Consider the following 115,343-nt stretch of genomic DNA (forward strand, 5'->3'; position numbering starts at 1 on the left):
TGGTGACGTTACCTGCACCGATTTCCCCGGTATGCACCACGGAACCCGCCATCGCTTTCATCAAATCATAGTATTTGTCGAAAATAGCCTTGTCGCCGCCCACCATCACTGACAGCGTACCGTCGATGGCTTTCGGTTCACCGCCGCTCACCGGGGCGTCCAGCATATCAATGCCTTTCGCTTTCAGCGCTTCGCTTATTTCACGGCTTGCCAGCGGTGCAATAGAACTCATATCGATCAATACCGTACCTGGCTTCGCGCCTTCAATAATGCCATTCTCACCCAGCGCCACCTCTTTCACATGAGGGGAGTTTGGCAGCATGGTTATGATGACGTCGCACTGTTCAGCGATCGCTTTAGCCGTAGAAGCTGTTTCTGCACCTGCAGCAATCACGTCAGCAATAGCTTCTGGGTTACGGTCAGCAACCACCAGCGAGTAACCTGCTTTCAGAAGGTTTTTACTCATTGGTTTACCCATAATCCCCAGGCCAATAAAACCAACTTTCATAGTCATATCAATCATCTCTCTTGTTGCGGTGGTGGTTATTTTTTAAAGGTATCAGCCAGTTTCTGAGTGGCAGAGCGGAAGACGCCGAGATCGCTGCCGACAGCCACAAACGTCGCGCCCCATTCCAGATAACGACGCGCATCGGCTTCGACCGGCGCGAGGATACCGCTGGGTTTGCCGTGCGCACTGGCACGGTTAAAAATATGCTGGATTGCTTTTTGTACATCCGGGTGCGAGGCATTGCCGAGATGGCCTAATGCCGCAGCCAGATCGCTGGGGCCGACGAAGATACCGTCTACACCTTCGGTAGCGGCAATGGCATCGACGTTATCTACGCCCTGCTGACTTTCTATCTGGACCAGAATGGTGATGTTCTTGTTCGACTGAGCGAAATAATCCGCCACGGTGCCAAACATATTGGCGCGGTGAGAAACGGAGACGCCGCGAATGCCTTCCGGTGGGTAACGGGTTGATGCCACCGCCTGCTCTGCTTCCTCTTTTGTTTCTACAAAAGGAATCAGGAAGTTATAGAAACCGATATCCAGAAGACGCTTTATAATTACCGGCTCGTTGGTCGGCACTCGCACTACTGGCGCGCTGGCGCTGCCTTTCAGGGCCATTAACTGCGGAATAAACGTGGAGATATCGTTTGGCGCATGTTCGCCATCCAGCACCAGCCAGTCAAACCCAGCCAAACCAAGAACTTCAGTGCTAATCGGGTTAGAGAGTGCTGACCAGCAACCAATTTGTACCTGTTTCGCAGCCAGTGCGGCTTTGAATTTATTCGGGAAAACATCGTTATTCATCGCTTATACCTTTGCTTATTTCTGCAATTCCATACGTTTAATGTCGCCAACTACGAAGAGGTAGCAGACCATCGCCATCAGCGCTGAACATCCCACAAAAACCAGTGCTGCATTGAAGGAGTGCAGTTCACTTACCAGGTAGCCAATCACCAGTGGAGTGACAATGGAGGCAACATTTCCAAAGACGTTAAAGACGCCGCCGCAGAGGCCAACAATCTCTTTCGGCGCGGTGTCAGAAATCACCGGCCAGCCCAGAGCACCAAATCCTTTGCCAAAAAAAGCCAGCGCCATCAGCGTGACCACCAGCGTGGTGTTGTTGGTGTAGTTACATAAGATGATGGTGGAAGCCAGCAACATTCCCAGCACAATCGGTAGCTTACGTGCCAGGGTCAGGGATAAACCGCGTTTGATCAGATAATCCGAGAAGACACCTCCCAGCACGCCGCCCGCAAAACCACACAGTGCCGGAATCGAGGCGACCAGACCCACTTTCAGAATCGACATGCCTTTTTCCTGCACCAGATAAATCGGGAACCAGGTGAGGAAGAACCAGGTGATGGTGTTGATAAAATATTGTCCGAAAAATACGCCCAACATCATGCGGTTAGAGAGCAATTGCTTGATGTAATGCAGTTTGGGACCGCTTGCTGCCGCGCTGCCCGGCTTTTTGTGGTCCATATCGACCACCGCGCCATTTTCAGATATAAACTTCAGCTCTTCCGCAGACATACGTGGGTGATCTGTCGGGTTATGAATCAACTTGATCCACAGCGCCGTCAGCACAAAACCAATCACCCCCATAACGGTAAAGACGTGCTCCCATCCCCAGGCGAAAGTCAGCCAGCCAAGCAGAGGCGAAAAGAGCGCCAGCGAGAAATATTGCGCCGAGTTAAAGATGGCGGAGGCAGTACCACGTTCTTTCGTCGGGAACCAGGCGGCGACAATACGGGCGTTCGCCGGGAATGATGGCGCTTCCGAGAAGCCGAGCATAAAGCGCATAAAGAACATGGAGATCCCTGCCCAGGCCAGCGGGAACATATCAACAAAGCCTTGCAGGAAGGTGAATAGCGACCAGAAAAAGAGGCTGTAGGTGTAAACTTTTTTCGAGCCAAACTTATCAAGCAGCCAGCCGCCGGGGATTTGCATCAGCAAGTAGGCCCAGCCAAAAGCAGAAAAGATGTAACCCATCGAAACCGCACTTAACTGCAACTCTTTTGCCACTTCGGTACCAGCAATAGACAGCGTTGCACGATCGGCGTAGTTAACGGCGGTAACAATAAAAATAATCAGTAATATTAAATAGCGGGTATGCACGCCTTTCTTTTTTACGTCAACGGTGTCCAGAATCATTTTATTTACCTCGGGTACTTATGCTGATTTTTATTATTATGGGGAAGGTGTTATTTATGAGTTTTATTTATGCCGTTACGACAATGAACTCAGGAATTAGTATAAGCAGCGAGAGAATAATAATCATTGTGCAAATGCTAATTTAATTATTACTATTTAAATATTATTTTGAGCATATGCACATAAGGTTGCGCGCTAAAGCACAGATTTGCGCTTTACCCTGCCGGGCGGCACTGCAATCCCTGAAATGATTGACATTGATCACATTTCTGCGTTTAAACTCCTGACATTCTTATTTCACCCAATGAAGTCATTTATTTTTAAATGAGACCAGGTCCTCATTTTAATAACCCCTGGCTGGAGAATATTGCACAATGGCCAACATCGAAATCAGACAAGAAACGCCAACTGCGTTTTATATAAAAGTTCACGACACAGATAATGTGGCAATTATTGTTAATGATAATGGCCTGAAAGCAGGAACGCGTTTTCCGGATGGGCTGGAATTAATTGAACATATTCCCCAGGGGCATAAAGTCGCATTGCTGGACATTCCGGCTAATGGTGAAATTATTCGTTATGGTGAAGTGATTGGTTACGCCGTGCGCGCAATCCCACGCGGAAGCTGGATCGACGAATCAATGGTTGTACTACCGGAAGCGCCGCCGTTACACACGCTGCCACTGGCAACCAAAGTCCCGGAACCCTTACCGCCGCTGGAAGGATACACCTTTGAGGGCTATCGTAATGCCGATGGCAGCGTGGGCACCAAAAACCTGCTCGGCATCACCACCAGCGTCCACTGTGTGGCAGGCGTGGTGGACTATGTAGTAAAAATCATTGAACGCGATCTGCTACCGAAATACCCGAACGTCGATGGCGTGGTGGGGCTGAATCATTTGTACGGTTGTGGCGTGGCGATTAACGCACCGGCGGCAGTTGTGCCTATTCGTACCATTCACAATATTTCGCTGAACCCTAACTTTGGCGGCGAAGTAATGGTGATTGGTCTGGGTTGTGAAAAGTTGCAGCCTGAACGCCTGCTGACTGGAACGGATGATGTGCAAGCTATTCCAGTAGAAAGCGCCAGCATTGTCAGTTTGCAGGATGAAAAGCATGTCGGTTTTCAGTCCATGGTCGAGGATATTTTGCAGGTCGCCGAACGCCATCTACAAAAACTGAATCAACGTCAGCGAGAAACCTGTCCGGCTTCAGAACTGGTTGTTGGTATGCAGTGCGGTGGTAGCGATGCGTTTTCTGGTGTAACGGCAAATCCGGCCGTGGGTTATGCATCTGATCTACTGGTGCGCTGCGGTGCAACGGTGATGTTCTCGGAAGTAACGGAAGTGCGTGACGCGATCCATCTGCTGACGCCGCGCGCAGTGAACGAAGAGGTCGGCAAGCGTCTGCTGGAAGAGATGGAGTGGTACGATAACTATCTCAATATGGGAAAAACCGACCGCAGCGCCAACCCTTCGCCGGGCAACAAGAAAGGCGGTCTGGCAAATGTGGTGGAGAAAGCGCTCGGCTCCATTGCTAAATCGGGTAAAAGCGCAATTGTTGAAGTGCTATCGCCCGGTCAACGCCCGACTAAACGCGGATTAATTTACGCTGCGACGCCAGCCAGCGATTTTGTCTGTGGCACGCAACAGGTGGCTTCGGGTATCACCGTGCAAGTGTTTACGACCGGTCGTGGTACGCCGTACGGCCTGATAGCGGTACCCGTCATTAAAATGGCGACCCGCACCGCGCTGGCGAACCGCTGGTTTGACTTAATGGATATCAACGCAGGCACCATCGCCACCGGCGAAGAAACCATAGAAGAAGTGGGCTGGAAGCTGTTCCACTTTATTCTCGACGTCGCCAGCGGGAAGAAGAAAACCTTCTCGGATCAATGGGGACTGCATAACCAGCTGGCGGTGTTTAACCCGGCACCGGTGACCTGATTTCTTTTGGAACGTCCCTCGCAAAACATGGCCTTAGTGCCATGTTTTTATTGTTTAAAGTCCACACATCCATTAATAATGCATTTGCATTACCTTAGTTCAAGCTTATAATTTGAGCAGAAAACAGGCTGTAAAAGGACAGTAAATAATGCCCGCTAATGCTCGCTCTAACGCTGTACTGACCACTGAATCAAAGGTCACGATACGCGGACAAACAACTATCCCCGCGCCAGTGCGTGAGGCCTTAAAACTGAAGCCAGGCCTGGACAGCATTCATTACGAAATTCTGCCTGGTGGGCAAGTATTTATGTGCCGACTGGGAGATGAACAGGAGGATCATACTATGAATGCATTTTTGCGTTTTCTGGATGCAGATATCCAGAACAACCCGCAAAAAACTCGTCCATTCGACATTCAACAAGGAAAGAAACTTGTCGCTGGCATGGACGTCAACATTGACGATGAGATTGGCGACGACGAATAATGGATTTTCCACAAAGGGTTAATGGTTGGGCGCTATATGCTCATCCCTGTTTTCAGGAAACCTACGATGCTTTAGTTGCCGAAGTCGAGGCATTAAAGGGAAAAGATCCTGAAAATTATCAGAGAAAAGCTGCCACAAAGTTATTGGCGGTGGTCCATAAAGTGATTGAGGAGCATATCACGGTCAATCCATCATCACCGGCATTCCGTCATGGCAAGTCGTTAGGCTCTGGGAAAAATAAAGACTGGTCACGGGTAAAATTTGGTGCTGGTCGCTATCGTCTCTTCTTTCGTTACAGTGAAAAAGAGAAAGTCATCATTCTGGGATGGATGAACGATGAAAACACGCTGCGCACCTACGGTAAAAAAACAGATGCCTATACCGTATTCAGTAAAATGTTAAAAAGAGGACATCCTCCTGCCGACTGGGAAAGCCTCACCCAAGAGACAGAAGAAAACCATTGATGGTGTTCACAATGCCCGCCGAACACATTGGTGTTGACCAGCGGGCCCCCTTTCTCACTCCCCGACCAGAATCACTTCAACCCCAGCCTTTCGCAGTCCTTCCAGACTATCCGCAGGAATGCCTTCATCAACAATGATCATGTCGATACGTTGAGTATCAATGATCTTATGTAAACTGGAACGGTTGAACTTACTGGAATCGGTGACCACAATGATCCGTTCCGCAACTTCGCACATCCGACGGTTTAAACGGGCTTCATCTTCATTATGCGTGCTGACGCCGCGCTCAAGATCGATCGCATCTACGCCGAGAAAAAGCATATCGAAGTGGTAATTTTGTAGCGATTGTTCAGCCTGATCGCCGTAAAAAGATTGCGACTGACGGCGCAAATGCCCGCCGGTCATCAGCAGCTCAACGCCTTCCGCTTCCAGCAACGCATTAGCTACGTTCATACCATTGGTCATCGCAATTACGTCAGTGTGCTTGCGCATCAGACGAGCAATCTCAAAAGTGGTGGTCCCGGAATCGAGGATCACCCGATGACCTGGCTGAATCAACTCAACGGCAGCTTTCGCAACGCTGCGTTTCATCGCAGTGTTCAGCGCGCTTTTATCTTCCACTGATGGCTCGACTGACGGCGTAGTGCTATCGCAGATCAACGCGCCGCCATAGGCCCGCACAGCGATCCCCTGCTTTTCCAGAAACGCCAGATCGTTGCGAATCGTCACAGTAGATACGCCATACAATGCCGACAGATCGTTAACCTGCACACTCCCTTGCTGTCGCAGGCGCTGAATGATTTGTTCTCGTCGCTCGCTGGTGCCTGTCACTCGCTTCTCGCCTGAAGCGTCGGTATTACTCATAGTAAGTCCTTTCGTAAAACTTTCGTTTCATTTCGTTTTGCCTATTAACGCCTTTCTATTGAGCAAATGCAAGCCCACCTTGCCCATTGACGCAAGCTACTCTCGTTTCAGTGACTTTCATTATGTTTCTTTTGTGAATCAGATCAGAAAACTATTATCTTTCGTTTTATTTTTATCTCACCATGACGCAGTATCAACTGAAACAAAACGAAAGATTAATATCGCAGCAATCTGAACTGGAGAGGAAAGTGAAACATCTGACAGAAATGGTGAGGCAGCACAAAGAGGGCAAAACAAATGGGATTTATGCCGTTTGTTCCGCACACCCGCTGGTGCTGGAAGCTGCAATCCGCTACGCCAGTGTAAACCAAACACCGTTACTGATTGAAGCGACATCCAATCAGGTGGACCAGTTCGGTGGTTATACCGGAATGACACCCGCCGATTTTCGCGGCTTTGTTTGTCAGCTCGCCGACTCATTGAATTTCCCACAAGACGCGTTGATTCTGGGTGGTGATCATCTGGGGCCAAACCGCTGGCAAAACCTGCCTGCAGCTCAGGCGATGGCCAATGCCGATGATTTGATTAAAAGCTACGTGGCGGCAGGATTCAAAAAAATTCACCTTGATTGCAGCATGTCCTGTCAGGGCGATCCGGTTCCCTTAACCGATGACATCGTGGCTGAACGCGCCGCCCGACTGGCTAAAGTCGCGGAAGAAACCTGTCGTGAACACTTTGGCGAAGCCGATCTGGTGTATGTCATTGGTACCGAAGTGCCGGTACCTGGCGGCGCGCATGAAACCTTAAGCGAGCTGGCGGTCACCACGCCGGATGCCGCCCGCGCCACGCTGGAAGCCCATCGTCACGCCTTTGAAAAGCAAGGTCTGAATGCCATCTGGCCACGCATCATTGCTCTGGTGGTACAACCCGGCGTCGAATTCGATCACACCAACGTTATTGATTATCAGCCAGCTAAAGCGACCGCCTTAAGCCAGATGGTCGAAAACTACGAAACGCTGATTTTCGAAGCGCACTCTACCGATTATCAAACGCCGCAATCGCTGCGCCAGCTGGTGATTGACCACTTTGCCATTCTGAAAGTTGGCCCAGCGCTGACCTTCGCCCTACGTGAAGCACTGTTTTCACTGGCAGCGATTGAAGAAGAACTGGTGCCAGCGAAAGCCTGTTCCGGTCTGCGTCAGGTACTGGAAAACGTGATGCTCGACCGCCCGGAATACTGGCAAAGCCACTACCACGGTGACGGCAACGCACGTCGCCTGGCGCGTGGTTATAGCTACTCGGATCGCGTGCGCTACTACTGGCCGGACAGCCAGATTGATGACGCTTTCGCCCATCTGGTTCGTAACCTGGCGGATGCACCAATTCCGCTGCCGCTCATCAGTCAGTACCTGCCGCTGCAATACGTGAAAGTTCGCTCCGGCGAGCTGCAGCCAACGCCACGGGAACTCATTATCAACCATATTCAGGACATCCTGGCGCAGTACCACACAGCCTGTGAAGGCCAATAAGCAAAACAAAGAGGAACACGCTATGCCAAATATTGTTTTAAGCCGGATTGATGAACGCTTGATTCACGGTCAGGTCGGCGTTCAGTGGGTCGGATTTGCGGGGGCAAATCTGGTGCTGGTAGCCAATGATGAGGTTGCCGAAGATCCGGTACAACAAAACCTGATGGAAATGGTACTGGCAGAAGGGATCGCAGTACGTTTCTGGACGCTGCAAAAAGTGATCGACAACATCCACCGCGCCGCCGATCGGCAGAAAATTCTGCTGGTTTGTAAAACACCTGCCGATTTCCTGACGCTGGTTAAAGGTGGGGTCCCGGTGAGTCGCATTAACGTTGGCAACATGCACTATGCCAATGGCAAGCAGCAAATTGCCAAAACGGTTTCTGTGGATGCGAGCGATATCGCGGCATTTAACGACCTGAAAGCCGCTGGGGTGGAATGCTTCGTTCAGGGCGTTCCGACAGAACCTGCTGTGGACCTCTTTAAATTACTTTGAGGGATTCATTATGGAAATCAGTCTGTTGCAGGCATTTGCGTTGGGCATTATCGCCTTTATCGCTGGCCTGGATATGTTTAACGGCTTGACCCATATGCACCGCCCGGTGGTCCTCGGCCCGTTAGTTGGGTTGGTGCTTGGCGATCTGCATACCGGTATTTTAACCGGCGGTACGCTGGAACTGGTGTGGATGGGGCTGGCACCGCTGGCGGGCGCACAGCCGCCTAACGTGATTATCGGAACTATCGTCGGCACGGCGTTTGCCATTACTACTGGCGTGAAACCGGATGTCGCGGTCGGTGTCGCCGTACCTTTCGCTGTCGCAGTACAGATGGGGATTACCTTCCTGTTCTCGGTGATGTCTGGCGTGATGTCCCGCTGCGACCGGATGGCGGAGAACGCCGATACTCGCGGCATTGAACGCGTGAACTATCTGGCATTGCTGGCACTCGGCACGTTCTATTTTCTCTGCGCTTTCCTGCCTATCTACTTCGGCGCGGAACATGCAAAAACCATCATTGATGTCCTGCCGCAACGGTTAATCGACGGCCTTGGCGTCGCGGGCGGCATCATGCCAGCAATCGGTTTTGCCGTGCTGCTGAAAATCATGATGAAAAACGTCTACATCCCCTACTTCATCCTGGGCTTCGTTGCCGCCGCCTGGCTCAAGTTACCGGTGCTGGCTATTGCTGCCGCCGCGCTGGCGATGGCGCTGATCGACCTGCTGCGTAAATCTCCTGAACCGACTCAACCTGCGGCACAGAAAGAGGAATTTGAAGATGGCATCTAATCAAACCACCCTGCCGAACGTCAGCGAAAATGAAGAGACACTACTGACAGGCGTCAATGAAAACGTATACGAAGATCAGAGCATTGGCGCGGAGCTAACAAAAAAAGATATCAACCGCGTCGCCTGGCGTTCCATGCTGTTACAAGCTTCTTTTAACTACGAGCGTATGCAGGCTTCCGGCTGGTTGTACGGTCTGCTGCCTGCTCTGAAAAAGATCCACACTAATAAACGCGACCTGGCGCGCGCCATGAAGGGGCATATGGGTTTCTTCAATACCCATCCGTTTCTGGTGACGTTTGTTATTGGCATTATCCTCGCGATGGAGCGTTCTAAGCAGGACGTTAACAGTATTCAGAGCACCAAAATTGCCGTCGGTGCGCCGCTCGGCGGGATTGGCGATGCCATGTTCTGGCTAACGTTACTGCCGATTTGTGGCGGGATTGGTGCCAGTCTGGCATTGCAAGGCTCTATTCTTGGCGCAGTCGTGTTTATTGTGCTGTTTAACGTGGTACACCTGGGGCTGCGTTTTGGTCTGGCGCATTATGCTTACCGCATGGGCGTGGCGGCGATCCCACTCATTAAAGCGAATACCAAAAAAGTCGGCCATGCAGCGTCTATCGTTGGGATGACGGTGATCGGCGCGCTGGTGGCAACCTATGTTCGTTTAAGCACCACGCTGGAAATCACGGCGGGCGACGCAGTGGTTAAGCTGCAGGCTGACGTTATCGACAAACTGATGCCTGCCTTCTTACCGCTGGTCTACACCCTGACCATGTTCTGGCTGGTACGCCGCGGCTGGAGTCCGCTGCGCCTGATTGCGGTTACCGTGGTTCTTGGCATCGTCGGTAAATTCTGTCATTTCCTTTAAATACAATGAGGTATTAGATGTTAAGTATTATTTTGACAGGGCATGGCGGATTTGCCAGCGGCATGGAAAAAGCAATGAAGCAAATCCTCGGCGAGCAGTCGCAGTTTATCGCCATTGATTTTCCGGAAACCTCAAGCACTGCGCTGCTTACATCGCAGCTTGAAGAGGCCATTGCCAAACTGGATTGTGAAGACGGCATTGTTTTTCTGACAGATTTGCTGGGCGGCACACCGTTTCGCGTGGCTTCAACGCTGGCGATGCAAAAACCGGGCTATGAAGTGATCACCGGCACCAATTTGCAACTGTTGCTGGAAATGGTGCTGGAGCGCGAAGGGTTAAGCGGTGAAGAATTCCGTGTACAGGCGCTGGAGTGTGGACACCGTGGGCTGACCAGTCTGGTGGATGAATTAGGCCGCTGCCATGAAGAATGTCCGGTCGAGGAAGGAATATGACACACGTTCTGCGCGCCAGAAGACTACTGACTGAGGAGGGCTGGCTTGATGATCATCAGTTGCATATTGCTGACGGTGTAATTGCAGCAATCGAACCGATTCCAGTGGGCGTGGCTGAACGCGATGCGGAACTGCTCTGCCCCGCTTATATCGATACCCATGTACACGGTGGTGCGGGCGTTGATGTTATGGATGACGCGCCGGATGTGCTCGACAAGCTGGCAATGCACAAGGCACGGGAAGGTGTCGGCAGTTGGTTGCCGACTACCGTAACCGCGCCGCTTAATACCATTCATGCGGCGCTGGAACGTATTGCTCTACGCTGCCAGCGCGGTGGACCTGGTGCGCAAGTGCTGGGGAGTTATCTCGAAGGACCGTACTTCACGCCGCAGAATAAAGGCGCACATCCGCCGGAGCTGTTTCGCGAACTTGAAATTGCCGAGCTGGATCAATTGATTGCTGTTTCACGGCATACCTTGCGCGTGGTGGCGCTGGCACCGGAAAAAACGGGCGCGTTACAAGCCATTCGTCATCTTAAACAGCAGAACGTACGGGTAATGCTGGGACATAGCGCAGCAACCTGGCAACAAACCCGCGCCGCATTTGATGCTGGCGCAGACGGCCTGGTGCATTGCTATAACGGGATGACAGGATTACATCACCGCGAACCGGGAATAGTTGGCGCGGGTTTAACGGACAAGCGCGCCTGGCTGGAATTGATAGCCGATGGGCATCATGTTCATCCGGCGGCGATGTCACTGTGTTGTTGCTGCGCGAAAGAGAGAATAGTGCTGATAACTGATGCGATGCAGGCTGCCGGGATGCCGGATGGTCAATATACGTTATGTGGTGAAGAGGTGCAGATGCACGGTGGCGTTGTCCGTACCGCGTCTGGTGGACTGGCGGGCAGTACGCTGTCTGTTGATGCGGCTGTTCGCAATATGGTCGAGCTGACGGGCGTAACGCCAGCGGAAGCCATCCATATGGCGTCGCTGCATCCGGCGCGAATGCTGGGTGTTGATGGTGTTCTGGGATCACTTAAACCGGGCAAACGCGCCAGCGTCGTTGCGCTGAATAGCGGACTGCATGTGCAACAAATCTGGATTCAGGGTCAATTAGCTTCGTTTTGATGGTTTGCTCCTTTATTGGGCCTTCACTTCCCCCGTAAGGCCTTTCTTTTTCTTTCGTTTTAATCTGTGCAGTGGTGTCGAATGCAACGCTGGCGCGTCTTATCCGCTCTACGGTACGCCGCTTCCAGCAATCGGTACACATAGCGACGTCATCACTCAATCCTTTAATCTTCCCTTGTCTTTTCTTTCAACGATCACAAATTTCGTTTTATTTCTTTTTTCTCCATTGAACTTTCGATTTCTTTTCTATAGATTTTAATCAACGAAACGAATCACCAAGTGAAATGAAACGAAAGGCAAGCGAAACCTGCAATGCCGGAAGTCAAGTTCATCAAACTAAGGATTGAGTTATGCCAGAAAATTACACCCCAGCGGCCGCCACCACCGGCACATGGACTGAAGAAGAGATCCGCCATCAGCCTCGCGCATGGATCCGTTCACTCACCAACATCGACGCGTTACGTACAGCTCTCAATAACTTCCTTGAACCGTTACTGCGCAAAGAGAATCTGCGGATCATTCTGACCGGAGCCGGAACCTCGGCATTTATCGGTGACATCATCGCGCCATGGCTTGCCAGCCATACCGGCAAAAACGTCAGCGCCGTACCAACCACCGATCTGGTCACTAATCCGATGGACTACCTGAATCCAGCTCATCCGCTGCTGATGATCTCCTTCGGTCGATCTGGCAACAGCCCGGAAAGCGTCGCCGCCGTGGAACTGGCGAATCAGTTTGTACCGGAATGCTATCACCTGCCGATCACCTGCAACGAAGCGGGCGCTCTTTACCAAAACGCGATCAACAGCGACAACGCGTTTGCCCTGCTGATGCCCGCAGAAACGCACGATCGCGGCTTTGCGATGACAAGCAGCATTACCACTATGATGGCCAGCTGCCTCGCGGTTTTCGCACCTGAGACAATCAATAGCCAGACCTTCCGCGACGTAGCGGATCGTTGCCAGGCGATCCTGACCTCACTGGGCGATTTCAGCGAAGGTGTGTTTGGTTACGCACCGTGGAAACGGATCGTTTATCTCGGCAGTGGTGGATTACAGGGTGCAGCACGCGAGTCGGCGCTGAAAGTACTGGAACTGACGGCGGGTAAACTGGCGGCCTTTTATGATTCCCCGACCGGATTCCGTCATGGCCCGAAATCGCTGGTCGATAACGAAACGCTGGTGGTGGTGTTTGTCTCCAGCCACCCCTATACGCGTCAGTATGATCTTGATCTGCTGGCAGAACTCCGCCGTGACAACCAGGCAATGCGCGTAATCGCCATCGCCGCGGAAGGCAACGACGTTATTACCGCCGGTCCACATATCATCCTGCCGCCGTCACGTCACTTTATCGACGTTGAGCAGGCATTTTGCTTCCTGATGTACGCCCAGACGTTTGCACTGATGCAGTCGCTGCACATGGGCAATACGCCGGATACCCCATCAGCCAGCGGCACCGTTAACCGTGTGGTGCAAGGCGTAATCATTCATCCGTGGCAGGCATAAGAGGATCGCATTATGAGCATTATCTCCACCAAATATCTGTTACAGGACGCCCAGGCCAATGGCTACGCGGTGCCTGCTTTTAACATTCATAACGCCGAGACGATCCAGGCGATCCTCGAAGTGTGCAGTGAAATGCGATCGCCGGTGATCCTCGCCGGGACGCCGGGGACCTTTAAACATATCGCGCTGGAAGAGATCTACGCCCTGTGTAGTGCCTATTCCACAACCTACAACATGCCACTGGCGCTGCATCTCGACCACCACGAATCGCTGGATGATATTCGCCGTAAAGTCCACGCAGGCGTGCGCAGTGCGATGATCGACGGCAGCCACTTCCCGTTTGACGAGAACGTGAAGCTGGTGAAATCGGTTGTCGACTTCTGCCACTCACAGGATTGCAGCGTGGAAGCAGAACTGGGCCGCCTGGGCGGTGTTGAAGATGACATGAGCGTTGACGCCGAAAGTGCATTCCTGACCGATCCACAAGAAGCTAAACGCTTTGTCGAACTGACTGGCGTCGACAGCCTGGCGGTAGCGATTGGTACGGCGCACGGCTTATACAGCAAAACGCCGAAGATTGATTTCCAGCGGCTGGCGGAAATTCGTGAAGTGGTGGATGTTCCTCTGGTGCTGCATGGTGCCAGCGATGTTCCGGATGAATTTGTCCGCCGCACTATTGAACTTGGCGTCACAAAAGTAAACGTTGCCACAGAATTAAAAATAGCCTTCGCCGGCGCGGTTAAAGCCTGGTTTGCGGAAAATCCACAGGGTAATGATCCTCGTTATTATATGCGCGTCGGTATGGATGCGATGAAAGAAGTTGTCAGAAATAAAATTAATGTCTGTGGTTCCTACAAAAGGTTACGGTAATTAAAAATATGTGAATAACAGTTTCTTAGCAGCTGTACTCAGACAATAAAAAACAACTTACCTCACAAATATCAAAGGTCATGATTACTTTTTCATGACCTTGAAATTATGCTTATAAAAATCAAGGAGTCTATTAAATGACACAGGAAAAGTCTATAAAGTCACGGGTCTGGGAGTTTTTCCAAAGTTTAGGGAAAACATTTATGTTCCCAGTATCATTACTCGCTTTTATGGGTCTTCTGTTAGGTATAGGTAGTTCAGTAACCAGCCCCTCAACAATTAATAACTTCCCCTTTTTAGGTGGTGAGCTTACCCAACTTACATTTGGCTTTATTGCAATGGTAGGTGGCTTTGCATTTACTTATCTACCTATTATGTTTGCTATTGCAATTCCATTAGGAATGGCAAAGAGAAATAAAGCAGTAGGCGCATATTCAGGTTTTGTTGGCTATATGCTAATGAACATGAGTATTAATTATTATCTCACTGTTACCCATCAACTTGCCGATGCCGCAACGATGAAGCAGGTTGGTCAATCTGTAGTATTAGGTATTCAAACCTTAGAGATGGGCGTTTTAGGTGGCATCATCGCCGGGGTAATAACTTATTTTCTCCACGAACGTTTTCAGGATACTGTATTACATGATGCCTTTGCCTTCTTTAGCGGTATCCGCTTCGTACCCATCATCACTTCGCTAACATTATCATTAGTCGGCCTGGCCATTCCTTTGCTCTGGACCTATGTTGCAATGGGTATTGCGGGTATTGGCCACATTATTCAAAGTACCAGCGTATTCGGCCCGTTCCTTTATGGCGTTGGTGTGCTTTTGCTTAAGCCTTTCGGGCTACATCATATCTTGCTGGCAATGGTTCGCTTCACACCTGCGGGTGGTACAGAAATTGTCGACGGTCATGAAGTCGCCGGAGCACTCAATATTTTCTATGCAGAATTAAAAGCCGGTCTTCCCTTTAGCCCACATGTTACTGCGTTTTTATCCCAAGGCTTTATGCCAACCTTTATGTTTGGTTTGCCTGCTGTGGCTTACGCAATTTATCGTACAGCCAAACCAGAAAATCGTCCTGTAATTAAAGGCTTACTGCTTTCAGGCGTATTAGTATCTGTTGTTACTGGCATTTCTGAACCAATTGAGTTTTTATTCCTCTTTATTGCTCCTGCGTTATATATATTCCATATTATCATGTCCGGTCTGGCCTTAATGGTTATGGCAATCCTGGGCGTGACTATCGGTAATACTGATGGCGGGATTTTGGACCTATTAATATTTGGTATTATGCAGGGTACTTCTACTAAATGGTATTTAATACTTCCGGTGGGTATTGTTTGGTTTGCTGTTTATTTCTTTGTTTTCCGTTGGTACATCCTTAAGCATGATATTAAAACCCCGGGCCGTGAAGACTCATCTGATGATGCAGCGCAGGCTGTTGCAGCAAATTCAAAAGCACGAGGTAAATCTAAATACGATCATGCTGTGATTTTGAGTGCACTTGGCGGAAAAGAAAATATTGATTCACTTGATAACTGTATTACTCGTTTGCGTTTGGTGGTGAAAGATATGTCGAAAGTGGATCAAGCCGCATTAAAGAATGCAGGTGCCCTGTCGGTGGTTGTACTGGATGCTCACAGTGTGCAGGTAATTATTGGCCCGCAAGTTCAAAGTGTGAAAACGGGCATTGAAGCTTTAATTTAACAGGAGTTGAAAATGTTCGATTTCGATAAAATTATCGAGCATAAAAGCGACAAATGCCGCAAATGGGATCATCAGTTTGTCTGCTCACGCTTCGGTGCGGTTGCAGAAGATTTCATCCCTCTTTGGATTGCTGATATGGATTTTACTTCGCCACCAGCGGTAATTGACGGTTTTCAAAGGATTGTTGAGCACGGAACGTTTGGCTACACCTACGCCTTTAATGAGTTTTATGACGCCGTGATAGGCTTCCAGCGCGATCGTCACCACGTAAGTATCGAGCGGGATTGGATCACTCTGACCTATGGTACGGTCTCCACACTGCACTATATGGTTCAGGCGTTCTGCCAGTCGGGCGATAGCGTCATGATGAATACGCCAGTCTATGACCCTTTTGCAATGGCAACAGAGCGCCAGGGGGTTAAAGTGCTGGCAAATCCGTTAAGCGTTGTGGATAACCGTTATCAACTGGATTTTTCGCTAGTTGAAGATCAGCTTAAACTTCATAAACCCAAACTATGGTTTTTCTGCTCTCCACATAACCCTTCCGGGCGAATCTGGGCGGCAGACGAGATTCGCCAGGTTTCGGACTTATGTAAACGTTACGGCGTCATTCTGGTCGTGGATGAAGTCCATGCCGAGCATCTGCTCGAAGGTGAGTTTGTCAGTTGCCTGGCTCCCGGATGTGCCGATCACGATAATCTGGTCCTGCTAACATCACCAAATAAAGCCTTTAACCTGGGGGGACTGAAAACATCTTACTCAGTCATTCCGAATAAAGGATTGAGGCAGCGTTTTCGCCAGAGACTGGAAATGAACTCAATCACTTCGCCGAATATTTTTGGCGTTTGGGGAATTACACTGGCTTATCAGCATGCAAGACCGTGGCTGGATGCATTAAATATCTATTTACGCAATAACTCCCACTGGCTTAATGATGCCCTCAAGACGCATTTTCCTGAATGGAAAATGATGACACCAGAATCGTCATATCTGGCATGGGTTGATGTCAGTGAAAGTGGACGCTCCGCGACAGAATGGGTCAATCATTTTGCCCGCAACGCTGGAGTCATTATTGAAGATGGCAGCCATTATGTGCAAAACGGTGAAAACTACTTACGTTTAAACTTCGGCACCCAAAGATACTGGCTTGAACAAGCATTAGAAAGGATGCAAAAAATCGCATAAACCACAGGGCAGATAATTAATTATCTGCCTTTTTTATTGCCGCCGAAGGACCGAAAAATGAAAGGCGACAAGGATAACAGGAGATAATACTATGACATTACTCAATATTCTCTTAACCCGTATTGATAACCGTCTGGTTCATGGCCAGGTTGGCGTGAGCTGAACTTCCACCATCGGTGCGAATCTGCTGGTAGTCGTGGATGATGTTGTCGCTGACGATAATATTCAACAGGAATTATTTAATTTAGCAAGGCCTTATTTCATGTTCACATTTTTACGTTTTCAAACGCATTCTGAATACATCTCCCAGCCCTGCATTCGTGCACGTAATTTCTCCAGTAACCACCGCAGCGCCTCATCATTATTACGCCGCTTATTCCAGAGTAGAGAGAGTGTAAAAGCAGGCACCTCGAGTGGGACATCGGCAAATTGCAACCCATAATCGGCTACCCAGCCTTCTGCCAGCCCCTGCGGTACGGTCGCTAAAGCCGGTATCTCTCTCAACATCAACGGTAATGATGAAAAATTTGGCGTGACGTAACGCACTTCCCTTTTACGCCCGCAGTCAGCCAAAATCAGATCGATAGAACTACTGCTGGCACCGCGATAAGAGACCAAAAGATGATCGGTGTCAGTATATACATCAAGGCTTAACGGTGAAGTGAAGGATAACTGGAGCGGATGCCACATCGTGCAAAACCCCATTTGAGTGATCACTTCTCGTTCCACTCCAGCGGGCACCTGCTCCACGACGGAGATTGCTACGTCTACCTTATCCTGTTGCACTTTTTCGCCATCCTGGAAAGGATCAGATGCCGTGACTTGTAAACGAATCCCGGGTGCCATTTGGGCTATATCTGCCATCATTCCAGGCATCAGCCAGCGTTCGACCCAGTCACTCATCCCCAGGCGAAACGTATGCTGATCCTGTTCTGGGGTAAAAACCGGCCTTTGAAAAATCACCTGCTGGATTTGATCCATCACCGGCAGTAGTGCCGTAACCAGAGCTTGTGCACGTGGTGTCGGTGCCATCCCCTTTGCCGTGCGCACAAATAACGGGTCGTTAAACATTTCTCTCAGCCGTGCCAGCGCGCCACTGACTGCTGGCTGCCCCAAGTGTAACTTGTTGGCTGCACGTGAAACGCTCCCCTCTCGATGTAGCACCAGGAGCACGATTAGCAGGTTGAGGTCGACCCGGTTTAAATCATTTTCTCTGATAGAGTTCATTATATTAATCAATTTGAATGATGTTATTCGCAAAAGGATACTGGTGCCCGTACTGTAATAACAGAACTTATCGAGGATAGAATGAAACTTTTGCTGACTCTGATGACCTCATTGGTACTCTCCGTACATGCGTTAGCAACGCCTATACCTGTGCCCCCTCCTGATACACAAGCACCGGGCTATTACCGCATGATATTGGGCAAACTACGTATTACCGCCGTCTCCGACGGCACGGTGACAATTCCGCTAGATAAATTACTCACCCACATTTCTGCCGATAAACTGCGCCAGCAACTGGCAAAGGATTCTCTGACACCCCATACGGAGACTTCAATCAATGCATTTGTTATTGATAATGGCCAGCAACGCGTGTTGGTTGATGCCGGTGCGGGCGATCTGTTTGGCAACAATGGAGGCCAACTGCTTGAGAACCTGGCAGCTGCTGGCTATCCGGCTGAAACCATTGATGCCGTGCTGCTGACGCATATTCATGCCGACCACTCTGGTGGCATCTCCCGTCAGGGCAAACCAGCTTTCCCTAACGCCCAGATATTCGTTGAGCAGAAAGATGCGGATTTCTGGCTTAATCCGGCGAATGCCTCGAAAGTAGAAGATAGTCAGAAGCACACCTTTGTCGAATCGGAGCAGACCATCCACCCAGTGATCAACGCAGGTCAGCTGAAGACCTTTATCGCACCGGCAACGGTATTTGCAGGCATTGCAGCCACCTCAACGGCCGGCCATACACCTGGTAGCGTGATGTACACAGTGGAGAGTGAAGGCCAAACGCTAGTGTTGTGGGGCGATATTATTCATGCCAAAGCAGTGCAGATGCCGGATCCTCACGTGGCGATACATTTCGATGTGGATCAAAAGCAAGCGGTAAAAACCCGTGAGCGAGTATTAAAACATGCGGCTCAGGGTGGTTACTGGGTGGCAGCTGCCCATATCTCATTCCCTGGCCTGGGGCATGTTAAAAGCGACAGCAAGGGTTATCGTTGGGTCGCTGCCAACTATACCACGCAACTAGCCCCCTGATTTAAGAGGTCAGTCCGCACAGAGCGAGGATTTACGGCGGTATTCACTAAAAAGACTGATTGTTTAGCAGGCGGCCCCTGGGTTCTTCAAACGGGGCCACGGAGAGATATCACTCCCCCTGCTGTTCCAGCGCATACTTATACAGCGCATTTTTCTTCACGCCGTGAATTTCTGCTGCCAGCGCCGCCGCTTTTTTCAGCGGCAGTTCTGCCTGCAACAGCGCCAGCGTGCGCAGGGCATCGGCGGGTAAGTCTTCTTCCTGCGCTTTATGGCCTTCAACAATCAGCACCATTTCGCCTTTGCGACGGTTTTCATCTTCTTTTACCCACGCCAGCAGCTCGCCAACGGGCGCGCCGTGAATGGTTTCCCAGGTTTTGGTGAGCTCACGCGCCAGCACCACGTAACGGGACTCACCCAGCACAGCAACGATATCTTCCAGGCTATCTAACAGACGGTGGGTGGATTCATAAAAAATCAGCGTGCGCGGCTCCGCTTCAATGGCTTTTAGCGCATCACGGCGGCCTTTTGATTTGGCAGGTAAAAAGCCTTCATAACAAAAACGATCGGATGGTAAACCCGCGGCGCTTAAAGCAGTGATAGCAGCACACGGTCCAGGTAGCGGCACCACGCGAATGCCCGCTTCACGGCAGGTACGCACCAGATGGTAGCCAGGATCGTTAATTAGCGGCGTTCCGGCATCGGAAACCAGCGCAATGTTTTGCCCCTCTTGCAGCTTCGCCAGTAACGTTTCGGCTTTCTGTTGTTCGTTATGGTCGTGCAGCGCAAACAACCGGGCATTAATCCCAAAATGTTGCAGCAATAAACCGGTGTGACGAGTATCCTCGGCGGCAATCAGATCAACGGCCTGTAATACCTCTAACGCACGCTGGGTGATATCCGCCAGATTGCCGATTGGCGTCGGTACAATGTAAAGCTGGCCCTGAGAATTATCCGCCGATTGGTGTTGTTTCATTGTGTCGTCCGTATTGCCGATTTAATATTGAGCATTGCGTAAAAAAAATATCACTGGATACATTATGGTACCCTCAACATTTTCTCGTTTGAAAGCCGCGCGTTGTCTGCCTGTTGTTCTGGCAGCCCTGATTTTCGCCGGTTGTGGCACCCATACTCCCGATCAGTCCACTGCCTATATGCAGGGCACGGCGCAGGCTGATTCTGCCTTTTATCTTCAGCAGATGCAGCAAAGCGCTGATGATACCAGGATCAACTGGCAATTACTCGCCATTCGTGCACTGGTGAAAGAAGGTAAAACCGGGCAGGCGGTGGAGCTGTTTAACCAACTGCCGCAGGAACTGGACGATTACCAGCGTCGCGAGAAAACTCTTCTGGCAGTAGAAATTAAGCTGGCGCAGAAAGATTTTGCTGGCGCACAAACCCTGCTGGCGAAAATCACACCTGCCGATTTAGATCAATACCAGCAGGCGCGTTACTGGCAGGCAAAAATCGATGCCAGTCAGGGGCGTCCTTCCATTGATTTACTGCGCGCCTTAATTGCTCAGGAACCCCTGCTCGGCGCGAAAGAAAAGCAACAGAATATTGATGCTACATGGCAGGCACTCTCCTCCATGACTCAGGACCAGGCGAATACGCTGGTGATCAACGCCGACGAAAATATTCTGCAAGGCTGGCTTGACCTGCAGCGCGTCTGGTTTGATAACCGTAACGATCCCGACATGATGAAAGCTGGGATCGCCGACTGGCAGAAACGTTATCCGAACAACCCGGGCGCGAAAATGCTGCCTACGCAGTTGGTAAACGTAAAAGCGTTTAAACCCGCATCGACCAACAAAATCGCCCTGCTGTTGCCACTGAATGGCCAGGCAGCGGTATTTGGTCGCACTATTCAGCAAGGCTTTGAAGCGGCAAAAAATATCGGCACTCAGCCAGTGGCGGCTCAGGTAGCTGCCGCACCTGCCGCAGACGTAGCAGAACAACCTCAGCCGCAAACCGTGGATGGCGTTGCCAGCCCGGCACAAGCCTCGGTTAGCGATCTGACAGGCGAAGAAACCGCGGCTCAACCAGTGCCTGTAAGCGCCCCGGCGGCAAGCACTGCGGCGGTAAGCGCCCCCGCGAATCCATCCGCAGAGCTGAAAATTTATGATACCTCATCACAACCGCTTAGCCAGATCCTCAACCAGGTTCAGCAGGATGGCGCGAGTATTGTGGTCGGTCCGTTGCTGAAAAATAACGTTGAAGAATTGCTGAAGAGCAACACCCCGCTGAACGTGCTGGCACTGAACCAGCCGGAGAATATCGAAAACCGCGTCAATATTTGTTACTTCGCGCTTTCACCGGAAGACGAAGCGCGCGATGCAGCGCGTCATATTCGTGACCAGGGTAAACAAGCGCCGCTGGTGCTGATCCCACGCAGTTCATTGGGCGATCGCGTAGCCAATGCATTTGCGCAAGAGTGGCAGAAGCTGGGCGGCGGCACCGTTCTGCAACAAAAATTTGGTTCCACCAGCGAATTACGCGCGGGAGTTAACGGTGGTTCTGGTATCGCTTTAACCGGTAGCCCGATTACTCCCAGAGCGACAACCGACTCAGGCATAACGACCAACAATCCAACGCTGCAAACCACACCAACCGATGACCAGTTCACCAATAATGGCGGCCGTGTCGATGCGGTGTACATTGTGGCAACGCCGGGCGAAATCGCTTTTATCAAACCGATGATCGCCATGCGTAACGGTAGCCAGAGCGGTGCAACGCTGTACGCAAGCTCCCGAAGCGCACAAGGCACCGCGGGTCCGGATTTCCGTCTGGAAATGGAAGGTTTGCAATATAGCGAAATCCCGATGCTGGCAGGCGGTAATCTGCCATTAATGCAGCAGGCGCTCAGTGCGGTGAATAACGATTATTCGCTGGCTCGCATGTATGCGATGGGCGTTGATGCCTGGTCGTTGGCAAATCATTTCTCACAGATGCGCCAGGTTCAGGGTTTCGAAATCAACGGTAATACCGGAAGTCTGACGGCTAACCCGGATTGCGTAATTAACAGGAAGTTATCATGGCTACAGTACCAACAAGGTCAGGTAGTCCCCGCCAGTTAACCACTAAACAGACCGGCGATGCGTGGGAAGCACAAGCGCGTCGCTGGCTGGAGAGCAAAGGACTGCGGTTTGTCGCCGCTAACGTGAACGAGCGTGGCGGCGAGATCGATCTGATAATGCGTGAAGGCAGGACCACCGTTTTTGTCGAGGTGCGTTACCGCCGCTCAGCCCTTTACGGTGGTGCGGCAGCCAGTGTGACCCGCAGCAAACAACACAAATTATTACAGACTGCCCGCTTGTGGCTCGCGCGTCATAATGGGAGTTTTGATACTGTGGATTGCCGGTTCGATGTGGTAGCCTTCACCGGGAATGAAGTTGAGTGGATTAAGGATGCCTTTAATGACCACTCATAATTAAGGTTTAAGGATTAGCGTGCAAGAACGAATTAAAGCTTGCTTCACTGAAAGCATTCAAACTCAAATTGCGGCAGCAGAGGCGCTTCCGGATGCCATCTCCCGTGCAGCCATGACGCTGGTTCAGTCTCTGCTCAATGGCAACAAAATCCTCTGTTGTGGTAATGGAACTTCCGCTGCCAACGCACAGCATTTTGCTGCCAGCATGATCAACCGATTCGAAACGGAGCGGCCCAGCTTACCTGCCATTGCACTAAATACTGATAATGTTGTCTTAACGGCGATTGCCAACGATCGCTTACATGATGAAGTGTATGCAAAACAAGTGCGGGCGCTGGGGCATGCGGGAGATGTGTTGTTAGCCATTTCCACCCGTGGCAACAGCCGCGATATCGTAAAAGCAGTAGAAGCTGCTGTTACGCGTGATATGACCATTGTGGCATTGACTGGCTATGACGGCGGTGAACTTGCAGGGTTGTTAGGGCCACAGGATGTGGAGATCCGCATTCCTTCGCATCGTAGTGCTCGCATTCAGGAAATGCATATGCTGACGGTAAATTGCTTGTGCGATCTGATCGATAACACGCTTTTCCCTCACCAGGATGTTTAAGGAGAATACATGAAGGCATTATCGCCAATCGCAGTCCTTATTTCCGCACTGCTGTTGCAAGGTTGCGTTGCTGCCGCCGTAGTGGGCACCGCGGCTGTGGGTACAAAAGCCGCAACTGACCCACGCAGTGTCGGCACCCAGGTGGACGATGGTACCCTGGAAGTGCGCGTGAACAGCGCATTGTCGAAAGACGAACAAATCAAGAAAGAAGCACGCATTAATGTAACGGCCTATCAGGGCAAAGTGCTGCTGGTTGGGCAGTCACCAAATGCTGAACTTTCGGCTCGCGCCAAACAGATTGCTATGGGCGTAGACGGTGCCAACGAAGTGTATAACGAGATTCGTCAGGGCCAGCCGATTGGTCTGGGCGAAGCGTCTAACGATACGTGGATCACCACCAAAGTGCGTTCGCAGCTGTTAACCAGCGATCTGGTGAAATCGTCCAACGTGAAAGTGACCACCGAAAACGGTGAAGTGTTCCTGATGGGGCTGGTGACTGAACGTGAAGCGAAAGCGGCGGCAGATATTGCCAGCCGGGTAAGCGGCGTGAAGCGGGTAACCACGGCGTTTACGTTCATTAAATAACAACGTCTTGTAATGCCTGATGCGACGCTTGCCGCGTCTTATCAGGCCTACACGACACAAACCGTAGGTCGAATAAGGCGCCTGCGCCGCATCCGACTGCCGTTGCCTGATGCGACGCTTGCCGCGTCTTATCAGGCCTGCAACGATGCAAACCGTAGGTCGGATAAGGCGTTTACGCCGCATCCGACATGTTTTCCCTCAAATCAGAACAACAGCGCCAGCCCGCCGACAATCACACCAGACACCGCCACCATCGCCCCCGTCAGCCATAAGGCTTTCGCCGGGAACGCTTTACGTAACATTATCAGCGACGGCAAACTTACAGCAGGAAGCGTCATCAACAATGCCAGCGCCGGAGCGGTTCCCATACCTGCCAGCATCATCGTTTGTACAATCGGAATTTCTGCTGCCGTGGGAATGACAAACAAGCATCCCGCTACCGCCATCGCAATCACCCACATCAGGCTGTTATCGACAGCACCATCGGCATGGGGGAATAACCAGACGCGAGCGGCACCCAACGCCAGTACGGCAAGGATATATACCGGGATCGTACTCCAGAAAAGCGTCCATAGCGCCCTGCCCCAGCGGCTAAAAAATCCGCCCTGCACTTCCGGCATGTCAATTTCGACCGGAGCCTGCGTTTGCGGTGTTTCACGCACCCATTTTTGCACCAGCGTCGCAATCAGCAACACCATCACCAGCCCCGCCACCAGACGAATCGCCGCAAAGCCCCAGCCGAGGACAAAACCCATAAACACCAGCGTCGCCGGATTTAACAGCGGATTGCCCATCCAGAATGCCAGCGCCCCGCCCATCGACACCTGTTGACGACGCATCCCCGCCGCGACCGGTGCCGCACAGCAAGTACACATCATGCCCGGCAGCGAAAACAGCGTTCCCAGCAGCGTGCCGCGAAAGCGCGATTGCCCAAGCGTGCGTAGCAGCCAGTCACGAGGGATCAGCACCTGAATCAACGACCCGAGGATCACTCCCAGCACCGCCGCTTTCCATACCGCGAGGAAATAGACCATCGCGTAATCCAACGCCGCCTGCCACGGATTAGCATCCGCCTGTGAGAGTATTGATTTACCGATGTTGTGAGTTTCGGCGGCGGTAAACGCTTTGCCGTAGTAAGGTTGCCATTTCACATACCAGAGACCAGCAATGACAACGAGAAAGAAAAGCGCGGGTTTCCACCACTGAATGGGCGTTGCCGCCTGAGATGAAGACTGACCAGTCATAGCATTCCCCAGGAATAAATTATGATAATTAAGCGCGTGAATATTACGCTCACTATCAATTCTTGGGAATAATTATTCAGCTCTTTTGCGTAATTCTGAAGAGCTTAAAATAGTCACACCTTCATGCTCAGGCCGCATCGCCTCTGCCAGCATGACCCGCGCCACGTCTCGCGCATCAATGGATTTCCAGTTACCCGGTAGCAGACGAAACAACGGTGCAAAAAGCGTTTCGTTCATCCGCTGCTTGCTGCGATCGCCCAGCAACATCGACGGACGGGCAATGGTCAGTTTCGGCCAGTTCTGGGCGATTAACGCTTCTTCCATCTCCCCTTTGACGCGGTTATAGAAAAACGGCGAGTGGGGATTGGCCCCCATAGCACTGACTACCAGCATATGCTGAGCACCCAGTCGCCGTCCGGTTAATGCGGTATCCACAACCAGCGTGTAATCGGCATGAATAAACGCTTCTTTGCTCCCCGCTTCCCGCCGCGTGGTGCCGAGACAACAAAACACAATGTCGATGGGATCGGTGACCTGTGCCAGCGCGTCGGTCAGTTGCGGATCATGGGGATTAAACACCCCCGGCATATCTCCCAACGGACGTCGCGTCGGTGCAGCAATAGCGTTAACTTTCGGTTCGTTAATCAACATCCGCAGCAGGTGACCGCCCACCAGCCCCGTTGCGCCTGTAATCAGTACCTGACTCATCTTCGCTCCTTTACAGAATTGTCTGCCTTGCGCTCCCCGGCTCATGCACCAGGCTTAATAGACCATGAGGTAATTATCCCCGATTGTGAGAAATTCGCCTCATCCAATGCAACAACGCGGAGGAAGCATGAGTAAGAAAATTGCCGTTTTAATCACTGATGAATTTGAGGATTCAGAATTTACTTCACCCGCAGACGAGTTCCGTAAAGCCGGACACGAAGTGATTACCATTGAAAAACAAGCGGGTAAAACGGTGAAAGGGAAAAAAGGAGAAGCCAGCGTGACCATCGATAAATCCATCGATGAAGTGACGCCAGCCGAGTTTGATGCCCTGCTGCTACCGGGCGGCCATTCACCGGATTATCTGCGTGGCGACAACCGTTTTGTCACCTTTACCCGTGATTTTGTGAATAGCGGCAAACCGGTGTTTGCCATTTGCCACGGTCCGCAGCTGCTGATCAGCGCCGATGTGATTCGGGGACGCAAACTGACCGCGGTTAAACCGATTGTGATTGATGTTAAAAACGCGGGCGCGGAATTTTACGATCAGGAAGTCGTGGTCGATAAAGATCAGCTGGTTACCAGTCGGACACCGGACGATTTGCCCGCGTTTAACCGCGAGGCGTTACGCCTGCTCGGTGCCTGAGCTACGTAGCCAAATCATTTTTTTACCAAAGCCCAGCGTGTTGTCAGTGAATTTGATTTCATCAAGCCGGATTTCCCACACCGGCGCCGACAGCATTCTGGCAACCGGAAAGCGACGATTATACGCCTTACGCGCAAGGTCGCTTTCCTCACCTTCCAGTCTGCGGATCTCACCTTTAAACTGCACGCCGCGAATTAACGCTACCGTTTTCGGCTGACCGTTTACCGTTCCAGCAACTGCCGCCTGCGGCCCACTCATCTGCGCGTGACGCGTTTTTTCCTCCGTCAAAATGTAGAAGGCAACTTTCTGTGCATCAAAAAGATAAAAGGCATTGGCGCACCACAATTCCCCTTCCTGCTGCACACACCAGGTGACAACATGTTGTTTTGCCAGCCAACGGCTGATGGCGGTGAGTGTTTCCATAGCTGTTCTCTTTTATACTGTGGGCCTGACCTTAACATGTGACGCAGACGATGACACCCTGGTTTCTTTACTTGATCCGTACCGCCGACAATAAGCTTTATACCGGGATCACCACGGATGTCGAACGCCGCTATCAGCAACATCAAAGCGGCAAAGGCGCAAAAGCACTGCGTGGGAAAGGTGAACTGACGCTGGCATTTTCCGCGCCAGTGGGCGACCGTTCGCTGGCACTACGGGCGGAATATCGCGTTAAACAACTGACCAAACGGCAAAAAGAACGTCTGGTAGCGGAAGGCGCAGGGTTTGCAGAACTGTTGAGCAGCCTGCAAACCCCAAAGATTAAAAGCGATTGAAGTGCTCGTGATACTCAACCAGACCGGTTACGCCGTTCAGCGCGTCATCCGCTAAACGATGTACCTGGAAGGCGCTTTCAGTGCCCGGCCAGCGACAACGCAGATCGTGATGCGCCGCCAGCTCAAAGCCGAAACGACTGTACAGCGCCGGATCGCCCAGCGTCACCACTGCGGCATAGCCGAACTCATTAAGCGAATCGAGTCCTTCATAGACCAGTTGGCGTGCCAGCCCCTGTCCACGGTATTTTTCATCTACCGCCAGCGGTGCCATGCCGACCCATTGCAGGTCTTCGCCCTGCACATCAACCGGACTAAATGCCACATAGCCAATGACCTGACCTTCGTCATCTGTCGCCACCAGCCCCAGCGTCAGAAAGCCATCTTCACGCAGATCGTGAACCAGCTTCGCTTCCGCATCGCTTTCGAATGAACGACGCAGCAGGGCATCAATACCCGGCGCATCAATGGGAATTTCTACTCGAATTAGCATGGTTCACCTACCGATGTCTGTTTGGTTTCAGGCGCGGTTTTCATTCCCGCCTCAACAAAATCCGCCAGTTGCAGCAGCATCATGCGTAAGGCTTTCGGCATTTGCTCCAGTTCAATGGCGTCCATCAGGTTTTTCACATATAACCCCAGCTCCGTATCGCCTTCAATCACCAGCCGACGCTGGAAGAAGAGCGTGTCCGGATCCTGTTTACGCGCCGCAATCATCAGCAGATCGCTGGCGTCGGCACTAAAACTCACATCAGCTTGCGCGTTCTGGCTAACGACCAGTTTGCCATTCACCACCGAGGTAAACCATTGCAGGTCAATATCACGCACATGAATACTTAACCAGCGCCCTTCAAGAAACTCCAGCTCGCCATCATCCAGCGCCTGGCGGAATTGCCAGCTTAAGACCTGCTCAAGAACCTGGCGTTTTAGCGCAAATGGCGTCAGTTTTACCGGTACACTCAACAGAGATGGCCCCAAATGCACAATACGGGAACGCAGTTTATCCAACACGAGTTTTACTCCCTGTTTCAACAATCATCCTATTTTGCCATATCAGAAAAATAACATAGCGGTATAAATCAACAATTCCATATGAAATTGCTGCTACCACCAATACAACTTTAACTGCCTTAAATCAAAAATTGTCGCAGCAAGGTTAACTAAAATCCCAGTTCGTTAACATTTTTGCGCTTTGATAGCGCACCCTTCAGGAAAAATTATGGAGCTGCTCTGCCCTGCCGGAAATCTCCCGGCGCTTAAGGCGGCCATCGAAAACGGCGCAGATGCTGTTTATATCGGGCTAAAAGATGATACCAATGCCCGTCACTTCGCCGGCCTTAACTTTACCGAGAAAAAATTGCAGGAAGCGGTGAGTTTTGTCCATCAACATCGCCGCAAACTTCACATCGCGATTAACACTTTTGCGCATCCGGACGGTTACGCCCGCTGGCAGCGCGCCGTGGATATGGCGGCGCAGCTGGGTGCCGACGCGCTGATTCTCGCCGACCTCGCCATGCTGGAGTACGCCGCCGAGCGTTACCCGCATATTGAGCGTCATGTGTCAGTGCAGGCTTCGGCGACCAATGAAGAGGCGATTCACTTTTATCATCGCCATTTTGACGTTGCCCGCGTGGTGCTGCCGCGCGTGTTGTCGATTCATCAGGTGAAACAACTGGCGCGGGTCACGCCTGTACCGCTGGAAGTGTTCGCTTTCGGCAGTCTGTGCATTATGTCGGAAGGTCGTTGCTATCTGTCGTCGTATCTGACGGGTGAGTCGCCCAACACCGTGGGGGCATGTTCTCCGGCCCGTTTCGTGCGCTGGCAGCAAACGCCACAGGGGCTGGAATCCCGCCTGAACGAAGTGCTGATCGACCGTTATCAGGACGGCGAAAACGCAGGTTATCCGACGCTGTGTAAAGGGCGTTATCTGGTGGACGGCGAGCGCTATCATGCGCTGGAAGAACCAACCAGTCTCAATACCCTTGAGCTACTGCCAGAGTTAATGGCGGCGAATATCGCTTCGGTGAAAATTGAAGGCCGCCAGCGTAGCCCTGCGTATGTCAGCCAGGTAGCGAAAGTCTGGCGTCAGGCTATCGACCGTTGTAAGGCCGATCCGCAAAACTTCGTGCCGCAAAGCGCGTGGATGGAGACGCTCGGGTCGATGTCCGAAGGCACACAAACCACTCTTGGCGCGTATCACCGTAAATGGCAGTGAGAAAAGTAATGAAATATTCCTTAGGGCCGGTGCTGTGGTACTGGCCAAAAGAGACGCTGGAAGATTTTTATCAGCAGGCCGCCGCCAGCAGCGCAGACGTGATTTATCTCGGTGAAGCGGTCTGTAGCAAACGCCGGGCAACCAAAGTTGGCGACTGGCTGGAGATGGCAAAATCGCTCGCCGGAAGTGGCAAGCAGATTGTGCTCTCCACGCTGGCGCTGGTGCAGGCATCCTCCGAACTGGGCGAACTGAAACGCTATGTTGAGAACGGTGAGTTTCTGATTGAAGCCAGCGATCTCGGCGTGGTGAATATGTGCGCTGAGCGCAAACTGCCGTTCGTCGCCGGACACGCGCTGAACTGCTACAACGCGGTGACGCTGAAAATATTGCTCAAACAGGGCATGATGCGCTGGTGTATGCCGGTGGAACTTTCCCGCGACTGGCTGGTGAATCTGCTTAATCAGTGCGATGAGCTGGGCATTCGCAACCAGTTTGAAGTGGAAGTCTTGAGCTACGGTCATCTGCCGCTGGCCTACTCCGCCCGCTGCTTTACCGCGCGTTCGGAAGATCGTCCGAAAGATGAGTGTGAAACCTGCTGCATTAAGTATCCGAACGGGCGCAACGTGCTGTCGCAGGAAAACCAACAAGTGTTTGTGCTCAATGGCATTCAGACCATGAGCGGCTACGTGTACAACCTCGGTAACGAGCTGGCATCCATGCAGGGGCTGGTTGATGTGGTCCGCCTGTCACCGCAGGGTACTGACACTTTCGCTATGCTCGACGCCTTCCGCGCTAATGAAAATGGTGCTGCACCACTCCCGTTGACGGCAAACAGCGACTGTAACGGCTACTGGAGACGGCTGGCTGGGCTGGAACTGCAAGCCTAAGCAAATAGCTCACTTTGTTAACAACTTTAACTACCCTTTAATGCAGTATTAAAGATTAATCGGTAACAAAGTGAGCTGTTATGACTGATAAAACCATTGCGTTTTCGCTACTCGATCTGGCCCCCATCCCCGAAGGTTCTTCAGCGCGAGAAGCGTTCTCCCACTCTCTCGATCTCGCCCGTCTGGCTGAAAAGCACGGCTATCATCGCTACTGGCTGGCAGAACACCACAATATGACCGGTATTGCCAGTGCTGCAACATCAGTTTTGATTGGCTATCTGGCGGCGAATACCACTACGCTGCATCTGGGGTCTGGCGGCGTGATGTTACCAAACCACTCACCGTTGGTGATCGCCGAACAGTTCGGCACGCTCAATACGCTCTATCCGGGGCGAATCGATTTGGGGCTGGGCCGTGCTCCGGGTAGTGACCAGCGAACCATGATGGCTCTACGTCGTCATATGAGCGGCGATATTGATAATTTCCCCCGCGATGTCGCGGAGCTGGTGGACTGGTTTGACGCCCGCGATCCCAATCCGCATGTGCGCCCGGTACCAGGCTATGGCGAGAAAATCCCCGTGTGGTTGTTAGGCTCCAGCCTTTACAGTGCGCAACTGGCGGCGCAGCTTGGTCTGCCGTTTGCGTTTGCCTCACACTTCGCGCCGGATATGCTGTTCCAGGCGCTGCATCTTTATCGCAGCAACTTCAAACCGTCGGCACGACTGGAAAAACCGTATGCGATGGTGTGCATCAATATTATCGCCGCCGACAGCAACCGCGACGCTGAATTTCTGTTTACCTCAATGCAGCAAGCCTTTGTGAAGCTGCGCCGCGGTGAAACCGGGCAACTGCCGCCACCGATTCAAAATATGGATCAGTTCTGGTCACCGTCTGAGCAGTATGGCGTGCAGCAGGCGCTGAGTATGTCGCTGGTGGGTGATAAAGCGAAAGTGCGTCATGGTTTGCAGTCGATCCTGCGCGAAACCGACGCGGATGAGATTATGGTTAACGGGCAGATTTTCGATCACCAGGCGCGCCTGCATTCGTTTGAGCTGGCGATGGATGTTAAGGAAGAGTTATTGGGATAGTGTGTTTTAACGTGGGAAGCCTTATCCGAGCTGGCAACGCTGTCCTACGTAGGCCTGATAAGCGAAGCACATCAGGCATTGTGTAGGCAGCAGAAATGTCGGATAAGGCACCGCTAATTACTGATACACCGGCAGCAAATTAAAGCTCGATAAAATATGCACCAGTGCGTTGCCAACACCAAACACCAGAATCAGTGCAATCATCGGCTTGCCGCCCCAGACACGGAATTTCGGGCTGCCAAAGCGTTTACGCGATGCGCGGGCCAACAGCGCCGGAACAATTGCAGCCCAGATGGTAGCCGCTAAGCCAGCATAACCAATGGCGTACAGGAATCCGTTCGGGAACAGCAGGCCACCCACGACAGGCGGTGCAAAGGTCAGCAACGCCGTTTTAAAGCGGCCCAGGGCAGAGTCGTCAAAACCAAACAGATCTGCCAGATAGTCAAACAAACCCAGCGTTACGCCGAGGAACGAACTCGCTACCGCAAAGTTTGAGAACACGACCAGTAGCAGATCCAGACTACGGCTGTTCAGCACGCCGCTTAACGCCTGTACCAGCACATCAATATTACCGCCCTTCTCGGCGATTCCGATAAACTCCGGACGAGGGATGTTGCCCATCGTCGCCAGCAACCAGATGGTATACAGCGCCAGCGCCATCAGCGTACCGTAGACCAGGCATTTCACGATAGTTTTCGGATCTTTGCCGTAATACTTCATCAGGCTCGGCACGTTACCGTGATAACCAAATGAGGCCAGACAGAACGGCAGGGTCATCAACAGATACGGTGCATAAGACGCATTGCTTTCCGCGACGTTAAACAATGTCGCAGGCTGCACATGCCCCAGCAAACTGCCGAAAGTGAGGAAGAAGGTAATAACTTTCGCCCCCAGCACAATCGCCGTCATCCGGCTTACGGCTTTGGTGCTCAACCACACCACAAACGCCACCAGTAGCGCAAAACCAAAACCTGCAGCTCGTGCCGGAACATTCAGCGACATCTCCGCGAAGGTGTGATGCAGAATCGAACCGCTGGCAGAAATATAGGCGTAAGTCAGGATGTAGAGCACAAAGGCAATGGAAATGCCGTTGACCACGTTCCAGCCTTTGCCCAGCAAATCTTTGGTTATGGTGTCAAAACTCGAACCGATTCGATAATTCAGGTTAGCTTCCAGAATCATCAAGCCGGAATGCAGCATACAGAACCAGGTAAAGATCAGCGCCGCCATTGACCAGAAGAACCACGCCCCGGACATGACCACTGGCAGAGAAAACATCCCTGCGCCAATAATGGTGCCGCCGATAATCACCACGCCGCCAAGTAGCGACGGTGACGTTTGGGTGGTGGTTAGTGTTGCCATGAGGGCTTCTCTCCAGTGAAAAATAGTGCGACTGCGTTGTTATGCATTGCACTGTACCAGTACACGAGTACAAAAGACAGAAAAAAAGCCCCGATGGTTAAAATCGGGGCTGTATATATTATTTTACAGATTGTGTTCGCTGTTCAGCGTTGATTACGCATCACCACCGAAACGACGACGACCAGTAGAGTCATCACGACGCGGTGCGCGGCCTTCACGACGTTCGCCGCTAAAACGACGACCATCACCACGACCACCTTCACGGCGTTCACCGCTGAAGTTACGACCGCCTTCACGACGTTCGCCACCGAAACCACGACCACCACCACGACGCTCACCACCAGTATGCGGCTGTGCATCGCCCAGCAGCTGCATGTTCATCGGCTTGTTGAGAATGCGAGTACGCGTAAAGTGTTGCAGCACTTCACCCGGCATACCTTTCGGCAGTTCGATGGTGGAGTGAGAAGCAAACAGCTTGATGTTACCGATGTAACGGCTGCTGATGTCGCCTTCGTTAGCAATCGCGCCAACGATATGACGAACTTCAACACCATCATCGCGGCCCACTTCAATACGGTACAGCTGCATATCGCCAACATCACGACGTTCACGACGCGGACGATCTTCACGGTCGCCACGCGGGCCACGGTCGTTACGATCGCGCGGACCACGGTCATCACGGTCACGGAATTCACGTTTCGGACGCATCGGCGCATCTGGCGGCACGATCAGAGTACGTTCACCCTGTGCCATTTTCAGCAGTGCGGCTGCCAGAGTTTCGAGATCCAGCTCTTCACCTTCTGCAGTCGGCTGAATTTTGCTCAGCAGTGCACGGTATTGATCCAGATCGCTGCTTTCCAGCTGCTGCTGTACTTTAGCGGCGAATTTTTCCAGACGGCGTTTGCCCAGCAGCTCTGCGTTCGGCAGTTCTACTTCCGGAATGGTCAGCTTCATAGTGCGTTCAATGTTGCGCAGCAGACGACGCTCGCGGTTCTCAACGAACAGCAGCGCACGACCAGCACGCCCCGCACGGCCGGTACGACCAATACGGTGAACGTAAGACTCAGAATCCATCGGGATATCGTAGTTAACTACCAGGCTGATACGCTCAACGTCCAGGCCACGGGCCGCAACGTCGGTCGCAATCAGGATATCCAGACGACCATCTTTCAGGCGTTCCAGCGTCTGCTCACGCAGCGCCTGGTTCATGTCACCGTTCAGTGCAGCGCTGTTGTAGCCGTTACGCTCAAGAGCTTCTGCCACTTCCAAAGTCGCGTTTTTAGTACGAACGAAGATAATCGCCGCATCAAAATCTTCCGCTTCCAGGAAACGTACCAGTGCTTCGTTTTTACGCATCCCCCACACAGTCCAGTAGCTCTGGCTGATGTCAGGACGGGTAGTCACGCTGGACTGAATGCGCACTTCCTGCGGCTCTTTCATAAAGCGGCGGGTAATACGACGAATCGCTTCCGGCATAGTTGCAGAGAACAGAGCGGTCTGATGACCTTCCGGGATCTGCGCCATAATGGTTTCAACGTCTTCGATGAAGCCCATGCGCAGCATTTCGTCAGCTTCATCCAGAACCAGACCGCTCAGTTTAGAGAGGTCCAGAGTGCCACGTTTCAGGTGGTCCAGCAGACGGCCAGGAGTACCGACAACGATCTGCGGCCCCTGACGCAGGGCGCGTAATTGCACGTCATAACGCTGGCCGCCGTACAGGGCAACCACGTTTACGCCGCGCATGTGTTTAGAGAAATCCGTCATTGCCTCAGCAACCTGTACCGCCAGTTCGCGGGTCGGTGCCAGCACCAGAATCTGTGGTGCTTTCAGCTCAGGATCAAGATTTTGCAGCAGAGGTAAAGAGAATGCTGCAGTTTTTCCGCTCCCCGTCTGGGCCATACCCAGAACGTCGCGGCCATTCAGCAGATGTGGAATACACTCTGCCTGAATTGGAGATGGTTTTTCGTAACCCAGATCGTTAAGGGCTTCAAGGATAGGAGCCTTCAGGCCCAGATCTGCAAAAGTGGTTTCGAATTCAGCCATGTAGTACGTGTGCCTCAAAATTAATGGCGGCCAGTCTACATAACTCATCATGAAATTGATCAGCAATTTTCATTGAAAAGTGTGAACCGGCTCAAAGTAGGTGTATTAACGAACAACAACGCCCTCACCCGTTAAGGTGATGGCAATCAAAAAAGATTACGGGCTGATGTGTACGTCAGCTATTGCTGGTCCGATTCTGCCAGGTCATCTTGGTCCTGGCCCAGGAGCGATAATTCCAACAATGCGTATCGGTGCTCAACAAAGTTATGAACGTTGTTGGCAACCGCCAGTTTGAACAGTGCCGTGGCGCTGTCCAAATCCCCCAGACTTAGGTAGTACTTACCTAAATAGAAGTTGGTTTCACTGAGATGCTCAGCGAGCGAGGTGTTATCCGTTGCGTCCGCCTTGAGCCTTTCCATTAACGTTTGTTCGCTAATGTTGCCCAGGTAGAACTCGACAATGTTCCATCCCCACTGCTCCTTATCCGATTTTTCGAAGTGCTGTTTTAACACTTCTTTAGCCTGCTTCTCATCGAGCTTCTGCTCGGCGAGATAAAGCCACAGACTACGGAAAGGATCATTGGGATCGTCTTGATAAAACGCCAGCAGATCATCTTGCGCTAACTTGTCACGACCGCCGTAATATAATGCGATCCCGCGATTCAAGTGCGCGTAGTTGTAAGTTGGATCAAGCTCAAGTACAGAATCAAACGCTTCATAGGCAGCATCAAAATTGCCTGCCTGCGTTAAATATATGCCTAAGTAATTGAATACTTCAGGCATATCCGGTCGGATTGCCAGCGCTTGCGAAAAATCGTTACGCGCTAATGCCCTCAGACCGAGACTATCATACAACACTCCGCGCTCATATAAAAGCTGTGCGCGTTCGTCATCGGTTAAAGCCCGACTGGCAAGGATTTGTTCCATACGTGCCAGAATCACTTCCTGCTGCAAAGTCGGTTGCAATGGTACCGCGAGGACTTCACTTTTACGCCAGGAAGTATTACTGCATCCTGCAAGCGTAAGTGCTGTCGCAACGAAACACCAGCGCAAAAAAGGCTTCATTTCCCACTCCCGAAGACCACGGTTGAATGAACGTCCTGTTCCCGGTTGCTAACAAGGCGTCCTGCCCGGTTAAAAGCCCCCCGCCGCAGCGGAGGGCAAATGGCAACCTTACTCGCCCTGTTCAGCAGCCGGAGCTTCCGGTGCTGCAGCAGGTTGAGACTGCTCAGTCGCTTCTTTAATGCTCAGACGGATACGGCCCTGGCGATCGACTTCCAGAACTTTCACCGGTACTTCCTGACCCATCTGCAGGTAGTCGGTCACTTTCTCAACACGCTTGTCGGCGATTTGAGAGATGTGGACCAGACCTTCTTTACCGCCGCCGATGGCAACAAACGCGCCAAAGTCAACGATACGGGTCACTTTACCATTGTAGACGCGACCCACTTCGATTTCTGCAGTGATCTCTTCGATACGACGAATAGCGTTTTTCGCCTTCTCGCCGTCGGTCGCTGCGATCTTCACAGTACCGTCATCTTCGATTTCGATGGTGGTGCCAGTTTCTTCGGTCAGGGCACGGATAACAGAACCGCCTTTACCGATAACGTCTTTGATCTTGTCCGGATTGATCTTGATGGTATGGATACGCGGTGCAAACTCAGAGATATCACCACGCGGCGCGTTGATCGCCTGCTCCATGACGCCCAGGATATGCAGACGCGCACCTTTAGCCTGGTTCAGCGCAACCTGCATGATCTCTTTGGTGATACCTTCAATTTTGATATCCATCTGCAGTGCAGAGATACCGTCGCGAGAACCTGCAACTTTGAAGTCCATATCGCCCAGGTGATCTTCGTCGCCCAGGATGTCAGACAGTACAACGTAGTTGTCGCCTTCTTTCACCAGTCCCATTGCGATACCCGCAACAGCAGCTTTGATCGGCACACCTGCGTCCATCAGCGCCAGAGACGCACCGCACACGGAAGCCATAGAAGAAGAACCGTTGGATTCGGTGATTTCAGACACAACACGTACGGTGTACGGGAATTTGTCCATATCCGGCATTACTGCCAGAACGCCGCGCTTCGCCAGACGACCGTGACCAATTTCACGACGCTTCGGAGAACCGACCATGCCAGTTTCACCTACGGAATACGGAGGGAAGTTGTAGTGGAACAGGAAGGTGTCAGTACGTTCGCCCATCAGTTCATCAAGAACCTGTGCGTCACGTGCAGTACCCAGCGTTGCGGTAACCAGCGCCTGAGTTTCACCACGGGTGAATAGTGCAGAACCGTGAGTACGCGGCAGCACGCCAGTACGCACATCCAGACCACGGATCATATCTTTTTCACGACCGTCGATACGCGGTTCGCCTGCCAGTACGCGGCTACGAACAACATTTTTCTCGATAGCGTGCAGAATTTCACCCAGTTCGTTTTCGTCCAGGGTTTCGTCTTCAGCAAGCAGCGTCGCGATGGTTTCAGATTTGATGACATCAACCTGCGCATAACGCTCTTGTTTGTCGGTGATGCGATAAGCATCGCTCAGACGAGCTTCAGCCAGTGCAGCAACGCGCGCGTTCAGCGCTTCGTTTACCGGCTCCGGCTGCCAATCCCAACGCGGTTTACCGGCTTCTTTCACCAGTTCATTGATGTTCTGAATAACAACCTGCTGTTGTTCATGACCGAACACCACTGCGCCCAGCATCTGGTCTTCGCTCAGCAGTTCAGCTTCAGATTCAACCATCAGCACGGCAGCTTCTGTACCGGCAACAACCAGGTCCAGTTTGCTCTCTTTCAGCTCGTCCTGAGTCGGGTTCAGTACGTACTGGTCATTGATGTAACCTACGCGGGCAGCACCAATCGGACCATTGAACGGAATACCAGACAGAGAAAGTGCTGCGGAAGCACCAATCATCGCAACGATATCCGGGTTAACCTGCGGGTTAACAGAAACCACGGTGGCGATAACCTGAACTTCGTTGACGAAGCCTTCCGGGAACAGCGGGCGAATCGGGCGGTCAATCAGACGCGCAATCAAGGTTTCGCCTTCGCTTGGGCGGCCTTCACGACGGAAGAAGCTACCTGGGATACGACCAGCAGCGTAGGTACGCTCCTGATAGTTAACGGTCAGCGGGAAGAAGTCCTGACCTGGTTTGGCTTTTTTCTGACCAACAACGGTAACGAATACCGCGGTGTCATCCATGCTAACCATAACAGCGGCAGTAGCCTGACGAGCCATCATGCCGGTTTCCAGAGTCACGGTGTGTTGGCCGTACTGGAATTTACGAACGATCGGATTAAGCAATGTAATATCCTTTCTCTTTCTTAGACAGCACCTTACGGCACTGGTGTTAATACCCGATCTTCTGCGCATCCTCGCGACTAATGACAACCCTAACCCAGCCCAATGTGGGTAAAGCCTCTCATTAGCCGCGCGAACCTCTGCAACGGAAGATCATTCATAGCAACAATACATTAGTTTCCAGTGAATTGCTGCCGTCAGTTTGAAAAAAGGGGCCACTCAGGCCCCTTTTCTGAAACTCGCAAGAATTAGCGACGCAGACCCAGGCGCTCGATGAGCTGGGTGTAACGTGCTACGTCTTTACGTTTCAGGTAGTCGAGCAGTTTACGACGCTGAGAAACCATGCGCAGCAGACCACGACGGCTGTGGTGATCTTTTTTGTGCTCTGCAAAGTGGCCCTGCAGGTGGTTGATCTGTGCAGTCAGCAGTGCTACCTGAACTTCGGTAGAACCGGTGTCGTTTGCGTCACGGCCAAACTCAGAAACGATTTTAGCTGTTGCTTCAGTACTTAGAGACATTTTAAAACTCCAAAGTATATAGAATGAAAGGACGCCGATCTCTAATTCAGCGATCCCAGTGTACGTTACGCAAAGTGTTAAACAATTTACGCGACGTTAAGCGGCAGTATTCTACTCGTAGCGACTTGTTATCGCAAGACGGTTAACATTACGCCGGGTATTCAACCACCAGGCGACGAGGCGCAACGCGGCCTTCATCGTCAATTTCGCCCATACCGATAAACTTGCCGTTCTCACCTTCTGTAACGCGAACCAGTCCTTCCAGCGGCGCACCGGATGTACGAACCGGGTTACCATTTTTGAAGTAAACAGAAGACGTTAACGGAAGATTCACCACCGGATAGTCCGAAGCTGGACTGTCCATTGGCATCAGTAATGGATCAAGTAACTCCGCTGCCGGAATATCCTGCTGCTCGGCTTGCTCAACCCGTTCACGCAGATGTTCCAGAGTCACCATCCGTTCAACCGGATATTTACTTACAGCCAGGCGACGCAGGTAAATAACATGCGCGCCACAGCCGAGTTTTTCGCCGAGATCGTCAATGATAGTGCGGATATAGGTGCCTTTTGAGCAGTGAATTTCCAGCTCCAGTTCATTGCCATCGTGGCGAATAAACAGCAATTCATAAACGGTAATCGGGCGTGCTTCACGCGGGACTTCAATTCCCTGACGCGCATATTCGTACAGTTTTTTGCCCTGGTATTTCAGTGCTGAATACATCGAAGGAATCTGTTCGATATCGCCACGGAAAGTATCCAGTGCCGCCGCCAGTTGCTCTGCACTAAAGGTTACCGGACGTTCTTCAACGATTTGTCCGTCAGCGTCAGAAGTATCAGTACGCTGTCCAAGACGCGCAATCACCCGATAGCGTTTGTCGGAGTCCAGCAGATACTGGGAAAACTTCGTCGCTTCCCCGAGGCAAATCGGCAACATGCCGGTCGCCAGCGGGTCCAGCGCACCGGTATGCCCGGCACGATTAGCGTTATAAATCCATTTCACTTTTTGCAGTGCATCGTTGCTGGACATACCCTGCGGTTTATCCAGCAACAAAACGCCGTTAATGTCGCGACCGCGACGACGAGGACGACTCATTAGTCCTCCTTGCTGTCGTCCGGATTAACACGACGTTCTTCGTCATGTTTGACCACGCTGGTCACCAGGTTTGACATACGCATCCCTTCAACCAGCGAGTTGTCGTAGAAGAAGGTCAGTTCCGGCACGATACGCAGGCGCATCGCTTTCCCCAGCAGGCTGCGGATGAAACCAGAGGCTTCTTGTAACGCTTTGATGCCCGCTTTAACCGCGTCTTCATCTTTGTCGTTAAGGAACGTCACATATACTTTTGCATACGCCAGGTCACGAGACATTTCGACACCGGAAACGGTGGTCATCATGCCCAGACGAGGATCTTTAATTTCGCGTTGCAGGATGAGAGCGATCTCTTTTTGCATTTCCTGCGCTACGCGCTGCGGGCGACCAAATTCTTTCGCCATAATAAATTCTCCTGACAAAAAAGGGGCTGTTAGCCCCTTTTTAAAATTAATTTCAGGTGGAAGGGCTGTTCACGTAGCCTGATAAGACGCGCCAGCGTCGCATCAGGCAATCCATGCCGGATGCGGCGTAAACGCCTTATCCCGCATAGAACCCTAAAACCTTAAGCGATGGTACGTTGGATCTCGATGATTTCGAATACTTCGATCACATCGCCAGTGCGGACGTCGTTGTAGTTCTTAACGCCGATACCACATTCCATACCGTTACGGACTTCGTTAACGTCATCTTTGAAGCGGCGCAGGGACTCCAGCTCGCCTTCGTAGATAACCACGTTGTCGCGCAGAACGCGGATCGGATTGTGACGTTTAACCACACCTTCAGTAACCATACAACCTGCGATGGCACCAAATTTCGGTGATTTGAACACATCACGAACTTCCGCCAGACCGATAATCTGCTGTTTCAGTTCCGGAGACAGCATACCGCTCATCGCCGCTTTCACTTCGTCGATCAGGTTATAGATGACGGAGTAGTAACGCAGATCCAGGCTTTCCGCTTCAATCACTTTACGTGCAGAGGCATCAGCACGTACGTTGAAGCCAACCAGGATGGCGTTGGACGCCGCAGCCAGGGTAGCGTCGGTTTCGGTGATACCACCTACGCCAGAACCGATGATCTTCACTTTAACTTCGTCAGTAGACAGTTTCAGCAAGGAGTCGGAGATCGCTTCCACGGAACCCTGAACGTCTGCCTTCAGAACGATGTTCACTTCGTGAACTTCGCCTTCGGTCATGTTAGCGAACATGTTCTCGAGTTTCGATTTCTGCTGACGTGCCAGTTTAACTTCACGGAATTTGCCCTGACGATACAGTGCAACTTCACGTGCTTTCTTCTCGTCACGCACTACGGTAACTTCGTCACCCGCAGCCGGAACACCGGACAAGCCAAGGATTTCTACTGGAATGGACGGACCTGCTTCCAGCACTTCCTGACCCATTTCGTTACGCATTGCGCGAACACGACCGTATTCGAAACCACACAGAACGATGTCGCCCTTGTGCAGAGTACCTTCACGTACCAGAACGGTAGCAACCGGACCACGACCTTTATCGAGGAAGGATTCGATAACCGCACCGCTCGCCATACCTTTACGTACCGCTTTCAGTTCCAGAACTTCTGCCTGCAACAGGATAGCGTCCAGCAGTTCATCGATACCGGTACCTGCTTTCGCAGACACGTGTACGAACTGGCTTTCACCGCCCCACTCTTCCGGCAGGATGCCGTACTGAGAGAGTTCGTTCTTAACGCGATCTGGATCGGCTTCTGGTTTGTCGATCTTGTTCACTGCAACCACAACCGGCACGCCTGCCGCTTTCGCGTGCTGAATTGCTTCGATGGTCTGCGGCATTACGCCGTCGTCGGCAGCAACAACCAGGACTACGATGTCCGTTGCCTGCGCACCACGTGCACGCATTGAAGTAAACGCGGCGTGCCCCGGGGTGTCCAGGAAGGTGATCATGCCGTTTTCAGTTTCAACGTGGTATGCACCAATGTGCTGGGTAATGCCGCCCGCTTCGCCAGAGGCCACTTTCGTTGAACGAATGTAGTCCAGCAAAGAGGTTTTACCGTGGTCAACGTGACCCATGATGGTCACAACCGGCGCGCGCGGTTCAGCCGCAGCACCTGTGTCACGGTCGCTCATTACCGCTTCTTCCAGCTCGTTTTCACGACGCAGGATAACCTTGTGGCCCATCTCTTCAGCAACCAGCTGTGCGGTTTCCTGATCGATAACCTGGTTGATGGTTGCCATTGCGCCCAGTTTCATCATCGCTTTGATGACCTGAGAACCTTTAACCGCCATCTTGTTCGCCAGTTCGCCAACGGTGATGGTTTCGCCAATCACAACGTCACGGTTAACGGCCTGAGCTGGCTTCTGGAAGCCTTGCTGCAGCGAAGAACCTTTACGTTTTCCGCCTTTACCGCCACGTACTGCTGCGCGTGCTTCTTCACGATCAGCTTTTGATTCAGAGTGTTTGTTGCCTTTCTTCGGACGCGCTGCTTTCGCGTTACGACCACGGCCACGGCCGCCTTCGACTTCACGATCGCTTTCGTCTTCTGCCTGGCGAGCATGTTGAGAAGTAGTAACGTGATAATCGCTGGAATCTTCAGTCGGTTCCGCGTTATCAGTCCATTTGTTTTCTTCCGCCATACGACGTGCTTCTTCAGCAACGCGACGTGCTTCTTCTTCGAGTTTACGACGCGCTTCTTCTTCAGCTTTACGCTTGAGCTCTGCAGCTTCCTGCTCACGGCGGGCTTTTTCAGCCTGGGCGTTTTTAGTCATATCGTCTTGTTGATTGCTCACTTTGTCTTTTTCCGCAGCTTCACGTTTCGCTTGTTCAGCGGCTTCACGCTTAGCTTGTTCTGCGGCCTCACGTTCAGCTTTTTGTTGCGCCTCGCGTTTGGCCGATTCTTCTGCCTCACGACGGGCTTGCTCTTCCGCTTCACGCTGCGCCTGCTCTTCCGCAGCAAGGCGTTCAGCCTCTTGCGGATCGCGTTTCACAAAGGTGCGTTTCTTGCGGACTTCGATTTGTACCGATTTGCTTTTTCCACCGGTACCAGGAATGTTAAGGGTGCTGCGGGTTTTACGTTGCAGCGTTAATTTGTCCGGGCCTGAATTTTTCTGATTCAGGTGGTCAATTAAAGTCTGTTTCTCTTGTGCGGACACAGAGTCGTCAGCAGACTTCCGGATACCTGCATCAGCAAATTGCTGTACCAGGCGTTCCACGGAGGTCTGTCGCTCTGCGGCCAGCGTTTTAATCGTTACATCTGTCATGCTGTTCCTTCCTGCTACAGTTTATTACGCTTCGTCACCGAACCAGCAAATATTACGGGCAGCCATAATCAGTGCTCCGGCTTTTTCGTCGGTCAACCCTTCGATATCAGCCAGATCATCAATGCCCTGTTCGGCGAGATCTTCCAGCGTACAAACGCCACGGGCGGCCAGTTTGAATGCCAAATCACGATCTATCCCTTCAAGGTTCAGCAGATCGTCAGCCGGTTTGTTATCACCGAGGCTTTCTTCCTGGGCCTGTGCAATGGTGGCCAGTGCATTTTTAGCACGCTCGCGCAGTGCTTCAACAGTCGGCTCATCAAGGCCTTCGATTTCCAACAGCTCTTTCATCGGCACATAGGCCAGTTCTTCCAGCGTCGAGAAGCCTTCTTCTACCAGGACAGTCGCAAAGTCTTCGTCGATGTCGAGATATTTGGTGAAGGTGTCGATCGCTGCGTGCGCTTCTGCCTGATGCTTAGCCTGCAGGTCGTCAACGGTCATCACGTTGAGTTCCCAACCGCTCAGTTGCGAAGCCAGACGCACGTTCTGACCGTTACGGCCAATCGCCTGCGCCAGGTTACCGGCTTCAACGGCGATATCCATGGTGTGTTTATCTTCATCCACCACGATAGAAGCAACGTCTGCTGGTGCCATTGCGTTAATCACGAACTGCGCCGGGTTATCATCCCACAGGACGATATCGATACGTTCGCCGCCCAGTTCAGTAGAAACCGCCTGAACACGCGCGCCACGCATACCTACACAAGCACCTACCGGATCGATACGTTTATCGTTGGTTTTCACCGCGATTTTCGCACGAGAACCCGGGTCGCGAGCCGCTGCTTTAATTTCAATCACTTCTTCGCCGATTTCCGGCACTTCAATGCGGAACAGTTCGATCAGCATTTCCGGCTTGGAACGGGTGACGAACAGCTGCGCGCCACGCGCTTCCGGACGAACGGAATAGAGCACGCCACGAACGCGGTCACCAGGGCGGAAGTTTTCACGCGGCAGCATATCTTCACGCAGGATCACGGCTTCAGCGTTGTTGCCCAGATCCAGAGAGATGTTGTCGCGGTTCACTTTTTTCACCACGCCGGTGATGATTTCACCTTCGTGTTCACGGAACTGATCAACCACCATCGCACGTTCGGCTTCACGCACTTTCTGCACAATAACCTGTTTTGCCGTCTGGGTGGTGATACGGTCAAAGGTAACAGACTCAATCTGATCTTCAACGTAATCGCCCAGATTCAGGCTTTCATCTTCAAAGCGCGCAGCTTCAAGAGTGATTTCTTTCGTTGGCTGGGTGACTTCATCAACTACCAGCCAGCGACGGAAGGTGTCAAAATCACCGCTTTTGCGATCGATTTGTACGCGAACGTCGATCTCTTGTTCGTATTTTTTCTTGGTTGCTGTAGCCAGCGCGCTTTCCAACGCTTCGAAAATTTTCTCGCGAGGCAGCGCCTTTTCATTGGAGACGGCTTCAACTACAGCCAAAATTTCTTTGTTCATCGCGGGCTTTTCACCTCATCCAGACTATTAAAAGTGGGGAACCAGGTTCGCCTTCTGGATATTACTCAGCGCGAACACTTCATCTTTACCTTCGACGGTAACTGTGATCATTTCACCGTCTACCGCTTTGATAACGCCCTGCCATTTACGACGGTTTTGTACCGCCATACGGAGAACCAGAGTCACCTCTTCTCCGACGAAACGGGCGTAGTGTTCAGCCGTGAACAGTGGACGATCGAGACCCGGTGAGGAGACTTCCAGGTTATAAGCAACGGTGATGGGATCTTCGACATCCAGCACAGCACTTACCTGGTGGCTCACATCAGCACAATCATCAACATTGATGCCATCTTCACTATCAATATAGATGCGCAGTGTGGATGTGCGACCGCGGATAAACTCGATGCCAACCAGTTCAAAACCCAGGGCCTCAACTGGCGCAGTAATCATCTCTGTTAATTTTTGCTCTAATGTGGACAAGCCCACCCCCAAGACATAAAAAAAGGGCCTAAAGCCCAGTTATTCTGTAGTCAGATAACAAAAAACCCCGATAAATCGGGGCTTTATATAACTGAACCCTATAACCGCAACTGCGGTCTGGAGCACTTTCCAGAAGGATTTTTTCAAATCCCACTACGAAGGCCGAAGTCTTCACAGTATATTTGAAAAAGGACTCTAAGGGAAAGTGGTTGCGGGGGCCGGATTTGAACCGACGACCTTCGGGTTATGAGCCCGACGAGCTACCAGGCTGCTCCACCCCGCGCCTGAAACGTGGCAAATTCTACTCGTTTTGGGTAAAAAATGCAAATACTGCTGGGATTTGGTGTACCGAGACGGGACGTAAAATCTGCAGGCATTATAGTGATCCACGCCACATTTTGTCAACATTTATTGCTAATCGCGTGAATGAATATCCAGTTCACTTTCGTTTGTCGAATACTTTTGCCCTCTACTGCTCCTCCTTAAGCGCATTATTTTACAAAAAACACACTAAACTCTTCCTGTCACCGATAAAAGATGATTAAATGAAAACTCATTTATTTTGCATAAAAATTCAGTGAGAGCGGAAATCCAGGCTCATCATCAGTTAATTAAGCAGGGTGTTATTTTATGACGACGATTCTCAAGCATCTCCCGGTAGGTCAACGTATTGGTATCGCTTTTTCCGGCGGTCTGGACACCAGTGCCGCACTGCTGTGGATGCGACAAAAGGGAGCGGTTCCTTATGCATATACTGCAAACCTGGGCCAGCCAGACGAAGAGGATTATGATGCGATCCCTCGTCGTGCCATGGAATACGGCGCGGAGAACGCACGTCTGATCGACTGCCGCAAACAACTGGTTGCCGAAGGTATTGCCGCTATTCAGTGTGGCGCATTTCATAACACCACCGGCGGCCTGACCTATTTCAACACGACGCCGCTGGGCCGCGCCGTGACTGGCACAATGCTGGTTGCGGCCATGAAAGAAGATGGCGTGAATATCTGGGGAGACGGCAGTACCTATAAAGGAAACGATATCGAACGTTTCTATCGTTACGGTCTGCTGACCAATGCTGAACTTCAGATTTACAAACCGTGGCTTGATACTGATTTTATTGATGAACTGGGCGGCCGTCATGAAATGTCTGAATTTATGATTGCCTGCGGTTTCGACTACAAAATGTCTGTCGAAAAAGCCTACTCCACGGACTCTAACATGCTTGGTGCAACACACGAAGCGAAGGATCTGGAATACCTCAACTCCAGCGTCAAAATCGTCAACCCGATTATGGGCGTGAAGTTCTGGGATGAGAGTGTGAAGATCCCGGCAGAAGAAGTCACAGTACGCTTTGAGCAAGGTCATCCGGTGGCGCTGAACGGTAAAACCTTTAGCGATGACGTAGAAATGATGCTGGAAGCTAACCGCATCGGCGGTCGTCATGGCCTGGGCATGAGCGACCAGATCGAAAACCGTATCATCGAAGCGAAAAGCCGTGGTATTTACGAAGCTCCGGGGATGGCGCTGCTACATATCGCTTATGAACGTCTGCTGACCGGTATTCACAACGAAGACACCATTGAGCAGTATCACGCGCATGGTCGTCAGTTGGGCCGTTTGCTGTACCAGGGACGTTGGTTTGATTCCCAGGCGCTGATGCTGCGTGACTCCCTGCAACGCTGGGTTGCCAGTCAGATCACTGGTGAAGTTACCCTGGAGCTACGCCGCGGGAACGATTACTCCATCCTTAATACCGTCTCAGAGAATCTGACCTACAAGCCAGAGCGTCTGACGATGGAAAAAGGCGACTCGGTGTTCTCGCCAGACGATCGTATCGGTCAACTGACCATGCGCAACCTGGATATCACCGATACCCGCGAGAAACTTTTCGGCTATGCCAAAACTGGCCTGCTTTCCTCCTCTGCCGCTTCGGGCGTGCCGCAGGTGGAGAATCTGGAAAATAAAGGCCAGTAATTCGACATCAACCCTGCCCTTCAGGGGTGGGGTTACCTTGCTTATCCTCAGTAAACTCCTTTCTTAGCATCACAAAATCGAAAACATCATGGTTTGCATCTACAACCCGTGAATCTCCTTTATAGTGTGCAATCACTTCCTCCAGCGTTTGCGGCTGTTCCGGCTTTGTTACCCCCATCCACGCATTAATAAGGTAATTATTGTAAGCAGTGGAAAAGATATCGTTTTCCGTTGTGCGATCCACGCCATCCCCAAGAACGGGGCTATACCAGATAAACATCGGAACATGATATGCCTGCTGGCTGGCCTCCCTGCCTCCATGAAAATAAATGTTCTTCTTCGTCGGGTCGCGTTCCAGGCCATGGTCGGCAAAATACATGACCGAGGCTCGGCGATCTTTTAATAATTCAAAAACCTGACCTAGCAAACTATCTGTGTAATGAATGGAGTTGTCATAGCAGGCATCCTGATCGTCCTGTGGTTGAAACACGGCGCTGGATTGCGGATAGGCGCTACAAGCCGGTTCATGGCTTCCATTTAAATGAAGAACAATCAGTTTCTTTTGCTGCGTCTTTTGCTGTAACGCTTGCGATAAATGCGGCAACAACAATTCATCAAATCCTCTGACATAGACTGTTTCCATGGCGCGCATGGCGATACTGGTAACTGCTGTACCATTCTGCCGAAAAGCGGATTGCGAGCTTAGCCAGAAAGTCTGAAATCCTGCTTGATTAGCCATATTAATAATGTTGTCCGGGTAATTATGAATGTCATGACTCAAAACAGAATCAGCAGTTAAAGAAAGGGGAACCGACAGCGCAGTGTAAGGTGCACCGCTTATTGCTTGATTAAACAGTTTGATCTGTTTTCTTTGTGCTTCGACTTGCGGTGTCGTAGAGCGTGTATATCCATACAAAGACATATTGTCGACACGTACAGACTCCCCCACAATCAACACGTAGGTATCAATACCTGTATCCCTGACTGATAATTGAAAATACGGCACCGTGTTTGCAATTGAGAGTAATCTTTGATGCTCTTTCGCTGCTAAAGCAAAATAATTGAGATTGAAAAACGGTGTATAGGTAGCAAATCGCGACGCTAGTATATATGGACTGAACGCTTTTTTATTTTTTGCATCTTTATAAGCAAATTGACAAGCGGAAAATAAACTGCCCGAAATGACAATCAGCAATAATATTCCTGTCACTTTTTTCGTCGGCAAGGAAACATCATATTTTATTATTACTGCCAAAAAAAGAAGGGATAAAAAGGCAAAAGCACATAGATAAGGGATATACATCCCCAGCATTTTGACAACTTCATCCGGATCACTCTGCAGCACACTAATCGCAAATCCATCATTGAAAGTTGTACCAAAGGTACACCATGAATAGAGGCTAATACTCATGTCTGCCGCTGTCAGTAACACAAATGGTGCGGCAACAAGCAGGCGAAGCGGAAGGGATGATATACGTTTAACAACCAGGATGGTCAGAACGAAGAACAGCAATCGCTGAACCATATGCGCTCCGGAAGAGGCGACTAAGTTCGTAATACCAAAAACAATAACACAAAGATACAACAACCAATGAGATTTAAAACTTCTAACAAATTTGTTGAATACTGTCATCCAGAAATCCAAGTTCACAACCAATATAAACAATTATCAACAATGTTCAATTTTATATCAGACATGTTTTTCAACGCTGAGCCATATCAGACCGAAACACTGTTAGTTTTTTCTTTTTAAATGATGCGGCCATTGTTCTCAGTAATTAAATAACATTATCAATGCGTCTCTAAACATTACGCAGAACGTAGCCATCAGTAGTTATACTGACAGGAGCAGGATGGTTTATCGAGAAGTAAACATATCCGTATTCGTACCGGAACTGGAGTTGACACAATAAAGTGCCAATTATGTCAGCAGTAGGGAAAAGTTTATAACTAAGGCGTACCGGCACCATCGTTTCAAAGTACCAGCTACGAGTAAAGCAACTGGACGAGATACAGATACCTGACAACCATTCCTCAGACCAGGACCAAAACGAAAAAAGACGCTTTTCAGCGTCTCTTTTCTGGAATTTGGTACCGAGGACGGGACTTGAACCCGTAAGCCCTATTGGGCACTACCACCTCAAGGTAGCGTGTCTACCAATTCCACCACCTCGGCACGGATACTACTTTTTAGTTCGGGATATCGCTGGTCGGCTTAGCCGGAGCAGCTGGCTGAGTTTGTTCGGTTTTGGCCGGTGCACTCAGGTTTTCCCATTCACTACCTTTATTGGTTTTGTTGCTATTGATGTTACCCAGCACCAGACTGATGATGAAGAATAACGTTGCCAGCAGCGCCGTCATGCGGGTCATGAAGTTACCAGAACCACTTGAACCAAACAGCGTAGCGGAAGCGCCTGCTCCGAAGGAGGCTCCCATATCAGCGCCTTTACCTTGCTGCAGCATGATCAGACCAACAAGGCCAATTGCCACAATAAGGAAAACTACTAAAAGAGCTTCGTACATAATCAACCTGTTCCTTGCGGAGTTGCCGCGTACCAATGCTTCAACCAATAAAGCGGGAATTTCTAATCTTTCCCACTGAAGCGGGTGTGAATACTAACCAAAGCGAATGACCTTCGCAAGGGCAATTTTATCGCATTGTATCAACTGCGGAAAAAAACAGCAAAACCGATATGTTCACCGAGAAAAAAGACGACAATCGCCGCCTTTTTAGCCAGTTATCTAACGCGTTAAACGGCTTTTACTGCATCGGCGATGCGGTGTGCAAATTCAGTCACCTGCGCTTCGTCTTCGCCTTCCACCATCACACGAATTAACGGTTCGGTGCCGGATTTACGCAACAGCACACGTCCACGGCTACCCAGCGCCGCTTCAACTTCTGCGGTTACAGCTTTGACTGATTCATGCTCCAGCGGATCGCCACTACCTGCGGTGTAACGCACGTTAACCAGAATCTGCGGGAACATTTTCATACCACTGCAAAGGTCGTGCAGGCTCATATGGTTACGCGCCATCGCCGCCAGCACCTGCAAACCAGCAACGATGCCGTCACCGGTTGTGGTTTTATCCAGCAGGATCACATGACCAGAGTTCTCTGCACCGATACGCCAGCCTTTCTCCTGCATTTTTTCCAGTACGTAGCGATCGCCCACTTTCGCACGAGCAAACGGAATTCCTAGCTGTTTCAGGGCGAGTTCCAGCCCCATGTTGCTCATCAATGTACCCACCGCGCCACCACGCAGTTGGCCCTGACGAAGACCTTCACGCGCGATGATATACATAATCTGGTCGCCATCGACTTTATTGCCTTCATGGTCAACCATAATCACGCGGTCGCCGTCACCGTCAAAGGCGATACCAAGATCTGCTTTTTCAGCCAGTACGCGCGCCTGTAACGCACGAACATCAGTCGCCCCCACTTCGGCATTGATGTTTACGCCGTTCGGCTCACAACCGATAGCGATAACGTTCGCCCCCAGTTCACGCAGTACGTTCGGCGCGATGTGATAAGTCGCGCCATTTGCGCAATCCACCACAATTTTCAGTTCACTGAGGCTAAGTTCGTTCGGGAACGTGGCTTTGCAAAACTCGATATAGCGACCCGCAGCATCAACGATACGGCTGGCTTTACCCAGTTCTGCCGAATCAACACAGCTGATCTCTTTTTCCATTTCCGCTTCGATGGCTTCTTCAACTGCATCCGGCAGCTTAGTACCGTCAATAGAAAAGAATTTAATGCCGTTATCGTAGAATGGGTTATGCGATGCAGAAATTACAATCCCGGCCTCTGCGCGGAAGGTACGCGTCAGATAAGCCACGGCAGGTGTAGGCATCGGGCCTGTAAAGAGTGCGGAAAGGCCCGCAGCCGCCAGACCCGCTTCCAGTGCTGACTCCAGCATATAGCCAGAAATACGCGTGTCTTTACCAATAATGATCTTACGCGAGCCGTGGCGCGCCAGCACTTTACCGGCGGCCCAACCCAACTTAAGTACAAAATCAGGGGTGATCGGCGCATCCCCTACACGACCACGAATCCCATCGGTACCGAAATATTTACGATTACTCATAGCGTTTGTTTTCCTTTGCAGACAGAGTGGCTTCCACCACCCGCATCGCTTCTACGGTTTCTTTGACGTCATGAACACGAATGATGTGCGCACCTTGCATTGCGGCAATGACCGCACAGGCCAAACTACCGCTCAGGCGCTCGGACGGCCCCACGTTCAGCAATTGCCCAATCATCGATTTTCGTGACATACCCACCAACAGCGGCAGGTTGAAATGGTGAAATTCAGCCAGGCGCGCCAGTAATGAATAGTTATGGGAGAGATTTTTACCGAAACCGAATCCGGGGTCGAGCAACAATTTCTCTTTTGCGATACCCGCCTGCTCACAACGAGCTATCTGCTCAATAAAGTAGCGATTCACTTCCGCAAAGACATCGTCATACTTCGGGGCTTCCTGCATGGTTTTTGGATTTCCCTGCATATGCATCAGGCAAACTGGCAAACCGGTTTCTGCAGCAGCTTCCAGAGCGCCAGGTTCGGAAAGGGAGCGAATATCGTTAATAATGTGAGCACCAACTTTCGCTGACTCACGTATGACTTCTGGTTTGGAAGTATCTACCGAGATCCAGACTTCGAAGCGTTGAGCAATTGCCTCAACCACAGGAATAACACGCTGCAACTCTTCTTCAACGCTAACTTCCGCCGCCCCTGGGCGCGTGGACTCGCCACCAACGTCAATGATCGTCGCACCAGCGTTAATCATCAGATTCGCATGTTTCACCGCATCTATCAGCGAGTTATGCGTGCCGCCATCCGAAAAGGAATCAGGCGTAACGTTGAGGATCCCCATTACGTGAGGATGGCTAAGGTCCAGTGAAGTGCCCTGGGCAAAGAGTTTCATGATGTTATCCCTGGTATGAATTGATAAGAAAAAACCCCGGAGCACGCCCCGGGGTTTTCGGTACAAATACAGTCATCTAATGCGGGAACTTACTTGTCGCCTAACTGCTCTGACATGGTGTTACCCGGGTTCGGCGTACGCGGTTCATCAACCGGACGCGGAGCCTTTGGACTACCATTGTCGCCAGAATTGTTAGAAGCGCCTGGTTCTTCCCAGCCCGCTGGCGGACGTACATCGCGACGTGCCATCAGGTCATCAATCTGCGGTGCGTCGATAGTCTCATATTTCATGAGAGCATCTTTCATCGCATGCAGAATATCCATATTGTCGGTCAGAAGCTGACGCGCACGATTATAGTTACGCTCGATCAGTGCTTTCACTTCCTGGTCGATGATACGTGCCGTTTCATCGGACATATGTTTCGCTTTCGCTACGCTACGACCGAGGAACACTTCACCTTCTTCTTCCGCATACAGCAGCGGACCGAGTTTCTCAGAGAAGCCCCACTGGGTAACCATGTTACGAGCCAGGTTGGTCGCAACTTTAATATCGTTGGACGCCCCGGTAGAAACATGTTCTGGCCCGTAGATGATCTCTTCTGCCAGACGACCGCCGTACAGTGTAGAAATCTGGCTTTCCAGTTTCTGACGGCTGGCGCTGATTGCGTCGCCCTCAGGCAAAAAGAAGGTCACACCCAGCGCACGACCGCGCGGGATAATCGTTACTTTGTGCACCGGATCGTGTTCCGGCACCAGGCGACCGATAATCGCGTGACCTGCTTCGTGGTAAGCAGTCGATTCTTTCTGCGCTTCCGTCATCACCATGGAGCGACGTTCCGCACCCATCATGATTTTGTCTTTCGCTTTCTCGAACTCAACCATCGACACAACACGTTTGTTGCCACGAGCAGCGAACAGTGCCGCTTCGTTCACCAGGTTCGCCAGGTCAGCACCGGAGAAACCAGGAGTACCACGGGCAATGATTGCCGCGTCGATATCGGGTGCCAATGGTACGCGACGCATGTGAACTTTCAGAATCTGCTCACGACCGCGAACATCTGGCAAGCCAACCACAACCTGACGGTCGAAACGGCCAGGACGCAGCAGCGCCGGGTCGAGAACGTCCGGACGGTTAGTCGCAGCGATAACGATGATACCTTCGTTACCTTCGAAGCCATCCATCTCAACCAGCATCTGGTTCAGAGTCTGTTCACGTTCATCGTGACCACCGCCCAGACCTGCGCCACGCTGGCGGCCTACGGCGTCGATTTCATCGATAAAGATGATGCACGGAGCCGCTTTCTTCGCCTGTTCGAACATGTCACGAACACGGGATGCACCCACACCGACGAACATTTCTACGAAGTCAGAACCGGAGATAGTAAAGAACGGAACTTTCGCTTCGCCTGCAATCGCTTTCGCCAGCAGCGTTTTACCGGTACCCGGAGGACCGACCATCAGGACGCCTTTCGGGATCTTACCGCCGAGTTTCTGGAAGCGGCTCGGCTCGCGCAGATACTCAACCAGTTCAGCAACTTCTTCTTTTGCTTCGTCGCAGCCCGCAACGTCAGCAAAGGTCGTTTTGATCTGATCTTCCGTCAGCATGCGCGCTTTGCTCTTACCGAACGACATGGCACCTTTGCCACCGCCGCCCTGCATTTGACGCATGAAGAAGATCCAGACACCAATCAGCAACAGCATCGGGAACCAGGAGATGAAGATAGAAGCCAGCAGGCTTGGTTCTTCAGGCGGTTCACCGACAACCTTGACGTTCTTGGTCAACAGGTTATCCAGTAATTTCGGATCCTGAACCGGAATGTAAGTGGTATAACGGTTACTATCTTTCTTGGTAACGTTGATTTCACGTCCGTTGATACGCGCTTCACGAACCTGGTCGTTATTGACCTCTTGTAGGAAGGTAGAGTAATCCACCTTACGGCCATTAGACTCGCTGGGCCCAAAGCTCTGGAATACTGACATCAGCACAACGGCAATGACCAGCCAGAGTATTAGGTTTTTCGCCATGTCACTCAAGGGATTAACCTCTTATTACAACTGTGTTAAAAACAGCGTCAGGATACTCTATATCCAGCATCTTTCAAACTTTCGTCTGAAATCTCCCGGTTAGGGTTTACGCCCGGTCGCTACAATATACACTTCCCGCGAACGTGCACGAGAAGAGTCCGGCTTACGAACTTTGACCTTCGTAAACAGGGAGCGAATTTCCCTTAGATACTCATCGAAACCTTCGCCCTGGAACACCTTCACTACAAAACTGCCACCTGGCGCTAATACATCACGACACATTTCTAACGCCAGTTCCACCAGATACATGGCACGGGGGATATCCACCGCCGGTGTTCCGCTCATGTTTGGTGCCATATCGGACATGACAACCTGGACTTTGCTGTCGCCAACGCGCTCCAGCAGTGCTTTCATCACCAGTTCATCACGAAAATCGCCCTGAAGAAAGTCCACACCAACGATAGGATCCATAGGTAAAAGATCGCAAGCGATGATGCGGCCTTTGCCGCCAATTTGGGTGACCACATATTGTGACCAACCACCCGGAGCAGCACCAAGGTCGACAACCGTCATTCCCGGTTTAAAGAGTTTGTCACTTTGCTGTATTTCATCAAGTTTAAACCAGGCACGGGAACGTAACCCCTTTTTCTGTGCCTGTTGAACATATTTATCGCTAAAGTGTTCCTGAAGCCAGCGGCTGGAGCTGGCAGAACGCTTCTTACCTGTCATTTAACTTTCCCATGGGGATAACTCATCGTAACCAATTGCGTAAATTTTTACGCGCCTATTTGGTGATATATGGGAGATGGCGGTAGAATGACCCGTTTTCAATCCCAACGTAAGCAAAAAATACGATGAATCTGAGTACTAAACAAAAACAGCACCTGAAAGGTCTGGCACATCCGCTCAAGCCAGTTGTTCTGCTTGGCAGTAATGGTTTGACCGAAGGGGTGCTGGCCGAGATTGAACAAGCGTTAGAGCACCATGAACTCATCAAGGTGAAAATCGCCACCGAAGATCGCGAAACTAAAACCTTGATCGTGGAAGCTATCGTGCGCGAAACCGGCGCCTGTAATGTACAGGTCATCGGTAAAACGCTGGTGCTTTATCGCCCAACTAAAGAACGTAAAATCTCGCTGCCGCGCTAAGATTATCCTAAAGTTACACACATTTGCTGTGTAAAACGAGGGGTTTTCCGCAGGCAGGAGAGCAAAATGCCACGCTCTGTTCGTTGATAAAAGGCCGCATAGCGGCCTTTTTCCTTTCTTTACAATACATCAACATCTTGAGTATTGGGTAATTCTTACAGGTATTCCACCTTAATTACTTCAAATTCTACTTCGCCACCCGGCGTTTTGATGACCACAACATCATCTTCTTCTTTGCCGATCAGGCCACGGGCAATAGGCGAGTTTACAGAAATCAGGTTCTGTTTAAAGTCAGCTTCGTCATCGCCAACGATGCGATAAGTCTGCTCTTCGTCAGAATCCAGATTCAACACCGTTACGGTAGCACCAAAAATAACGCGCCCATTGTTAGGCATTTTGGTGACATCAATCACCTGGGCGTTTGACAGTTTGGCTTCAATATCTTTGATACGACCTTCGCAGAAACCCTGCTGTTCACGAGCTGCGTGGTATTCGGCGTTTTCTTTCAGGTCGCCATGCTCGCGCGCTTCCGCGATAGCAGCAATAATTTCAGGACGGCGCACAGATTTCAGAAAATCCAGCTCTTCGCGTAATTTTTCAGCGCCGCGTAAGGTCATCGGAATAGCTTGCATTTGTTATACCTCTTGAATATTCCTGATGGGGCGAGTCTCCACCCACCCCAGCTGTTCGGCCTGCCCGGCATAACTCCTCACCGGGACCAGAAGCAAAAAAATACCGACCCGGGTACAAGTCCCAGGTCAGCTGCAATTCACATTTTGATAGTCATTTTACCCTGAAGTTCCCGCAGGGTCATCGTTTACTTTATAGGGCGTTGCGCCGTAGTATGACGGCTCGATTCCAGGTTGTTAGCGCGAGATTATGCGATTTTCCAGATTTATCATCGGATTGACCAGCTGTATAGCGTTCAGTGTTCAGGCCGCGAATGTTGATGAGTACATTACTCAACTCCCCGCTGGTGCCAACCTTGCCCTGATGGTGCAAAAAGTCGGCGCATCGGCCCCCGCTATTGATTACCACAGTCAGCAGATGGCGCTGCCCGCCAGTACGCAGAAAGTGATTACTGCGCTGGCGGCGTTGATTCAACTCGGCCCCGATTTTCGTTTTACCACTACGCTTGAAACCAAAGGCAATGTGGAAAACGGCGTACTCAAGGGTGACTTAGTGGCGCGATTTGGTGCCGATCCGACGTTAAAACGTCAGGATATTCGCAATATGGTCACGACTTTGAAAAAATCTGGCGTCAACCAAATTGATGGTAATGTGTTGATAGACACCTCCATTTTTGCCAGCCACGATAAAGCCCCCGGCTGGCCGTGGAATGACATGACACAATGCTTTAGCGCTCCGCCTGCCGCCGCCATAGTTGACCGCAACTGTTTCTCCGTCTCGCTCTACAGTGCCCAAAAACCCGGTGATATGGCCTTTATACGCGTGGCATCTTATTACCCTGTTACGATGTTCAGCCAGGTACGCACCCTCCCCCGTGGTTCTGCCGAAGCGCAATATTGCGAGCTGGATGTGGTGCCAGGCGACCTGAACCGCTTTACGCTGACCGGATGCCTGCCACAACGTTCTGAGCCGCTCCCGTTGGCTTTTGCCATACAGGATGGAGCCAGCTATGCCGGTGCAATTCTGAAAGATGAGTTAAAACAGGCAGGTATCACCTGGAGCGGAACACTGCTGCGCCAGACTCAGGTTAATGAACCCGGAACGGTAGTTGCCAGTAAACAGTCGGCCCCGTTGCACGATCTGCTTAAGATTATGCTGAAAAAGTCAGACAACATGATTGCCGATACGGTTTTCCGCATGATAGGCCATGCGCGCTTCAATGTGCCCGGAACATGGCGGGCCGGATCGGATGCCGTACGTCAGATCCTGCGTCAGCAAGCTGGTATCGATATTGGTAACACGATTATTGCCGATGGTTCAGGGCTTTCGCGGCATAACCTGATTGCACCTGCCACCATGATGCAGGTGCTGCAATACATTGCCCAACATGACAATGAACTTAACTTTATCTCTATGCTGCCGCTGGCAGGCTATGACGGCTCTTTGCAGTACCGTGCGGGCCTGCATCAGGCTGGCGTGGACGGAAAGGTCTCAGCAAAAACCGGCTCTTTGCAGGGGGTATATAACCTGGCGGGATTCATTACCACAGCGAGCGGGCAACGAATGGCGTTTGTACAATATCTTTCTGGCTATGCGGTAGAACCCGCGGATCAGCGTAATCGCCGCATTCCGTTAGTGCGTTTTGAAAGCCGTTTGTATAAAGATATTTATCAGAATAATTAGTCTAAAGAGAAACCCCGGCACATGGCCGGGGTTTAGCTGATTAACGCTTGTAAATGAACTCAACGCCTTCTTCGTCGTCTTCGTCCCAGTCGTCATCCCAGTCTTCATCATCCTCTTCAGCAATCTCTTCAAGCTGCTGACGGTGATAATCATCCCACATGAATTCGACTTTCTCTGGCTGTTTCGCTTCTTCGGCCTGCACAACTGGGTTTTCAATGATAAAAGTCATCACATCCCAGCAGAGATCTTTCACGCCCAGTCCGCTCGCCGCAGAGATCAGATAATATTTATCTTCCCAGCCCAGCGCCTCCGCGATCGCTTTGGCTTTCTCTTCAGCTTCTGCCTTATCCAGCAGGTCGATCTTGTTGAAGACTAACCAACGTGGTTTTGCCGCCAAATCCTGGCTGTATTTTTCCAGCTCGCTGATAATAATACGCGCGTTTTCAACCGGATCGGTACCGTCAATCGGATCGATATCGATGAGGTGCAACAAGACGCGGCAACGTTCCAGGTGTTTCAGGAAGCGAATGCCCAGACCTGCGCCTTCCGCAGCGCCTTCAATCAGTCCTGGAATATCGGCAACAACGAAGCTCTTTTCGTTATCCATACGAACCACACCCAGGCTCGGTACCAGAGTGGTAAACGGATAATCCGCCACTTTCGGTTTAGCCGCCGAGACCGCGCGGATAAAGGTCGATTTACCCGCATTCGGCATTCCCAGCATACCGACGTCAGCCAGCAGCATCAGCTCCAGCAGCAGCTCGCGCTTATCGCCCGGCGTACCGTTGGTTTTCTGCCGTGGCGTACGGTTAACGGACGATTTGAAGCGGGTATTGCCCAGACCGTGCCAGCCGCCCTTGGCAACCAGCAGACGCTGACCGTGTTTGGTCATATCGCCCATGGTTTCACCGGTACCCTGATCGATAACACGCGTACCTACCGGCACTTTAATCGTGACGTCTTTACCGCGCTTACCGGTACAATCGCGGCTTGCGCCGTTCTGACCGCGTTCTGCACGGAAAGATTTTTCAAAACGATAATCGATCAGCGTGTTCAGGTTCTCGTCGGCTTCCATCCAGACGTCACCACCGTCACCGCCGTCGCCGCCATCCGGGCCGCCTTTCGGAATATATTTTTCGCGGCGGAAACTCACGCAACCATTACCGCCATCACCTGCAACGACCAGAATCGATGCTTCATCAACAAACTTCATTTTATTCTCCGTAAATCATTCGCCTGCGCGGGGTTGCGATACCACCGTTGTATGCTTACGTAATCCGCCCCAAATACGATGACCAATGGCGGAATACATCGCGCCCGCAACCACGACAAACGCACCGAGATAACCTAAAAGGTTTAACATCGGTCTGGCGAAGAAATCGGGCCAGGCCAGTGATAAAAGATCTGAAAAAAACAGCGTAAACAGTGGGGTGAGCGTGATGATCGCGCTCACCTGCGCTGCCTGCCAGCGAGCCATCGCTTCCGCCAGGGCGCCATATCCTACCAATGTATTCAGTCCGCAAAAAATTAAACATGCGAGCTGCCAGTGGCTAAGCTGCGCTATCACTCCAGGATTTGCCAGAGGGAAGAGCGCAATTGTACATAAAGTGTACAGCAAAAACAGGATCTGCGGTGAGGCCAGCCGACGCAATAAAACCTTCTGCGCTACGCCATAACTCACCCAAACCGTCGCCGCACCGACCCCAAAGATAACTCCCCAGGTGTAATCGGTGAGCTTTGTAAATATCTCAACCAGACTGGTGTTAAAAAACATCACCAGGCCGCTCAGGAGCATCAATGCCCCCACTACCTGGGTGCTGCGCATTTTCTCTTTCAGGATAAATACGCTGGCAACCATCATGCCAACTGGCGAGAGTTGCCCAATCACCTGCGAAGCGGTCGGACTCAGGTATTGCAAGGATGAGCTGAACAGGATGAAGTTCCCAAACAGCCCGGCGGTCGCCACTGCCAACAAAATCAACCAGCGTGGCTTACGAAACACGCGTAATGGCGGCAACCTCTTCTTCACCGCAAGAATGGCACCAAGGCCAATACTCGCCATCAAGAAACGGTAAAACACGATTGTCGGAGGTTCCATCACCTCCAGCACCTGCTTCATTGCAATTGGCAACGCCCCCCAGCAAATTGCTGTGGTGAGCGCCAAAAGAATGCCAATGCCTGCCTGCTGCTTCATACCGTATTCCCTACAAAACGCATTTGCGAGTTAACGCCGCACGATGCGAATTTTTACCGGTTATCGAATGTAAAAAGCCCCGCAACGTGTTGCGGGGCTTTCATCCGTTACCGGGACGCGAAAAACTTATTCAGCTTCGATGCTGATAAATTTACGGTTTTTCGGGCCTTTAACTTCGAATTTCACTTTACCGTCTGCTTTAGCAAACAGAGTGTGGTCACGACCGCAACCTACGTTAGCGCCTGCGTGGAATTTGGTACCACGTTGACGAACGATGATGCTACCCGCCAGAACGGATTCGCCACCGAAACGCTTAACGCCCAGGCGTTTAGCTTCTGAATCGCGACCGTTACGTGTGGAGCCGCCAGCCTTTTTATGTGCCATTTGAAATCTCTCCTCAGGTCTTAGGCGCTGATGCCAGTAATTTTCACATCAGTGAACCACTGACGATGGCCCTGCTGCTTACGATAGTGTTTACGACGACGAAACTTAACGATTTTAACTTTCTCGCCACGACCGTGAGCAACAACTTCAGCTTTGATTACGCCGCCATCAACGAAAGGAACGCCGATTTTGACTTCTTCACCGTTTGCGATCATCAGCACTTCAGCGAACTCAACAGTTTCGCCAGTTGCGATGTCCAGCTTTTCCAGGCGAACGGTCTGACCTTCGCTTACTCGGTGTTGTTTACCACCACTTTGGAAAACCGCGTACATATAAAACTCCGCTTCCGCGCACACCTTTTCAATGATTCAGAGTGCGCTATAAATATTCACAATAGGGCGCGAATATTACGCAAAACGCACGCCTTTGACAAGTGCTACAGTCAATACACGAAGAAAAAAAACACAACTTGTACGGTAACGTTTATCTGTGCCATTTTTTCAGTACAATCACCCTATATTCCTAACCATAAACCCTAAGTTGCCTTTGTTCACAGTAAGGTAATCGGGGCGAAAAGCCCGGCTTTTGCGATGAATTTAGAAAAAATCAATGAGTTAACCGCGCAAGATATGGCGGGTGTTAATGCGGCAATCCTTGAGCAGCTTAATTCCGACGTCCAACTGATCAATCAGTTAGGCTATTACATCGTCAGCGGCGGCGGTAAACGTATTCGTCCGATGATTGCTGTACTGGCTGCACGAGCTGTTGGCTATGAGGGAAATGCGCATGTCACCATTGCAGCCCTGATCGAATTTATCCACACGGCGACTCTGCTACACGACGACGTAGTGGATGAATCAGATATGCGCAGGGGTAAAGCTACCGCCAACGCTGCGTTTGGCAATGCTGCCAGTGTGCTGGTAGGCGATTTTATTTATACCCGCGCGTTCCAGATGATGACCAGCCTCGGTTCGCTCAAAGTGCTGGAAGTCATGTCAGAAGCCGTAAACGTCATCGCAGAAGGTGAAGTTCTGCAACTGATGAACGTTAACGATCCGGACATCACCGAAGAAAACTACATGCGCGTTATCTATAGCAAAACCGCGCGTCTGTTTGAGGCTGCCGCGCAGTGTTCCGGGATTCTGGCTGGCTGTACGCCGGAGGAGGAGAAAGGCCTGCAGGATTATGGGCGTTATCTCGGCACCGCTTTCCAGTTGATCGACGATTTACTCGATTACAATGCCGATGGCGAACAGTTAGGTAAAAACGTCGGCGACGATCTGAACGAAGGTAAACCGACGCTGCCGCTGCTGCATGCAATGCATCATGGCACACCAGAACAGGCACAGATGATTCGTACCGCCATCGAACAGGGTAACGGTCGTCATCTTCTGGAACCGGTTCTGGAAGCAATGAACGCTTGTGGCTCTCTTGAATGGACGCGTCAGCGTGCCGAGGAAGAAGCAGACAAAGCCATCGCAGCGTTACAGGTGCTCCCGGACACCCCGTGGCGAGAAGCACTCATCGGCCTCGCGCACATCGCTGTTCAACGCGATCGTTAATCCCCTCCCCCTCATCCCGCGCAGTGCGCGGGATGATTCCAATAAGTTCCATAAAAACACTTATTCAGCGTAATAACGCCTGAAAAACCAGTGTATGTATCTTTATATATTCTGAATATTCACACTCTTTACAGGAACTTTTTAGAGCAATAGGCCATCGGGAGTATAGTGATGCTCGACAGAAGAAGTGTTCTGAATGAAAGCGACTAACTTAAGGAGTGAGGAAAGATGGAAAGTAATTTCATTGACTGGCATCCCGCTGACATCATTGCGGGTTTACGCAAGAAAGGAACGTCAATGGCGGCGGAATCTCGTAGAAATGGTTTGAGTTCCTCAACGCTGGCGAACGCATTATCGCGCCCATGGCCGAAAGGAGAGATGATTATTGCGAAAGCCCTGGGAACTGACCCCTGGGTTATCTGGCCATCACGCTACCATGATCCGCAGACCCATGAGTTTATCGACAGAACGCAGTTGATGCGTAGCTACACTAAACCGAAAAAATGAGTGGTCTGGCGGTAGCCCCGCGAACGGGGCTGCCAGCTCTCGGACGATTACTCGCCTTTCACACGCTCAATATTTGCACCTAAAGCGCGCAGTTTGTCTTCAATACGTTCGTAGCCACGATCGATGTGATAAATACGATCAACCACCGTTGTCCCTTCCGCAATACAACCAGCCAGCACCAGGCTTGCTGAAGCACGTAGATCGGTTGCCATAACCTGTGCGCCAGAAAGTTTTTCCACACCGTGACAAATAACGGTATTACTTTCAATTTCGGCATGCGCGCCCATACGACTCAGCTCTGGTACGTGCATAAAGCGGTTTTCAAAGACCGTTTCGGTGATGAATCCGGTGCCTTCTGCCACCAGGTTCAGCAGTGTGAACTGGGCCTGCATATCGGTCGGGAATGCCGGATGCGGCGCGGTACGTACGTTAACAGCTTTCGGCCGTTTGCCATGCATATCCAGGCTAATCCAGTCTTCGCCGACTTCAATGTCCGCTCCAGCGTCACGCAATTTCGCCAGCACAGCGTCAAGAGTATCTGGCTGTGCGTTACGGCAGATAATTTTGCCGCGAGAGATCGCCGCAGCCACAAGGAAAGTACCGGTTTCGATACGATCCGGCAGCACGCGATAGACACCGCCGCCTAAACGTTCCACACCTTCGATGATGATACGATCGGTGCCCTGACCGCTAATTTTCGCACCCAGCGTAATCAGGAAGTTCGCGGTATCGACGATTTCCGGTTCACGCGCTGCGTTTTCAATAATCGTGGTGCCTTCCGCCAGGGTTGCAGCACACATGATGGTCACCGTTGCGCCAACGCTGACTTTATCCATCACGATATGTGCGCCTTTCAGACGACCGTCGACGGAAGCTTTAACGTAACCTTCTTCCAGTTTGATGGTCGCGCCTAATTGTTCGAGGCCAGAAATGTGTAGATCAACCGGACGCGCACCGATCGTACAACCGCCAGGCAGTGAAACTTGCCCCTGCCCAAAGCGCGCTACCAGCGGCCCCAGTGCCCAGATAGAGGCACGCATGGTTTTAACCAGATCGTAAGGTGCGCAGAATACATTAACCTCGCGGGCATCAATATGCACAGAACCATTACGCTCTACTTTCGCACCCAGCTGGCTTAGCAGCTTCATTGATGTATCAACGTCTTTCAGTTTCGGGACGTTCTGGATCTCTACCGGTTCTTCCGCCAGTAGTGCGGCAAAAAGGATAGGCAGAGCAGCATTTTTAGCGCCGGAAATTGTGACTTCGCCCTGGAGCTTCGTTGGCCCCTGAACACGAAATTTATCCATTTAGTTTGTTCTCAGTTAACAATTCATATCCGCTACCGGCGAATCGCCCATAGCTCAAAAGCCGTTCAGTTTGCGATCGCGCGCCCACTCCGCAGGGGTATACGCTTTAATCGACACAGCATGTATGCGGTTATCCGCAATATATTCCATCAGCGGACCATAGACCGTCTGCTGTTTTTTAACCCGACTCATGCCGTCAAACAACTCACCCACGGCAATAACCTGAAAGTGGCTGCCATCGCCGGAAACGTGGACTTCCTGGAGGGAGAGAGCGTTCATCAACACGCTCTGAATTTCATTATTTTCCATGGGATCTTCAATCATCAGTTAATAAACCAGCGAAACATCTTAGAGCAAAGTTGCGCTGGCATAAATAAGCAAAAAGCCTCGCTGATAAATCAGACAAGGCTCAACTTGCAGGCAGGTTTGCCGGACAGGCGGTTAACGCCTTATCCGGCCTGAAAAAATTTAACGAGGCAGAACATCAGCAGGCAAATTATACAATTTCGCCAGGGTATACACTTTGTCGTTTACCCCCTGAAGCGTCACATTGTTGCCCTGCTTTTTCGCCAGATCGATAAGATGGAGCAGCAGCGCCAGTCCACCTGTATCAACGCGGGATACACGGCTAAGATCGATGCAGGTAATCCCCTTCACCGCCTCCTCACGCATTTCCCAAAGCGGTAGCAGAACGTCCTGATCCAGCTCTCCGGATAACGCCAGCGTGTCACCCGTCTGCATCCAGCTCAGTGACTCGCTCATTACTTTTTCTCTTCCAGAGTGATTTTCTGTTGAGAAATCGATTTCAGTTGCGCAGTCAGGCCGTCGATACCTTTGGTACGCAGCAGCGTCCCCCACTCATTTTGTTTGGTGGTGATCATGCTGACACCCTCTGCAATCATGTCGTAAGCCTGCCAGTTGCCCGTCTGGGAGTTTTTACGCCATTGGAAGTCCAGACGCACCGGCGGGCGGCCATTCGGGTCAATAATGGTCACGCGAATAGGCACAATGGTTTTATCACCCAGAGGCTGTTCTGGCGCGATCTGATAAGTCTGACCATGATACATCGCCAATGCCTGACCGTAAGCCTGCTTCAGATACTCACGGAAAGCGGCAAAGTAAGCATCACGCTGGGCGGGAGTCGCACTCTTGTAATACTGGCCCAGAACCAGAGCCCCGGCATATTTCACCTGTACATATGGCAGCAGTTCCTGATCAACAATGGTACGCAGATAATCCGGGTTAGCCCGAATTTGCGGTTGCTCATTCTTCAGGCGATCGAACGTTTTCTGCGCCGCCTCGTCCATCAGCTTATACGGATTGGTCTGGTCTGCCGCGGTTGCCGCACTCAGCGGTGCAATCACCAGCAAAGCGACCATCATTAAACGTTTAAACATGCGTCGGTTCTCCTGAAATTATTTCGTTGTACCCACAGGTTCAGTGGTTTCATTATTACCTGGCGCAGCAGCTGGCGCATCGCCACTATTCTTATTGTCATCGCCTTTACTACCGTAAAGGAACTGACCAATGAGATCTTCCAGCACCATCGCAGACTTAGTGTCCTGGATTGTATCGCCATCCTTCAGGATAGCAGTCCCCAGTTCCGGGTCTTCAAAACCGACGTTTAATGCCAGATATTGTTCCCCCAGCAGGCCGGAAGTACGGATGCTCAGCGAACTGGTATCAGGAATGTGGTTATAACGTTGTTCAATTTCCAGCGTTACGCGTGGCAGATAAGTTTTCGGGTCCAGCGTAATATCCGCCACCCGGCCCACAACAACGCCACCAATGCTGACCGGAGAGCGCGCTTTCAGGCCGCCAATGTTATCGAACGTCGCATAAAGCGTATAGGTCGGTTCAGTACGTATGGACGTCACGTTTGCCGCCTTCAGGCAAACAAACAGCGCCGCCAGCAGTGCTGCTAATAAAAAGATACCCACCCAAATTTCATTTTTTTTCGTTTGCATGAACTCAATTCCCAAACATCAATGCGGTCAGCACAAAATCCAGCCCCAGAACAGCCAGAGACGAGTGGACAACGGTGCGAGTGGTTGCCCGGCTAATCCCGGCAGACGTCGGGATGGCGTCGTAGCCGTTAAACAACGAAATCCACGTCACCGTGATGGCGAACACCACGCTCTTAATCAGACAGTTGACCAGATCCATACGCCAGTCGACGGCATTTTGCATTGCCGACCAGAAGAACCCGCTATCAATGCCTTTCCAACTGACGCCGACCAGAGATCCGCCCCAGATCCCCACGGCGACGAAGATAACCGTCAACAGTGGTAATGAAATAACCCCAGCCCAGAAACGGGGAGAAATAACCCGACGCAACGGATCCACCGCCATCATCTCCATACTGGAGAGTTGCTCTGTAGCGCGCATCAGGCCGATTTCTGCGGTTAGCGCCGAACCAGCACGCCCGGCAAACAACAACGCGGCAACCACCGGCCCCAGTTCACGCAGTAGCGATAACGCCACCAGCATACCCAGACTGGTTTCCGCACTATAAGTGGTCAGAACCAGATAACCTTGCAGCCCCAACACCATTCCGATGAACACGCCAGAAACCACAATAATCAGCATCGACAGGACGCCGACATTATAGAGCTGGCGCACCAGCAGCGGCGCATGTTTGCGAAATTCCGGTTTGCCGACCAGCGCATTGAATAACATTAACCCGGCCCGCCCGAACGTTCTCAGGGTTTTAATCCCTTTATGTCCGAGCGACGCCAGCGCATTTAACAGCATGAGTGGCTTAACTCCCTGGTAAAAGATCAGCGTGATAATCGCCGGCAGGATAGCGGAACGGAACAGGCCCGTCAGCTATCCCGTCCAGAAACTGACGTACGCGCGGATCAGGATTCGCCTGCAACGCCTGGGCGCTGCCATGAGCGACAATTTTTTTGTCCGCCAGGATCCAGGCGTGATCCGCAATACTTAACACTTCCGGCACATCGTGAGAAACCACCACACAAGTCACGCCCAGCGCGCTGTTCAGCTCAGAAATCAGCTTCACCAGTACGCCCATGGTGATGGGATCTTGCCCAACAAAGGGTTCATCAAACATGATGAGATCCGGCTCCAGCGCAATTGCTCGCGCCAGCGCTGCACGCCGCGCCATCCCTCCGGAAAGTTCAGAAGGCATCAGTTTAGCCGCTCCGCGCAGCCCCACGGCCTCCAGCTTCATCATCACTGTGCTATGCAATAAAGGTGCGGGAAGTTGGGTATGTTCGCGCAGTGGATAGGCAACGTTGTCAAATACGTTCATATCAGTGAACAACGCCCCGGACTGAAATAACATGCTCATCCGTTTGCGCACTGTATACAGGCGCGAACGAGACATCGCCGGAATATTCTCACCATCGAAAAGGATCTCACCATGATCTGGTGCGATTTGCCCGCCAATCAGACGGAGTAGCGTCGTTTTACCGATGCCCGATGGTCCCATGATCGCCGTGATCTTCCCTCGCGGCACGGTCAGGGAAATATTATCGAAGATGCAGCGATTGCCACGCGTAAAACTGACATCGCGCATATCGACTAAATTCGCCACAGACTGCTCCATAATTCACCCTTCGTCTTGCGTTGATTTTCTAAGCATGGCGCTCAATTTAACCTTGAACCCAACATATTTACAGAATATTACTCGCCGTGGTTAGCGAAAGCTGGCATTTGTTTTACTTTTTAGCCGCATAAAGTCAAAATTAAGAATCCGTTACGGCTTTCTGAAAATCTTCAGCGGACCGGCGAGTATACCTGAAGAAAGGACGTTAGATGCTTTTAGCTACGGCACTGTTAATTGTTGGTTTACTTTTGGTCGTTTACAGTGCCGACCGCCTGGTATTTGCCGCGTCCATTCTTTGCCGATCCTTTGGCATACCGCCACTGATCATCGGCATGACGGTGGTCAGTATTGGCACATCGTTACCAGAAATCATCGTTTCGCTTGCCGCATCACTGCACGAACAACGCGATTTAGCCGTTGGTGTAGCCCTCGGATCAAACATTATCAATATTTTGCTGATCCTCGGTCTGGCTGCGCTGGTACGTCCTTTTACCGTCCATTCCGATGTTCTGCGCCGCGAATTACCCTTAATGTTGTTGGTCAGTGTGGTGGCCGGTTCCGTACTCTATGACGGACAACTTAGTCGCAGCGATGGTATCTTTCTCCTCTTTCTGGCTGTGCTATGGCTGCTGTTCATTGTTAAACTTGCACGTCTGGCTGAACGTCAGGGGACTGACAGCCTGACCAGAGAGCAGCTTGCAGAGCTGCCGCGTGAAGGCGGATTGCCCGTCGCGTTTTTATGGCTCGGCATTGCGCTGATCATCATGCCAGTGGCCACGCGGATGGTGGTTGATAACGCCACGGTGCTGGCGAATTACTTTGCCATCAGCGAGTTGACGATGGGTCTGACGGCAATCGCTATCGGAACCAGTCTGCCAGAACTGGCAACCGCAATCGCGGGGGTTCGCAAAGGTGAAAACGACATTGCTGTCGGGAATATCATTGGCGCAAACATTTTTAATATTGTCATCGTGTTGGGTTTACCCGCGCTGATAACGCCTGGAGAGATTGATCCACTGGCGTACAGTCGTGACTACAGCGTGATGTTGCTGGTGAGCATTATTTTTGCGTTGCTGTGCTGGCGGCGCTCCCCGCAACCGGGCCGTGGTGTAGGGGTATTATTAACTGGCGGATTTATCGTATGGCTGGCGATGTTGTACTGGTTATCGCCAATACTCGTTGAATAACTGGAAACGCATTATGTCGCACGTAGAGTTACAACCGGGTTTTGACTTTCAGCAAGCAGGTAAAGAAGTCCTGGCGATTGAACGTGAATGCCTGGCGGAGCTTGATCAATACATCAATCAGAATTTCACGCTTGCCTGTGAAAAGATGTTCTGGTGTAAAGGGAAAGTTGTCGTCATGGGGATGGGGAAATCGGGGCATATTGGGCGCAAAATGGCGGCAACGTTTGCCAGCACTGGTACACCTTCATTTTTCGTCCATCCAGGTGAAGCTGCTCATGGTGATTTGGGTATGGTCACCCCGCAGGACGTGGTGATTGCTATCTCTAACTCCGGTGAATCCAGCGAAATCACGGCCTTAATTCCAGTGCTTAAGCGTCTTCACGTGCCGTTAATCTGCATCACCGGTCGCCCGGAGAGCAGCATGGCGCGCGCCGCAGATGTGCATCTGTGTGTTAAAGTAGCGAAAGAAGCCTGTCCGTTAGGGCTGGCACCGACCAGCAGCACGACCGCCACGCTGGTTATGGGCGATGCGCTCGCTGTCGCGCTGTTAAAAGCACGCGGCTTTACTGCTGAAGATTTTGCGCTCTCACACCCCGGCGGCGCACTGGGTCGTAAACTTCTGCTGCGCGTAAACGATATTATGCATACGGGCGATGAGATCCCGCATGTTAAGAAAACGGCCAGCCTGCGCGACGCGTTGCTGGAAGTTACCCGCAAAAATCTTGGTATGACGGTCATTTGCGATGACAATATGATGATTGAAGGCATCTTTACCGACGGTGATTTACGCCGTGTCTTCGATATGGGTGTGGATGTTCGTCAGTTAAGTATTGCCGATGTGATGACGCCGGGGGGAATACGTGTACGCCCTGGCATTCTGGCCGTTGAGGCACTGAACTTAATGCAGTCCCGCCATATCACCTCCGTGATGGTTGCCGATGGCGACCATTTACTCGGTGTGTTACATATGCATGATTTACTGCGTGCAGGCGTAGTGTAAAGATTCAAGGATAAACAACAATGAGCAAAGCAGGTGCGTCGCTTGCGACCTGTTACGGCCCTGTCAGCGCCGACGTTATGGCAAAAGCAGAGAACATTCGTCTGCTGATCCTCGACGTTGATGGCGTACTGTCAGATGGCCTGATTTATATGGGCAATAATGGCGAAGAGCTGAAAGCGTTCAACGTTCGTGACGGTTATGGCATTCGTTGTGCGCTCACCTCTGATATTGAAGTCGCTATCATTACCGGGCGAAAGGCTAAACTGGTAGAAGATCGTTGTGCCACATTGGGGATCACTCACTTGTATCAGGGGCAGTCAAACAAACTGATCGCCTTTAGCGATCTGCTGGAAAAACTGGCAATTGCCCCGGAAAATGTGGCTTATGTCGGCGATGATCTCATTGACTGGCCGGTAATGGAAAAAGTGGGTTTAAGCATCGCCGTGGCCGATGCGCATCCACTGTTGCTCCCGCGCGCCGATTACGTGACGCGCATTGCTGGCGGTCGTGGCGCAGTGCGAGAAGTTTGCGACTTATTACTCCTGGCGCAGGGCAAACTGGATGAAGCCAAAGGGCAATCGATATGAGTAAAGCCAGACGTTGGGTTATCATTGTGCTATCACTGGCGGTTCTGGTGATGATCGGCATTAATATGGCCGAAAAAGACGATACCGCCCAGGTGGTCATCAACAATAATGATCCCACCTATAAAAGCGAGCATACGGACACGCTCGTCTATAACCCAGAAGGGGCACTAAGCTATCGATTGATTGCTCAACACGTTGAATATTATTCCGATCAGGCCGTTTCGTGGTTTACGCAGCCGGTACTTACCACGTTTGATAAGGATAAAATCCCGACATGGTCCGTAAAAGCAGATAAAGCCAAGCTGACCAATGACCGGATGCTCTATTTATATGGACACGTTGAAGTCAACGCACTCGTGCCGGACTCTCAACTTCGCAGAATCACGACGGATAACGCGCAGATCAATCTGGTGACGCAGGATGTTACCTCTGAAGACCTTGTCACGTTATACGGAACAACATTTAACTCCAGCGGTCTGAAAATGCGCGGCAACTTACGCAGCAAGAACGCCGAGCTGATTGAAAAGGTTAGAACATCCTATGAAATTCAAAACAAACAAACTCAGCCTTAATCTTGTGCTTGCCAGCTCACTTCTGGCCGCCACCATTCCGGCATTTGCCGTAACCGGAGACACTGATCAGCCGATCCACATTGAATCGGACCAGCAATCTCTTGATATGCAAGGCAACGTGGTTACCTTTACCGGTAATGTCATCGTCACCCAGGGCACCATCAAAATTAATGCCGACAAAGTGGTCGTTACCCGTCCGGGCGGCGAACAAGGTAAAGAAGTGATTGACGGCTACGGTAAACCGGCAACGTTCTACCAGATGCAGGACAACGGTAAACCCGTTGAAGGTCACGCTTCCCAGATGCACTACGAATTGGCAAAAGATTTTGTCGTTCTGACGGGTAATGCTTATCTGCAGCAGGTCGATAGCAACATTAAGGGTGATAAGATCACTTACCTGGTGAAAGAGCAGAAAATGCAGGCGTTCAGCGACAAAGGCAAGCGCGTAACCACCGTTCTGGTGCCGTCGCAGCTGCAGGACAAAAACAACAAAGGCCAGACCCCGGCACAGAAGAAGGGTAATTAATTCGTTATGGCAACATTAACTGCAAAGAACCTTGCAAAAGCCTATAAAGGCCGCCGCGTGGTAGAAGACGTTAGCCTGACCGTCAACTCCGGGGAAATTGTCGGTCTGCTGGGGCCAAACGGTGCCGGTAAGACCACCACTTTCTACATGGTTGTTGGCATTGTGCCGCGCGATGCGGGCAATATCATTATTGATGATGACGATATCAGTCTGCTGCCTCTGCATGCGCGCGCGCGCCGCGGTATCGGCTATCTGCCGCAGGAAGCCTCCATTTTTCGTCGCCTCAGCGTTTACGATAACCTGATGGCGGTACTGCAAATTCGTGACGACTTGTCTGCTGAACAACGTGAAGACCGCGCGAACGAGCTGATGGAAGAGTTTCACATCGAACACCTGCGTGACAGCATGGGGCAGTCACTCTCCGGGGGTGAACGTCGCCGTGTAGAAATTGCCCGTGCACTGGCTGCGAATCCGAAATTTATTCTGCTTGATGAACCGTTTGCCGGGGTTGACCCGATCTCGGTTATCGACATCAAACGCATCATTGAGCACTTGCGCGACAGCGGCCTGGGCGTGCTGATCACCGACCATAACGTGCGTGAAACGCTGGCGGTTTGTGAACGCGCTTATATCGTCAGTCAGGGGCATTTGATCGCCCACGGCACGCCTACAGAAATCTTACAAGACGAACATGTTAAGCGTGTATACCTTGGGGAAGACTTCAGACTCTGATAGGGTAGAAGTTTGCGACGTTTTATCAGGAGAGTACGATTCTGAACATGAAGCAAGGTTTGCAACTCAGGCTTAGCCAACAACTGGCGATGACGCCACAGCTCCAACAGGCTATTCGTCTGTTGCAGTTGTCGACGCTGGAACTTCAGCAGGAGCTACAGCAGGCGCTGGAGAGTAATCCGCTGCTTGAGCAAATCGACACTCATGAAGAAATCGACACCCGCGAAACGCAAGACAGTGAAACACTGGACACCGCCGACGCGCTCGAACAAAAAGAGATGCCGGAAGAGCTGCCGCTCGATGCCAGTTGGGACACCATTTACACCGCTGGTACACCCTCCGGCACCAGCGGTGACTACATTGACGACGAGCTGCCGGTCTATCAGGGCGAAACAACGCAGACCTTGCAAGATTACCTGATGTGGCAAGTCGAGCTGACACCGTTTTCCGACACTGACCGCGCTATTGCTACCTCTATCGTCGATGCCGTTGATGACACCGGTTATCTGACTGTTCCGCTGGAAGATATTCTCGAAAGTATGGGCGATGAAGAAATCGACATCGATGAAGTTGAAGCCGTCCTGAAGCGGATCCAACGGTTTGATCCGGTCGGCGTAGCGGCGAAAGATCTGCGTGACTGCCTGCTGATCCAACTCTCCCAATTCGATAAAACTACGCCGTGGCTGGAAGAGGCGAGACTGATCATTAGCGATCATCTCGATCTGTTAGCCAATCACGACTTCCGCACCTTAATGCGCGTCACGCGACTGAAAGAAGATGTGCTGAAAGAAGCCGTCAATCTGATCCAGTCGCTCGATCCACGCCCCGGACAGTCGATCCAGACTGGTGAACCGGAGTATGTTATTCCAGATGTACTGGTGCGTAAGCATAACGGTCACTGGACAGTAGAACTCAACAGCGACAGCATTCCGCGTCTGCAAATTAACCAACACTACGCTTCGATGTGCAATAACGCGCGCAACGACGGTGACAGCCAGTTTATCCGCAGCAATCTGCAGGATGCCAAATGGTTGATCAAGAGTCTGGAAAGCCGTAACGATACGCTACTACGCGTGAGTCGCTGTATCGTTGAACAGCAGCAAGCCTTCTTTGAGCAAGGCGAAGAATATATGAAACCGATGGTACTGGCCGATATCGCCCAGGCTGTCGAAATGCATGAATCGACGATATCTCGCGTGACCACGCAAAAATACCTGCATAGTCCACGAGGCATTTTTGAACTGAAGTATTTCTTTTCCAGTCACGTCAATACCGAGGGCGGCGGCGAAGCTTCCTCAACGGCAATTCGTGCGCTGGTGAAGAAATTAATCGCGGCGGAAAACCCAGCGAAACCGCTAAGCGACAGCAAGTTAACCTCTTTGCTGTCAGAACAAGGTATCATGGTGGCACGCCGCACTGTTGCGAAGTACCGAGAGTCTTTATCCATTCCGCCGTCAAACCAGCGTAAACAGCTCGTTTGACCCAACCGATAAGGAAGACACTATGCAGCTCAACATTACCGGAAATAACGTCGAGATCACCGAGGCACTGCGCGAATTTGTTACTGCTAAATTTGCCAAACTTGAGCAATATTTTGACCGAATCAACCAGGTCTATGTTGTTCTGAAAGTGGAGAAAGTCACCCATACCTCAGATGCAACACTGCATGTAAACGGTGGTGAAATTCATGCCAGCGCGGAAGGTCAGGACATGTACGCTGCCATTGATGGCTTAATTGATAAGCTGGCACGCCAGTTGACCAAACATAAAGATAAACTGAAACAACACTAATTGTCCGGGCAATTAGCATGTGCATGGCGGCCTGTTGTGCGGCACAACGGGCCATTTGTACAGTTAATGCTCCGAACCTGTTCCACCGTTTGAGTGAGCAGGTTCTTAGGTGAAATTATGACAAATAATGATACAACTCTACAGCTTAGCACTGTTCTTAACAGGGAATGTACGCGAAGCCGCGTCCACTGTCAGAGCAAAAAACGCGCCCTGGAAATCATCAGCGAGCTGGCGGCGAAACAACTTAGCCTGCCGCCTCAGGTGGTTTTTGAAGCTATCCTGACGCGGGAAAAAATGGGCAGTACCGGTATCGGCAATGGTATAGCCATTCCGCATGGCAAACTGGAAGAAGATACTCTGCGCGCCGTTGGCGTTTTCGTTCAGCTCGAAACGCCCATAGCTTTCGATGCCATTGACAACCAACCGGTAGATTTACTGTTTGCGTTGCTGGTTCCGGCTGACCAAACCAAAACGCACCTGCATACTCTGTCGCTGGTGGCGAAACGTCTGGCGGATAAAACCATCTGCCGCCGTTTACGCGCAGCCCAGAGCGATGAAGAGCTGTATCAAATCATTACGGATACCGAAGGTACTCCGGATGAAGCGTAGTTATTCGGTAATGTCTCTTTTAGACGTTGTGAGGAGAAACAGTACATGGTACTGATGATCGTCAGCGGACGTTCAGGTTCAGGTAAATCTGTCGCCCTTCGTGCGCTGGAAGATATGGGTTTTTACTGCGTGGATAACCTCCCCGTAGTGTTGTTACCCGATCTGGCTCGAACTCTGGCCGATCGCGAGATTTCTGCCGCCGTCAGCATTGATGTTCGTAATATGCCGGAGTCACCAGAAATATTCGAACAGGCGATGAGTAACCTACCTGACGCTTTCTCACCGCAACTCCTGTTCCTGGATGCCGACCGTAATACCTTAATTCGTCGTTACAGTGACACGCGCCGCCTGCATCCGCTTTCCAGCAAAAACCTGTCGCTGGAAAGTGCTATCGACAAAGAAAGCGATCTACTGGAACCACTGCGTTCGCGAGCGGATCTGATTGTCGATACCTCAGAAATGTCCGTTCACGAGCTGGCAGAAATGTTGCGTACCCGTTTACTGGGTAAACGTGAACGCGAACTGACCATGGTCTTTGAGTCTTTCGGCTTCAAACACGGTATCCCTATCGATGCAGATTACGTCTTTGACGTGCGCTTCTTGCCGAACCCGCACTGGGATCCAAAACTGCGTCCGATGACAGGTCTTGATAAGCCTGTCGCCGCGTTCCTCGACCGCCACACAGAAGTACACAATTTTATTTACCAGACGCGAAGCTATCTTGAGCTATGGTTACCTATGCTGGAAACCAACAACCGTAGCTACCTGACGGTCGCCATTGGTTGTACTGGCGGGAAGCACCGTTCGGTGTATATTGCAGAGCAGTTGGCAGACTACTTCCGTTCACGCGGTAAAAACGTCCAGTCACGCCATCGTACGCTGGAAAAACGTAAACCATGACCGTCAAGCAAACTGTTGAAATCACAAACAAGCTGGGCATGCATGCCCGGCCTGCAATGAAGCTGTTTGAATTAATGCAGGGTTTTGACGCTGAAGTGCTGTTACGTAACGATGAAGGCACTGAAGCTGAAGCCAACAGCGTTATTGCGCTGCTGATGCTGGATTCTGCCAAAGGACGGCAGATTGAAGTCGAAGCGACCGGTCCACAGGAAGAGGAAGCACTGGCCGCCGTTATCGCCCTCTTTAACTCTGGTTTTGATGAAGATTAATTTTCATCACTTTGACATACAAATCCCTTCAAGCTCCCCCCGACAATAAAAAAAGCGCGTACTGAAATCGTTATTAATGACGGAAATTGTACATTTTGTGCGCTTTTCACTTTCAGAAGAACCTTAAGAAAACCTTAAGAGGCATTGTTTAGGTTTTGTTTAAGTTATTCGACCATACTGGAGATCGTCAGAAAATATTTCCAGGAGATGGTATGATTCGCTTATCTGAACAAAATCCCCTGGGCACCGGAAGACATCGGAAATGCTATGCGCATCCGGAAGATGCCCAACGCTGTATCAAGATTGTCTACCACCGTGGTGATGGTGGTGATAAAGAGATCCGCCGTGAGTTAAAGTATTACGCGCATCTTGGTCGCCGGTTAAAAGACTGGAGTGGAATACCGCGCTATCACGGTACCGTGGAGACGGATTGCGGAACGGGTTATGTCTACGATGTGATTGCCGATTTCGACGGTAAGCCCTCCGTTACGCTGACCGAATTTGCAGAACAATGCCGTTACGAAGAAGACGTTGCACAGCTGCGCCAGTTACTGAAACAGCTGAAACGTTATTTGCAGGATAACCATATCGTGACGATGTCGTTGAAGCCGCAGAATATCCTCTGTCACCGCATCAGTGAGTCAGAGGTTATCCCCGTCGTCTGCGACAACATTGGTGAAAGCACGTTGATTCCACTGGCGACCTGGTCAAAGTGGTGTTGTCAGCGAAAGCAAGAGCGGTTATGGAAACGGTTTATCGCCCAGCCGGCACTGGCTATTGCCCTGCAGAAAGATCTGCAACCACGTGAGAGCAAAACGCTGGCCCTCACTTCGCGCGAAGCTTAATCCAGCTGGTGTTGTTGCATAAACGACTCACCGCCTAACTGATACATCTGCCGTAAAATCCACGCCTGACGGCTGCGCACGTAGCCCGATGGCGCGGAGACTTTGAAACGCAGTGGATTAGGTAATACGGCAGCCAGTAACGCAGCTTCCGACCGGGTAAGTTTGCTCGCGGGTTTGTGGAAATAACGTTGTGCCGCAGCTTCGACGCCAAACACACCGTCGCCAAATTCGGCGATATTCAGATAAACCGTCAGGATACGCTTTTTGCTCCAGACTGTTTCTATCCCCAGCGTTAATCCAGCTTCCAGCCCTTTTCGAACCCAGCTACGCCCATCCCATAAAAAGAGATTTTTGGCTGTCTGCTGAGAAATCGTTGAAGCACCGCGAATACGGTTTTCATTGCGCTCGTTGTGCGCCAGGGCTTGCTCAATGGAAGCGACATCAAAGCCCCAGTGCTCAGGAAACTTCTGATCTTCTGCGGCAATCACCGCCAGTCCCATCCACGGCGAGATTTGATCCATACTGACCCAGTCAGAATGTGCCACGTAACGAAAATTGCCATGCAGCCAGGCGCTGACTTGTCGCTCGGCCATTACCGCTGAGAAAGGAACAGGCGCAACGCTAAACAACGCGATGCCCCCGCCCCAGAAAACGGCGAGGACAACCGTTAACCGTAGAAGAAAACGGCGAACGAAACTAAACACCGTTAAGCGGCTTTTACTCATTCAGTCAGAACCAGCACGCGGGAAACCAGCTTATCAATGCCGCTCGCCGCTTCTGCAATGTTCTGCGCAAGCATATATGCCGGGGTGGTGACAATCTTATTGTCTTCATCAACCACGATATCATCGACAGGACACGGCACATGCTCCGCGCCCATCTCTTCCAGCACTTCTGCGGTATCGATATCAGTACCGATGGTCAAACGCAGCGGGAAATCGAAAATTTTCGGCAGCATCGCCGGGGCAATACACATAAAACCAAGCGGTTTTCCGGCCTGATGCATCGCTTGTGCCAGCGCCTTTAATTCACGGTCAACGGTGCATTCGCTACCAAGGCTGGCAAAATTGCTTAAATTCTTCGCCGCGCCAAACCCCCCCGGCACAATCAACGCATCCAGTTCAGCGGCATCGGCCTGAGCCAGAGGACGGATTTCACCGCGCGTTATTCGTGCCGCTTCAATCAGCACATTGCGCGTTTCCGTCATCGCTTCGCCAGTTAAATGGTTGATAACATCAACCTGCTGCTTATCCGGTGCAAAGCAGACCGCCTGCGCACCGCTGCGTGAAATAGCTAACAACGTCAACACCGCTTCATGAATTTCAGAACCGTCATAGACGCCGCATCCGCTCAGAATTACGCCAATTTTCTTCATTGTGATCATCCTTTCGCAATTGACTGAAACACATTAATTTTTTTAATAAAAATGCTACGCATCACACATTTAACTGATTCATGTAACAAATCATTTAAGTTTTGCTATCTTAACTGCGTGCGGCCTGAAAAAAAGTGCTGTGCCCTTGTAACTCATCATAAAAATTTACGGCGCAGCCAAGATTTCCCTGGTGTTGGCGCAGTATTCGCGCACCCCGGTCTAGCCGGGGTCATTTTTTTGTGGCTTTTGCCACCCACGCTTTCAACACGTCTACGTCGTGACGCCACTCTTCTTTCATCTCTTCAATCCATTCACCGACGTTATCTTCCCACGCAGGAAGGTCAGGAGACTGAATTTGCTGACCCAGCTGTTGCAGATGGCGTAACCCCACTGACCCCGCCGCACCTTTAATTTTATGTCCTTCCTCAACAATGCCTTTTTTATCCTGCGCCGTCAGATTCGACTCCAGCACGCTGACATAGCCCGGCATCATTCTTTCAAACACCGCTAATCCGTCGGTGATCAGCTTCGGTCCTACAAGTTCGAGATACTGTTCCAGCATGGGAATATCGAGCAATGCTTCTGATTTACTGTTCTCTTCTGTCGTCACCGTACTCTCCTCATCATCCTGGGTATCCCAGAATTTCTTGATCATCGCGGTTAGCGCCGGAACAGAAAGCGGCTTACTCAGCACATCATCCATTCCAGCATTGAGGTACTCTTGTTTGTCTTTCAGCACGTTAGCGGTTAAGGCCACCAGCGGCGGTAAATCCTCGCGCGGATAACGCTTCGTCAGTTCACGAGAGATATCCAGCCCGGTCATATCTGGCAACTGAATATCCAGCAACACCAGGTCGTATTCGCCCGGTTTAAACATCTCCAGCGCAGCCTTGCCGGTCATTGCGACATCAACGCTGTTTCCTAATTTTTCCAGCACAGAACGCGCGACAATCACGTTCAGTTCAATGTCCTCCACCAGCAGCACATTCAGCGCCGGTAAAGGCATATCGTCTTCGTCAAACGCATCATCGACCTCTTCAGCCACCGACGGTGCGTGGATCGTCAACGTAAAGGTGGAACCTTTGCCCTGTTCGCTGGTAACCGTAATATCGCCGCCCATATTTTTCGCCAGACGACGAGAAACGGCCAGACCAATACCGGTGCCAGTGGCGGGCTTACCGCCGTGACTGTCTTTCACCTGGTAATACATGGCGAAAATTTTATCCAGCTCATCCTGCGGAATGCCAATGCCGGAATCTTCCACTTCAAAATGCAGCATATCGCCTTCATCGTAGCGCACGCGCACGGTAACCTGGCCCTGCTGGGTAAATTTGACGGCGTTACTGATGAGGTTCCACAGGATCTGCCGTAAACGCGTCCCGTCGGTAATGACCTGATGCGGTAATGGCAGCGTCGGCTCCAGATTAAAGCGCAATCCTTTTTGTTGCGCCTGCAAGGCGGAGAGATTTTCCAGATCGGCAAGGAAGCTGGTGAAATCAACCGGCTGATTATCAAGCTGGACCTTGCGCCGTTCCATCTTATCCATGTCGATAATATCGTTGAAGATATTCCCCAGCGTGACGGCAGAAACATGGATGGTTTTGAGATATTTTTCCTGCTCGGCGGTGAGTTCGGTATCCAGCAGAATGCGGCTCAGGCCGACGATACCGTTCAGCGGTGTACGCAATTCGTGACTGATGGTGGAAATAAACGTCGTTTTGTCGCGGCTGGCGCGTTCAAGTGCATCCTGATACCGCTTACGCTCGGTAATGTCGCGACCAAAGCCCATCAAACCGTGACGTTTACCCACGCGGTCGTAGTACGGCACTTTACGGATTTCAAAGCAGGCTTTGCGTCCGTCGGGATAATCCAGCCACTGCTCATAGGTCAGTGACACATTATGACGGAACACTTTTTCATCGGTTTCAATGACTTTCGCAGCGGCTTCCGGTGAGTAAACATCAGCAGGTTTCAGGTGAACCAGTTGTTTTTCGCTTTTTCCGGTCAGCAGCTCCATCGCGCGGTTACAGCCGGAAAACTCTTTATCTTCGTTACGATAAAAAACCAGGTCGGGTGAAGCATCAAGGAAGGAACGTAAGAATGAGGATTGCTGCTCGAGCTGAATTTGTGTCTCTTCGCGCTCTTTAATTTCAATTTTCAGTTGGCCGAAGGTTTCCTGCAGTTCTGCTTCCGCTTTTTCACGAACGGCAATTTCCTGATTTAGCTGGGCAATATTATCTTTTAACTGAACGTTGAGGCTCAAATCGCGCTCGCGCATCTCCTCCAGTTTTTGCACCAGCCGTGACAGACGTTGTCGTGACTCCTCCAGTTGCTCGACGACCACCGATAGAAAGTAGACCGCCCACGGCGTAATCAGCAAACCAAAGAAGATAGAACGAATAACATCAATGCTTTCGACCTGACCATGCAGCACCATGGTCACTGCCATTTGTACAACAATGGCAAGAACGACGAGGGCCAGCGCCAGCAACATTGAGAAGCGCACCAGACCTAACTTCATCATCAGGTCAACATAATACTGCGCCAGCAGACGAATTTGCTTCATTAGGGAATTCCTTCACGACAACCTGCCCCAATAATACCCAATTCTGACAGTTACGTTATAAATTGTGTGAGAAATGCGGAATTCCCCTCAATGGCCTACGCCGTTGGAGGTAGCCACGGACGTCCCAGCGCCGATCCCTGTACGCCATGTTCATTCAGATAGCGATCCAGCTCGACCATTCCCGTCCATCGATTTTCGCACCACAGCGGAGCAAGCAGCGTCGGGCGACGGGCGCTGGCGGAAATGCGGTGGTAGATCACTTCCGGTGGCGTATGGCGAATCATTTCTCCGGCAGTGAGCGTGTAATCGTCCAGTTCAATACCGTTCAAACGCCCCGCTTCCCAGGCTTTCGCCATAATGCTGCCTTTTACTATATGTAGCGGATGCAGCTTTATGCCGTCCACGCCGGTTTCAACCACTCGCTCCAGCGTTTGCAAACATTCAGCCTGCCCTTCGCCAGGCAGGCCGACAATTAAGTGAGAACACACCTTCAGCCCGCGCTCACGCGCCAGCTGCGTCGTGCGCTGATAGCAGGCAAAATCATGACCGCGATTGATGCGATGCAGCGTTTTGTCGTGGGCGGTTTGTAGCCCCAGCTCCAGCCACACTTCGTAGCCCTGGTCCTTATATTCGCAAAGCAGATCCAGCACCGCATCCGGCACGCAGTCCGGGCGGGTACCAACACACAAACCGACAATATTGGCCTGGCTCACCGCCTGCTGATACATAGAACGCAGCACCTGAACTTCGGCAAAGGTGCTGGTATACGCCTGAAAGTAGGCCAGATAGCGTTTAGCGCGGTTAACTAAATTCGCCTGGTGCGCCAGTTGCTCGGCAATGGAATGATGCTGCTGCGCTTCATCGGCAAACGAGGCAACATTACAGAATGTGCAGCCACCACGCCCGATGGTACCGTCACGGTTAGGGCAGCTAAAACCGCCGTGCAGCGTCAGCTTATGCACCTTTTGCCCATAACGACGGGTGAGATCACCACCAAACATATTGACTAATTTCTGTAACTGCATAATCTGATAGACCGCGCCTTGAAAAGAGGCCAAAGCCTGCCATTTTTAGCTCAATTCGGCGATGACCTGGATCAATCGTCCCGGCCTGCCTTTATCAACTGCATAATCAATCAAAATTACCGAAATTTCATTCATAATCACATAAATCACTTTTGCTTATCTTGTGTCAGATTTTTTTATCTCCTTATGGATTTTAGGCAAAAACAGTAGCATGAAACGTCATTACCAATTAATGCAGTATAAAATACTGCCTTTCTCGTCAGTTCAAGGCAGGATAAGGGTTAACACGCCTTTATGACAGTCAGGAATTGACTGTTTCCCTAACGACGCCTCTTTTCAACTTAATTAACAAATCCTTTTTAATTTCAATAAATTAATAAAGAATTTTGCGCTAAAGCACATTTCTGTACCAATAAGCTTGCCATTTGACCTGTATCAGCTTTCCCGATAAGTTGGAAATCCGCTGGAAGCTTTCTGGATGAGCAGCCTGCTCATCATATTTATGCAGTAATTGAGATCCCCTCTTCACCGTATTAATCGATGCGAAAAGGACAACAAGGGGGCGAATGCGAGGCGCGCGTATGAAACGCAAACCCCGTCGCCACGCTCTTTCTGTGCCCGTGCGCAGCGGTTCGGAAGTGGGGTTCCCGCAGAGCCTGGGGGAGGTTCACGATATGTTGTACGATAAATCCCTTGAGAGGGATAACTGTGGTTTCGGCCTGATCGCCCACATAGAAGGCGAACCTAGCCACAAGGTAGTGCGTACTGCAATACACGCACTGGCCCGCATGCAGCACCGTGGCGCGATTCTCGCCGATGGTAAAACCGGTGACGGTTGCGGCTTGCTGTTACAAAAACCGGATCGCTTTTTTCGCATTGTTGCGCAGGAGCGCGGCTGGCGTTTAGCGAAAAACTACGCCGTCGGGATGCTTTTCCTGAATAAAGATCCTGAACTCGCCGCGACCGCACGCCGCATCGTTGAAGAAGAGCTGCAACGCGAAACGTTGTCGATTGTCGGCTGGCGTGATGTCCCCACTAACGAAGGCGTGCTGGGTGAAATCGCCCTCTCCTCTCTGCCACGCATTGAGCAAATTTTTGTGAACGCCCCGGCAGGTTGGCGTCCGCGCGATATGGAGCGCCGTCTGTTTATCGCCCGCCGCCGTATTGAAAAGCGTCTCGAAGCTGACAAAGACTTCTACGTCTGTAGCCTGTCGAATCTGGTGAACATCTATAAAGGTCTGTGTATGCCGGCGGATCTGCCGCGCTTCTACCTGGACCTCGCGGACCTGCGTCTGGAATCGGCCATCTGCCTGTTCCACCAGCGCTTCTCCACTAACACCGTACCGCGCTGGCCGCTGGCGCAGCCGTTCCGCTACCTGGCGCATAACGGTGAAATCAACACCATCACCGGTAACCGCCAATGGGCGCGCGCCCGTACTTATAAATTCCAGACACCGCTGATCCCTGACCTGCACGACGCCGCGCCGTTCGTCAACGAAACCGGCTCTGACTCCAGTTCCATGGATAACATGCTGGAACTGCTGCTGGCGGGCGGGATGGATATCATCCGCGCCATGCGTCTGTTAGTACCACCCGCCTGGCAGAACAACCCGGATATGGACCCGGAACTGCGTGCCTTCTTTGACTTTAACTCCATGCATATGGAGCCGTGGGATGGCCCGGCGGGGATCGTGATGTCCGATGGTCGTTTTGCCGCCTGTAACCTCGACCGTAACGGTCTGCGTCCGGCGCGCTACGTCATCACCAAAGATAAGCTCATCACCTGCGCCTCTGAAGTGGGCATCTGGGATTATCAGCCTGACGAAGTGGTCGAAAAAGGCCGAGTGGGGCCAGGCGAACTGATGGTTATCGACACCCGCAGTGGGCGTATTCTGCACTCGGCAGAAACCGATGACGATCTGAAAAGCCGCCATCCATATAAAGAGTGGATGGAGAAAAACGTCCGCCGTCTGGTACCGTTTGAAGATCTGCCCGATGAAGAAGTGGGTAGCCGCGAACTGGACGACGACACACTTGCCAGCTACCAGAAACAGTTTAACTACAGCGCGGAAGAGCTGGACTCCGTAATTCGCGTACTGGGTGAAAACGGTCAGGAAGCCGTCGGTTCGATGGGCGATGATACCCCATTCGCCGTGCTCTCCAGCCAGCCGCGCATTATTTACGACTACTTCCGCCAGCAGTTTGCGCAGGTCACCAACCCGCCAATCGACCCACTGCGTGAAGCGCATGTTATGTCGCTCGCCACCAGCATCGGGCGTGAAATGAACGTCTTCTGTGAAGCAGAAGGCCAGGCGCACCGTTTAAGCTTTAAATCGCCGATTCTGCTCTACTCCGATTTCAAACAGCTCACGACGATGAAAGAGGAGCACTACCGCGCAAATACGCTGGATATCACCTTTGACGTCACTAAAACCACGCTCGAAGCGACGGTCAAAGAGCTGTGCGACAAAGCAGAACAGATGGTGCGCAGCGGCACCGTGCTGCTGGTGCTTTCTGACCGGAATATCGCTAAAGATCGCCTGCCGGTTCCGGCTCCGATGGCGGTTGGCGCGATCCAGACTCGTCTGGTCGATCAAAGCCTGCGTTGCGATGCCAATATCATCGTCGAAACCGCCAGCGCCCGCGACCCGCACCACTTCGCCGTGTTGCTGGGCTTCGGCGCGACGGCTATTTATCCGTACCTGGCCTATGAAACGCTGGGCCGCCTGGTAGACACCCACGCGATTGCCAAAGATTATCGTACCGTGATGCTCAACTACCGTAACGGCATCAACAAAGGCTTGTACAAAATCATGTCCAAAATGGGCATCTCCACCATCGCGTCTTACCGCTGCTCGAAACTGTTCGAAGCGGTCGGTCTGCACGATGATGTAGTGGGCCTGTGCTTCCAGGGGGCGGTCAGCCGCATTGGTGGGGCAAGCTTTGAAGACTTCCAGCAGGATCTGCTGAATCTGTCGAAACGTGCCTGGCTGGCGCGCAAGCCCATCAGCCAGGGCGGCTTGCTGAAATACGTGCACGGTGGCGAATACCACGCCTACAACCCGGACGTCGTGCGCACACTGCAACAGGCGGTACAAAGCGGCGAGTACAGCGACTATCAGGAATACGCGAAGCTGGTTAATGAGCGTCCGGCAACCACGCTGCGCGATCTGCTGGCAATTACGCCGGGTGAAAACGCAGTCAACATTGCCGATGTTGAACCGGCAAGCGAACTGTTTAAACGCTTCGATACCGCTGCGATGTCTATCGGCGCGTTAAGCCCGGAAGCCCACGAGGCGCTGGCGGAAGCGATGAATAGCATCGGCGGTAACTCGAACTCCGGTGAAGGTGGTGAAGATCCGGCGCGCTACGGCACTAACAAAGTGTCGCGCATCAAGCAGGTGGCTTCTGGTCGCTTCGGCGTTACTCCGGCGTACCTGGTCAATGCTGACGTCATTCAGATTAAAGTCGCCCAGGGCGCGAAACCGGGCGAAGGCGGTCAGTTGCCGGGCGATAAAGTCACTCCTTACATCGCCAAACTGCGCTATTCGGTGCCCGGAGTGACGCTGATCTCTCCGCCGCCGCACCATGATATCTACTCTATCGAGGACTTAGCGCAGCTCATTTTCGACCTCAAGCAGGTTAACCCGAAAGCGATGATCTCCGTGAAGCTGGTTTCTGAACCGGGCGTTGGCACCATCGCGACTGGCGTGGCGAAAGCTTATGCGGACTTGATCACCATCGCAGGCTATGACGGCGGCACCGGCGCAAGTCCGCTTTCATCGGTGAAATACGCAGGCTGCCCGTGGGAACTGGGGCTTGTTGAAACACAACAGGCGCTGGTTGCCAACGGCTTGCGTCATAAGATCCGTTTGCAGGTCGATGGCGGCCTGAAAACAGGTGTCGATATCATCAAAGCGGCGATTCTCGGCGCAGAAAGCTTCGGCTTCGGCACTGGCCCGATGGTGGCGCTCGGCTGTAAATACCTGCGAATCTGCCATCTGAACAACTGCGCCACCGGTGTAGCAACTCAGGATGACAAGCTGCGTAAGAATCACTATCACGGCCTGCCGTTCAAAGTGACCAATTACTTTGAGTTTATCGCCCGTGAAACCCGCGAGCTGATGGCGCAACTGGGCGTAACGCGCCTGGTGGATCTGATTGGCCGTACCGACCTGCTCAAAGAGCTGGACGGTTTCACCGCCAAACAGCAGAAACTGGCGCTGTCGAAGCTGCTGGAGACTGCCGAGCCGCATCCAGGTAAGGCGCTCTACTGTACCGAAAACAACCCGCCGTTTGATAATGGCCTGCTGAACGCGCAGTTGCTGCAACAGGCAAAACCGTTTGTCGATGAGCGTCAGAGCAAAACCTTCTGGTTCGATATTCGCAACACCGACCGTTCTGTCGGCGCGTCGCTTTCAGGCTATATCGCTCAGACGCACGGCGATCAGGGTCTGGCAGCCGATCCGATCAAAGCGTACTTCAACGGCACCGCAGGCCAGAGCTTCGGTGTGTGGAACGCGGGCGGCGTGGAACTGTACCTGACCGGTGATGCCAACGACTATGTCGGTAAAGGCATGGCGGGCGGCTTAATCGCCATTCGCCCTCCGGTTGGCTCAGCCTTCCGCAGCCATGAAGCAAGTATTATCGGCAACACCTGCCTGTATGGCGCGACCGGTGGTCGTCTGTATGCCGCAGGCCGCGCGGGTGAACGTTTCGGCGTGCGTAACTCCGGTGCGATTACCGTGGTTGAAGGTATTGGCGACAACGGGTGTGAATATATGACGGGCGGTATTGTCTGTATTCTGGGTAAAACCGGCGTTAACTTCGGCGCGGGCATGACCGGCGGCTTCGCTTACGTTCTCGATGAAAGCGGCGATTTCCGCAAACGCGTTAACCCGGAACTGGTCGAGGTCTTAAGCGTTGACTCCCTGGCGATCCATGAAGAGCATCTGCGTGGTCTTATCACCGAGCATGTTCAGCATACCGGTTCCCAGCGTGGTGAAGAGATTCTGGCGAACTGGTCAACCTTCGCCACGAAATTTGCGCTGGTTAAACCGAAGTCCAGTGATGTAAAAGCACTGCTGGGTCACCGTAGTCGTAGCGCAGCAGAGTTGCGCGTGCAGGCGCAGTAAGGGGTAGTAACAATGAGTCAGAATGTTTATCAATTTATCGACCTGCAGCGCGTTGATCCGCCAAAGAAACCGCTGAAGATCCGCAAAATTGAGTTTGTTGAAATTTACGAGCCGTTTTCCGAAGGCCAGGCCAAAGCGCAGGCTGACCGCTGCCTATCGTGCGGCAACCCATACTGCGAGTGGAAATGCCCGGTACACAACTACATCCCGAACTGGCTGAAGCTCGCCAACGAGGGGCGTATTTTTGAAGCGGCAGAACTGTCGCATCAGACCAATACCCTGCCGGAAGTTTGCGGACGTGTCTGCCCGCAAGACCGTCTGTGCGAAGGTTCCTGCACCCTGAACGATGAGTTTGGTGCGGTGACCATCGGCAACATTGAGCGTTATATCAATGATAAAGCGTTCGAAATGGGCTGGCGTCCGGATATGTCTGGCGTGAAACAGACCGGTAAAAAAGTGGCGATTATCGGTGCAGGCCCGGCGGGTCTGGCGTGTGCGGATGTCCTGACGCGCAACGGCGTAAAAGCGGTCGTCTTCGACCGTCACCCGGAAATTGGCGGCCTGCTAACCTTCGGTATTCCGGCTTTCAAGCTGGAAAAAGAGGTAATGACGCGCCGCCGTGAAATCTTCACCGGCATGGGTATTGAATTCAAACTCAATACCGAAGTGGGCCGCGACGTGCAGCTGGACGATCTGCTGAGTGATTACGATGCGGTGTTCCTTGGCGTCGGGACTTATCAGTCAATGCGCGGCGGACTGGAAAACGAAGACGCCGATGGCGTGTACGCAGCGCTGCCGTTCCTTATCGCCAACACCAAACAGTTAATGGGCTTTGGTGAAACCCGCGAAGAACCGTTCGTCAGCATGGAAGGCAAACGCGTGGTGGTACTTGGCGGTGGCGATACCGCGATGGACTGCGTACGCACGTCTGTGCGCCAGGGGGCGAAACACGTCACCTGTGCCTATCGTCGTGATGAAGAGAACATGCCGGGTTCCCGCCGCGAAGTGAAAAACGCGCGGGAAGAAGGTGTTGAGTTTAAATTCAACGTCCAGCCACTGGGTATAGAAGTGAACGGCAACGGCAAAGTCAGCGGCGTAAAAATGGTGCGTACCGAAATGGGCGAACCGGATGCCAAAGGTCGTCGCCGCGCGGAGATCGTTGCAGGTTCCGAACATATCGTTCCGGCAGATGCGGTGATCATGGCGTTTGGTTTTCGCCCACACAGCATGGAATGGCTGGCAAAACACAGCGTCGAGCTGGATTCGCAGGGGCGCATTATCGCCCCGGAAGGTAACGAAAATGCCTTCCAGACCAGCAATCCGAAAATCTTTGCTGGCGGCGATATCGTCCGTGGTTCTGATCTGGTGGTAACCGCCATCGCCGAAGGCCGTAAAGCGGCAGACGGTATTATGAACTGGCTGGAAGTTTAAGCTCTGTCCCAGCGCCGCCTCCTCAGAAAAGAGTCGGCGCTGAAATTCTCCTTTCGTTCTGGAAAGCGCCTCGCATAATCTGAAGAAAACCAATGTAATACGCACATCTGGATTGTTACCGGCAGATGCCCGGCGTATAGCTGATTCCATTATTCAACACTGCGCCATATAAAGGGAAAGATAATGGAATCGCTCTCAGAAGGAACCACAGCAGGCTACCAGCAAATCCACGACGGCATTATTCATCTGGTCGATAGCGCCCGAACGGAAACGGTACGTAGCGTTAACGCGCTGATGACCGCGACATACTGGGAAATTGGCCGACGAATTGTCGAATTTGAACAAGGTGGCGAGGCCAGAGCTGCGTATGGTGCGCAGCTAATCAAGCGACTATCAAAGGATTTAAGCCTAAGGTATAAGCGTGGGTTCTCTGCAAAAAACTTACGCCAAATGAGGCTTTTTTACCTCTTTTTTCAACATGTTGAAATTCGCCAGACAGTGTCTGGCGAATTAACACCATTGGGAATTCCGCAGACACCGTCTGCAGAATTCCCATCGGCAAAGATTTGGCAGACGCTGTCTGCCAAATCTTTCCCACTGCCCTGGTCCACCTACGTCCGTCTACTTTCCGTTAAAAACGCTGACGCCCGCAGCTTTTATGAAAAAGAGGCGCTCCGCTGTGGTTGGTCTGTCCGCCAGCTAGAGCGGCAAATTGCGACCCAATTTTATGAGCGGACACTACTGTCATATGACAAATCAGCCATGCTGCAACAACACGCCCCTGCCGAGACGCATATTCTTCCGCAACAGGCGATACGCGATCCCTTTGTGCTCGAATTTTTGGAATTGAAAGATGAATACTCAGAATCCGATTTTGAGGAGGCGCTGATCAACCACCTGATGGATTTCATGCTGGAACTTGGGGATGATTTTGCCTTTGTTGGTCGGCAGCGAAGGTTACGCATTGATGACAACTGGTTTCGTGTCGATCTGCTGTTTTTCCACCGCCGTTTACGCTGCCTGCTAATCGTCGATCTAAAAGTGGGCAAATTCAGCTATAGCGATGCCGGACAGATGAATATGTATCTCAACTACGCCAAAGAGCACTGGACGCTACCGGATGAAAATCCGCCCATCGGTCTGGTTCTCTGTGCAGAAAAAGGAGTCGGAGAAGCACATTATGCACTGGCTGGTTTGCCTAACACCGTTCTGGCAAGCGAATATAAGATGCAACTACCTGATGAAAAACGACTCGCGGATGAACTCGTTCGAACACAGGCGGTGCTAGAGGAAGGCTATAGACGCCGTTAATTTCAGCGGTTTCGAATTCTGCAGACAGTGTCTGCAGAATCTTTAAAACGAACTAAGTTTTAAGCCATTAAATCAGCCTTAACCTTCACGACCACCTTTTTAATCTCACCAGGTTCGCCGACAACGCATCCCGGCTTATGCGGTTCTCCAGGCATAAACACGGCGAACATTCCCGGTTTCAGGATGATGGTTTGCTCATTCTCAATGGCGCTGCAAAGCTGGTAATCATCTTCATGGTGGAACTCTTCACACTGACGCGCAGTGCCTGCCATGCCAAACAGGATCCGTTCCTCACCGTTTAATAACAGCTGGATATCAATGTACTGCTCGTGCAATTCCGCTTTTTTCTCGACGGGCGATTGAGTGTTAAACGTCATGACATTCATAAAGATATTATCGCCCTGTAATTCGTAACGACCCGGCGCTTTTTCTTGCGGTCTGGCAGCTAATGCCAGCGTTAACGCGTCCTGTAACGCAGGATGTAATCCGGCAGACGGTAATGACTGTACTTCACCCATCATCATAATTTTTCTCCCTGGGCCAACAGCGCAGCCCCAAGTAAACCTGCATCATGGCGGTAGTGCGCCGCCAGTAAATCAACATGAAATGCCGCTGGCTCCTGCGCCAGATACGTTTCCACCAACGCCAGATACCCTTCTGCCAGACCAACGCTGCCACCGACCACTACGCACTGACAATCAGTTGTGGCTTTAATATCAGCGATCAGCCTTGCCAGCACATGTGCGGAGCGGTGAATCAGTTGCTGCGCCTGCTCATCGCCCTGCCCGGCGTGCGTGAAAATAGTTTTCGCATTCGCACCAGCCAACTCCCCTTGCGCTGCCGCCGCAATGCCGCGACCAGAAGCAATCGCCTCCACGCAACCTGTGCGTCCACAGCCGCAGACTGGACCATGCGGATCGGCAAGCGTATGCCCGATGTGCCCCGCCAGACCTCCAGGGCCGGTAAGCAGTTTGCCGCCGCTCACTACACCGCCACCGACGCCAGTGGAAACAGTGATAAACACCATCTCGGTTATATCGCCTTCCAGCGCCTGATACTCTGCCCATGCTGCGGCCTGCGCGTCGTTAATGGCAATGGTCGGCAAATCGGTAAGCTGCTCCAGTGTTTTGACTAACGGAAAGTGTAGTAATCCACCGAGATTATGCGGATTCAGCGCCAGCAGGCTGCCGTCACGAATAATTCCGGTAGAAGCGATGGCAACCTGCTGCGCATGCGCTTGTAACGGAGAGACTAATGCGGCTAAGGCTTCACGCAAGGCTTCTGGTGTCTGGCTGGCAGGCGTAGGAAGTTCACGGCGATCGCGGATCTGCCCATCAGCGCCAATCAGCGCGGCGGCAAGTTTAGTACCGCCGATATCAATCGCCAGTGTAGTCATAGCACCGCCTTTTTCATCGCTGTGTTGTACCACTGACAAATGTGTTCAAGACGCGTGATAGCAGAACCGACCGTCACCGCCCATGCACCGTGGCGCATCGCATCCGCCGCCTGAGCAGGCGAGTTGTAACGTCCTTCGGCAATCACCCGACATCCGGCGTCGCTTAATGTTTTTACCAGTGCCAGGTCTGGCTCTTCTGGCGTTTCAGGCGTGGTATAGCCAGAAAGCGTAGTACCAATAATTTCGGCTCCCAGCTTTTGGCAAGCCAGGCCGTCTTCCGGCGTTGAACAGTCGGTCATCGCCAGTAAACCGTGATGGTGAATACGCGCCAGTAGTGTTTCAACTGGAACCGGGCGCGGTCGGTCAGTGCCGTCAATCGCGATAATATCCGCACCCGCCTGCGCCAGTGCATCAACATCTTCAATATAGGCCGTGATGCGTACCGGAGAATCCTCCAGATCGCGCTTCACAATCCCGATAATCGGCACACTCACCACCGCACGCGTGGCTTGCAGATTTGCCACACCTTCAATACGAATGGCAACCGCTCCCGCCTGCTCTGCCGCTAATGCCATGGCGGCGACGATTTCAGGTTTATCGAGTGGGCTGTCCGGAACCGGCTGGCAGGAGACAATCAGGCCACCGTTAGCAGCGATTTTTTGATCCAGTTGTGCAAGTAACGACATACATCTTCCCTTAGCGAAAGGCCCGGTAGAAGACCGGGCAACAGGATTAACTTTTGGTTTTGACTAAATCGTTTTTAGCGCTGCCAAACGGTACGGCACCGCTAAATGGTTTGCCGTCGATAGCGTCATGAGTACGCAACGCTTCCGGGCGCAGCCAACGCTGAACGCGGGAAGGCATATCCAGACCAATCAGCAGGATCACCACAAATGTAAGACTGAACGAAAGCGATCCCAGAGCAGTGCCCAGATCCAGACGTTGAGCGATCAACGCGCCGAGGATTGGGGCCAGTGCACCACCCAATGCGCCAACGTTGTAGGTAAAGCCCAGCCCCGCCGCACGCTGGTCGGTATCGAAATAACCGCCGATCAGTTTCGGTAAAATCCCGGAGATGCCCTGACCAAGCATTTGCTGGAAGAACAGTAACAGACCGAGCACCCAGACGTTTGCGCCACCAATCGCAAATACCGGAATAATCAGCAGCTGTGAGGCTAGCAGGCTACAAACGTACGCTTTGCGGGTTCCCAGCCAGTCACCGAGGAAGCCACCGACGCAGCAACCCACCGCCGCGCCAAAGCCACTAAAGAACAGCACATTGGCAACCGTATGCGGGTTATAAGCAAGTTCAGTTTTAAGATACGTTGGCAGCAGCGCCTGAATCGGCCATGAGTAGAGGAAAGCAAACAACACGACCACCATCAGCATTACGCCCGTTGGCCAGCGTTTGCCCGTACTCTGTACCATAAAGCTGATAAAGATTGCGGCGCATAACAGCCCGAGTACAGCGACGATTGCGGCATTTTGCAGGTTACCGGCGAAGCAGAACCACAGCGCAGTGGCCGCCGCCAGTGTCATCACGATATTGGCGATACGATGTTCACCGCGGTAGAGAATATCCACCATTGTGCGTACTGGTGCTTTACCTGCGTGTTTCTCTTTCCAGTCTTCCGCTTCCGGGATGTTTTTACGCAGCCAGAGAGCAAAGATGATTGGTAAGATGCCGATAAAAAACAATGCACGCCAGCCCCAGACCGGAACCACCAGGCTGTAGACCTGAGCGGCAACGACGGCACCCACCGAGAAGCCTGAAATCAGAAAACCACTGGCTTTGTTACGCAGATGCTTTGGCCAGCTTTCAATGACATAGGTGGCGCTGGAACCGTATTCACCCGCCATCCCCATGCCGATGACCAGACGAGCGATAAACATGGTGATGTAGCCTGGCGCAAAACCGCAGGCCAGCGTCCCGACCGAGAAGAGAACGATGCTGGTGACCATTGCCAGACGACGTCCGTAGCGGTCACCCATAGCGCCGAGCATCAGGCCGCCGAACCAGCGAGAGATAAAGGCTGCGGAGATCAGGCTTGCTGCCTGTACCGTCGTCAGCCCGAATTCACCTTGTACTTCGGTGAGTACCAGGGCGATTAAAACGAAATCAAAACCGTCAAGCAGATATCCCAACCAGGCAGCGGAAAATGCGCGCCATTGTGCGCGGTTGAGATGGCGATACCACGGGATATTCTGGGTTGTAGTACTCATTGTGAGTCTCCCGCGGTGGGCGATGCCCACACGCTTTGGTATAAAAATTGTAGGGTACAGATGCGTTTATTTCCCCTCACCCGGTAGGGGCGAGCGAGGGGAAACAACTCACCCGCGCTCTTGCATCAACTGCTGGGCTAGCGCCTTCAGTTCTGGCAGATATTTTTCATCGACCGGACCAAACGGTTTGCGGCACAGCGGCACAGAAACGACATCCATATAGTGCAGGACCGTTTTCAGGCCGCGGAATACGCCCGTTTTGATCAGTAAATCAATGACTTTATTACATTCGGTTTGCAGCTTCTGCGCGGTCTGGATATCGCCTTCTTTCAGCGCCTTCACGATACCCTGATAACGCCAGCCCATAATGTTGTAAGTACTGCCGATACCACCATCAGCGCCCGCCAACAAACCAGAAGCAAAGATTTCGTCGTAACCGTTATAGAGCACCAGATCCGGATGTTCACGACGGATCTGCTCCATCTGATAGAGATCGCCAGAGGTCTGTTTCAGCGCGCCGACACCAGGCAACGTAACCAGAGTGTTAATCTGATCCAGGGTTAGTTTAACGCCGCTTAACGCCGGAATGTTGTACACCACCATCGGCAACCCATCCGCCGAATCAATAATTGCCCGATAGTGATCGCAGTGTTCTTCAAAGCTGAAAGGGTAGTAGAACGGCGTGACGGCGGAGACGGCATCGAAGCCATAACGTTTGGCTGAAGACGCAAGCTGTTGGCTTTCAGCAGTGCTGACGCAACCTACATGAGCGATGAGTTTAATCTTGCCTTTCGCCTCTTCGGCGACGATTTCCAGTACCTGTTCACGCTCGGAAAGGCTTTGTACAAAGGCTTCACCGGTCGACCCCCCGACATATAAGCCGTCAATGCCCTGCTGAATATTGAACTGAACCAGGCGACGCAGACTCGCTTTATCCAGTGCTTGTTGTTGATCAAAAGGAGTCAGGAGTGCAGCCATTACGCCACGTAAATTCGTTGCCATAAATACCTCTGAAGTGATGCTTGTCTGATAAACGATATACCTTTATACCTGTTATACCAGATCAATTAAGCAACACCCCATACAGAAAGCTTATAATGCGATCTGCTTCACTAAAGTGGCATTATTTCTTTTTGTTGGTGGTCTGACCGAAGGCGTGCCAGGTAGCAGAGACGCTGTTGAGATGCGATTGCAACGCGCGATCGGCTTCGTCAGGATCATGACGACGGATCGCGTCAACGATCGCAATATGCTGTTGATAGCTAACGTTGTTATGCTCGTGCAGAGCCTGATCAGCTACGGTTGGGCGCGCGGCGATCAGCCAATCGAGCAGGGCAACATGGATCGCCATAAAGATCGGATTGCCGGGGATCTCCGCCAGCACGCGGTGGAAATCAACGTCTGAACGAATGAATGCCGCGTTGTTATCCAGCGACTGACTGTTGATTTCCAGTGCTTTTGCCAGCAAATCAATTTGCTCATCGGTGGCATGTTCAGCCGCATAGCGCACCAGGCTGGATTCAAAGAACAGACGTAATTGTTCGAAATGGGCAATTCCGCCAGGATGAGAAAGGAAATCTTTCGCCATGCCGGAAAGCTCGCCGATGATGGTGTCCGCAGAAGGACGTGAGACGCGAGCGCGTTCGCCGTTGTTTATTTGCACCAGACCTTTACGTTTTAACGCTGCCAGCGCTTCACGCACCGAAGGACGCCCGACGTTAAAGAACGCCATCAGTTCGCGTTCAGACGGTAATTGTTCACCTTCGCCAAATTCACGACGGCGGATCATCTGTTCCAGCTCTTCTTCCACCATTTCGGAGAGTTTTTTACGCGCCAGCGGGCGGCTGCGCAAGTTGCGACCAATTGCAGGAGAAGAATCTTCGGTTTGCGAATCAAATGCGTTCATAAGGCCCATTCTGTAAGGTCAGTGTGATTAACATCATCAGTGACATCCTATCACAGGATTGAAAGTAGGGGGAAATGGCGGGATTTTCTCTTTGTGCCTCATCATTACTATAATTAACTGAATAATTAACTATTGCGAAAAATTAATGTAACGCAGATAAAAACATCACGATTGAATTATTCATAAGACTATTAAAAAGTATTATGAATATTATGAATGTGTTCTTACAAAATAATCATAAGCGCATATTTTTTAATGAAAAATCACCTCATCTACAATTAAAAACACGACATCCGCACCATAAATAGCCTTGCAAAAAATATAACATCATTGTTTTCAATCTGCCGTTTATGGGATTGACCGTTTTCTTTTGACACGGAGTTCAACAATGTTCGGCATAATTATATCTGTCATCGTATTAATGACGATGGGCTATTTGATCCTGAAAAACTACAAACCTCAAGTGGTGCTGGCTGCCGCAGGTATCTTCCTGATGATGTGCGGTGTCTGGTTAGGATTCGGTGGAGTACTCGATCCCGCCAAAAGCAGCGGCTACTTGATCGTCGATATTTATAATGAAATCCTGCGCATGCTGTCCAACCGCATTGCCGGGTTAGGGTTGTCGATTATGGCGGTGGGCGGGTATGCCCGCTACATGGAGCGCATAGGAGCCAGTCGGGCGATGGTGAGCTTGTTAAGCCGCCCGTTAAAACTCATTCGCTCGCCGTATCTTATTCTGTCGGCAACTTACGTTATCGGCCAAATCATGGCGCAGTTTATTACCAGCGCCTCCGGTCTGGGTATGTTGCTGATGGTCACCTTATTTCCAACACTAGTGAGTCTGGGAGTAAGTCGCCTCTCTGCGGTGGCAGTTATCGCAACCACGATGTCCATTGAGTGGGGGATTCTGGAAACGAACTCCATTTTTGCTGCCCAGGTAGCAGGAATGAAAATTGCCACTTACTTCTTCCACTACCAGCTTCCGGTCGCCTCTTGCGTCATTATCTCGGTGGCGATCTCCCACTTTTTCGTGCAACGCGCTTTCGACAAAAAAGATAAAAATATCAATCACGAACAGGCAGAGCAAAAAGCTCTCGATAATGTCCCGCCGCTCTATTACGCCATTTTACCGGTGATGCCGTTAATCCTGATGCTCGGCTCGCTGTTCCTCGCCCACGCTGGACTGATGCAGTCAGAACTGCATCTGGTGGTGGTGATGTTACTGAGTTTGACGGTGACGATGTTTGTTGAGTTTTTCCGCAAGCATAATTTGCGCGAAACAATGGACGATGTGCAGGCGTTTTTTGACGGCATGGGTACGCAGTTTGCCAACGTGGTAACGCTGGTGGTCGCGGGTGAAATATTTGCGAAAGGCTTAACGACGATTGGCACTGTCGATGCGGTTATCAGGGGTGCGGAGCATTCTGGTCTGGGCGGTATTGGCGTGATGATTATTATGGCGCTGGTCATTGCCATTTGTGCCATTGTGATGGGCTCAGGCAATGCGCCATTTATGTCATTTGCCAGTCTTATTCCGAATATCGCAGCCGGACTACATGTACCAGCGGTTGTAATGATTATGCCGATGCATTTTGCCACGACGCTAGCGCGCGCTGTTTCGCCGATTACTGCGGTGGTGGTCGTTACATCAGGAATTGCAGGTGTTTCGCCTTTTGCAGTGGTGAAGCGGACAGCGATCCCCATGGCAGTCGGTTTCGTGGTGAATATGATTGCCACAATCACGCTATTTTATTAAGCGATAAAGAAGACAAAACAGGCCGCCAGGGCCTGTTTTCATTTTACTTCACAACGCGTAATGCCGGTCGACCACCGCGTGGTGGCTGCGGTGGTTCATCGTCAGGATGAGTGTCATCATCGTGATCAGGCTTGTCACCATCGATAACCGACATAACGGTTTCGTTGTCTGCCGATGCCTCTTCATCATTCATGATGCTAGCATCTTCATCGTAGGCAGCTTCAGGCTCAAACATCGTGCCTGCGCCATTTTCACGAGCGTAGATAGCCAGCACGGCAGCCAGCGGCACAGAAACCTGACGCGGAATGCCACCAAAGCGCGCGTTAAAACGCACCTCATCATTCGCCAGTTCCAGATTGCCGACAGCACGCGGCGCAATGTTGAGTACGATTTGCCCGTCACGCGCATATTCCATAGGAACCTGCACGCCAGGGAGCGTCACATCCACCACCAGGTGCGGCGTGAGCTGGTTATCCAGCAACCACTCATAGAATGCACGCAGCAGATAGGGACGACGTGGTGTTAGCTGTGACAAATCCATACAGATTAACTCCGGCCCAGACGCATTTCGCGTTCTGCTTCCGTTAAGGAAGCGAGGAAAGAGTCACGCTCAAAGACGCGGGTCATATAGCCTTTCAGCTCTTTCGCACCCGGACCGCTGAATTCGATGCCCAGTTGCGGCAGACGCCACAGCAGCGGAGCAAGGTAGCAATCGACCAGGCTGAACTCATCGCTCAGGAAGTACGGCTTCTGACCGAAGACCGGCGCAATCGCCAGCAGTTCTTCGCGCAGTTGCTTACGTGCGGCATCTGCTTCAGAAGCTGAACCGTTGATGATGGTGTTCATCAGCGTGTACCAGTCTTTTTCGATGCGATGCATGTACAGACGGCTTTCACCGCGAGCTACCGGGTAAACAGGCATCAGTGGCGGATGCGGGAAACGCTCATCCAGATATTCCATAATGATGCGAGATTCCCACAGGGTCAGCTCACGATCCACCAGGGTCGGAACGCTCTGATTCGGGTTGAGGTCAATCAGATCCTGAGGCGGATTGTCCTTTTCCACGTGTTCGATCTCGAAACTTACACCTTTCTCAGCCAGCACAATGCGGACCTGATGGCTATAGATGTCAGTAGGACCGGAAAACAGCGTCATTACCGAACGTTTGTTGGCAGCGACAGCCATGAAAACCTCCAGGTATAGTCAGAATTTTTACTGCTACCAGCCACCAGGTGGCCAGTCAGAAGTTGTGTTACCCAGTAAGGAACGACTCTCTTTGTTCGAAAATCAAACAAAAAATGAGCAATACCCGACATTTGGGCAGAAAATTGGATGATAGTTTACCAGATTTTGCGACCTTTGTGGTGAGTCGATGCCGGAAATGGGGAAAAAGAGATGCGCTTTAGTCTGAAATGGTTGACTTAGTCCCTTATCGGCGATGTGGTTTTTGTTTTCTGTCTGTCAGGCGACAGCAAAAATCAACATTCCTTTTTTTACGCTGATTCAGATTTTAGCCATAAAAAAACCCGCCGAAGCGGGTTTTTTTCGCAAATTGTTTTCTGCCGGAGCAGAAGCCAATTAACGTTTGGAGAACTGCGGACGACGACGTGCTTTACGCAGACCGACTTTCTTACGTTCAACCTGACGAGCGTCACGAGTAACGAAGCCAGCTTTACGCAGTTCAGAACGCAGGGACTCGTCGTATTCCATCAGAGCGCGGGTGATACCGTGACGGATCGCACCAGCCTGACCAGAGATACCACCACCTTTAACGGTGATGTACAGGTCCAGTTTCTCAACCATGTCGACCAGTTCCAGCGGCTGACGAACTACCATGCGGGCAGTTTCACGACCGAAGTACTGTTCCAGAGAACGTTGGTTGATTACGATTTTACCGTTGCCCGGTTTGATGAAAACGCGAGCTGCGGAACTTTTGCGGCGACCAGTGCCGTAGTATTGATTTTCAGCCATTGCCTATAATCCCGATTAGATGTCAAGAACTTGCGGTTGCTGTGCCGCGTGGTTGTGCTCGTTACCCGCGTAAACTTTCAGTTTACGGAACATAGCACGACCCAGCGGGCCTTTTGGCAACATGCCTTTAACCGCGATTTCAATCACACGCTCAGGACGGCGAGCAATCATCTCTTCAAAGGTCGCTTGTTTGATACCACCGATGTGGCCGGTGTGGTGATAGTACACTTTGTCAGTACGCTTGTTGCCGGTTACAGCAACTTTGTCAGCGTTCAGAACGATGATGTAATCACCGGTATCTACGTGCGGAGTGTATTCCGCTTTGTGCTTACCGCGCAGGCGACGAGCCAGTTCAGTAGCCAGACGGCCCAGAGTTTTACCGGTCGCGTCAACAACATACCAGTCGCGTTTTACGGTTTCTGGTTTAGCTGTAAAAGTTTTCATTAAAAGCTTACCCAATAAATAGTTACACGTTGGTGAACACCCAAACGTCTTCAATTGTTGAGGTTCACACGACAAAGTCCGGCAAACCTACCCCTTCGAATAGCCTATGCCAGCACACAAAAAGTTTTGGGAAAAAAACTTTCTTGTAACGTGGGGTCGCAGGATTATAGAGAAGTCGGGGTCAAAGATCGACCCCTTTTTGTGATTTGTGGCAGGTTTTAACCCGCTAAATGCTCGCGCTTCAGATACTCTTCGCTTTGCATCTCTTGCAGACGTGACAGGCAACGCTGGAACTCAAACTTCAGCCGATCGCCCTGATAAATTTCATACAGCGGCACTTCTGCACTCACCACTAATTTGACATGGCGCTCGTAAAACTCATCCACCAGCGCAATAAAGCGCCGCGCTTCGCTCTCCATCAACCGCGTCATAACTGGTACATTAAACAACATGACCGTGTGAAAGAGGCGTGAGAGCGCAATATAGTCATGCTGACTACGGGCGTCGACGCACAGCGTAGTAAAAGAGACCGCCAGCGTCTGGTTCTCGACGCCCATTGTCGCCAATGGCCGATGGTTGATTTCTAACGTCGGTGAATTTTCTCGTTTCGCCCCCGCCAGCGCCAACCATAGTTTGTCCATTTGCGTCCGGGTTTCATCGTTGAGTGGCGAAAGCCACAGGTGCGCCTGAGTGAGCGTACGCAGTCGATAATCAACACCGGCGTCCACGTTCATTACATCACAATGCTGTTTAATGGCATCGATTGCAGGCAAAAAACGCGCACGTTGCAGGCCATTTCGATAAAGTTCGTCCGGCGGAATATTTGACGTCGCTACCAGGGTAATACCGCGGGCGAACAGGGCTTTCATCAGGCCGCCAAGTAGCATGGCATCGGTAATATCAGAAACAAAAAATTCGTCAAAACAGAGCACGTCAGTTTCTGCTTTAAAGCGATCGGCAATAATTTCCAGCGGATCGGTCTGCCCCTGCAAAGCAGTTAGCTCTTCATGTACCCGCAGCATAAAACGGTGAAAGTGCAGACGCTGTTTCCGCTCTCCCGGCAGGCTTTGATAGAAAAGGTCCATCAGCCAGGTTTTCCCGCGTCCTACCCCGCCCCACATATATAAGCCACGCACTGGCGTATGCTGTGTGTCTTCGCGTTTACCCCACAGCTTACCGACCCGCGCCATTAGCCCACTCGTCCTGGGGGCTGGAGGCGTGCTATTGATGAGTTCCTGATAAATAATTTCCAGGCGGCTGACGGCCTCTTTTTGAACGTCGTCGGGTTGATGGCTGCCTTCATTGAGCGCCTTCAGGTATTGCGATGTTGGGGTAACGCTTTGCATGATCTTATTGTTATTCCTTGAATAATCGGTGCGCCGTTGTTCACGGTTGACGAAAAAAAGGCCGTTCTACACTACGCGATATGCAGTCGGGATTCCACTTCTGTGGAATTAACGGTTATAGTGGCATAATCAGCCGCAGGCATGGAGCCTGAAGCCAACACCCTACGGAAACAAAAGACAACGGGAGATGTTCATGACCTGGGAATATGCGCTAATTGGGTTAGTCGTCGGCATCATTATTGGTGCTGTGGCCATGCGTTTTGGTAATCGTAAACTACGCCAGCAACAGGCGTTGCAGTACGAACTGGAAAAGAATAAAGCTGAACTGGACGAGTATCGCGAAGAGCTGGTTAGCCACTTTGCCCGCAGCGCGGAATTACTGGATACCATGGCGCACGACTATCGCCAGCTGTATCAACACATGGCGAAAAGCTCCAGCAGCCTGCTGCCGGAACTGTCTGCTGAAGCAAACCCGTTCCGTAATCGTCTGGCAGAGTCTGAAGCCAGCAACGATCAGGCACCGGTGCAAATGCCACGCGACTATTCTGAAGGCGCGTCAGGCCTGCTGCGTACTGGCGCGAAGCGCGACTAATTTATTTTTCGGGCGCAGCCATTGCGCCCTCCTCTTCCCTCCCTCCCCGACTATTATTTAATCTGATGTCTCATTGTTAGCCGTCTGAAAATTCAATAACATCAAACTGTTTTGAATCTCTTTTCTTATCATTCAGGTACGAGAGCAGGAATAATGAAAAAACAAACCCAGCTGTTGAGTGCATTAGCGTTAAGTGTCGGGTTAACTCTCTCGGCGTCATTTCAGGCCGTCGCGTCGATTCCAGGCCAGGTTGCCGATCAGGCCCCCCTCCCCAGTTTGGCTCCAATGCTAGAAAAAGTGCTTCCGGCAGTGGTGAGCGTACGAGTGGAAGGAACGGCCAGTCAGGGACAGAAAATCCCGGAAGAATTCAAAAAGTTTTTTGGTGATGATTTACCGGATCAACCTGCACAACCCTTCGAAGGTTTAGGCTCCGGTGTCATCATCAACGCCAGTAAAGGCTATGTGCTGACTAACAACCATGTGATTAATCAGGCACAGAAAATCAGTATTCAGCTCAATGATGGGCGCGAGTTTGATGCAAAACTGATTGGTAGCGATGACCAGAGCGATATCGCCCTGTTGCAAATTCAAAACCCGAGTAAATTAACGCAAATCGCCATTGCCGACTCAGACAAACTGCGCGTCGGTGATTTTGCCGTGGCAGTCGGTAACCCATTTGGCCTTGGGCAAACCGCCACCTCTGGCATTGTTTCCGCATTAGGCCGCAGCGGGTTGAATCTTGAAGGTCTTGAAAACTTTATCCAGACAGATGCTTCCATTAACCGCGGTAACTCCGGCGGTGCACTGTTAAACCTTAACGGTGAGTTAATTGGCATCAACACTGCAATCCTTGCGCCTGGCGGTGGGAGCGTCGGGATTGGATTTGCCATCCCCAGTAATATGGCGCGAACACTGGCGCAGCAGCTTATCGACTTTGGTGAAATCAAACGCGGTCTGTTAGGCATCAAAGGCACCGAGATGAGTGCCGATATCGCCAAAGCCTTCAACCTTGACGTGCAGCGTGGCGCGTTTGTCAGCGAAGTGTTGACAGGTTCTGGCTCGGCAAAAGCGGGCATCAAAGCGGGCGATATTATTACCAGCCTCAACGGCAAACCGCTGAATAGCTTTGCTGAGTTGCGCTCTCGTATCGCAACCACCGAGCCGGGCACGAAAGTGAAGCTTGGCCTGCTGCGTAACGGCAAACCACTGGAAGTAGAAGTGACGCTCGATACCAGCACCTCTTCGTCGGCCAGCGCTGAAATGATCACGCCAGCGCTTGAAGGTGCAACGTTGAGCGATGGTCAGCTAAAAGATGGCGGCAAAGGCATTAAGATCGATGAAGTAGTCAAAGGTAGCCCAGCCGCTCAGGCTGGTTTGCAAAAAGACGATGTGATCATTGGCGTCAACCGCGATCGGGTGAACTCGATTGCTGAAATGCGTAAAGTGCTGGCGGCAAAACCGGCCATCATCGCCCTGCAAATTGTACGCGGCAATGAAAGCATCTATTTGCTGATGCGTTAATGTCGTAAACCGGGCATCAGGCTGACGTGTGATGTCCGGTTAACTCGTGGTATGCTGCTGCCGTTCCCTTTTTTAATGACGCCTCCATCATGTTTGTGAAGCTCTTACGTTCCGTTGCGATTGGATTAATTGTCGGCGCTATTCTGCTGGTTGCCATGCCTTCGCTGCGCAGCCTTAACCCGCTTTCCACTCCGCAATTTGACAGTACCGATGAGACGCCTGCCAGCTATAATCTGGCGGTTCGCCGCGCCGCGCCAGCGGTGGTTAACGTTTACAACCGTGGTTTGAACACCAACTCTCACAACCAGCTTGAGATCCGCACCCTGGGATCCGGTGTAATCATGGATCAACGCGGTTATATCATCACCAATAAACACGTCATCAACGACGCCGATCAGATCATCGTCGCCTTACAAGATGGACGTGTATTTGAAGCATTGCTGGTGGGATCTGACTCTCTAACCGATCTGGCGGTACTTAAAATTAATGCCACTGGCGGTTTACCTACCATTCCAATCAATGCACGTCGCGTACCGCACATTGGTGACGTGGTACTGGCGATCGGTAACCCGTACAACCTCGGGCAGACCATTACCCAGGGGATTATTAGTGCCACGGGTCGAATTGGTCTGAACCCGACCGGGCGGCAAAACTTCCTGCAAACCGATGCTTCCATTAACCACGGTAACTCTGGCGGCGCACTGGTGAACTCGCTGGGCGAACTGATGGGCATTAACACGCTGTCGTTTGATAAGAGTAACGATGGCGAAACGCCGGAAGGCATCGGCTTTGCGATTCCTTTCCAGTTAGCAACCAAAATTATGGATAAGCTGATCCGCGATGGTCGCGTGATCCGCGGCTACATTGGTATCGGCGGACGTGAGATCGCACCACTGCACGCGCAGGGCGGTGGTATAGATCAACTGCAAGGGATCGTGGTTAATGAAGTGTCACCTGACGGCCCGGCGGCGAATGCGGGTATTCAGGTCAATGATTTGATTATTTCGGTGGATAACAAACCGGCCATCTCTGCTCTGGAGACGATGGATCAGGTGGCGGAAATTCGCCCTGGCTCGGTGATCCCGGTTGTAGTGATGCGTGATGATAAGCAGTTAACGCTGCAGGTCACCATTCAGGAATATCCGGCAACCAATTAAGGCCAACGTGAAAGACAAAAAACCGGAGTCTGTGCTCCGGTTTTTTATTATCCGCTAATCAATTACTTATTAACGAACTCTTCGCCCAGGGCGATATCTTTCTTCAGCGTATCCAGCATACCTTCCAGCGCGTTCTGTTCAAATGCGCTCAGGGTGCCGATAGATTTACGCTCTTCCACGCCGTTTTTACCCAGCAGCAGCGGTTGAGAGAAGAAACGTGCGTACTGACCGTCGCCTTCAACGTAGGCACATTCGACAACGCCTTGTTCGCCCTGTAGTGCGCGAACCAGAGACAGACCAAAACGTGCAGCTGCCTGGCCCATAGACAGGGTTGCAGACCCGCCACCGGCTTTCGCTTCAACCACCTCAGTACCCGCGTTCTGGATACGTTTGGTCAGTTCAGCCACTTCCTGCTCGGTAAAGCTAACGCCAGGAACCTGTGACAGCAGCGGCAGAATGGTAACACCAGAGTGACCGCCAATTACCGGCACTTCAACTTCGCCCGGCTGTTTGCCTTTCAGTTCCGCAACAAAGGTGTTGGAACGAATGATATCCAGCGTGGTAACGCCGAACAGTTTGTTTTTGTCATAAACACCGGCTTTTTTCAGCACTTCAGCAGCAATCGCAACTGTGGTGTTAACCGGGTTAGTGATAATACCAATGCACGCTTTTGGGCAGGTTTTCGCAACTTGCTGTACCAGATTTTTCACGATGCCGGCGTTAACGTTAAACAGGTCGGAACGATCCATACCCGGTTTACGCGCTACACCTGCAGAGATAAGAACGACATCTGCGCCTTCCAGCGCCGGAGTCGCATCTTCACCAGAAAAACCTTTGATTTTCACAGCAGTAGGGATATGGCTCAAATCGACAGCCACACCGGGAGTCACTGGAGCGATATCATACAGAGAGAGTTCTGAACCTGAAGGCAGTTGGGTTTTTAACAGTAGTGCAAGCGCCTGGCCAATACCGCCAGCAGCGCCGAGGACTGCGACTTTCATCCTAAACTCCTTATTATATTGATAAACTAAGATATGTTGCTCCGCTGCCGCGACCTTAATCCACAAAATTGCCGTTTACAATGACCACATCTCAAGAATGTGTAGTCACGCAAGTTTAGCGTTTATGCATTTAATTGCCGTAATCAGGAACCTAACTTACGTAATTAACAGTCGCTTATGCATTAGCGCAACATTCCAACAGGTGGTGACAATATACCCTACCGTTCAGCCAAAACAACATCAATTTGATAACAATTAATTTACTTTTAAGCAGAATTTGCATGCCGTGACGCAGGCATGTTTCTCAATAACGAAATTTGATAAAATCCCGCTCTTTCATAACATTATTTCAGCCTTCTTCAGGGCTGACTGTTTGCATAAAAATTCATCTGTATGCACAATAATGTTGTATCAACCACCATATCGGGTGACTTATGCGAAGCTCGGCTAAGCAAGAAGAACTAGTTAAAGCATTTAAAGCATTACTTAAAGAAGAGAAATTTAGCTCCCAGGGCGAAATCGTCGCCGCGTTGCAGGAGCAAGGCTTTGACAATATTAATCAGTCTAAAGTCTCGCGGATGTTGACCAAGTTTGGTGCTGTACGTACACGCAATGCCAAAATGGAAATGGTTTACTGCCTGCCAGCTGAACTGGGTGTACCAACCACCTCCAGTCCATTGAAGAATCTGGTGCTGGATATAGACTACAACGATGCAGTTGTCGTGATTCATACCAGCCCTGGCGCGGCGCAGTTAATTGCTCGCCTGCTGGACTCACTGGGCAAAGCAGAAGGTATTCTGGGCACCATCGCTGGCGATGACACCATCTTTACTACCCCTGCTAACGGTTTCACCGTCAAAGACCTGTACGAAGCGATTTTAGAGCTGTTCGACCAGGAGCTTTAATCTCTGCCCCGTCGCTTCTGGCGGCGGGGAAAATGTTGCTTTTCCCTCTCATCCCCCTGCTTTCTCCTACGATTAATTTAACGAATAGTGCGTTTTAGCGCGACATATCATTCACATAATGAATACATGAGTTAAAAAAAGCACATTATGCAAAATTCATTATCTAATTGAAAATAATAGAATTAATAATAAATAACCGTGTTTTTAATTCTTTTTTGTTATTAAAACTCACACTTTTAACACTTAGTATCAACTGAAACAGTTAGCGTGGTATTAATTAGTTCAATAATTAGTGTATACTTGATTTTGTGATATGGGTCACGAAACAAAGGCCCAGCTAAAAGATTATGTCGAGGTAAAAATCATGAAAATCAAAACCACTGTTGCTGCATTAAGCGTACTTTCTGTTCTCTCTTTCGGTGCATTCGCTGCCGACTCCATTGATGCTGCACAAGCACAAAATCGTGAAGCAATCGGGACCGTATCCGTAAGTGGTGTGGCGTCTTCGCCAATGGATATGCGTGAAATGCTGAACAAAAAAGCGGAAGAGAAAGGCGCAACGGCCTACCAGATTACTGAAGCTCGTAGCGGTGACACCTGGCACGCTACGGCTGAACTGTACAAATAAACCCTCATCGTCTTGTCCGACGATATTGCCCCCGGTTCGGGGGCTTTTTTTGCGCTAATGACGAACATTAAAACGCAAATGCCCTTCCAGCTCTTCCTCTGCCTCATCAAACAGCAATATTAACGCGCCAAAACGGCGACGCGTTTTCTCTCCCAGATGAACAAATTCAATCTCAAGTGGTAGCGGCAGGACATCGTTCATTAACACATCCCATAGAGAGTCGAGATCGCGTACTTTATCTTTTGCCAGACCAAAGGTTTGGCTAAAGTCGCGATAAAAATCCTCCTGACTCTCAATCTCATCAAAATCAAAGGTATAAATATTCATCTGTTGCCACCGTCACGTTTCGCGGCGAGTTCTGCCGTTCATTGCTAAGTATAGCCATGAAAAAACCGACGCTTTTGGCGTCGGTTTTGACTTAACTATCGGTCAACGCATGTTGATACTTATGGAGCATACCCGTAAGCCGATGTACTGGTTCCGTCACCTGCGGTGGCGCTTGCCAGATGCGTAGCTTTTCCTGGTAGATTTCCAGTTCTTCCAGCAACTGGCCAAAGTACCGACGACGTTTATCATCGCTACGGGCAGATATCACATGGTCTGCTGTGCGGCGCATTTGCCGGTGAAACGCCGATAAATCCTCGTTAACCGGGATCGGCGCATCACGCAGGCGCTGGTGCGCGATAATCATCGTCAGTGCCAGGCGAAATTTCGGCAAATCCCCTGGGAACTTATTCATCAGCAAAAACAGCTGCTGATAAAGTGCCGGGAGGTGATTCTCTTTACGACGTGCCACATTGGTAGTCATCGCGGAAACAGCGGCAGAAACAAACTGATTAAGCAGTACACGTCCAGTCCTGTCGCGCGATTTATCCCGCACCAGCAAAATAACGGTGAACGCGAGCACACAGCCGACGATTTGCCCTAATGCGCTGTCGAGAAACTGACTGAAATGGAAAGTCATCGGGTTATCCAGCACGATAATGTTTATGGTGCTGGCCAGCGCCCCCATCGAGCCCAATCGCCGTTTCTGTACTTCAATGCCAAGGAAGAATCCCAGCACTGCCAGGCTAATACACAGCAATAACATGCTTTGTTGGGTATTAGGGATAATCACCAAAAAGTAGAGTAGCCCTAACGGCAGCGCCGCCAGCGTCCCATAAATAAAGTCGATCGCCACCATGCGTGGATTCGGCAAACGCATTGCCAGTGACGTCACTACCGCAATCATCACCATTGCACCACTGCCGGAAGTCCAGCCCGTCCACAGCCAGAAAAGCGTCCCCAGAATGCAGGAAAGTGTGGTTCGCCAGAAGTTAACCATCGCATGATGACGTTCGGCTGACTCTACTTTGACTTCCGGTTCGCCTTGCAGGATCTCTTCTTCAGTAGCGTTGATTTTTGTGTTACTGATAACGCCGCGCTTGAGAAGCTGATAACGCGTTGCCGCCGCGACCCAGCTATAAATGGTGACAGGCGTTTCCCGTTCCCCGGTCCAGGCGATAACTCTCCGCAGGCGTTTGAGCTGCTTGTGGACGTCCTGCGCGGTTTCTACCGGCGTGTCAAAAAATTCGCGGAAAGTATCAGTGATCAATTCCGGGCGCGTATTCTGAATAAGATAAGTTTCGCAGGATTGGGTAATCAGCGTCAGCGATAGCGTATTGATCGCTTTTAAACGTCGATTGGCCCGCGCCCAGCGGGAAGATTCCATATTCAGGTTGCTGCGCATACCTTGTAACGCCGTGGTGCGTCGCACCAGATCGCCCCAGGCTTTATCGACAACTTCACCATCGCCATGCTTGATACAGAGTTGCATTAATTGATATTGCGCGACCAGCAAACTTTCCAGCTCTCGATCCACTTCTTGTTTGATCGATCGCGGAGAAAAGAGCAAATCCGCCATAATTGCACACACAATACCGATAACGATCTCGCTACAACGTTCGACGGCAAACTGCGGCGTAAGCAATGGTTCCGGCTGAATGGTGATCACAATGATCAGCGCGGTATAACCGGCCAGCCCCCACGCATACGAGTTTTCTATTCGTACCAGCGAGGATATCCAGGTACAAAAACCGGCCCAGATACAGCACACCAGAATCATCAATAATGGTGCGCGGATCATCGCAATGATGATCACCAGTCCGGCAATACAGCCAATAAATGTGCCGATGATGCGCAAAAAGCCACGATAGCGAATAGCGCCAGAATACGGTTCACCTCCCGCAGCAAAGGCCGGACCGGCGGCAACAATCGCCGCTGTCAGTACCGCCCAGCGTGGCGTTTCCAGCTGGAAGTGAAAGCCAACAAACAGCGCCAGTACAATGGCGGTCGCCAGTTTTACCGCAAAGCGAATATGTTGGTTAGCAATGGAGAAAATACCCATCGTGATTAACCAAACTCACGCAGGCGATGGGCCATTTTACGGAAGAACGAATCCTGGCTTTCGTCGCGATCTTGTTTGCCAGTGACCACCACTGTAGCAGTGGTGCCCGCAGGCCAGATGTTCTCTTGCTGGTTGTCGAGACGAATACGAACCGGAACACGTTGCGCCAAACGCACCCATTCAAGGTTAGAGTCGATGGTCGCCATCCCTTTGTCGTCACGCGTGCTGCTGGCGTTGGTGACCCCAGCAGCAACACTATCAACAGTCCCTTTCAGCACTTTGTTACTGCCAAGCGGCGTGATCTCTGCACGATACCCAGGGCGCACCCCTTCCAGCTTAGTTTCTTCCATATAGGCCAGTACATAGAAGGAGTTCTGTTTCACCAGCGCAACTGCCGTTGATCCACGGGTAATAAACTCACCGGTATAGACGTTGAGGTTGGTCACCCAGCCATCTGCTGGCGCGCGGATCACCGTGCGTTCAAGATCCAGTTTTGCCAGATCGCGGGTCGCCTGCGCTTTCGCTAACTGATGCAGAACCGTTTGTAGTACGTTGTTGGCCTGATCGATCTCTTCGCGAGACATCGCCTGCACACCGAGACGGTTACGACGTCCGGCCTCCTGGCGTTTCTCCTGTGCCAGTACCTGATAATAAGCAACATCGGCTTGCGCTTCCTCAAGCGCCTTTTGATAACGCGGCTGGTCGATGGTGAACAGTACCTGTCCTTTTTTCACCAGCTGGTTATCATGAACATTCACCTGGGTAATGAGTCCAGAAACGTCCGGCGCGATCGCAACGACGTCAGCGCTAAAGCGCGCGTCACGCGTCCACGGGGATTCGGTGTAATAGACCCAGGCATTAAAAATTGCGATGAAGGCCAGAATGACTAATACGACCGTGATGGCCGTACGGGAGAATTTTCTTATTAGTGTTTTCACTTCAACCTCAAACGAACAGTCGCGATATCAAATAAAACAAGCAGCAATAGAGCGCGGTGTTGAACAACGCCGGATGCCAGACAAAGTCGTAGATACCTGTTGGCACAAGTACCCGGCGCACCAGCCAGAAAATCGCCAGTGATAAAAGCAATTCGAAAAATATCGGTGGGAAGGACAGCCCAAACACCACGATAACGGGAAACAGACTCATGTTGACCTTGGTTGTATAGAGAGAGCAGGCGTTATTATTTTCAGCATCTGTCGCCGCAGAGAAGGGCATGGAAAGCCGGGCGAGAGCAACATTGCTGTAGATTGATATTTAATATATTAACGTAACTGTTATGCTGTTATCTATATTATGTGATCTAAATCACTTTTAAGTCAGAGTGAATAATGGAACGACTAAAACGCATGTCGGTGTTTGCCAAAGTAGTTGAATTTGGCTCTTTTACCGCCGCCGCCAGACAGCTACAGATGAGCGTTTCGTCCATCAGTCAGACGGTGTCAAAATTGGAAGATGAGTTGCAGGTAAAGCTGTTAAACCGTAGCACACGCAGCATTGGCCTGACCGAAGCCGGTAGAATTTACTACCAGGGCTGCCGTCGGATGCTTCATGAAGTGCAGGATGTTCATGAGCAACTGTATGCCTTCAATAACACCCCCATCGGGACGCTGCGCATTGGCTGTTCTTCAACTATGGCACAAAATGTTCTCGCCGGGCTAACAGCCAAAATGCTGAAAGAATACCCAGGTTTGAGCGTTAATCTGGTTACCGGAATTCCTGCCCCCGACCTGATTGCCGACGGTCTGGATGTGGTGATCCGCGTCGGCGCGTTGCAAGATTCCAGCCTGTTTTCCCGCCGTCTGGGCGCGATGCCAATGGTGGTGTGCGCCGCAAAAAGCTATCTCACACAATACGGCATACCGGAAAAACCCGCCGATTTAAGTAGCCATTCATGGCTTGAATACAGCGTGCGGCCCGACAATGAATTTGAACTGATCGCACCGGAAGGGATCTCGACTCGCCTGATCCCGCAAGGGAGATTTGTGACTAATGATCCGATGACGCTGGTGCGCTGGCTGACTGCAGGCGCTGGGATCGCCTACGTGCCGCTGATGTGGGTGATCAACGAGATCAATCGCGGGGAACTCGAGATCCTGCTGCCGCGTTACCAGTCAGATCCACGCCCGGTTTATGCGTTGTATACCGAAAAAGATAAGCTGCCGCTGAAGGTACAGGTCGTGATCAACTCACTGACGGATTATTTTGTTGAGGTCGGTAAATTGTTTCAGGAAATGCACGGGCGCGGGAAAGAGAAGTAATTCATATTGTACTGTTACGTTGTACAAACCTGTGCCAACGGGTTCCCCTAACCTTCTCCACAGAGGGGCAAGGGGACCGTTCGTACACGGAGAAGGATTAATTATCCTTCTGAAAATACTGAAATTATTACGCGGTACCGCCAACAGTCAGGTTATCAACTTTCAGCGTTGGCTGGCCCACGCCAACCGGTAAACTTTGCCCTTCTTTACCGCAGACACCCACGCCGTTATCCAGTTTCAGGTCGTTGCCCACCATCGAAATCTGCTGCATGGTTTCGATACCGGAACCAATCAACGTTGCGCCTTTCACCGGTTTAGTTACTTTACCGTTTTCAATCAGATACGCTTCTGAGGTGGAGAAAACGAATTTGCCGGAGGTGATATCCACCTGACCGCCACCAAAGTTCGGTGCATAGATACCGTACTCAACGGATTCAATAATTTCCTGCGGGGTCGATTTACCCGGCAGCATATAGGTATTGGTCATACGCGGCATAGGCAGATGAGCGTAGGATTCACGGCGACCGTTGCCAGTCGGCGTCATTCCCATCAAACGCGCGTTGAGTTTATCCTGCATGTAGCCTTTCAGGATGCCATTCTCAATCAGCACGTTGTACTGGCCTGGCGTACCTTCGTCATCAATCGCCACCGAACCACGGCGATCGACCATCGTGCCGTCATCAACCACGGTACACAGTTCAGAAGCCACCAGCTCCCCGACCTGACCACTAAAGACCGAAGTACCACGGCGGTTGAAGTCGCCTTCCAGACCGTGACCCACCGCCTCATGTAACAGTACGCCCGGCCAACCTGCGCCCAGAACCACCGGCATGGTGCCCGCAGGCGCTGCTACGGCTGAAAGATTGATCAGCGCCATACGCACCGCTTCTTTCGCCCATGCGTCCGCACGGACTTCACCGTCGAGATCGGCAAGGAAGAACTCATAACCAAAACGACCGCCGCCGCCACTGGCACCGCGTTCGCGTTTGCCATCTTCTTCGACCAGAACGCTCACGGAAAGACGCACCAGCGGACGAACATCCGCCGCCAGCGTGCCGTCGGTGGCCGCAACCAGAATTAATTCATAAACGCCGCTGAGGCTAGCAGTCACTTCCTGTACGCGCTTGTCCGCTTCGCGGGCAACCTTATCGACTCGACGCAGGATATCCAGCTTCTCTTCACGGCTCATGCTTTGCAGCGGATCTACCGAGGTATACAACGGGCTATGCTCTACCGCGCCCAGCGTCTGTACTTTGCCATCACAACTATCACGGACGATGGTGCGCGCCGCTTGCGCACTCTGTTCCAGCGCCAGCAGGCTGATTTGGTCTGCGTAAGCAAATCCGGTTTTTTCACCGCTGATTGCACGCACACCAACACCCTGATCGATGTTGTAAGAACCATCTTTAATAATGCGGTCTTCTAAAACCCAGGATTCGTGATAGCTCGACTGAAAATAGAGATCGCCATAATCAAGGCGACGTTCGGCCAGTTGACCGAGGATCGCGAACAAGTCCTGATGTTTCAGGCCGTTCGCCGCTAGCAATTGTTCACTTACCAGGTTCAGACTCATCGTTTTTGCTACTCGTTAGTTACTGCAGTAGAGGATTTTTTACGGCTGCCGGATGCGGCGTGAACGCCCTGTCCGGCCTACGGTTATGTTCCGGCTCGTTGGCCTTTGGCAACGATTATCATATGAGATTGGGGCAATTACGCGCCCTCGTCAAATCATTGCGCTTTTTCTTTACGCGGTTGGCGCAACACTTCGTTGATTTGCGGATCGTCCAGCGGACCCGAAATGTGATAGCGCAAAATGGAGACTTTGCTCCACAGCGGCCCCAGCACTTTACTGGCTGCAAATACTGCCGCTCCAACAATGGGGTTAACCGCAAAAGCCGCAGCCACGCCCACCGTCGCAGAAATCTCTGGTGCGACAACCGCTTCCATATTCAGGTCGCGACGTACCAGATTTACCGACCCTTTCATGGCGATATCCGCCTCCAGGCCATCCACCAGCGTGTCGTCGGTGTGCATAACGCCGTCTTTAATCCACGCGGTGCTGCGAATGGAGTCAAAATAGAACCCTTCGCCAAAAGTGTCTCTGAAATCAAAACGCAGCTTACGCATCAGGGCATCTACGCTCAATAAGCGCAGCAATTGCCCGGCATGTCCGGTATTGATTTCGGTAATTTCGCCTTTACCCAGTTGAGTATGAATGATGCCATTCAACGTCGCCTCATCTGGCTGCCACGGTGCTTTACGCCAGTGTAAATCGTAATCCACATTAAATGACGACTGCCGTATGGGCGTCGTGACACCAAAAAATTCTGCGGCGGCATCAATTTTCTGCCCGCGCAGTTTTCCTTTCAGCGAGGTACGTTCATTCCCCGGATTGTTAACCCATTCACCATCGGCAGTGAGCCGCGAAAAACCAGTATCAATCAGTCCATTAGTCAGCGTTAACGTATCGCCAGAAATAGTGAGATCACTGTCAATACGACCGAATTTTTGCCCCCAGAACCAACACTCTGCGCATCGTATTTGTGCGTCCGGCCAGCCACGGAAGTTAATGCGCTCCGTTGTCGGGAAAGGTGATGACGGCGTTGAATCACCACGAGTTTTCGCCTCGCTCGGGTTGTAATAAAGATATTTGATATTCGCCAGCCACGGCGCGTTATTACGCATCGCCAGCGTAGCGTTGATTTCACGTCCTTGCGCCTCAACCTGGGTACCATTTGCCGTCGGTTGCGAAACAATGCTCAGGTTATTCCATTGCTGATTTCCCAGCGACAACATGGGGGTACGTAACGTAATGTGTTGTGGAAAACTCGCAGCACCACCGACGCTCTCCGCCGCGCCTTTCTGGAACAAGGCCAGCCACTCGGCACCATTCATCGGCGGCATATTGAGTTCAACGCCACTTTGTTCCGGCAACGGCGGGAGCGTTTTACTGTCTGCCGCCCAAATAGCACGATCGAGCGTCAGCTTTTGACCAAGCAACCAGCGGCTATTGAAATGGTTATCCGCACCAGCCTGTCCGGTTAATTCAAAGCTATTGAGGTTGCCATCGACCTTAATGTTAACCGGCAGCGATTCGCCAGCGGGTTTGGCTAACGGTGAAGGTAAGTGACTGCTCACATTCTTCAGATCACCGTTCAGTTCTACGTTATACGTTGCGCCAGCATGATAAGGCAGCTCAATGCCCACTTTACCATCCCACGCCACGCTGCCACTCAATGCTTCGTTCACCGCTGCAGGCAGAACGCCAGTTTTCGCGGGTTGCCAGTTACCGTTGAGATTCACCGCGACCTGGTAGGCTTTCGTCCCTTCTTTGGTGGAGAAATCCACGTTCAATGGCTGATTAAACCAGCTTGCTGTCAGTGGTTCGCTTTGCAGATCGCCATTGATAAAGCTGAATTTACCGCTCAAATTTTTCAGTGTGCTATCAAGCGGTTTGATAAACAGACTGTTGTTACGCAGCGTCACTTCACCTTTCGCGGTAACCAGTTCGCCGTTTAGCGGAATATCGAGATGTAAGCGAGCATTCACATCGCCGTCGAGCTGGAGTTCTTGCAGGGTCGCACCCAGAGAATCTTTCAACGGTGTCTCATCAAAGTAAGGGCCAACGGCTTTACCCGGACCTTTAATGTCAGCGTCAATTAGCAGTTTTTCTTTTGAGTAGTCAGGGATCACTGCGGTGAGATTACTCGCGCGCACGCCGCCCAGATTAACGCCATCGGTTTTCATCCATAAACCGTCGTTAATAAAGTCCAGTTCAATATCAAGGTTAGTTAATGCAGGCCAGTCCGGCTGGAAGGCAAACTTCGCGTTGCGCAGCGGCACCAGCACTTCAAACTGACCTTCGTTGTGTTTATAGGGGAAGAGTTGCGGATTGCCACCATAAACCAGCGTCGCGTTATCCGCTTCACCGCCCTGAATCGCGCCACTTAAGTAATCAACCAAGTCTTTACCCATCAAGTTTTCCGGGAAATAGCGCCAGGCTTGTGAACCATCATCGGTACTGATGCCAGCCAGAATACCCAGCCAGGGTTCATCGTTAGCAGGTTGCAGGTAACGAAAACCGCCGCGCGCATGGACGGCTTTGGCTTTAACGTCAATATTACGCCCATCCAGCTGGAAACCTTTGTCATTGTTCAGCCAGCTTATCGTCGCCTGGCCGTCTGCGATTTCCAGTGGCGCACGGAATACCGTTTCGTAAGGCATCTTTGCCTGCTTCATCGACGCGGTAAGCAAACCATTTTCTACGCTGCCGGAAAGCGTCCCGGAGAAGTGTTCCGCACCCGGTAATAATTTCCATTGCTTCCAGGCCAGATCGCTCCACGATGCCTGAAAACGGGTCTTGTCTGCTGCCTGAAGCGGGATATCCAGCGCCAGCGTGTTTATCTTGCCGCTCGGTTGTGTGGAGCGCCAAACATCACCAAGTGCAGGTGAAAGTTTCGCGGCCAGCGGGCGTACGCCCTCCAGGCCTGCCAGCTCCAGATTACTGGCGCGAATCCGGAGTTCGTCACTGCGTTTATTGTCTTTGCCGCCAACGTTCTGTTCCGGTATCCAGGCCAGCGTCAATGCTCCGCTCGGCCAGGGTTTGCCGTCCATCGTGATCCGTGTGTCGGGAATAGAGAACTGCCAGCCCGGGTTTTCACGCGTAATATGCGCGGTAAGATTATCCACCGACAGCGTATGCGTTTGCTTCTCGCCCAACCAGCTGGCACCGCCCTGTTTCAGCCAGACGTCACCGCCGGTTACATCGCCTTTGTCGATCGTCATCCAGCCTTCAAGGGAGAACTGTGCCGTTTCCAGCGCAATATTGTCCTGCATCCATTTACCGAGCCACGGCTTCAGGTCGATGTCATCCGCCTGGAGCCAGACGCGACCATTGCTTAACAACCCCTCATCATCGCGCAAATCCATGCGCACCTGCATCACGCCGTGCTGTCCGGTAAGGCTGGAGAGGCTTACCAGGCCTTCCGCACGGTGTCGACGTGGATCGTTCAGCCAGGTGAGTTGTGGGATCGCCAGCTCGGCGCGCTGACCGGATGGCGTCAGGAAACTGACTTCACTGTCGCGGAGATCGAAATGGTCGAATTGACGAAGAAACAGATCGCT

At 51.5% G+C, this 115,343-nt stretch carries 112 protein-coding genes, 2 tRNA genes and 1 pseudogene (2 of these 115 only partly in view); 51 read left to right on the top strand and 64 right to left on the bottom strand.

Annotated features, from left to right (window positions below; genetic code table 11):
• The 3 genes in view from garR to garP are tightly spaced (at most 29 nt apart) and all read right to left on the bottom strand, a layout consistent with a single transcriptional unit that may run on beyond the window.
• A protein-coding gene (gene garR / locus AACU19_RS17795) for a 2-hydroxy-3-oxopropionate reductase (protein WP_001303675.1) crosses the window boundary here: on the bottom strand, positions 1-514 show its 5' portion. 377 nt of this gene lie to the left of the window's left edge; the window shows 514 of its 891 coding nt (coding positions 1-514); its start codon is at positions 512-514; its stop codon lies off the left edge, out of view.
• Between the two features lie 29 nt (positions 515-543).
• Positions 544-1,314, bottom strand: coding sequence for a 2-dehydro-3-deoxyglucarate aldolase (gene garL, locus AACU19_RS17800; RefSeq protein ID WP_001058227.1), 771 nt, complete (start codon positions 1,312-1,314; stop codon positions 544-546).
• 15 nt (positions 1,315-1,329) lie between these two features.
• Entirely contained in the window at positions 1,330-2,664 is a 1,335-nt protein-coding gene (garP, locus tag AACU19_RS17805; protein ID WP_032185178.1) for a galactarate/glucarate/glycerate transporter GarP, read from the bottom strand.
• Positions 2,665-3,038: 374 nt separating this feature from the next.
• On the opposite strand from garP, the gene garD reads away from it, so the two are divergent.
• The 3 genes from garD (at position 3,039) to yhaV (ending at position 5,558) form a co-directional block, all read left to right on the top strand.
• On the top strand, positions 3,039-4,610 hold the full coding sequence (garD, locus tag AACU19_RS17810; RefSeq protein ID WP_105278368.1) for a galactarate dehydratase: 1,572 nt from the start codon (positions 3,039-3,041) through the stop codon (positions 4,608-4,610).
• Positions 4,611-4,758: 148 nt separating this feature from the next.
• Positions 4,759-5,094 (top strand): type II toxin-antitoxin system antitoxin PrlF, encoded by a 336-nt coding sequence (prlF, locus tag AACU19_RS17815; protein ID WP_001296435.1) that lies wholly within the window; start codon positions 4,759-4,761, stop codon positions 5,092-5,094.
• Positions 5,094-5,558, top strand: a complete 465-nt coding sequence (yhaV, locus tag AACU19_RS17820) for a type II toxin-antitoxin system ribonuclease toxin YhaV (RefSeq protein ID WP_000347251.1) — start codon at positions 5,094-5,096, stop codon at positions 5,556-5,558. Before prlF ends, yhaV begins: the two co-directional genes overlap by 1 nt.
• Before the next feature lie 54 nt (positions 5,559-5,612).
• Here the strand turns inward: yhaV and agaR are convergent, their stop codons facing one another.
• Positions 5,613-6,422 carry an aga operon transcriptional regulator AgaR gene (gene agaR, locus AACU19_RS17825; protein ID WP_000072187.1) on the bottom strand — a complete coding sequence of 270 codons (810 nt, stop codon included), beginning with the start codon at positions 6,420-6,422 and terminating at the stop codon, positions 5,613-5,615.
• A 248-nt stretch (positions 6,423-6,670) separates the two neighbouring features.
• Between agaR and kbaZ the strand changes: the two genes are divergently transcribed.
• From kbaZ to AACU19_RS17880, 11 genes and pseudogenes are all read left to right on the top strand, one after another.
• Complete coding sequence (gene kbaZ / locus AACU19_RS17830) at positions 6,671-7,951, top strand: tagatose-bisphosphate aldolase subunit KbaZ (protein WP_105278369.1); 1,281 nt, start codon at positions 6,671-6,673, stop codon at positions 7,949-7,951.
• 22 nt (positions 7,952-7,973) lie between these two features.
• Positions 7,974-8,447 carry a PTS N-acetylgalactosamine transporter subunit IIB gene (gene agaV / locus AACU19_RS17835; RefSeq protein WP_032303829.1) on the top strand — a complete coding sequence of 158 codons (474 nt, stop codon included), beginning with the start codon at positions 7,974-7,976 and terminating at the stop codon, positions 8,445-8,447.
• 10 nt (positions 8,448-8,457) lie between these two features.
• A complete protein-coding gene (gene agaW / locus AACU19_RS17840) occupies positions 8,458-9,237 on the top strand; it encodes a PTS N-acetylgalactosamine transporter subunit IIC (RefSeq protein WP_000406214.1) in 780 nt (259 codons plus the stop codon).
• Positions 9,227-10,105, top strand: coding sequence for a PTS N-acetylgalactosamine transporter subunit IID (agaE, locus tag AACU19_RS17845; protein WP_001295548.1), 879 nt, complete (start codon positions 9,227-9,229; stop codon positions 10,103-10,105). Before agaW ends, agaE begins: the two co-directional genes overlap by 11 nt.
• A 17-nt stretch (positions 10,106-10,122) precedes the next feature.
• On the top strand, positions 10,123-10,557 hold the full coding sequence (gene agaF / locus AACU19_RS17850; RefSeq protein WP_000948819.1) for a PTS galactosamine/N-acetylgalactosamine transporter subunit IIA: 435 nt from the start codon (positions 10,123-10,125) through the stop codon (positions 10,555-10,557).
• Positions 10,554-11,687, top strand: a complete 1,134-nt coding sequence (gene nagA, locus AACU19_RS17855) for an N-acetylglucosamine-6-phosphate deacetylase (protein ID WP_105278370.1) — start codon at positions 10,554-10,556, stop codon at positions 11,685-11,687. The genes agaF and nagA overlap by 4 nt, the downstream gene beginning before the upstream one ends.
• 350 nt (positions 11,688-12,037) lie before the next feature.
• On the top strand, positions 12,038-13,192 hold the full coding sequence (locus AACU19_RS17860; protein ID WP_105278371.1) for an AgaS family sugar isomerase: 1,155 nt from the start codon (positions 12,038-12,040) through the stop codon (positions 13,190-13,192).
• 12 nt (positions 13,193-13,204) lie between these two features.
• Positions 13,205-14,062 (top strand): tagatose-bisphosphate aldolase subunit KbaY, encoded by an 858-nt coding sequence (kbaY, locus tag AACU19_RS17865; protein ID WP_032185183.1) that lies wholly within the window; start codon positions 13,205-13,207, stop codon positions 14,060-14,062.
• Between the two features lie 137 nt (positions 14,063-14,199).
• Positions 14,200-15,771: a maltose/glucose-specific PTS transporter subunit IIBC gene (gene malX / locus AACU19_RS17870; RefSeq protein WP_024212024.1), complete on the top strand. Its 1,572-nt coding sequence runs from the start codon at positions 14,200-14,202 to the stop codon at positions 15,769-15,771.
• Positions 15,772-15,783: 12 nt separating this feature from the next.
• Positions 15,784-16,956: a MalY/PatB family protein gene (locus AACU19_RS17875; RefSeq protein ID WP_105278372.1), complete on the top strand. Its 1,173-nt coding sequence runs from the start codon at positions 15,784-15,786 to the stop codon at positions 16,954-16,956.
• Between the two features lie 91 nt (positions 16,957-17,047).
• Positions 17,048-17,195 (top strand): annotated as a pseudogene (locus tag AACU19_RS17880) (PTS sugar transporter subunit IIB); the annotation flags it as partial.
• Between the two features lie 43 nt (positions 17,196-17,238).
• Here AACU19_RS17880 and AACU19_RS17885 read toward each other — a convergent pair.
• Positions 17,239-18,183, bottom strand: a complete 945-nt coding sequence (locus AACU19_RS17885; RefSeq protein ID WP_032185185.1) for a LysR family transcriptional regulator — start codon at positions 18,181-18,183, stop codon at positions 17,239-17,241.
• Between the two features lie 81 nt (positions 18,184-18,264).
• Between AACU19_RS17885 and AACU19_RS17890 the strand changes: the two genes are divergently transcribed.
• Positions 18,265-19,221: an MBL fold metallo-hydrolase gene (locus AACU19_RS17890; RefSeq protein ID WP_032185186.1), complete on the top strand. Its 957-nt coding sequence runs from the start codon at positions 18,265-18,267 to the stop codon at positions 19,219-19,221.
• Positions 19,222-19,330: 109 nt separating this feature from the next.
• Here AACU19_RS17890 and rsmI read toward each other — a convergent pair whose 3' ends face one another.
• Positions 19,331-20,194 carry a 16S rRNA (cytidine(1402)-2'-O)-methyltransferase gene (gene rsmI, locus AACU19_RS17895; RefSeq protein ID WP_000809263.1) on the bottom strand — a complete coding sequence of 288 codons (864 nt, stop codon included), beginning with the start codon at positions 20,192-20,194 and terminating at the stop codon, positions 19,331-19,333.
• Between the two features lie 64 nt (positions 20,195-20,258).
• On the opposite strand from rsmI, the gene lpoA reads away from it, so the two are divergent.
• From lpoA to dolP, 4 genes are read left to right on the top strand one after another with little or no spacing between them, the layout of a single operon-like run.
• Complete coding sequence (gene lpoA / locus AACU19_RS17900; protein WP_105278373.1) at positions 20,259-22,295, top strand: penicillin-binding protein activator LpoA; 2,037 nt, start codon at positions 20,259-20,261, stop codon at positions 22,293-22,295.
• The gene (locus AACU19_RS17905; RefSeq protein ID WP_000246844.1) at positions 22,253-22,648 is read left to right on the top strand and encodes a YraN family protein; all 396 of its coding nucleotides are present in this window, start codon (positions 22,253-22,255) and stop codon (positions 22,646-22,648) included. Before lpoA ends, AACU19_RS17905 begins: the two co-directional genes overlap by 43 nt.
• Before the next feature lie 19 nt (positions 22,649-22,667).
• Complete coding sequence (gene diaA / locus AACU19_RS17910; RefSeq protein WP_001158035.1) at positions 22,668-23,258, top strand: DnaA initiator-associating protein DiaA; 591 nt, start codon at positions 22,668-22,670, stop codon at positions 23,256-23,258.
• 9 nt (positions 23,259-23,267) lie between these two features.
• The gene (dolP, locus tag AACU19_RS17915) at positions 23,268-23,843 is read left to right on the top strand and encodes a division/outer membrane stress-associated lipid-binding lipoprotein (protein ID WP_000646033.1); all 576 of its coding nucleotides are present in this window, start codon (positions 23,268-23,270) and stop codon (positions 23,841-23,843) included.
• A 203-nt stretch (positions 23,844-24,046) separates the two neighbouring features.
• Here dolP and AACU19_RS17920 read toward each other — a convergent pair whose 3' ends face one another.
• Positions 24,047-25,087, bottom strand: a complete 1,041-nt coding sequence (locus AACU19_RS17920; RefSeq protein ID WP_032185189.1) for a permease — start codon at positions 25,085-25,087, stop codon at positions 24,047-24,049.
• Between the two features lie 72 nt (positions 25,088-25,159).
• On the bottom strand, positions 25,160-25,795 hold the full coding sequence (locus tag AACU19_RS17925; RefSeq protein ID WP_001352912.1) for an NAD(P)H-binding protein: 636 nt from the start codon (positions 25,793-25,795) through the stop codon (positions 25,160-25,162).
• A gap of 127 nt (positions 25,796-25,922) precedes the next feature.
• On the opposite strand from AACU19_RS17925, the gene yhbO reads away from it, so the two are divergent.
• A complete protein-coding gene (yhbO, locus tag AACU19_RS17930; RefSeq protein ID WP_000037614.1) occupies positions 25,923-26,441 on the top strand; it encodes a protein/nucleic acid deglycase in 519 nt (172 codons plus the stop codon).
• Here the strand turns inward: yhbO and AACU19_RS17935 are convergent.
• The gene (locus tag AACU19_RS17935; protein WP_000449454.1) at positions 26,421-26,864 is read right to left on the bottom strand and encodes a YhbP family protein; all 444 of its coding nucleotides are present in this window, start codon (positions 26,862-26,864) and stop codon (positions 26,421-26,423) included. The genes yhbO and AACU19_RS17935 overlap by 21 nt on opposite strands.
• A 50-nt stretch (positions 26,865-26,914) precedes the next feature.
• Here AACU19_RS17935 and yhbQ point away from each other — a divergent pair, with 50 nt between their 5' ends.
• The gene (gene yhbQ / locus AACU19_RS17940) at positions 26,915-27,217 is read left to right on the top strand and encodes a DNA damage response exodeoxyribonuclease YhbQ (RefSeq protein WP_000189315.1); all 303 of its coding nucleotides are present in this window, start codon (positions 26,915-26,917) and stop codon (positions 27,215-27,217) included.
• Here yhbQ and AACU19_RS17945 read toward each other — a convergent pair.
• Both AACU19_RS17945 and ubiT read right to left on the bottom strand, forming a co-directional pair.
• Entirely contained in the window at positions 27,204-27,707 is a 504-nt protein-coding gene (locus AACU19_RS17945) for a GNAT family N-acetyltransferase (protein WP_000908554.1), read from the bottom strand. The two genes, yhbQ and AACU19_RS17945, sit on opposite strands and share 14 nt — an antisense overlap.
• Positions 27,701-28,225, bottom strand: a complete 525-nt coding sequence (gene ubiT, locus AACU19_RS17950) for a ubiquinone anaerobic biosynthesis accessory factor UbiT (RefSeq protein WP_001295552.1) — start codon at positions 28,223-28,225, stop codon at positions 27,701-27,703. The genes AACU19_RS17945 and ubiT overlap by 7 nt, the downstream gene beginning before the upstream one ends.
• A gap of 208 nt (positions 28,226-28,433) precedes the next feature.
• Between ubiT and ubiU the strand changes: the two genes are divergently transcribed.
• The 3 genes from ubiU to AACU19_RS17965 all read left to right on the top strand — a co-directional run bounded on the left by ubiU (position 28,434) and on the right by AACU19_RS17965 (position 31,404).
• Positions 28,434-29,429, top strand: a complete 996-nt coding sequence (ubiU, locus tag AACU19_RS17955; RefSeq protein ID WP_001309783.1) for a ubiquinone anaerobic biosynthesis protein UbiU — start codon at positions 28,434-28,436, stop codon at positions 29,427-29,429.
• An 8-nt stretch (positions 29,430-29,437) separates the two neighbouring features.
• Positions 29,438-30,316: a U32 family peptidase gene (locus AACU19_RS17960; RefSeq protein WP_001296442.1), complete on the top strand. Its 879-nt coding sequence runs from the start codon at positions 29,438-29,440 to the stop codon at positions 30,314-30,316.
• An 80-nt stretch (positions 30,317-30,396) separates the two neighbouring features.
• The gene (locus tag AACU19_RS17965; RefSeq protein WP_046081284.1) at positions 30,397-31,404 is read left to right on the top strand and encodes a luciferase-like monooxygenase; all 1,008 of its coding nucleotides are present in this window, start codon (positions 30,397-30,399) and stop codon (positions 31,402-31,404) included.
• A gap of 117 nt (positions 31,405-31,521) precedes the next feature.
• Here the strand turns inward: AACU19_RS17965 and mtr are convergent, their stop codons facing one another.
• From mtr to AACU19_RS18025, 12 genes are all read right to left on the bottom strand, one after another.
• The gene (gene mtr, locus AACU19_RS17970) at positions 31,522-32,766 is read right to left on the bottom strand and encodes a tryptophan permease (RefSeq protein WP_000224337.1); all 1,245 of its coding nucleotides are present in this window, start codon (positions 32,764-32,766) and stop codon (positions 31,522-31,524) included.
• Between the two features lie 153 nt (positions 32,767-32,919).
• Positions 32,920-34,809 (bottom strand): ATP-dependent RNA helicase DeaD, encoded by a 1,890-nt coding sequence (gene deaD, locus AACU19_RS17975; RefSeq protein WP_001295553.1) that lies wholly within the window; start codon positions 34,807-34,809, stop codon positions 32,920-32,922.
• On the bottom strand, positions 34,802-34,882 hold the full coding sequence (gene yrbN / locus AACU19_RS17980; RefSeq protein WP_010723222.1) for a protein YrbN: 81 nt from the start codon (positions 34,880-34,882) through the stop codon (positions 34,802-34,804). Before yrbN ends, deaD begins: the two co-directional genes overlap by 8 nt.
• 106 nt (positions 34,883-34,988) lie before the next feature.
• Positions 34,989-35,873, bottom strand: a complete 885-nt coding sequence (nlpI, locus tag AACU19_RS17985) for a lipoprotein NlpI (RefSeq protein WP_000802080.1) — start codon at positions 35,871-35,873, stop codon at positions 34,989-34,991.
• Between the two features lie 108 nt (positions 35,874-35,981).
• The gene (gene pnp / locus AACU19_RS17990) at positions 35,982-38,117 is read right to left on the bottom strand and encodes a polyribonucleotide nucleotidyltransferase (RefSeq protein ID WP_001296445.1); all 2,136 of its coding nucleotides are present in this window, start codon (positions 38,115-38,117) and stop codon (positions 35,982-35,984) included.
• A 245-nt stretch (positions 38,118-38,362) separates the two neighbouring features.
• Positions 38,363-38,632 (bottom strand): 30S ribosomal protein S15, encoded by a 270-nt coding sequence (gene rpsO / locus AACU19_RS17995; protein ID WP_000059466.1) that lies wholly within the window; start codon positions 38,630-38,632, stop codon positions 38,363-38,365.
• A gap of 148 nt (positions 38,633-38,780) precedes the next feature.
• Positions 38,781-39,725 (bottom strand): tRNA pseudouridine(55) synthase TruB, encoded by a 945-nt coding sequence (truB, locus tag AACU19_RS18000; protein ID WP_105278374.1) that lies wholly within the window; start codon positions 39,723-39,725, stop codon positions 38,781-38,783.
• A complete protein-coding gene (rbfA, locus tag AACU19_RS18005) occupies positions 39,725-40,126 on the bottom strand; it encodes a 30S ribosome-binding factor RbfA (RefSeq protein WP_001040205.1) in 402 nt (133 codons plus the stop codon). Before rbfA ends, truB begins: the two co-directional genes overlap by 1 nt.
• Positions 40,127-40,287: 161 nt before the next feature.
• Positions 40,288-42,960, bottom strand: a complete 2,673-nt coding sequence (gene infB / locus AACU19_RS18010) for a translation initiation factor IF-2 (RefSeq protein WP_000133052.1) — start codon at positions 42,958-42,960, stop codon at positions 40,288-40,290.
• A 24-nt stretch (positions 42,961-42,984) separates the two neighbouring features.
• Complete coding sequence (gene nusA / locus AACU19_RS18015; protein WP_001031046.1) at positions 42,985-44,472, bottom strand: transcription termination factor NusA; 1,488 nt, start codon at positions 44,470-44,472, stop codon at positions 42,985-42,987.
• A 27-nt stretch (positions 44,473-44,499) separates the two neighbouring features.
• Entirely contained in the window at positions 44,500-44,952 is a 453-nt protein-coding gene (gene rimP, locus AACU19_RS18020) for a ribosome maturation factor RimP (RefSeq protein ID WP_001300397.1), read from the bottom strand.
• 206 nt (positions 44,953-45,158) lie between these two features.
• Positions 45,159-45,235: transfer RNA gene (locus tag AACU19_RS18025), tRNA-Met, on the bottom strand.
• 347 nt (positions 45,236-45,582) lie between these two features.
• Here AACU19_RS18025 and argG point away from each other — a divergent pair.
• Positions 45,583-46,926 (top strand): argininosuccinate synthase, encoded by a 1,344-nt coding sequence (argG, locus tag AACU19_RS18030; RefSeq protein ID WP_000207680.1) that lies wholly within the window; start codon positions 45,583-45,585, stop codon positions 46,924-46,926.
• 7 nt (positions 46,927-46,933) lie between these two features.
• Here the strand turns inward: argG and AACU19_RS18035 are convergent, their stop codons facing one another.
• The 7 genes from AACU19_RS18035 to rlmE form a co-directional block, all read right to left on the bottom strand.
• On the bottom strand, positions 46,934-48,559 hold the full coding sequence (locus AACU19_RS18035; RefSeq protein ID WP_077760079.1) for a phosphoethanolamine transferase: 1,626 nt from the start codon (positions 48,557-48,559) through the stop codon (positions 46,934-46,936).
• 456 nt (positions 48,560-49,015) lie between these two features.
• Positions 49,016-49,102: transfer RNA gene (locus tag AACU19_RS18040), tRNA-Leu, on the bottom strand.
• Between the two features lie 14 nt (positions 49,103-49,116).
• Positions 49,117-49,449, bottom strand: coding sequence for a preprotein translocase subunit SecG (gene secG / locus AACU19_RS18045; RefSeq protein ID WP_001295556.1), 333 nt, complete (start codon positions 49,447-49,449; stop codon positions 49,117-49,119).
• A 227-nt stretch (positions 49,450-49,676) separates the two neighbouring features.
• The gene (gene glmM / locus AACU19_RS18050) at positions 49,677-51,014 is read right to left on the bottom strand and encodes a phosphoglucosamine mutase (protein WP_000071137.1); all 1,338 of its coding nucleotides are present in this window, start codon (positions 51,012-51,014) and stop codon (positions 49,677-49,679) included.
• Positions 51,007-51,855, bottom strand: a complete 849-nt coding sequence (folP, locus tag AACU19_RS18055) for a dihydropteroate synthase (protein ID WP_000764731.1) — start codon at positions 51,853-51,855, stop codon at positions 51,007-51,009. The genes glmM and folP overlap by 8 nt, the downstream gene beginning before the upstream one ends.
• Positions 51,856-51,944: 89 nt before the next feature.
• Positions 51,945-53,879 (bottom strand): ATP-dependent zinc metalloprotease FtsH, encoded by a 1,935-nt coding sequence (gene ftsH, locus AACU19_RS18060; RefSeq protein WP_001107467.1) that lies wholly within the window; start codon positions 53,877-53,879, stop codon positions 51,945-51,947.
• A 99-nt stretch (positions 53,880-53,978) separates the two neighbouring features.
• Positions 53,979-54,608 carry a 23S rRNA (uridine(2552)-2'-O)-methyltransferase RlmE gene (gene rlmE / locus AACU19_RS18065; protein WP_000145975.1) on the bottom strand — a complete coding sequence of 210 codons (630 nt, stop codon included), beginning with the start codon at positions 54,606-54,608 and terminating at the stop codon, positions 53,979-53,981.
• 125 nt (positions 54,609-54,733) lie between these two features.
• On the opposite strand from rlmE, the gene yhbY reads away from it, so the two are divergent.
• A complete protein-coding gene (gene yhbY / locus AACU19_RS18070; protein WP_001054420.1) occupies positions 54,734-55,027 on the top strand; it encodes a ribosome assembly RNA-binding protein YhbY in 294 nt (97 codons plus the stop codon).
• A gap of 155 nt (positions 55,028-55,182) precedes the next feature.
• On the opposite strand, the gene greA is transcribed toward yhbY, so the two are convergent.
• Positions 55,183-55,659: a transcription elongation factor GreA gene (greA, locus tag AACU19_RS18075; protein WP_001148001.1), complete on the bottom strand. Its 477-nt coding sequence runs from the start codon at positions 55,657-55,659 to the stop codon at positions 55,183-55,185.
• A gap of 247 nt (positions 55,660-55,906) precedes the next feature.
• Between greA and dacB the strand changes: the two genes are divergently transcribed.
• Entirely contained in the window at positions 55,907-57,340 is a 1,434-nt protein-coding gene (dacB, locus tag AACU19_RS18080; protein ID WP_001212632.1) for a serine-type D-Ala-D-Ala carboxypeptidase, read from the top strand.
• 40 nt (positions 57,341-57,380) lie between these two features.
• Here dacB and cgtA read toward each other — a convergent pair whose 3' ends face one another.
• From cgtA to rplU, 4 genes are all read right to left on the bottom strand, one after another.
• Positions 57,381-58,553, bottom strand: coding sequence for an Obg family GTPase CgtA (gene cgtA / locus AACU19_RS18085; RefSeq protein ID WP_000673561.1), 1,173 nt, complete (start codon positions 58,551-58,553; stop codon positions 57,381-57,383).
• A gap of 15 nt (positions 58,554-58,568) precedes the next feature.
• Positions 58,569-59,534 (bottom strand): DMT family transporter, encoded by a 966-nt coding sequence (locus AACU19_RS18090; protein ID WP_000813040.1) that lies wholly within the window; start codon positions 59,532-59,534, stop codon positions 58,569-58,571.
• Between the two features lie 126 nt (positions 59,535-59,660).
• Complete coding sequence (rpmA, locus tag AACU19_RS18095; protein WP_000940595.1) at positions 59,661-59,918, bottom strand: 50S ribosomal protein L27; 258 nt, start codon at positions 59,916-59,918, stop codon at positions 59,661-59,663.
• A 20-nt stretch (positions 59,919-59,938) separates the two neighbouring features.
• Positions 59,939-60,250: a 50S ribosomal protein L21 gene (gene rplU / locus AACU19_RS18100; RefSeq protein WP_000271401.1), complete on the bottom strand. Its 312-nt coding sequence runs from the start codon at positions 60,248-60,250 to the stop codon at positions 59,939-59,941.
• 258 nt (positions 60,251-60,508) lie between these two features.
• Here rplU and ispB point away from each other — a divergent pair, with 258 nt between their 5' ends.
• Together ispB and sfsB are read left to right on the top strand one after the other, a co-directional pair.
• Positions 60,509-61,480, top strand: coding sequence for an octaprenyl diphosphate synthase (gene ispB, locus AACU19_RS18105; RefSeq protein WP_001047336.1), 972 nt, complete (start codon positions 60,509-60,511; stop codon positions 61,478-61,480).
• Between the two features lie 228 nt (positions 61,481-61,708).
• Entirely contained in the window at positions 61,709-61,987 is a 279-nt protein-coding gene (sfsB, locus tag AACU19_RS18110) for a DNA-binding transcriptional regulator SfsB (RefSeq protein ID WP_000445413.1), read from the top strand.
• Positions 61,988-62,034: 47 nt separating this feature from the next.
• Here sfsB and murA read toward each other — a convergent pair whose 3' ends face one another.
• The 7 genes from murA to mlaF all read right to left on the bottom strand — a co-directional run bounded on the left by murA (position 62,035) and on the right by mlaF (position 66,865).
• Positions 62,035-63,294: a UDP-N-acetylglucosamine 1-carboxyvinyltransferase gene (gene murA / locus AACU19_RS18115; protein WP_000357278.1), complete on the bottom strand. Its 1,260-nt coding sequence runs from the start codon at positions 63,292-63,294 to the stop codon at positions 62,035-62,037.
• Between the two features lie 54 nt (positions 63,295-63,348).
• Positions 63,349-63,603 (bottom strand): BolA family iron metabolism protein IbaG, encoded by a 255-nt coding sequence (gene ibaG / locus AACU19_RS18120; protein ID WP_000429656.1) that lies wholly within the window; start codon positions 63,601-63,603, stop codon positions 63,349-63,351.
• Between the two features lie 159 nt (positions 63,604-63,762).
• A complete protein-coding gene (mlaB, locus tag AACU19_RS18125; RefSeq protein WP_000004488.1) occupies positions 63,763-64,056 on the bottom strand; it encodes a lipid asymmetry maintenance protein MlaB in 294 nt (97 codons plus the stop codon).
• Positions 64,056-64,691: a phospholipid-binding protein MlaC gene (mlaC, locus tag AACU19_RS18130; RefSeq protein WP_000476484.1), complete on the bottom strand. Its 636-nt coding sequence runs from the start codon at positions 64,689-64,691 to the stop codon at positions 64,056-64,058. Before mlaC ends, mlaB begins: the two co-directional genes overlap by 1 nt.
• Positions 64,692-64,709: 18 nt before the next feature.
• On the bottom strand, positions 64,710-65,261 hold the full coding sequence (gene mlaD, locus AACU19_RS18135) for an outer membrane lipid asymmetry maintenance protein MlaD (RefSeq protein WP_001296448.1): 552 nt from the start codon (positions 65,259-65,261) through the stop codon (positions 64,710-64,712).
• 4 nt (positions 65,262-65,265) lie between these two features.
• A complete protein-coding gene (gene mlaE, locus AACU19_RS18140) occupies positions 65,266-66,048 on the bottom strand; it encodes a lipid asymmetry maintenance ABC transporter permease subunit MlaE (protein WP_000925795.1) in 783 nt (260 codons plus the stop codon).
• Positions 66,049-66,055: 7 nt separating this feature from the next.
• Positions 66,056-66,865, bottom strand: coding sequence for a phospholipid ABC transporter ATP-binding protein MlaF (gene mlaF / locus AACU19_RS18145; protein ID WP_000438245.1), 810 nt, complete (start codon positions 66,863-66,865; stop codon positions 66,056-66,058).
• Between the two features lie 209 nt (positions 66,866-67,074).
• Here mlaF and AACU19_RS18150 point away from each other — a divergent pair, with 209 nt between their 5' ends.
• The 12 genes from AACU19_RS18150 to yrbL all read left to right on the top strand — a co-directional run bounded on the left by AACU19_RS18150 (position 67,075) and on the right by yrbL (position 75,883).
• The gene (locus AACU19_RS18150; protein ID WP_032185194.1) at positions 67,075-68,052 is read left to right on the top strand and encodes a calcium/sodium antiporter; all 978 of its coding nucleotides are present in this window, start codon (positions 67,075-67,077) and stop codon (positions 68,050-68,052) included.
• 13 nt (positions 68,053-68,065) lie between these two features.
• Positions 68,066-69,052, top strand: a complete 987-nt coding sequence (gene kdsD / locus AACU19_RS18155) for an arabinose-5-phosphate isomerase KdsD (RefSeq protein ID WP_001295557.1) — start codon at positions 68,066-68,068, stop codon at positions 69,050-69,052.
• Positions 69,053-69,072: 20 nt separating this feature from the next.
• Entirely contained in the window at positions 69,073-69,639 is a 567-nt protein-coding gene (gene kdsC / locus AACU19_RS18160) for a 3-deoxy-manno-octulosonate-8-phosphatase KdsC (protein WP_000030014.1), read from the top strand.
• Entirely contained in the window at positions 69,636-70,211 is a 576-nt protein-coding gene (gene lptC, locus AACU19_RS18165) for an LPS export ABC transporter periplasmic protein LptC (protein WP_032303841.1), read from the top strand. The genes kdsC and lptC overlap by 4 nt, the downstream gene beginning before the upstream one ends.
• A complete protein-coding gene (gene lptA / locus AACU19_RS18170) occupies positions 70,180-70,737 on the top strand; it encodes a lipopolysaccharide ABC transporter substrate-binding protein LptA (protein ID WP_032303842.1) in 558 nt (185 codons plus the stop codon). The genes lptC and lptA overlap by 32 nt, the downstream gene beginning before the upstream one ends.
• Before the next feature lie 6 nt (positions 70,738-70,743).
• Positions 70,744-71,469 carry an LPS export ABC transporter ATP-binding protein gene (lptB, locus tag AACU19_RS18175; RefSeq protein ID WP_000224099.1) on the top strand — a complete coding sequence of 242 codons (726 nt, stop codon included), beginning with the start codon at positions 70,744-70,746 and terminating at the stop codon, positions 71,467-71,469.
• 47 nt (positions 71,470-71,516) lie between these two features.
• A complete protein-coding gene (gene rpoN, locus AACU19_RS18180; protein WP_000809051.1) occupies positions 71,517-72,950 on the top strand; it encodes an RNA polymerase factor sigma-54 in 1,434 nt (477 codons plus the stop codon).
• A gap of 22 nt (positions 72,951-72,972) precedes the next feature.
• Entirely contained in the window at positions 72,973-73,260 is a 288-nt protein-coding gene (gene hpf / locus AACU19_RS18185) for a ribosome hibernation promoting factor (protein WP_001176599.1), read from the top strand.
• Between the two features lie 117 nt (positions 73,261-73,377).
• The gene (gene ptsN / locus AACU19_RS18190; RefSeq protein WP_000183679.1) at positions 73,378-73,869 is read left to right on the top strand and encodes a PTS IIA-like nitrogen regulatory protein PtsN; all 492 of its coding nucleotides are present in this window, start codon (positions 73,378-73,380) and stop codon (positions 73,867-73,869) included.
• A gap of 45 nt (positions 73,870-73,914) precedes the next feature.
• Positions 73,915-74,769: an RNase adapter RapZ gene (rapZ, locus tag AACU19_RS18195; RefSeq protein ID WP_000243741.1), complete on the top strand. Its 855-nt coding sequence runs from the start codon at positions 73,915-73,917 to the stop codon at positions 74,767-74,769.
• Positions 74,766-75,038 (top strand): PTS phosphocarrier protein NPr, encoded by a 273-nt coding sequence (gene npr, locus AACU19_RS18200; protein ID WP_000216791.1) that lies wholly within the window; start codon positions 74,766-74,768, stop codon positions 75,036-75,038. Before rapZ ends, npr begins: the two co-directional genes overlap by 4 nt.
• A gap of 212 nt (positions 75,039-75,250) precedes the next feature.
• Positions 75,251-75,883, top strand: a complete 633-nt coding sequence (yrbL, locus tag AACU19_RS18205) for a PhoP regulatory network protein YrbL (RefSeq protein WP_000620388.1) — start codon at positions 75,251-75,253, stop codon at positions 75,881-75,883.
• Here the strand turns inward: yrbL and mtgA are convergent.
• From mtgA to AACU19_RS18225, 4 genes are all read right to left on the bottom strand, one after another.
• Complete coding sequence (gene mtgA, locus AACU19_RS18210; RefSeq protein ID WP_105278375.1) at positions 75,880-76,608, bottom strand: monofunctional biosynthetic peptidoglycan transglycosylase; 729 nt, start codon at positions 76,606-76,608, stop codon at positions 75,880-75,882. The genes yrbL and mtgA overlap by 4 nt on opposite strands.
• Positions 76,605-77,258 (bottom strand): isoprenoid biosynthesis glyoxalase ElbB, encoded by a 654-nt coding sequence (elbB, locus tag AACU19_RS18215; protein ID WP_001352908.1) that lies wholly within the window; start codon positions 77,256-77,258, stop codon positions 76,605-76,607. Before elbB ends, mtgA begins: the two co-directional genes overlap by 4 nt.
• A 229-nt stretch (positions 77,259-77,487) precedes the next feature.
• A complete protein-coding gene (gene arcB / locus AACU19_RS18220) occupies positions 77,488-79,824 on the bottom strand; it encodes an aerobic respiration two-component sensor histidine kinase ArcB (RefSeq protein WP_105278376.1) in 2,337 nt (778 codons plus the stop codon).
• Positions 79,825-79,919: 95 nt separating this feature from the next.
• Positions 79,920-80,849 (bottom strand): TIGR01212 family radical SAM protein, encoded by a 930-nt coding sequence (locus tag AACU19_RS18225; RefSeq protein WP_032303877.1) that lies wholly within the window; start codon positions 80,847-80,849, stop codon positions 79,920-79,922.
• Positions 80,850-81,523: 674 nt separating this feature from the next.
• On the opposite strand from AACU19_RS18225, the gene gltB reads away from it, so the two are divergent.
• The 3 genes from gltB (at position 81,524) to AACU19_RS18240 (ending at position 88,726) form a co-directional block, all read left to right on the top strand.
• Entirely contained in the window at positions 81,524-85,984 is a 4,461-nt protein-coding gene (gltB, locus tag AACU19_RS18230; RefSeq protein ID WP_032185238.1) for a glutamate synthase large subunit, read from the top strand.
• Positions 85,985-85,996: 12 nt separating this feature from the next.
• Positions 85,997-87,415: a glutamate synthase subunit GltD gene (gltD, locus tag AACU19_RS18235; RefSeq protein ID WP_000081681.1), complete on the top strand. Its 1,419-nt coding sequence runs from the start codon at positions 85,997-85,999 to the stop codon at positions 87,413-87,415.
• Between the two features lie 183 nt (positions 87,416-87,598).
• Positions 87,599-88,726, top strand: a complete 1,128-nt coding sequence (locus AACU19_RS18240) for a PDDEXK nuclease domain-containing protein (RefSeq protein WP_000445121.1) — start codon at positions 87,599-87,601, stop codon at positions 88,724-88,726.
• Positions 88,727-88,785: 59 nt separating this feature from the next.
• Here the strand turns inward: AACU19_RS18240 and nanQ are convergent, their stop codons facing one another.
• From nanQ to nanR, 6 genes are all read right to left on the bottom strand, one after another.
• On the bottom strand, positions 88,786-89,250 hold the full coding sequence (gene nanQ / locus AACU19_RS18245) for an N-acetylneuraminate anomerase (RefSeq protein WP_000979880.1): 465 nt from the start codon (positions 89,248-89,250) through the stop codon (positions 88,786-88,788).
• Positions 89,247-90,122 (bottom strand): N-acetylmannosamine kinase, encoded by an 876-nt coding sequence (gene nanK / locus AACU19_RS18250; RefSeq protein ID WP_105278377.1) that lies wholly within the window; start codon positions 90,120-90,122, stop codon positions 89,247-89,249. Before nanK ends, nanQ begins: the two co-directional genes overlap by 4 nt.
• Entirely contained in the window at positions 90,119-90,808 is a 690-nt protein-coding gene (locus tag AACU19_RS18255) for an N-acetylmannosamine-6-phosphate 2-epimerase (RefSeq protein ID WP_000054238.1), read from the bottom strand. Before AACU19_RS18255 ends, nanK begins: the two co-directional genes overlap by 4 nt.
• 46 nt (positions 90,809-90,854) lie before the next feature.
• The gene (gene nanT, locus AACU19_RS18260; RefSeq protein ID WP_000108486.1) at positions 90,855-92,345 is read right to left on the bottom strand and encodes a sialic acid transporter NanT; all 1,491 of its coding nucleotides are present in this window, start codon (positions 92,343-92,345) and stop codon (positions 90,855-90,857) included.
• Positions 92,346-92,453: 108 nt separating this feature from the next.
• On the bottom strand, positions 92,454-93,347 hold the full coding sequence (gene nanA, locus AACU19_RS18265; RefSeq protein WP_000224719.1) for an N-acetylneuraminate lyase: 894 nt from the start codon (positions 93,345-93,347) through the stop codon (positions 92,454-92,456).
• Positions 93,348-93,468: 121 nt separating this feature from the next.
• Positions 93,469-94,260, bottom strand: coding sequence for a transcriptional regulator NanR (gene nanR / locus AACU19_RS18270; RefSeq protein ID WP_000523844.1), 792 nt, complete (start codon positions 94,258-94,260; stop codon positions 93,469-93,471).
• A 379-nt stretch (positions 94,261-94,639) separates the two neighbouring features.
• Here nanR and dcuC point away from each other — a divergent pair, with 379 nt between their 5' ends.
• Entirely contained in the window at positions 94,640-96,007 is a 1,368-nt protein-coding gene (dcuC, locus tag AACU19_RS18275; protein WP_088541789.1) for an anaerobic C4-dicarboxylate transporter DcuC, read from the top strand.
• Between the two features lie 43 nt (positions 96,008-96,050).
• Here dcuC and sspB read toward each other — a convergent pair whose 3' ends face one another.
• The 5 genes from sspB to zapE all read right to left on the bottom strand — a co-directional run bounded on the left by sspB (position 96,051) and on the right by zapE (position 99,768).
• Entirely contained in the window at positions 96,051-96,548 is a 498-nt protein-coding gene (gene sspB / locus AACU19_RS18280; protein WP_000366126.1) for a ClpXP protease specificity-enhancing factor, read from the bottom strand.
• A gap of 5 nt (positions 96,549-96,553) precedes the next feature.
• Positions 96,554-97,192: a stringent starvation protein SspA gene (gene sspA, locus AACU19_RS18285; RefSeq protein ID WP_000257293.1), complete on the bottom strand. Its 639-nt coding sequence runs from the start codon at positions 97,190-97,192 to the stop codon at positions 96,554-96,556.
• Between the two features lie 393 nt (positions 97,193-97,585).
• Positions 97,586-97,978: a 30S ribosomal protein S9 gene (gene rpsI, locus AACU19_RS18290; protein WP_000829818.1), complete on the bottom strand. Its 393-nt coding sequence runs from the start codon at positions 97,976-97,978 to the stop codon at positions 97,586-97,588.
• A 15-nt stretch (positions 97,979-97,993) separates the two neighbouring features.
• On the bottom strand, positions 97,994-98,422 hold the full coding sequence (gene rplM, locus AACU19_RS18295) for a 50S ribosomal protein L13 (protein ID WP_000847559.1): 429 nt from the start codon (positions 98,420-98,422) through the stop codon (positions 97,994-97,996).
• A 218-nt stretch (positions 98,423-98,640) separates the two neighbouring features.
• A complete protein-coding gene (gene zapE / locus AACU19_RS18300) occupies positions 98,641-99,768 on the bottom strand; it encodes a cell division protein ZapE (protein ID WP_105278378.1) in 1,128 nt (375 codons plus the stop codon).
• 193 nt (positions 99,769-99,961) lie between these two features.
• On the opposite strand from zapE, the gene zapG reads away from it, so the two are divergent.
• The 3 genes from zapG (at position 99,962) to degS (ending at position 103,038) form a co-directional block, all read left to right on the top strand.
• Positions 99,962-100,360: a Z-ring associated protein ZapG gene (gene zapG / locus AACU19_RS18305; RefSeq protein WP_001295270.1), complete on the top strand. Its 399-nt coding sequence runs from the start codon at positions 99,962-99,964 to the stop codon at positions 100,358-100,360.
• A gap of 153 nt (positions 100,361-100,513) precedes the next feature.
• Positions 100,514-101,881 (top strand): serine endoprotease DegQ, encoded by a 1,368-nt coding sequence (gene degQ / locus AACU19_RS18310; RefSeq protein WP_105278379.1) that lies wholly within the window; start codon positions 100,514-100,516, stop codon positions 101,879-101,881.
• A gap of 89 nt (positions 101,882-101,970) precedes the next feature.
• Positions 101,971-103,038, top strand: coding sequence for an outer membrane-stress sensor serine endopeptidase DegS (gene degS, locus AACU19_RS18315; RefSeq protein WP_000497723.1), 1,068 nt, complete (start codon positions 101,971-101,973; stop codon positions 103,036-103,038).
• A gap of 62 nt (positions 103,039-103,100) precedes the next feature.
• Here the strand turns inward: degS and mdh are convergent, their stop codons facing one another.
• Positions 103,101-104,039, bottom strand: coding sequence for a malate dehydrogenase (gene mdh / locus AACU19_RS18320; RefSeq protein WP_001352905.1), 939 nt, complete (start codon positions 104,037-104,039; stop codon positions 103,101-103,103).
• A 434-nt stretch (positions 104,040-104,473) separates the two neighbouring features.
• Here mdh and argR point away from each other — a divergent pair, with 434 nt between their 5' ends.
• Both argR and yhcN read left to right on the top strand, forming a co-directional pair.
• Complete coding sequence (gene argR / locus AACU19_RS18325; protein ID WP_001257846.1) at positions 104,474-104,944, top strand: transcriptional regulator ArgR; 471 nt, start codon at positions 104,474-104,476, stop codon at positions 104,942-104,944.
• A 364-nt stretch (positions 104,945-105,308) separates the two neighbouring features.
• The gene (gene yhcN, locus AACU19_RS18330) at positions 105,309-105,572 is read left to right on the top strand and encodes a peroxide/acid stress response protein YhcN (RefSeq protein WP_000695690.1); all 264 of its coding nucleotides are present in this window, start codon (positions 105,309-105,311) and stop codon (positions 105,570-105,572) included.
• 54 nt (positions 105,573-105,626) lie between these two features.
• Here the strand turns inward: yhcN and AACU19_RS18335 are convergent, their stop codons facing one another.
• The 4 genes from AACU19_RS18335 to aaeX form a co-directional block, all read right to left on the bottom strand.
• Complete coding sequence (locus AACU19_RS18335) at positions 105,627-105,899, bottom strand: barstar family protein (protein ID WP_001029013.1); 273 nt, start codon at positions 105,897-105,899, stop codon at positions 105,627-105,629.
• Positions 105,900-105,990: 91 nt separating this feature from the next.
• The gene (gene aaeB / locus AACU19_RS18340; protein WP_000510964.1) at positions 105,991-107,958 is read right to left on the bottom strand and encodes a p-hydroxybenzoic acid efflux pump subunit AaeB; all 1,968 of its coding nucleotides are present in this window, start codon (positions 107,956-107,958) and stop codon (positions 105,991-105,993) included.
• Positions 107,959-107,963: 5 nt separating this feature from the next.
• On the bottom strand, positions 107,964-108,896 hold the full coding sequence (aaeA, locus tag AACU19_RS18345; RefSeq protein ID WP_000854033.1) for a p-hydroxybenzoic acid efflux pump subunit AaeA: 933 nt from the start codon (positions 108,894-108,896) through the stop codon (positions 107,964-107,966).
• Positions 108,897-108,903: 7 nt separating this feature from the next.
• On the bottom strand, positions 108,904-109,107 hold the full coding sequence (gene aaeX, locus AACU19_RS18350) for a p-hydroxybenzoic acid efflux pump operon protein AaeX (protein WP_000051841.1): 204 nt from the start codon (positions 109,105-109,107) through the stop codon (positions 108,904-108,906).
• Positions 109,108-109,289: 182 nt separating this feature from the next.
• Between aaeX and aaeR the strand changes: the two genes are divergently transcribed.
• On the top strand, positions 109,290-110,219 hold the full coding sequence (gene aaeR, locus AACU19_RS18355) for an HTH-type transcriptional activator AaeR (RefSeq protein WP_000440317.1): 930 nt from the start codon (positions 109,290-109,292) through the stop codon (positions 110,217-110,219).
• A 127-nt stretch (positions 110,220-110,346) separates the two neighbouring features.
• On the opposite strand, the gene tldD is transcribed toward aaeR, so the two are convergent.
• Positions 110,347-111,792, bottom strand: coding sequence for a metalloprotease TldD (tldD, locus tag AACU19_RS18360; protein ID WP_105278380.1), 1,446 nt, complete (start codon positions 111,790-111,792; stop codon positions 110,347-110,349).
• A 155-nt stretch (positions 111,793-111,947) separates the two neighbouring features.
• Positions 111,948-115,343 carry the 3' portion of an AsmA2 domain-containing protein YhdP gene (yhdP, locus tag AACU19_RS18365; protein WP_105278381.1) on the bottom strand. 405 nt of this gene lie beyond the right edge of the window, so the window shows 3,396 of its 3,801 coding nt (coding positions 406-3,801); the start codon falls outside the window, past its right edge; its stop codon occupies positions 111,948-111,950.

The organism is Escherichia sp. MOD1-EC4550 (genome assembly GCF_963876935.1).
GTDB classification, from domain to species: Bacteria; Pseudomonadota; Gammaproteobacteria; order Enterobacterales; family Enterobacteriaceae; genus Escherichia; species Escherichia coli_F.

Coding starts and splice junctions, on each gene's coding strand:
- garL (WP_001058227.1), bottom strand. CDS start 1,314: ATGAATAACGATGTTTTCCCGAATAAATTCAAAGCCGCACTGGCTGCG.
- garP (WP_032185178.1), bottom strand. CDS start 2,664: ATGATTCTGGACACCGTTGACGTAAAAAAGAAAGGCGTGCATACCCGC.
- garD (WP_105278368.1), top strand. CDS start 3,039: ATGGCCAACATCGAAATCAGACAAGAAACGCCAACTGCGTTTTATATA.
- prlF (WP_001296435.1), top strand. CDS start 4,759: ATGCCCGCTAATGCTCGCTCTAACGCTGTACTGACCACTGAATCAAAG.
- yhaV (WP_000347251.1), top strand. CDS start 5,094: ATGGATTTTCCACAAAGGGTTAATGGTTGGGCGCTATATGCTCATCCC.
- agaR (WP_000072187.1), bottom strand. CDS start 6,422: ATGAGTAATACCGACGCTTCAGGCGAGAAGCGAGTGACAGGCACCAGC.
- agaV (WP_032303829.1), top strand. CDS start 7,974: ATGCCAAATATTGTTTTAAGCCGGATTGATGAACGCTTGATTCACGGT.
- agaW (WP_000406214.1), top strand. CDS start 8,458: ATGGAAATCAGTCTGTTGCAGGCATTTGCGTTGGGCATTATCGCCTTT.
- agaE (WP_001295548.1), top strand. CDS start 9,227: ATGGCATCTAATCAAACCACCCTGCCGAACGTCAGCGAAAATGAAGAG.
- agaF (WP_000948819.1), top strand. CDS start 10,123: ATGTTAAGTATTATTTTGACAGGGCATGGCGGATTTGCCAGCGGCATG.
- nagA (WP_105278370.1), top strand. CDS start 10,554: ATGACACACGTTCTGCGCGCCAGAAGACTACTGACTGAGGAGGGCTGG.
- AACU19_RS17860 (WP_105278371.1), top strand. CDS start 12,038: ATGCCAGAAAATTACACCCCAGCGGCCGCCACCACCGGCACATGGACT.
- kbaY (WP_032185183.1), top strand. CDS start 13,205: ATGAGCATTATCTCCACCAAATATCTGTTACAGGACGCCCAGGCCAAT.
- malX (WP_024212024.1), top strand. CDS start 14,200: ATGACACAGGAAAAGTCTATAAAGTCACGGGTCTGGGAGTTTTTCCAA.
- AACU19_RS17875 (WP_105278372.1), top strand. CDS start 15,784: ATGTTCGATTTCGATAAAATTATCGAGCATAAAAGCGACAAATGCCGC.
- AACU19_RS17885 (WP_032185185.1), bottom strand. CDS start 18,183: ATGAACTCTATCAGAGAAAATGATTTAAACCGGGTCGACCTCAACCTG.
- AACU19_RS17890 (WP_032185186.1), top strand. CDS start 18,265: ATGAAACTTTTGCTGACTCTGATGACCTCATTGGTACTCTCCGTACAT.
- rsmI (WP_000809263.1), bottom strand. CDS start 20,194: ATGAAACAACACCAATCGGCGGATAATTCTCAGGGCCAGCTTTACATT.
- lpoA (WP_105278373.1), top strand. CDS start 20,259: ATGGTACCCTCAACATTTTCTCGTTTGAAAGCCGCGCGTTGTCTGCCT.
- AACU19_RS17905 (WP_000246844.1), top strand. CDS start 22,253: ATGGCTACAGTACCAACAAGGTCAGGTAGTCCCCGCCAGTTAACCACT.
- dolP (WP_000646033.1), top strand. CDS start 23,268: ATGAAGGCATTATCGCCAATCGCAGTCCTTATTTCCGCACTGCTGTTG.
- AACU19_RS17920 (WP_032185189.1), bottom strand. CDS start 25,087: ATGACTGGTCAGTCTTCATCTCAGGCGGCAACGCCCATTCAGTGGTGG.
- AACU19_RS17925 (WP_001352912.1), bottom strand. CDS start 25,795: ATGAGTCAGGTACTGATTACAGGCGCAACGGGGCTGGTGGGCGGTCAC.
- yhbO (WP_000037614.1), top strand. CDS start 25,923: ATGAGTAAGAAAATTGCCGTTTTAATCACTGATGAATTTGAGGATTCA.
- AACU19_RS17935 (WP_000449454.1), bottom strand. CDS start 26,864: ATGGAAACACTCACCGCCATCAGCCGTTGGCTGGCAAAACAACATGTT.
- yhbQ (WP_000189315.1), top strand. CDS start 26,915: ATGACACCCTGGTTTCTTTACTTGATCCGTACCGCCGACAATAAGCTT.
- AACU19_RS17945 (WP_000908554.1), bottom strand. CDS start 27,707: ATGCTAATTCGAGTAGAAATTCCCATTGATGCGCCGGGTATTGATGCC.
- ubiU (WP_001309783.1), top strand. CDS start 28,434: ATGGAGCTGCTCTGCCCTGCCGGAAATCTCCCGGCGCTTAAGGCGGCC.
- AACU19_RS17960 (WP_001296442.1), top strand. CDS start 29,438: ATGAAATATTCCTTAGGGCCGGTGCTGTGGTACTGGCCAAAAGAGACG.
- AACU19_RS17965 (WP_046081284.1), top strand. CDS start 30,397: ATGACTGATAAAACCATTGCGTTTTCGCTACTCGATCTGGCCCCCATC.
- mtr (WP_000224337.1), bottom strand. CDS start 32,766: ATGGCAACACTAACCACCACCCAAACGTCACCGTCGCTACTTGGCGGC.
- deaD (WP_001295553.1), bottom strand. CDS start 34,809: ATGGCTGAATTCGAAACCACTTTTGCAGATCTGGGCCTGAAGGCTCCT.
- yrbN (WP_010723222.1), bottom strand. CDS start 34,882: ATGAAAATTGCTGATCAATTTCATGATGAGTTATGTAGACTGGCCGCC.
- nlpI (WP_000802080.1), bottom strand. CDS start 35,873: ATGAAGCCTTTTTTGCGCTGGTGTTTCGTTGCGACAGCACTTACGCTT.
- rpsO (WP_000059466.1), bottom strand. CDS start 38,632: ATGTCTCTAAGTACTGAAGCAACAGCTAAAATCGTTTCTGAGTTTGGC.
- truB (WP_105278374.1), bottom strand. CDS start 39,725: ATGAGTCGTCCTCGTCGTCGCGGTCGCGACATTAACGGCGTTTTGTTG.
- rbfA (WP_001040205.1), bottom strand. CDS start 40,126: ATGGCGAAAGAATTTGGTCGCCCGCAGCGCGTAGCGCAGGAAATGCAA.
- infB (WP_000133052.1), bottom strand. CDS start 42,960: ATGACAGATGTAACGATTAAAACGCTGGCCGCAGAGCGACAGACCTCC.
- nusA (WP_001031046.1), bottom strand. CDS start 44,472: ATGAACAAAGAAATTTTGGCTGTAGTTGAAGCCGTCTCCAATGAAAAG.
- argG (WP_000207680.1), top strand. CDS start 45,583: ATGACGACGATTCTCAAGCATCTCCCGGTAGGTCAACGTATTGGTATC.
- AACU19_RS18035 (WP_077760079.1), bottom strand. CDS start 48,559: ATGACAGTATTCAACAAATTTGTTAGAAGTTTTAAATCTCATTGGTTG.
- secG (WP_001295556.1), bottom strand. CDS start 49,449: ATGTACGAAGCTCTTTTAGTAGTTTTCCTTATTGTGGCAATTGGCCTT.
- glmM (WP_000071137.1), bottom strand. CDS start 51,014: ATGAGTAATCGTAAATATTTCGGTACCGATGGGATTCGTGGTCGTGTA.
- folP (WP_000764731.1), bottom strand. CDS start 51,855: ATGAAACTCTTTGCCCAGGGCACTTCACTGGACCTTAGCCATCCTCAC.
- ftsH (WP_001107467.1), bottom strand. CDS start 53,879: ATGGCGAAAAACCTAATACTCTGGCTGGTCATTGCCGTTGTGCTGATG.
- rlmE (WP_000145975.1), bottom strand. CDS start 54,608: ATGACAGGTAAGAAGCGTTCTGCCAGCTCCAGCCGCTGGCTTCAGGAA.
- yhbY (WP_001054420.1), top strand. CDS start 54,734: ATGAATCTGAGTACTAAACAAAAACAGCACCTGAAAGGTCTGGCACAT.
- greA (WP_001148001.1), bottom strand. CDS start 55,659: ATGCAAGCTATTCCGATGACCTTACGCGGCGCTGAAAAATTACGCGAA.
- dacB (WP_001212632.1), top strand. CDS start 55,907: ATGCGATTTTCCAGATTTATCATCGGATTGACCAGCTGTATAGCGTTC.
- cgtA (WP_000673561.1), bottom strand. CDS start 58,553: ATGAAGTTTGTTGATGAAGCATCGATTCTGGTCGTTGCAGGTGATGGC.
- AACU19_RS18090 (WP_000813040.1), bottom strand. CDS start 59,534: ATGAAGCAGCAGGCAGGCATTGGCATTCTTTTGGCGCTCACCACAGCA.
- rpmA (WP_000940595.1), bottom strand. CDS start 59,918: ATGGCACATAAAAAGGCTGGCGGCTCCACACGTAACGGTCGCGATTCA.
- rplU (WP_000271401.1), bottom strand. CDS start 60,250: ATGTACGCGGTTTTCCAAAGTGGTGGTAAACAACACCGAGTAAGCGAA.
- ispB (WP_001047336.1), top strand. CDS start 60,509: ATGAATTTAGAAAAAATCAATGAGTTAACCGCGCAAGATATGGCGGGT.
- sfsB (WP_000445413.1), top strand. CDS start 61,709: ATGGAAAGTAATTTCATTGACTGGCATCCCGCTGACATCATTGCGGGT.
- murA (WP_000357278.1), bottom strand. CDS start 63,294: ATGGATAAATTTCGTGTTCAGGGGCCAACGAAGCTCCAGGGCGAAGTC.
- ibaG (WP_000429656.1), bottom strand. CDS start 63,603: ATGGAAAATAATGAAATTCAGAGCGTGTTGATGAACGCTCTCTCCCTC.
- mlaB (WP_000004488.1), bottom strand. CDS start 64,056: ATGAGCGAGTCACTGAGCTGGATGCAGACGGGTGACACGCTGGCGTTA.
- mlaC (WP_000476484.1), bottom strand. CDS start 64,691: ATGTTTAAACGTTTAATGATGGTCGCTTTGCTGGTGATTGCACCGCTG.
- mlaD (WP_001296448.1), bottom strand. CDS start 65,261: ATGCAAACGAAAAAAAATGAAATTTGGGTGGGTATCTTTTTATTAGCA.
- mlaE (WP_000925795.1), bottom strand. CDS start 66,048: ATGCTGTTAAATGCGCTGGCGTCGCTCGGACATAAAGGGATTAAAACC.
- mlaF (WP_000438245.1), bottom strand. CDS start 66,865: ATGGAGCAGTCTGTGGCGAATTTAGTCGATATGCGCGATGTCAGTTTT.
- AACU19_RS18150 (WP_032185194.1), top strand. CDS start 67,075: ATGCTTTTAGCTACGGCACTGTTAATTGTTGGTTTACTTTTGGTCGTT.
- kdsD (WP_001295557.1), top strand. CDS start 68,066: ATGTCGCACGTAGAGTTACAACCGGGTTTTGACTTTCAGCAAGCAGGT.
- kdsC (WP_000030014.1), top strand. CDS start 69,073: ATGAGCAAAGCAGGTGCGTCGCTTGCGACCTGTTACGGCCCTGTCAGC.
- lptC (WP_032303841.1), top strand. CDS start 69,636: ATGAGTAAAGCCAGACGTTGGGTTATCATTGTGCTATCACTGGCGGTT.
- lptA (WP_032303842.1), top strand. CDS start 70,180: ATGAAATTCAAAACAAACAAACTCAGCCTTAATCTTGTGCTTGCCAGC.
- lptB (WP_000224099.1), top strand. CDS start 70,744: ATGGCAACATTAACTGCAAAGAACCTTGCAAAAGCCTATAAAGGCCGC.
- rpoN (WP_000809051.1), top strand. CDS start 71,517: ATGAAGCAAGGTTTGCAACTCAGGCTTAGCCAACAACTGGCGATGACG.
- hpf (WP_001176599.1), top strand. CDS start 72,973: ATGCAGCTCAACATTACCGGAAATAACGTCGAGATCACCGAGGCACTG.
- ptsN (WP_000183679.1), top strand. CDS start 73,378: ATGACAAATAATGATACAACTCTACAGCTTAGCACTGTTCTTAACAGG.
- rapZ (WP_000243741.1), top strand. CDS start 73,915: ATGGTACTGATGATCGTCAGCGGACGTTCAGGTTCAGGTAAATCTGTC.
- npr (WP_000216791.1), top strand. CDS start 74,766: ATGACCGTCAAGCAAACTGTTGAAATCACAAACAAGCTGGGCATGCAT.
- yrbL (WP_000620388.1), top strand. CDS start 75,251: ATGATTCGCTTATCTGAACAAAATCCCCTGGGCACCGGAAGACATCGG.
- mtgA (WP_105278375.1), bottom strand. CDS start 76,608: ATGAGTAAAAGCCGCTTAACGGTGTTTAGTTTCGTTCGCCGTTTTCTT.
- elbB (WP_001352908.1), bottom strand. CDS start 77,258: ATGAAGAAAATTGGCGTAATTCTGAGCGGATGCGGCGTCTATGACGGT.
- arcB (WP_105278376.1), bottom strand. CDS start 79,824: ATGAAGCAAATTCGTCTGCTGGCGCAGTATTATGTTGACCTGATGATG.
- AACU19_RS18225 (WP_032303877.1), bottom strand. CDS start 80,849: ATGCAGTTACAGAAATTAGTCAATATGTTTGGTGGTGATCTCACCCGT.
- gltB (WP_032185238.1), top strand. CDS start 81,524: ATGTTGTACGATAAATCCCTTGAGAGGGATAACTGTGGTTTCGGCCTG.
- gltD (WP_000081681.1), top strand. CDS start 85,997: ATGAGTCAGAATGTTTATCAATTTATCGACCTGCAGCGCGTTGATCCG.
- AACU19_RS18240 (WP_000445121.1), top strand. CDS start 87,599: ATGGAATCGCTCTCAGAAGGAACCACAGCAGGCTACCAGCAAATCCAC.
- nanQ (WP_000979880.1), bottom strand. CDS start 89,250: ATGATGATGGGTGAAGTACAGTCATTACCGTCTGCCGGATTACATCCT.
- nanK (WP_105278377.1), bottom strand. CDS start 90,122: ATGACTACACTGGCGATTGATATCGGCGGTACTAAACTTGCCGCCGCG.
- AACU19_RS18255 (WP_000054238.1), bottom strand. CDS start 90,808: ATGTCGTTACTTGCACAACTGGATCAAAAAATCGCTGCTAACGGTGGC.
- nanT (WP_000108486.1), bottom strand. CDS start 92,345: ATGAGTACTACAACCCAGAATATCCCGTGGTATCGCCATCTCAACCGC.
- nanA (WP_000224719.1), bottom strand. CDS start 93,347: ATGGCAACGAATTTACGTGGCGTAATGGCTGCACTCCTGACTCCTTTT.
- nanR (WP_000523844.1), bottom strand. CDS start 94,260: ATGGGCCTTATGAACGCATTTGATTCGCAAACCGAAGATTCTTCTCCT.
- dcuC (WP_088541789.1), top strand. CDS start 94,640: ATGTTCGGCATAATTATATCTGTCATCGTATTAATGACGATGGGCTAT.
- sspB (WP_000366126.1), bottom strand. CDS start 96,548: ATGGATTTGTCACAGCTAACACCACGTCGTCCCTATCTGCTGCGTGCA.
- sspA (WP_000257293.1), bottom strand. CDS start 97,192: ATGGCTGTCGCTGCCAACAAACGTTCGGTAATGACGCTGTTTTCCGGT.
- rpsI (WP_000829818.1), bottom strand. CDS start 97,978: ATGGCTGAAAATCAATACTACGGCACTGGTCGCCGCAAAAGTTCCGCA.
- rplM (WP_000847559.1), bottom strand. CDS start 98,422: ATGAAAACTTTTACAGCTAAACCAGAAACCGTAAAACGCGACTGGTAT.
- zapE (WP_105278378.1), bottom strand. CDS start 99,768: ATGCAAAGCGTTACCCCAACATCGCAATACCTGAAGGCGCTCAATGAA.
- zapG (WP_001295270.1), top strand. CDS start 99,962: ATGACCTGGGAATATGCGCTAATTGGGTTAGTCGTCGGCATCATTATT.
- degQ (WP_105278379.1), top strand. CDS start 100,514: ATGAAAAAACAAACCCAGCTGTTGAGTGCATTAGCGTTAAGTGTCGGG.
- degS (WP_000497723.1), top strand. CDS start 101,971: ATGTTTGTGAAGCTCTTACGTTCCGTTGCGATTGGATTAATTGTCGGC.
- mdh (WP_001352905.1), bottom strand. CDS start 104,039: ATGAAAGTCGCAGTCCTCGGCGCTGCTGGCGGTATTGGCCAGGCGCTT.
- argR (WP_001257846.1), top strand. CDS start 104,474: ATGCGAAGCTCGGCTAAGCAAGAAGAACTAGTTAAAGCATTTAAAGCA.
- yhcN (WP_000695690.1), top strand. CDS start 105,309: ATGAAAATCAAAACCACTGTTGCTGCATTAAGCGTACTTTCTGTTCTC.
- AACU19_RS18335 (WP_001029013.1), bottom strand. CDS start 105,899: ATGAATATTTATACCTTTGATTTTGATGAGATTGAGAGTCAGGAGGAT.
- aaeB (WP_000510964.1), bottom strand. CDS start 107,958: ATGGGTATTTTCTCCATTGCTAACCAACATATTCGCTTTGCGGTAAAA.
- aaeX (WP_000051841.1), bottom strand. CDS start 109,107: ATGAGTCTGTTTCCCGTTATCGTGGTGTTTGGGCTGTCCTTCCCACCG.
- aaeR (WP_000440317.1), top strand. CDS start 109,290: ATGGAACGACTAAAACGCATGTCGGTGTTTGCCAAAGTAGTTGAATTT.
- tldD (WP_105278380.1), bottom strand. CDS start 111,792: ATGAGTCTGAACCTGGTAAGTGAACAATTGCTAGCGGCGAACGGCCTG.